The 115343-nt window shown below is 61.8% G+C and carries 103 protein-coding genes and 2 pseudogenes (1 of these 105 running past the window's edge); 51 read left to right on the forward strand and 54 right to left on the reverse strand.

Features of this window, described 5'->3' with window-relative positions; translation table 11 throughout:
• The coding region (gene rlmF / locus GV819_RS08070) for a 23S rRNA (adenine(1618)-N(6))-methyltransferase RlmF (protein WP_161755307.1) at positions 1 to 1010 on the forward strand (1010 nt) is incomplete at its 5' end.
• Between the two features lie 94 nt (positions 1011 to 1104).
• On the opposite strand, the gene GV819_RS08075 is transcribed toward rlmF, so the two are convergent.
• The gene (locus GV819_RS08075) at positions 1105 to 1386 is read right to left on the reverse strand and encodes an HU family DNA-binding protein (RefSeq protein ID WP_003440137.1); all 282 of its coding nucleotides are present in this window, start codon (positions 1384 to 1386) and stop codon (positions 1105 to 1107) included.
• 394 nt (positions 1387 to 1780) lie between these two features.
• Between GV819_RS08075 and yejK the strand changes: the two genes are divergently transcribed.
• Both yejK and GV819_RS08085 read left to right on the forward strand, forming a co-directional pair.
• Positions 1781 to 2785, forward strand: a complete 1005-nt coding sequence (gene yejK, locus GV819_RS08080) for a nucleoid-associated protein YejK (protein ID WP_161755309.1) — start codon at positions 1781 to 1783, stop codon at positions 2783 to 2785.
• The gene (locus tag GV819_RS08085; protein ID WP_161755311.1) at positions 2785 to 3138 is read left to right on the forward strand and encodes a glutaredoxin family protein; all 354 of its coding nucleotides are present in this window, start codon (positions 2785 to 2787) and stop codon (positions 3136 to 3138) included. Before yejK ends, GV819_RS08085 begins: the two co-directional genes overlap by 1 nt.
• Before the next feature lie 124 nt (positions 3139 to 3262).
• Here GV819_RS08085 and GV819_RS08090 read toward each other — a convergent pair whose 3' ends face one another.
• The 5 genes from GV819_RS08090 to GV819_RS08110 all read right to left on the reverse strand — a co-directional run bounded on the left by GV819_RS08090 (position 3263) and on the right by GV819_RS08110 (position 7164).
• Positions 3263 to 4198: a glutathione S-transferase family protein gene (locus GV819_RS08090; protein ID WP_161755313.1), complete on the reverse strand. Its 936-nt coding sequence runs from the start codon at positions 4196 to 4198 to the stop codon at positions 3263 to 3265.
• 87 nt (positions 4199 to 4285) lie between these two features.
• Positions 4286 to 4594 carry a GIY-YIG nuclease family protein gene (locus tag GV819_RS08095; protein ID WP_161755316.1) on the reverse strand — a complete coding sequence of 103 codons (309 nt, stop codon included), beginning with the start codon at positions 4592 to 4594 and terminating at the stop codon, positions 4286 to 4288.
• 55 nt (positions 4595 to 4649) lie between these two features.
• Positions 4650 to 5120: a nuclear transport factor 2 family protein gene (locus GV819_RS08100; RefSeq protein ID WP_161755318.1), complete on the reverse strand. Its 471-nt coding sequence runs from the start codon at positions 5118 to 5120 to the stop codon at positions 4650 to 4652.
• Between the two features lie 99 nt (positions 5121 to 5219).
• A complete protein-coding gene (locus GV819_RS08105) occupies positions 5220 to 6491 on the reverse strand; it encodes a CynX/NimT family MFS transporter (protein ID WP_161755320.1) in 1272 nt (423 codons plus the stop codon).
• 13 nt (positions 6492 to 6504) lie between these two features.
• Positions 6505 to 7164, reverse strand: a complete 660-nt coding sequence (locus GV819_RS08110) for a FadR/GntR family transcriptional regulator (RefSeq protein WP_161755322.1) — start codon at positions 7162 to 7164, stop codon at positions 6505 to 6507.
• Positions 7165 to 7328: 164 nt separating this feature from the next.
• Between GV819_RS08110 and GV819_RS08115 the strand changes: the two genes are divergently transcribed.
• Both GV819_RS08115 and GV819_RS08120 read left to right on the forward strand, forming a co-directional pair.
• Positions 7329 to 7640, forward strand: a complete 312-nt coding sequence (locus GV819_RS08115) for a type II toxin-antitoxin system MqsR family toxin (RefSeq protein ID WP_161755324.1) — start codon at positions 7329 to 7331, stop codon at positions 7638 to 7640.
• A complete protein-coding gene (locus GV819_RS08120; RefSeq protein ID WP_161755327.1) occupies positions 7637 to 8119 on the forward strand; it encodes a type II toxin-antitoxin system MqsA family antitoxin in 483 nt (160 codons plus the stop codon). Before GV819_RS08115 ends, GV819_RS08120 begins: the two co-directional genes overlap by 4 nt.
• A 65-nt stretch (positions 8120 to 8184) precedes the next feature.
• On the opposite strand, the gene GV819_RS08125 is transcribed toward GV819_RS08120, so the two are convergent.
• From GV819_RS08125 to GV819_RS08140, 4 genes are all read right to left on the reverse strand, one after another.
• Positions 8185 to 8949, reverse strand: a complete 765-nt coding sequence (locus GV819_RS08125) for an amino acid ABC transporter ATP-binding protein (RefSeq protein WP_161755329.1) — start codon at positions 8947 to 8949, stop codon at positions 8185 to 8187.
• 10 nt (positions 8950 to 8959) lie between these two features.
• Entirely contained in the window at positions 8960 to 10057 is a 1098-nt protein-coding gene (locus GV819_RS08130) for an amino acid ABC transporter permease (protein ID WP_161755331.1), read from the reverse strand.
• Between the two features lie 10 nt (positions 10058 to 10067).
• On the reverse strand, positions 10068 to 11249 hold the full coding sequence (locus tag GV819_RS08135; RefSeq protein WP_161755333.1) for an amino acid ABC transporter permease: 1182 nt from the start codon (positions 11247 to 11249) through the stop codon (positions 10068 to 10070).
• A gap of 65 nt (positions 11250 to 11314) precedes the next feature.
• The gene (locus tag GV819_RS08140) at positions 11315 to 12343 is read right to left on the reverse strand and encodes an amino acid ABC transporter substrate-binding protein (RefSeq protein ID WP_161755335.1); all 1029 of its coding nucleotides are present in this window, start codon (positions 12341 to 12343) and stop codon (positions 11315 to 11317) included.
• A gap of 473 nt (positions 12344 to 12816) precedes the next feature.
• Here GV819_RS08140 and GV819_RS08145 point away from each other — a divergent pair, with 473 nt between their 5' ends.
• Both GV819_RS08145 and rhlB read left to right on the forward strand, forming a co-directional pair.
• Positions 12817 to 13473, forward strand: a complete 657-nt coding sequence (locus GV819_RS08145) for an alpha/beta hydrolase (protein WP_161755337.1) — start codon at positions 12817 to 12819, stop codon at positions 13471 to 13473.
• Between the two features lie 97 nt (positions 13474 to 13570).
• The gene (rhlB, locus tag GV819_RS08150; RefSeq protein ID WP_161755339.1) at positions 13571 to 15061 is read left to right on the forward strand and encodes an ATP-dependent RNA helicase RhlB; all 1491 of its coding nucleotides are present in this window, start codon (positions 13571 to 13573) and stop codon (positions 15059 to 15061) included.
• Between the two features lie 144 nt (positions 15062 to 15205).
• Here the strand turns inward: rhlB and moaE are convergent, their stop codons facing one another.
• The 3 genes from moaE to moaC are packed head-to-tail and all read right to left on the reverse strand — an operon-like array spanning position 15206 to position 16372.
• A complete protein-coding gene (gene moaE, locus GV819_RS08155; protein WP_161755341.1) occupies positions 15206 to 15658 on the reverse strand; it encodes a molybdopterin synthase catalytic subunit MoaE in 453 nt (150 codons plus the stop codon).
• A 1-nt stretch (position 15659) separates the two neighbouring features.
• A complete protein-coding gene (locus tag GV819_RS08160; RefSeq protein ID WP_161755343.1) occupies positions 15660 to 15902 on the reverse strand; it encodes a MoaD/ThiS family protein in 243 nt (80 codons plus the stop codon).
• Positions 15899 to 16372: a cyclic pyranopterin monophosphate synthase MoaC gene (gene moaC / locus GV819_RS08165; protein WP_161755345.1), complete on the reverse strand. Its 474-nt coding sequence runs from the start codon at positions 16370 to 16372 to the stop codon at positions 15899 to 15901. The genes GV819_RS08160 and moaC overlap by 4 nt, the downstream gene beginning before the upstream one ends.
• Before the next feature lie 223 nt (positions 16373 to 16595).
• On the opposite strand from moaC, the gene GV819_RS08170 reads away from it, so the two are divergent.
• From GV819_RS08170 to ribD, 6 genes are all read left to right on the forward strand, one after another.
• A complete protein-coding gene (locus GV819_RS08170) occupies positions 16596 to 17042 on the forward strand; it encodes a DMT family transporter (protein WP_161755347.1) in 447 nt (148 codons plus the stop codon).
• A gap of 96 nt (positions 17043 to 17138) precedes the next feature.
• Entirely contained in the window at positions 17139 to 17879 is a 741-nt protein-coding gene (locus tag GV819_RS08175) for a class I SAM-dependent methyltransferase (protein ID WP_161755349.1), read from the forward strand.
• A gap of 57 nt (positions 17880 to 17936) precedes the next feature.
• On the forward strand, positions 17937 to 18944 hold the full coding sequence (locus tag GV819_RS08180) for a formylglycine-generating enzyme family protein (RefSeq protein WP_161755351.1): 1008 nt from the start codon (positions 17937 to 17939) through the stop codon (positions 18942 to 18944).
• 67 nt (positions 18945 to 19011) lie between these two features.
• Positions 19012 to 19611, forward strand: coding sequence for a GTP cyclohydrolase II (locus GV819_RS08185; RefSeq protein WP_161755353.1), 600 nt, complete (start codon positions 19012 to 19014; stop codon positions 19609 to 19611).
• Positions 19612 to 19694: 83 nt separating this feature from the next.
• Positions 19695 to 21398, forward strand: a complete 1704-nt coding sequence (locus tag GV819_RS08190; protein WP_161755355.1) for a WD40 repeat domain-containing protein — start codon at positions 19695 to 19697, stop codon at positions 21396 to 21398.
• Positions 21395 to 22501: a bifunctional diaminohydroxyphosphoribosylaminopyrimidine deaminase/5-amino-6-(5-phosphoribosylamino)uracil reductase RibD gene (gene ribD / locus GV819_RS08195; protein WP_161755357.1), complete on the forward strand. Its 1107-nt coding sequence runs from the start codon at positions 21395 to 21397 to the stop codon at positions 22499 to 22501. The genes GV819_RS08190 and ribD overlap by 4 nt, the downstream gene beginning before the upstream one ends.
• Here ribD and GV819_RS08200 read toward each other — a convergent pair.
• Positions 22480 to 23406 carry a LysR substrate-binding domain-containing protein gene (locus GV819_RS08200; protein ID WP_161755359.1) on the reverse strand — a complete coding sequence of 309 codons (927 nt, stop codon included), beginning with the start codon at positions 23404 to 23406 and terminating at the stop codon, positions 22480 to 22482. The two genes, ribD and GV819_RS08200, sit on opposite strands and share 22 nt — an antisense overlap.
• A 46-nt stretch (positions 23407 to 23452) precedes the next feature.
• Between GV819_RS08200 and GV819_RS08205 the strand changes: the two genes are divergently transcribed.
• Genes GV819_RS08205 through GV819_RS08215 form a run of 3 tightly spaced genes read left to right on the forward strand, consistent with a single transcriptional unit; the run spans position 23453 to position 28107 of the window.
• Entirely contained in the window at positions 23453 to 23866 is a 414-nt protein-coding gene (locus GV819_RS08205; RefSeq protein ID WP_161755361.1) for a VOC family protein, read from the forward strand.
• Between the two features lie 30 nt (positions 23867 to 23896).
• The gene (locus GV819_RS08210; protein ID WP_161755364.1) at positions 23897 to 25048 is read left to right on the forward strand and encodes an efflux RND transporter periplasmic adaptor subunit; all 1152 of its coding nucleotides are present in this window, start codon (positions 23897 to 23899) and stop codon (positions 25046 to 25048) included.
• Positions 25045 to 28107 (forward strand): MexW/MexI family multidrug efflux RND transporter permease subunit, encoded by a 3063-nt coding sequence (locus GV819_RS08215; RefSeq protein ID WP_161755366.1) that lies wholly within the window; start codon positions 25045 to 25047, stop codon positions 28105 to 28107. The genes GV819_RS08210 and GV819_RS08215 overlap by 4 nt, the downstream gene beginning before the upstream one ends.
• Positions 28108 to 28167: 60 nt before the next feature.
• Here the strand turns inward: GV819_RS08215 and GV819_RS08220 are convergent, their stop codons facing one another.
• Entirely contained in the window at positions 28168 to 29562 is a 1395-nt protein-coding gene (locus GV819_RS08220; RefSeq protein ID WP_161755368.1) for a PhoH family protein, read from the reverse strand.
• A 344-nt stretch (positions 29563 to 29906) separates the two neighbouring features.
• On the reverse strand, positions 29907 to 31031 hold the full coding sequence (locus GV819_RS08225) for a polysaccharide deacetylase family protein (protein ID WP_161755370.1): 1125 nt from the start codon (positions 31029 to 31031) through the stop codon (positions 29907 to 29909).
• Positions 31032 to 31244: 213 nt separating this feature from the next.
• Here GV819_RS08225 and yaaA point away from each other — a divergent pair, with 213 nt between their 5' ends.
• The 14 genes and pseudogenes from yaaA (at position 31245) to GV819_RS08295 (ending at position 50273) form a co-directional block, all read left to right on the forward strand.
• Positions 31245 to 32024 carry a peroxide stress protein YaaA gene (yaaA, locus tag GV819_RS08230; RefSeq protein ID WP_161755372.1) on the forward strand — a complete coding sequence of 260 codons (780 nt, stop codon included), beginning with the start codon at positions 31245 to 31247 and terminating at the stop codon, positions 32022 to 32024.
• Positions 32025 to 32837: 813 nt separating this feature from the next.
• Entirely contained in the window at positions 32838 to 34154 is a 1317-nt protein-coding gene (locus GV819_RS08235; RefSeq protein WP_161755374.1) for a nucleotide sugar dehydrogenase, read from the forward strand.
• A 142-nt stretch (positions 34155 to 34296) separates the two neighbouring features.
• Positions 34297 to 35778 (forward strand): mannuronan synthase, encoded by a 1482-nt coding sequence (alg8, locus tag GV819_RS08240; RefSeq protein ID WP_161755376.1) that lies wholly within the window; start codon positions 34297 to 34299, stop codon positions 35776 to 35778.
• Between the two features lie 32 nt (positions 35779 to 35810).
• Complete coding sequence (locus GV819_RS08245) at positions 35811 to 36980, forward strand: alginate biosynthesis protein Alg44 (RefSeq protein WP_161755378.1); 1170 nt, start codon at positions 35811 to 35813, stop codon at positions 36978 to 36980.
• 9 nt (positions 36981 to 36989) lie between these two features.
• The gene (algK, locus tag GV819_RS08250) at positions 36990 to 38495 is read left to right on the forward strand and encodes an alginate biosynthesis TPR repeat lipoprotein AlgK (RefSeq protein WP_161755380.1); all 1506 of its coding nucleotides are present in this window, start codon (positions 36990 to 36992) and stop codon (positions 38493 to 38495) included.
• A complete protein-coding gene (locus GV819_RS08255; RefSeq protein ID WP_434738424.1) occupies positions 38492 to 40024 on the forward strand; it encodes an alginate export family protein in 1533 nt (510 codons plus the stop codon). The genes algK and GV819_RS08255 overlap by 4 nt, the downstream gene beginning before the upstream one ends.
• Before the next feature lie 26 nt (positions 40025 to 40050).
• Positions 40051 to 41640 (forward strand): mannuronan 5-epimerase AlgG, encoded by a 1590-nt coding sequence (gene algG, locus GV819_RS08260; RefSeq protein WP_161755382.1) that lies wholly within the window; start codon positions 40051 to 40053, stop codon positions 41638 to 41640.
• 11 nt (positions 41641 to 41651) lie between these two features.
• The gene (locus GV819_RS08265; protein WP_161755384.1) at positions 41652 to 43103 is read left to right on the forward strand and encodes an alginate O-acetyltransferase; all 1452 of its coding nucleotides are present in this window, start codon (positions 41652 to 41654) and stop codon (positions 43101 to 43103) included.
• A gap of 8 nt (positions 43104 to 43111) precedes the next feature.
• Complete coding sequence (locus tag GV819_RS08270) at positions 43112 to 44227, forward strand: mannuronate-specific alginate lyase (RefSeq protein ID WP_161755386.1); 1116 nt, start codon at positions 43112 to 43114, stop codon at positions 44225 to 44227.
• A gap of 185 nt (positions 44228 to 44412) precedes the next feature.
• Positions 44413 to 45966: an MBOAT family O-acyltransferase gene (locus GV819_RS08275; protein WP_161755388.1), complete on the forward strand. Its 1554-nt coding sequence runs from the start codon at positions 44413 to 44415 to the stop codon at positions 45964 to 45966.
• A gap of 11 nt (positions 45967 to 45977) precedes the next feature.
• Positions 45978 to 47096, forward strand: a pseudogene (locus GV819_RS08280) (alginate O-acetyltransferase); the annotation flags it as partial.
• A 217-nt stretch (positions 47097 to 47313) separates the two neighbouring features.
• Positions 47314 to 47970: an alginate O-acetyltransferase AlgF gene (locus GV819_RS08285; RefSeq protein WP_161755390.1), complete on the forward strand. Its 657-nt coding sequence runs from the start codon at positions 47314 to 47316 to the stop codon at positions 47968 to 47970.
• 211 nt (positions 47971 to 48181) lie between these two features.
• On the forward strand, positions 48182 to 49633 hold the full coding sequence (locus GV819_RS08290; RefSeq protein ID WP_161755392.1) for a mannose-1-phosphate guanylyltransferase/mannose-6-phosphate isomerase: 1452 nt from the start codon (positions 48182 to 48184) through the stop codon (positions 49631 to 49633).
• A 364-nt stretch (positions 49634 to 49997) separates the two neighbouring features.
• Positions 49998 to 50273, forward strand: a complete 276-nt coding sequence (locus GV819_RS08295; RefSeq protein ID WP_161755394.1) for a short-chain dehydrogenase — start codon at positions 49998 to 50000, stop codon at positions 50271 to 50273.
• Between the two features lie 947 nt (positions 50274 to 51220).
• Here GV819_RS08295 and GV819_RS08300 read toward each other — a convergent pair.
• The 4 genes from GV819_RS08300 to GV819_RS08315 form a co-directional block, all read right to left on the reverse strand.
• Positions 51221 to 51823, reverse strand: coding sequence for a tetratricopeptide repeat protein (locus GV819_RS08300; RefSeq protein WP_161755395.1), 603 nt, complete (start codon positions 51821 to 51823; stop codon positions 51221 to 51223).
• 83 nt (positions 51824 to 51906) lie between these two features.
• Positions 51907 to 52905 (reverse strand): hypothetical protein, encoded by a 999-nt coding sequence (locus tag GV819_RS08305; protein ID WP_161755397.1) that lies wholly within the window; start codon positions 52903 to 52905, stop codon positions 51907 to 51909.
• 534 nt (positions 52906 to 53439) lie between these two features.
• Positions 53440 to 54705, reverse strand: coding sequence for a type II toxin-antitoxin system HipA family toxin (locus GV819_RS08310; protein ID WP_161755399.1), 1266 nt, complete (start codon positions 54703 to 54705; stop codon positions 53440 to 53442).
• Positions 54702 to 54998: a helix-turn-helix domain-containing protein gene (locus GV819_RS08315; RefSeq protein WP_072451362.1), complete on the reverse strand. Its 297-nt coding sequence runs from the start codon at positions 54996 to 54998 to the stop codon at positions 54702 to 54704. The genes GV819_RS08310 and GV819_RS08315 overlap by 4 nt, the downstream gene beginning before the upstream one ends.
• Before the next feature lie 215 nt (positions 54999 to 55213).
• On the opposite strand from GV819_RS08315, the gene GV819_RS08320 reads away from it, so the two are divergent.
• Together GV819_RS08320 and GV819_RS08325 are read left to right on the forward strand one after the other, a co-directional pair.
• Positions 55214 to 55678, forward strand: a complete 465-nt coding sequence (locus GV819_RS08320; RefSeq protein ID WP_161755401.1) for a multidrug transporter — start codon at positions 55214 to 55216, stop codon at positions 55676 to 55678.
• A 37-nt stretch (positions 55679 to 55715) separates the two neighbouring features.
• Positions 55716 to 56540 (forward strand): SDR family oxidoreductase, encoded by an 825-nt coding sequence (locus GV819_RS08325; protein WP_161755403.1) that lies wholly within the window; start codon positions 55716 to 55718, stop codon positions 56538 to 56540.
• Between the two features lie 46 nt (positions 56541 to 56586).
• Here GV819_RS08325 and GV819_RS08330 read toward each other — a convergent pair whose 3' ends face one another.
• Positions 56587 to 56982 carry a DUF3592 domain-containing protein gene (locus GV819_RS08330; protein WP_161755405.1) on the reverse strand — a complete coding sequence of 132 codons (396 nt, stop codon included), beginning with the start codon at positions 56980 to 56982 and terminating at the stop codon, positions 56587 to 56589.
• 273 nt (positions 56983 to 57255) lie between these two features.
• Between GV819_RS08330 and GV819_RS08335 the strand changes: the two genes are divergently transcribed.
• Together GV819_RS08335 and GV819_RS08340 are read left to right on the forward strand one after the other, a co-directional pair.
• A complete protein-coding gene (locus GV819_RS08335; RefSeq protein WP_256667419.1) occupies positions 57256 to 58254 on the forward strand; it encodes a hypothetical protein in 999 nt (332 codons plus the stop codon).
• Positions 58255 to 58525: 271 nt separating this feature from the next.
• Positions 58526 to 59551 (forward strand): sel1 repeat family protein, encoded by a 1026-nt coding sequence (locus GV819_RS08340; RefSeq protein WP_256667420.1) that lies wholly within the window; start codon positions 58526 to 58528, stop codon positions 59549 to 59551.
• 474 nt (positions 59552 to 60025) lie between these two features.
• On the opposite strand, the gene GV819_RS08345 is transcribed toward GV819_RS08340, so the two are convergent.
• The 4 genes from GV819_RS08345 to GV819_RS08360 are packed head-to-tail and all read right to left on the reverse strand — an operon-like array spanning position 60026 to position 64817.
• Entirely contained in the window at positions 60026 to 60886 is an 861-nt protein-coding gene (locus GV819_RS08345; RefSeq protein WP_161755411.1) for an efflux RND transporter periplasmic adaptor subunit, read from the reverse strand.
• Between the two features lie 10 nt (positions 60887 to 60896).
• Positions 60897 to 61097: a DUF1656 domain-containing protein gene (locus tag GV819_RS08350; protein WP_007930063.1), complete on the reverse strand. Its 201-nt coding sequence runs from the start codon at positions 61095 to 61097 to the stop codon at positions 60897 to 60899.
• Positions 61087 to 63294, reverse strand: coding sequence for an FUSC family protein (locus GV819_RS08355; protein WP_161755413.1), 2208 nt, complete (start codon positions 63292 to 63294; stop codon positions 61087 to 61089). The genes GV819_RS08350 and GV819_RS08355 overlap by 11 nt, the downstream gene beginning before the upstream one ends.
• Positions 63295 to 63305: 11 nt before the next feature.
• Positions 63306 to 64817, reverse strand: a complete 1512-nt coding sequence (locus GV819_RS08360) for an efflux transporter outer membrane subunit (RefSeq protein ID WP_161755415.1) — start codon at positions 64815 to 64817, stop codon at positions 63306 to 63308.
• A gap of 265 nt (positions 64818 to 65082) precedes the next feature.
• On the opposite strand from GV819_RS08360, the gene GV819_RS08365 reads away from it, so the two are divergent.
• The 3 genes from GV819_RS08365 to GV819_RS08375 all read left to right on the forward strand — a co-directional run bounded on the left by GV819_RS08365 (position 65083) and on the right by GV819_RS08375 (position 68228).
• The gene (locus tag GV819_RS08365) at positions 65083 to 66051 is read left to right on the forward strand and encodes a LysR family transcriptional regulator (RefSeq protein WP_161755417.1); all 969 of its coding nucleotides are present in this window, start codon (positions 65083 to 65085) and stop codon (positions 66049 to 66051) included.
• 582 nt (positions 66052 to 66633) lie between these two features.
• Positions 66634 to 67611, forward strand: a complete 978-nt coding sequence (locus GV819_RS08370; RefSeq protein WP_161755419.1) for a 2-hydroxyacid dehydrogenase — start codon at positions 66634 to 66636, stop codon at positions 67609 to 67611.
• Between the two features lie 248 nt (positions 67612 to 67859).
• Positions 67860 to 68228: a hypothetical protein gene (locus GV819_RS08375; RefSeq protein ID WP_161755421.1), complete on the forward strand. Its 369-nt coding sequence runs from the start codon at positions 67860 to 67862 to the stop codon at positions 68226 to 68228.
• Between the two features lie 55 nt (positions 68229 to 68283).
• Here GV819_RS08375 and GV819_RS08380 read toward each other — a convergent pair whose 3' ends face one another.
• Positions 68284 to 69186, reverse strand: a complete 903-nt coding sequence (locus tag GV819_RS08380; RefSeq protein WP_161755423.1) for a DMT family transporter — start codon at positions 69184 to 69186, stop codon at positions 68284 to 68286.
• 156 nt (positions 69187 to 69342) lie between these two features.
• Here GV819_RS08380 and GV819_RS08385 point away from each other — a divergent pair, with 156 nt between their 5' ends.
• The 3 genes from GV819_RS08385 (at position 69343) to GV819_RS08395 (ending at position 72910) form a co-directional block, all read left to right on the forward strand.
• On the forward strand, positions 69343 to 70218 hold the full coding sequence (locus tag GV819_RS08385) for a helix-turn-helix domain-containing protein (protein ID WP_161755425.1): 876 nt from the start codon (positions 69343 to 69345) through the stop codon (positions 70216 to 70218).
• A gap of 531 nt (positions 70219 to 70749) precedes the next feature.
• Positions 70750 to 72024, forward strand: a complete 1275-nt coding sequence (locus GV819_RS08390; RefSeq protein WP_161755427.1) for an OprD family porin — start codon at positions 70750 to 70752, stop codon at positions 72022 to 72024.
• Between the two features lie 52 nt (positions 72025 to 72076).
• The gene (locus tag GV819_RS08395) at positions 72077 to 72910 is read left to right on the forward strand and encodes an acid phosphatase (protein ID WP_161755429.1); all 834 of its coding nucleotides are present in this window, start codon (positions 72077 to 72079) and stop codon (positions 72908 to 72910) included.
• Here GV819_RS08395 and GV819_RS08400 read toward each other — a convergent pair.
• The 12 genes from GV819_RS08400 to GV819_RS08455 all read right to left on the reverse strand — a co-directional run bounded on the left by GV819_RS08400 (position 72907) and on the right by GV819_RS08455 (position 86513).
• Positions 72907 to 73959, reverse strand: a complete 1053-nt coding sequence (locus GV819_RS08400; RefSeq protein ID WP_161755431.1) for a hypothetical protein — start codon at positions 73957 to 73959, stop codon at positions 72907 to 72909. The two genes, GV819_RS08395 and GV819_RS08400, sit on opposite strands and share 4 nt — an antisense overlap.
• Positions 73959 to 76397, reverse strand: coding sequence for a TonB-dependent siderophore receptor (locus tag GV819_RS08405; RefSeq protein WP_161755433.1), 2439 nt, complete (start codon positions 76395 to 76397; stop codon positions 73959 to 73961). The genes GV819_RS08400 and GV819_RS08405 overlap by 1 nt, the downstream gene beginning before the upstream one ends.
• A 183-nt stretch (positions 76398 to 76580) precedes the next feature.
• Positions 76581 to 78284, reverse strand: a complete 1704-nt coding sequence (locus tag GV819_RS08410; RefSeq protein WP_161755435.1) for a bifunctional metallophosphatase/5'-nucleotidase — start codon at positions 78282 to 78284, stop codon at positions 76581 to 76583.
• A 134-nt stretch (positions 78285 to 78418) separates the two neighbouring features.
• Positions 78419 to 79063 carry a MotA/TolQ/ExbB proton channel family protein gene (locus tag GV819_RS08415; RefSeq protein ID WP_161755437.1) on the reverse strand — a complete coding sequence of 215 codons (645 nt, stop codon included), beginning with the start codon at positions 79061 to 79063 and terminating at the stop codon, positions 78419 to 78421.
• A 28-nt stretch (positions 79064 to 79091) separates the two neighbouring features.
• Positions 79092 to 81332, reverse strand: a complete 2241-nt coding sequence (locus GV819_RS08420; RefSeq protein ID WP_161755439.1) for a TonB-dependent receptor family protein — start codon at positions 81330 to 81332, stop codon at positions 79092 to 79094.
• Positions 81333 to 81375: 43 nt separating this feature from the next.
• The gene (locus tag GV819_RS08425) at positions 81376 to 82140 is read right to left on the reverse strand and encodes an energy transducer TonB family protein (protein WP_161755441.1); all 765 of its coding nucleotides are present in this window, start codon (positions 82138 to 82140) and stop codon (positions 81376 to 81378) included.
• Between the two features lie 4 nt (positions 82141 to 82144).
• A complete protein-coding gene (locus GV819_RS08430) occupies positions 82145 to 82552 on the reverse strand; it encodes an ExbD/TolR family protein (protein ID WP_161755443.1) in 408 nt (135 codons plus the stop codon).
• Positions 82553 to 82721: 169 nt separating this feature from the next.
• Positions 82722 to 83711 (reverse strand): FecR family protein, encoded by a 990-nt coding sequence (locus tag GV819_RS08435; RefSeq protein WP_161755445.1) that lies wholly within the window; start codon positions 83709 to 83711, stop codon positions 82722 to 82724.
• Positions 83708 to 84283: an RNA polymerase sigma factor gene (locus tag GV819_RS08440; RefSeq protein ID WP_161755447.1), complete on the reverse strand. Its 576-nt coding sequence runs from the start codon at positions 84281 to 84283 to the stop codon at positions 83708 to 83710. Before GV819_RS08440 ends, GV819_RS08435 begins: the two co-directional genes overlap by 4 nt.
• A 14-nt stretch (positions 84284 to 84297) precedes the next feature.
• Positions 84298 to 84624, reverse strand: coding sequence for a DUF3325 domain-containing protein (locus GV819_RS08445; RefSeq protein WP_161755449.1), 327 nt, complete (start codon positions 84622 to 84624; stop codon positions 84298 to 84300).
• Positions 84625 to 86211 (reverse strand): PepSY-associated TM helix domain-containing protein, encoded by a 1587-nt coding sequence (locus tag GV819_RS08450; RefSeq protein ID WP_161755452.1) that lies wholly within the window; start codon positions 86209 to 86211, stop codon positions 84625 to 84627.
• Complete coding sequence (locus tag GV819_RS08455) at positions 86208 to 86513, reverse strand: DUF3649 domain-containing protein (protein ID WP_161755454.1); 306 nt, start codon at positions 86511 to 86513, stop codon at positions 86208 to 86210. Before GV819_RS08455 ends, GV819_RS08450 begins: the two co-directional genes overlap by 4 nt.
• A gap of 189 nt (positions 86514 to 86702) precedes the next feature.
• On the opposite strand from GV819_RS08455, the gene GV819_RS08460 reads away from it, so the two are divergent.
• The 3 genes from GV819_RS08460 to fecA all read left to right on the forward strand — a co-directional run bounded on the left by GV819_RS08460 (position 86703) and on the right by fecA (position 90701).
• The gene (locus GV819_RS08460) at positions 86703 to 87221 is read left to right on the forward strand and encodes a sigma-70 family RNA polymerase sigma factor (protein ID WP_178125109.1); all 519 of its coding nucleotides are present in this window, start codon (positions 86703 to 86705) and stop codon (positions 87219 to 87221) included.
• A gap of 8 nt (positions 87222 to 87229) precedes the next feature.
• Positions 87230 to 88195, forward strand: a complete 966-nt coding sequence (locus GV819_RS08465) for a FecR domain-containing protein (protein ID WP_161755458.1) — start codon at positions 87230 to 87232, stop codon at positions 88193 to 88195.
• A gap of 151 nt (positions 88196 to 88346) precedes the next feature.
• Positions 88347 to 90701 (forward strand): TonB-dependent Fe(3+) dicitrate receptor FecA, encoded by a 2355-nt coding sequence (fecA, locus tag GV819_RS08470; RefSeq protein WP_161755460.1) that lies wholly within the window; start codon positions 88347 to 88349, stop codon positions 90699 to 90701.
• Between the two features lie 97 nt (positions 90702 to 90798).
• On the opposite strand, the gene GV819_RS08475 is transcribed toward fecA, so the two are convergent.
• Together GV819_RS08475 and GV819_RS08480 are read right to left on the reverse strand one after the other, a co-directional pair.
• Complete coding sequence (locus GV819_RS08475; RefSeq protein WP_161755462.1) at positions 90799 to 91206, reverse strand: HPF/RaiA family ribosome-associated protein; 408 nt, start codon at positions 91204 to 91206, stop codon at positions 90799 to 90801.
• Between the two features lie 213 nt (positions 91207 to 91419).
• Positions 91420 to 92367 carry a LysR substrate-binding domain-containing protein gene (locus GV819_RS08480; protein WP_161755464.1) on the reverse strand — a complete coding sequence of 316 codons (948 nt, stop codon included), beginning with the start codon at positions 92365 to 92367 and terminating at the stop codon, positions 91420 to 91422.
• 135 nt (positions 92368 to 92502) lie between these two features.
• On the opposite strand from GV819_RS08480, the gene GV819_RS08485 reads away from it, so the two are divergent.
• From GV819_RS08485 to GV819_RS08495, 3 genes are all read left to right on the forward strand, one after another.
• On the forward strand, positions 92503 to 93879 hold the full coding sequence (locus GV819_RS08485; RefSeq protein WP_161755466.1) for an L-serine ammonia-lyase: 1377 nt from the start codon (positions 92503 to 92505) through the stop codon (positions 93877 to 93879).
• A 63-nt stretch (positions 93880 to 93942) separates the two neighbouring features.
• Positions 93943 to 95244: a serine/threonine transporter gene (locus GV819_RS08490; protein WP_161755468.1), complete on the forward strand. Its 1302-nt coding sequence runs from the start codon at positions 93943 to 93945 to the stop codon at positions 95242 to 95244.
• Positions 95245 to 95462: 218 nt separating this feature from the next.
• Entirely contained in the window at positions 95463 to 95780 is a 318-nt protein-coding gene (locus tag GV819_RS08495) for a DUF3509 domain-containing protein (RefSeq protein WP_161755470.1), read from the forward strand.
• Here GV819_RS08495 and GV819_RS08500 read toward each other — a convergent pair.
• Entirely contained in the window at positions 95777 to 96277 is a 501-nt protein-coding gene (locus tag GV819_RS08500) for a phosphate-starvation-inducible protein PsiE (protein ID WP_161755472.1), read from the reverse strand. The two genes, GV819_RS08495 and GV819_RS08500, sit on opposite strands and share 4 nt — an antisense overlap.
• Positions 96278 to 96550: 273 nt before the next feature.
• Between GV819_RS08500 and GV819_RS08505 the strand changes: the two are divergent.
• Positions 96551 to 96805, forward strand: a pseudogene (locus GV819_RS08505) (YebG family protein); the annotation flags it as partial.
• A gap of 177 nt (positions 96806 to 96982) precedes the next feature.
• Here GV819_RS08505 and GV819_RS08510 read toward each other — a convergent pair.
• The 3 genes from GV819_RS08510 to GV819_RS08520 all read right to left on the reverse strand — a co-directional run bounded on the left by GV819_RS08510 (position 96983) and on the right by GV819_RS08520 (position 98759).
• The gene (locus GV819_RS08510; protein ID WP_161755476.1) at positions 96983 to 97408 is read right to left on the reverse strand and encodes a hypothetical protein; all 426 of its coding nucleotides are present in this window, start codon (positions 97406 to 97408) and stop codon (positions 96983 to 96985) included.
• The gene (locus tag GV819_RS08515) at positions 97405 to 97659 is read right to left on the reverse strand and encodes a hypothetical protein (protein WP_161755478.1); all 255 of its coding nucleotides are present in this window, start codon (positions 97657 to 97659) and stop codon (positions 97405 to 97407) included. The genes GV819_RS08510 and GV819_RS08515 overlap by 4 nt, the downstream gene beginning before the upstream one ends.
• Before the next feature lie 80 nt (positions 97660 to 97739).
• Positions 97740 to 98759 carry a Leu/Phe/Val dehydrogenase gene (locus GV819_RS08520; RefSeq protein ID WP_161755480.1) on the reverse strand — a complete coding sequence of 340 codons (1020 nt, stop codon included), beginning with the start codon at positions 98757 to 98759 and terminating at the stop codon, positions 97740 to 97742.
• A gap of 182 nt (positions 98760 to 98941) precedes the next feature.
• Between GV819_RS08520 and GV819_RS08525 the strand changes: the two genes are divergently transcribed.
• From GV819_RS08525 to GV819_RS08535, 3 genes are all read left to right on the forward strand, one after another.
• Entirely contained in the window at positions 98942 to 99745 is an 804-nt protein-coding gene (locus GV819_RS08525) for a SirB1 family protein (protein WP_161755482.1), read from the forward strand.
• Between the two features lie 79 nt (positions 99746 to 99824).
• The gene (locus GV819_RS08530) at positions 99825 to 100637 is read left to right on the forward strand and encodes a class I SAM-dependent methyltransferase (RefSeq protein WP_161755484.1); all 813 of its coding nucleotides are present in this window, start codon (positions 99825 to 99827) and stop codon (positions 100635 to 100637) included.
• 56 nt (positions 100638 to 100693) lie between these two features.
• A complete protein-coding gene (locus GV819_RS08535; RefSeq protein WP_161755487.1) occupies positions 100694 to 101161 on the forward strand; it encodes a GNAT family N-acetyltransferase in 468 nt (155 codons plus the stop codon).
• Positions 101162 to 101173: 12 nt separating this feature from the next.
• On the opposite strand, the gene GV819_RS08540 is transcribed toward GV819_RS08535, so the two are convergent.
• The 4 genes from GV819_RS08540 to hmgA all read right to left on the reverse strand — a co-directional run bounded on the left by GV819_RS08540 (position 101174) and on the right by hmgA (position 105995).
• Positions 101174 to 102544 (reverse strand): MFS transporter, encoded by a 1371-nt coding sequence (locus GV819_RS08540; RefSeq protein ID WP_161755489.1) that lies wholly within the window; start codon positions 102542 to 102544, stop codon positions 101174 to 101176.
• Positions 102545 to 102731: 187 nt separating this feature from the next.
• A complete protein-coding gene (gene maiA, locus GV819_RS08545) occupies positions 102732 to 103370 on the reverse strand; it encodes a maleylacetoacetate isomerase (RefSeq protein ID WP_161755491.1) in 639 nt (212 codons plus the stop codon).
• A gap of 12 nt (positions 103371 to 103382) precedes the next feature.
• The gene (fahA, locus tag GV819_RS08550; RefSeq protein WP_161755493.1) at positions 103383 to 104687 is read right to left on the reverse strand and encodes a fumarylacetoacetase; all 1305 of its coding nucleotides are present in this window, start codon (positions 104685 to 104687) and stop codon (positions 103383 to 103385) included.
• A 3-nt stretch (positions 104688 to 104690) separates the two neighbouring features.
• Positions 104691 to 105995, reverse strand: coding sequence for a homogentisate 1,2-dioxygenase (gene hmgA, locus GV819_RS08555; protein ID WP_161755495.1), 1305 nt, complete (start codon positions 105993 to 105995; stop codon positions 104691 to 104693).
• A 167-nt stretch (positions 105996 to 106162) separates the two neighbouring features.
• Between hmgA and GV819_RS08560 the strand changes: the two genes are divergently transcribed.
• Positions 106163 to 106969, forward strand: a complete 807-nt coding sequence (locus tag GV819_RS08560) for an IclR family transcriptional regulator (protein ID WP_161755871.1) — start codon at positions 106163 to 106165, stop codon at positions 106967 to 106969.
• Positions 106970 to 106979: 10 nt separating this feature from the next.
• On the opposite strand, the gene GV819_RS08565 is transcribed toward GV819_RS08560, so the two are convergent.
• The 6 genes from GV819_RS08565 to GV819_RS08590 form a co-directional block, all read right to left on the reverse strand.
• Complete coding sequence (locus GV819_RS08565; RefSeq protein WP_161755497.1) at positions 106980 to 109535, reverse strand: helix-turn-helix transcriptional regulator; 2556 nt, start codon at positions 109533 to 109535, stop codon at positions 106980 to 106982.
• A 167-nt stretch (positions 109536 to 109702) separates the two neighbouring features.
• Positions 109703 to 111070, reverse strand: a complete 1368-nt coding sequence (locus GV819_RS08570; protein ID WP_161755499.1) for a DUF1329 domain-containing protein — start codon at positions 111068 to 111070, stop codon at positions 109703 to 109705.
• A gap of 24 nt (positions 111071 to 111094) precedes the next feature.
• A complete protein-coding gene (locus GV819_RS08575) occupies positions 111095 to 112894 on the reverse strand; it encodes a DUF1302 domain-containing protein (RefSeq protein ID WP_161755502.1) in 1800 nt (599 codons plus the stop codon).
• Positions 112895 to 113393: 499 nt separating this feature from the next.
• Positions 113394 to 113753, reverse strand: a complete 360-nt coding sequence (locus tag GV819_RS08580; RefSeq protein ID WP_161755504.1) for a hypothetical protein — start codon at positions 113751 to 113753, stop codon at positions 113394 to 113396.
• Between the two features lie 184 nt (positions 113754 to 113937).
• Positions 113938 to 114849: an SDR family oxidoreductase gene (locus GV819_RS08585; RefSeq protein WP_161755506.1), complete on the reverse strand. Its 912-nt coding sequence runs from the start codon at positions 114847 to 114849 to the stop codon at positions 113938 to 113940.
• A gap of 214 nt (positions 114850 to 115063) precedes the next feature.
• A protein-coding gene (locus tag GV819_RS08590; protein WP_161755508.1) for an alpha/beta fold hydrolase crosses the window boundary here: on the reverse strand, positions 115064 to 115343 show its 3' portion. Its footprint extends 623 nt past the window's final position; 280 of the gene's 903 nt are visible here — the last part of the coding sequence; its start codon lies off the right edge, out of view — the gene reads right to left on this strand; the stop codon is at positions 115064 to 115066.

Raw genomic sequence — 115343 nt, forward strand, 5'->3', positions numbered from 1 at the left:
CCCCCAAGCCTCCGCGCAAAAAGCCCAAGCCAAACTCCCCAGCCAAAGCCGCCGCCCCCAAGGAAAAGGCCAGCCTGCACCCGCGCAATCGCCACCAGGGGCGCTACGACTTCCCGCAGTTGATCAAGAGCACCCCGGAGCTGGGCCAGTTCGTGATCCTCAACCCCTACGGCAAGGAAAGCATCGACTTCGCCGACCCGGCAGCGGTACGGGTGTTCAACCGGGCGCTGCTCAAGGCCTTCTACGGCATTGCCCACTGGGATATTCCGGCAGACTTCCTCTGCCCGCCGGTGCCAGGCCGCGCCGACTATGTGCATTTCCTCGCCGACCTACTGGCCAGCCACAACCAGGGGGAAATCCCTCGCGGCGCAGCGGTCCGGGTGCTGGACGTCGGGGTCGGTGCCAACTGCGTCTACCCGTTGATCGGCTACAGCGACTACCGCTGGCAGTTCCTCGGCTCGGACATCGACAGCACCGCCCTGTCCGCCGCCAAGGCCATTGTCCAGGCCAACGGCTTGAACAAGGCCATCAGCCTGCGCCAGCAAGGCAACCCCAGGCAGATCCTCAGTGGCCTGCTGGAAAGCACCGAGCGTTTCGACCTGACCATGTGCAACCCGCCCTTCCACGCGTCACTGGACGAAGCCACCCGCGGTAGCCAGCGCAAATGGCGAGCCCTGGGCAAAGCCGATCCCAAGCGCAAGCTGCCAGTGTTGAATTTCGGCGGTCAGGCCAGGGAACTGTGGTGCGAGGGGGGCGAGATCCGCTTCGTCAGTCAGTTGATCAGCGAAAGCGCCAGCGTCGGCCAGCAAGTGCTGTGGTTCAGCACCCTGGTGTCAAAGGCCTCGAACTTGCCGGCGATTGAAAGCGCGCTGAAAAAGGCCGGAGCCCTGGAACGCCAGGTGGTGGAAATGTCCCAGGGACAGAAACAGAGTCGCTTCGTCGCCTGGACCTTCAAGGACAAGGCACAGCAACAGGCCTGGAGTCAGGAACGCTGGGTAAGGAAGAACTGAGAGGCGGGGGGATTGAGCGTCGATTCACCTTGCGTGAATCGGTGTCACACAAACCGTGCCCGGAAAGCTCCTGAGCACGGTTTCACTGCAAGTATTACTTGTTAACAGCGTCGGTCAGGCCTTTAGCCACAACCAGCTTGATAACTTTCTTGGCAGCGATTTCGATGGCAGCGCCAGTCGATGGGTTACGGCCAGTACGGGCAGGACGCTCGGTCACTTTCAGCTTGCCGATACCTGGCAGAGTGATTTCGCCGCCATTTTCCAATTGATCAGCAACGATCTGAGCCAGTTGGTCCAGGGCGTTACGCGCGGTGGTTTTCGGCGCGTCGATAGCTTCAGCGATATCAGCGATCAGTTGGTCTTTAGTAATAGCCATTGTGGTGTTCCTTCCCTATCAAATTCATTTGGATTGCAGAGTGCAGTGTCAGCCATCGAGCCAGATCTTGTGAATCTGGCACCCCGGTTACAACCACGACGAATCGGGGTTATAGATACCGAAATCAGGGTTTGGTTCGACCCGACAAATGCTGAATGCACGCTTAACGCTGAGACATCGCGTAAGACGGGGCAAAACTAGCACACAGACGGGGAAATATCCGCCTCTACCTAGCCATTTGGTCAGCTTTATTGCTCTAAATCGGTAAAAAAATGCATAAGCCTTACCGACGAGCCGTTCATCGCCCGGCAAACCGCGCCAAAACCAGTGTGTGCGGTACACTGGGCACTTTTTCGGGGAGCCCGCCCTCCCCCTTCAATCAGCCGAGAAGCCCATGCCGATCCGCCATTGCATCGTCCACCTGATCGACAAAAAACCCGACGGCAGCCCAGCAGTTCTGCACGCCCGCGATTCCGAATTGGCAGAGTCCGCGGCCATCGAGAACATGCTCGCCGACCTCAATGAAAGCTATAACGCCAAACAGGGCAAAGCCTGGGGCCTGTTCCATCCAGAGTCCGGCGCATTCCCCTTCAGCGGCTGGTTGAAGGAGTACCTCGACGGCGGCCAGGACTTCACTGCCTTCAGCAAGGTGGCGGTGGAACACCTGCAGAAGCTGATGGAAGAATCCAACCTGTCGGTGGGCGGCCACGTGCTGTTTGCCCACTATCAGCAAGGCATGACCGACTACCTGGCCATCGCCCTGCTGCACCACAGCGAAGGCGTGGCAGTGACCGACCAATTGGACGTCACCCCGTCCCGGCACCTGGACCTGGGCCAGTTGCACCTGGCGGCGCGGATCAACATCTCCGAGTGGCAGAACAACAAGCAGTCCAAGCAGTACATCTCCTTTATCAAGGGCAAGAATGGCAAGAAGGTCTCGGAGTACTTCCGCGACTTCATCGGCTGCCAGGAAGGTGTCGACGGCCCGGGCGAGACCCGCACCCTGCTCAAGGCCTTCAGCGACTTCGTCGAAAGCGAGGACCTGCCGGAAGAGTCGGCCCGGGAAAAGACCAAGACCCTGGTGGACTACGCCAGCAGCCAGGCCAAGCTCGGCGAGCCCATGGGGCTGGAAGAGCTGTCCGAACTGATCGACGAAGAGCGCCCCAAGGCCTTCTACGATCACATCCGCAACAAGGACTACGGGCTGTCACCGGAGATTCCAGCGGATAAACGCACCCTCAATCAGTTCCGCCGCTTCACCGGTCGTGCCGAAGGCCTGTCCATCAGTTTCGAGGCGCATCTGCTGGGCTCGAAGATCGAGTACGACGAAGAAGCCGGGACCCTGATCATCAAGGGCTTGCCGACCCAACTGACTGATCAGCTCAAGCGCCGCAACTGATGCTCCAGGGCGTGCTGAAGAAGTTCCTGCTGATCCTGCTGGTGGTCGTGCTGTATCAGAACTGGGGCAAGATCGAACGGCTGTTCAATCCTTCGGCGGTGGTCTCAGAAGAGATCCGCAACCAGGCCCAGGTGGTGCTCTACGCCACCGACTGGTGTGGCTACTGCAAGGCCACTCGGCGCTTTCTTGATCAGAAGGGCATCCCTTTCAAGGAATTCGATATCGAGAAAGACGCCGAGGCGCGCAAGGCCTACACCGCCCTGGGCGGTGCGGGCATTCCGATCCTGGATGTCAACGGCACTCTGATCCGCACCTATGACCCCGACGGGATCATGGCGGCTTTGAAACGCTAAGCGCCGGTCGGAAGGGGCCCCACTTGCCGGCGAGGACGTCTTCGAATCGTGCGCCGTCCCTGAATATGCCTTCGCTAGCAAGCCAGCGCCGACAACACCTGTCGCTACCAAGCGCAGATTTGTGTCACTGAGGCTGAATGCGAAAACCCAGCCGTGGGAAGTGCACATGCGCCACGCCGGCGCGAGGGTCTTCACGGCGCAGGATCAGCTCTTCAGTGCCAGCGAACAACAACTCTCCCGCCACCGGATCGACACCATAGTCGGTCGCAGCAATCACCACTTGCTGGCCCGCCGTGAAACCGTTGGGGTCGACCAACTGCTCATCCGGCAGCGGCGCCGGGGTAGCGCTGCGCGATACCTCAAGGGCCTCTTCGGCGCTCATTTCAGTGAAGGAGCCATGTCCAAAGCCCAACACCCGCGCCAGCCAGGCGGACACCGCCGGATACTCGTCCACCAACGGTGCAGTCACCGGCGTACCCTTGAGGAACCACAGCGGGTGGGCCAGGGCGATATCGGCAATCGACGGCTCGCCAAACAGGAAGTCCCCCGGTTCGCGCTGCAACTGCTGCTCCAGGCGCGCCATGATGGTTGGCCATTGATGCTTGGCCACTTCCAGGGGCAAACGGCTGGCATTGCCACCACTGAACAGCCCGGCGCGATCGGCCAAGAACGCCTTGACCACGTCCGGTGGCAACTTACCGAAACGTACAGCGGCGGATTCCGGCTGGAAAACCAGGGTCACGGCGTGCTGGAACACCACTGAGTCGACCCAGGCGGCGAAGGTCGCGCTGATCATTTCCTGGCCCTCGGGGAACAGCGCCGGCGAGGCTTTCTCCTGCTCCAGACGCCGGGCGATCAAAGCCGTGTCGCAGTAGATATCAGCGCCGATCTGTAGCACCGGGGTCTTGCGATAACCACCGGTCAGGGCGGTCAGATCAGGCTTTGGCATCACCGGGGGAATTTTCACAGAGCGCCAGGACAGCCCCTTGAAGCCCAGCAGCAAACGGGCTTTTTCGGCGAAGGGAGAGGTCGGGTAATGGTGCAGGATCAACTCTGACATACTGGGGTCCGCCGGAAGAGAGGGAGGACTGAGCTTAGCCTGCAATCCCTTGGCGGCCTACAGATCCCACTGATGGAAACCTATCAGTCAGATTGATGCACCCGCCACCAGACATTCCTTGGCGCTCTTCTTGAGTTTCTTGATCAACCGCTCCTGGCGCAGGGCCTCGCTCTTGTCCCGGCAAAGCTCGGTATAGACCAGGGCCACCGCCGGGCTGGAAAGAAAGAACCGTGCGCCCTTGCCACTCTGGTGCTTGGCGAAGCGCTTGACCGGATCATCGCTGATGCCGCAATACAGGGCGCCATTGGCGGCGCGCACCAGATAGACGAACCAGGGTTTGCGGTCCACCAATGGCGAAGCTGCTTCAGCGATGGAAGAGGGAACAGGACGGGTCACAAAAGGGCATCGAGGCTTGTGGATAACAAGCCGCGATCTTAGCAGAGGATGGCTTTCAGCGACCGTTTTGAAAGGCCTTCAGGCCTTTGCGGGCCTGGGCACGGACAGCGTTTTTCAACAATGGCGTCCAGCCCAGCAACCAGCCCTTGGTGCCCAGGGCCTGACGCGCCCAACGCCACATATCGAAATGGTCGTGATGTTCACAGATCTTGCCATCTCGAAACACGAAGCGCGCCTGGATATCGTTGACCACCGTGTTGCCGGTCTGGCTGAACAGATAGGTGGCGACCCAGTGCGCGCCACCTGAGTTCTGGTCCGCACGCACCTGATCGAAGGTCAGGGAAAAGTCCTTGGCTCGAGAGGTGAGCATGCGCCACATATCACCGGCATCACGTCCGCGCAGCTCGCCAAAGGCCGGATCGCTGAACAGCACATCCTCGGTGTAGCAGGCACTCATGGCCTCGGCATCCAACCGCTGGAAGGCTTGATAGAACTCAGTGATCAGGGCGCGCTGGGCATCACTCATGGACGGACTCCGGAAAGGCATAGGGATGCCAGCACAATAATCCGCAACCCTGAAGAACACTATCGGCATTTGCCGCGCAAATACCGACAGTGAGGCCCATCAGATTCTCTCGCTTTGCACCTGTACATACAGCGAGCGACCCGCTCCCAACCCAGCAACTATCGCGCCGCAACCGAGCACCGCGAAGATCCAGCCCACGGCGTCCCAGCCGCCCGTCCAGTCATGTACCAGACCCACCGCAAAAGGCCCCATCGACGCCAGGGTGTAGCCGATGCCCTGGGCCATGCTCGACAGGTTGGCAGCCACGTGAGTGTCCCTCGAACGCAGGACGATCAGGGTCAGGGCCAGGCTGAAGGTACCGCCCTGCCCCAGGCCCAGCAGGATCGCCCAGCCCCACAGTCCCTCGATCGGTGCATACAGGCAACCGAACAGGCCGCCCAGGGTCATCAGCATGACAATCACGATGGCCAGGCGCTGATCCTTGCCGCGGGTCGCCAGCCAGGGTGCGGCCAGGGAGCTGGCCAGCTGCACGATCACCGAGCCCGACAGCACCAGACCGGCCTGCGTCGGGGTCAACCCGCGACCGATAAGGATCGACGGCAACCAGCCAAACACGATGTAGGCCAACGAGGACTGCAGGCCCATGTACAAAGTCACCTGCCAAGCCAGGCGATCGCGCAGCAGTCCGCGCACCCGGAAAGCCACATGGTGGGCGCCGTGTTTCTGCCCCACTTGCGGCAGCCAGAACAGTGCCGCCACCAACGCCGGCACCACCCAGAAGCCCAGGCCCACGGCCCAGCTGTCATCGAAACGATGGCTCAGGGGCACAGTGGCGCCGGCCGCCATAGCCGCTCCCAGACACAAGGCCATGGTGTAGACCCCGGTCATGGTGCCGGCGTGCTTAGCGAAATCGCGCTTGACGATACCCGGCAGCAGCACCCCGATCACGCCAATGCTGGCGCCCGCCAGGATGCTCCCGGCAAAGACCCCGAACTCACCGAAGGAACTGCGCACCACAATGCCCAGCGCCAGGGTCAGCAAGATCCCCAGGACCACGCGCTCAGCGCCGAAACGCCGGGCCAGCAGCGGCGCCAGTGGCGCAAACAACCCCAGGCACAACACCGGCAAGGTGGTCAGCAGCCCGGCCTTGGCCGCCGACAACCCCAGGTGCAGGGAGACGTCACTGAGTAGCGGCGCCATACTCGCCAACGCCGGGCGCAGGTTCAGTGCCACCAGGATCAACCCCAGCAGCAACAGCCAAGGGCGGTGTACTGGCGCTGGAGCCTGCTGGACTTCTTCGTCATCGGCCTCGGCGTCGATCAGCAATTCAGGGGGCGCGAGGGTATCAGGGGGTGCCTGGTGGTTGGACATGGCGGTCTCGGATTCAGGATTCGTTGATCAACTGGCGGGAGAGGTTCTTGGCCCGTTCGGGGTCGCCCTGCTCGATCGCATCCAGCAGTTGCTGATGCAGGTCGAAGACGTCCTGGCGGCGCGGAGTGACCATCAAGGTCTGGCGCAACTGAGCGACCACCACACTGGAGAAATAGCGGTACAGCTGACTGAGGGTCGGATTGTGCGCGGCATCCACCAGGCCCTGATGAAACACCAGGTCGCAGGCGATGTAGCTTTCCAGATCACCATGAAAATGCCCGCCGCTGGCCTGCAAGGCTTCGTTCAGGGCACGCAGGTCCTCGTCGGTGCGACGCAGGGCCGCAAGGCCCACCGCCTCCACTTCAAGGATCTGCCGGGTTTCCCGGGCCTGCTCCAGGGAGCATTGGGACAGGGCCTGGAGCATGTCCAAGGGATCGGCCACCGCCCGCAGGTAGCTGCCGTCGCCCTGGCGGATCTCGATCAGCCCGGAGAACGCCAGCACCCGCATGGCTTCGCGCACGGTATTGCGGCTGATGCCCAGCTCGCTGGCCAGCTCAGGCTCGGTGGGCAGACGTTGGCCGACGCTCCAGGCGCCGTTATTGATACGTGAACGCAGTTGTTCCAGGGCCTGGTCGACCAAGGATCGCTTGATCAGGGGGGAAATTTCGCTCATTAGACTCACTCAGTCATCCAATCATCGGATGAATTGCCCGACATGGTATTCAGGATTTTCCGAGAGTTCAACGTTTTAGGCTGGAGGAGGCACTTTCGCCATTTCAAACAGGCCTTGATAAAAACCCTATAAGGGTAGTTTCAATCAGGCATCAAAGGTGTCTCATGGAAAAGAAAACACCTCATCACGATCTCTCGCTGATCAAGGCGCAGGTCGTTCGGCAAGGGGCACAAGCCTTCACTCGAAGCGCGTTGCTCTGCGGCAAAGAACTCGGATTGTCCCTGGCCGCCATGCAACGAGTGATAGCCGGACTCCAGGGCAGCATGTTCTACAAATCGATGACCACCTATTGCGATCACCGGGTGTGGCAGGACGTGTATTACACCGGCACCGATAACCGGACGCTCTCCATCAAGATCCCCCATCGCCCCGGCATAGGGCCGCCAGTGATCTCCTTCAAGGAGGCAGACACATGAAACGACAACAGTGCTACAGCTGCGGCGCCCCGACCGGCATGCTGGCGTTCGAGCAGCGCAGCGAGCTCATCGACTACCGGCACCTGTTGCGTCACCTCCATGGCCTGGCCGGCTGGGAATGCCAGGAATGCGGTGAGATCGAATTCGACGCAGCGAGCGCAGAACGCTACGCCGCCGCGGGCGATCAATTGCTGGAGGATTACCGGCAGATCGTCGCCGCAGACATGAAACGCATCCGCCGCAAGCTGCACCTTTCCCAGAAGGAAGCGGTCAGGCTGCTGTCGGGCGGCGGGCACAATGCCTTTTCCCGCTACGAGCGTGGCGAAGTCGGCGCGCCCCAACCGCTGTACATGCTGATGCGCCTGCTCGATCGCCACCCGCAGTTGATGAAGGACGTACTGGATCTCAGCGAACCCCAACTGACGCCCTCGGCCTCCAGCGACCTACCCGAACCACAGCTCGGTACTGCCGGCAGTTGAACACCGGGCAAAAATAAACCCGGAGCCGGTCCGGGTTTATCTTCAGCGCGGGCCCTGCAGCAGGATCAATGCAGGATCTGGCTCAGGAACAACTTAGTGCGCTCGTTCTGCGGATTATCGAAGAAGTCGTTTGGCGCCGCCTGTTCAACAATCTCGCCCTTGTCCATGAAGATCACCCGATTGGCCACGGTCCGGGCAAAGCCCATTTCGTGAGTGACACAGAGCATGGTCATACCGTCTTCGGCCAGGCCGATCATGGTGTCCAACACTTCCTTGACCATCTCCGGGTCCAGGGCCGAAGTGGGCTCGTCGAACAGCATGATCTTGGGTTTCATGCACAGTGCCCGGGCAATCGCCACCCGTTGCTGCTGACCACCGGACAGCTGGCCCGGATACTTGTTGGCCTGCTCCGGAATACGCACCCGCTCCAGGTAGTGCATGGCGATTTCCTCGGCCTTGCGCTTGGGCATCTTGCGTACCCACATCGGCGCCAGGGTGCAGTTCTGCAAGATGGTCAGGTGCGGAAACAGGTTGAAGTGCTGGAACACCATGCCCACTTCCCGGCGGATGGCCTCGATCTGCTTGAGGTCGTTGGTCAGTTCCACACCGTCTACCACGATACGCCCCTGCTGGTGTTCTTCGAGTCGGTTGAGGCAACGGATGGTGGTGGATTTACCCGACCCCGAAGGCCCGCACAGGACGATGCGCTCGCCCTGACGCACATTGAGGTTGATGTCCTTCAACACGTGGAATTGGCCGTACCACTTGTTCACGCCCTGCATCTGAATAATGCCTTCAGGGCCCACAGGCTTTTTGCTCGCTTCACTCATGGAGATACTCCTAACGCTTGTGGCCTGTGTCCAACTTGCGCTCCAGATGCATGGAGTAGCGGGACATACCGAAACAGAAAATCCAGAACACCAGGGCCGCGAACACATAGCCTTCGGTGGCCATGCCCAGCCACTTGGGGTCGGCGGCGGCTTGCTTGACGCTGTTGAGCAGGTCGAACAGGCCGATGATGATCACCAGGCTGGTGTCCTTGAACAGGGCGATGAAGGTGTTGACGATGCCGGGGATCACCAGCTTCAGGGCCTGGGGCAAAATCACCAGGCCCATGGCGCGCCAGTAGCCCAGGCCCATGGCGGCAGCCGCTTCGTACTGGCCCTTGGGAATGGCTTGCAGACCGCCACGCACCACCTCGGCCACATAGGCCGACTGGAACAGGATCACCCCGATCAAGGCTCGCAGCAGCTTGTCGAAGTTCATGCCCTCGGGCAGGAACAGCGGCAGCATCACCGATGACATGAACAGCACGGTGATCAACGGCACGCCGCGCCAGAACTCGATGAAGGTCACACAGACCACGCGGATCGCCGGCAAGTTGGAACGTCGCCCCAATGCCAGCAGGATCCCCAGGGGCAGGGCCCCGGCAATGCCCACAGTGGCGATCACCAGGGTCAGCATCAACCCGCCCCACTGGCTAGTGGCGACATTGCTCAGCCCCAGATAACCGCCGTGCAGCAAGGTGTAGGCAACGATCGGGTACCACACCAGGAAGCACAGCCCGTAGATCGCCTTGCGGGGAAAGCGCGAGATGAACAACGGCGCCGCACCGATCACCGCCAGCCACACGGTCAGGTCCACCCGCCAGCGCAACTCCAGCGGAAAATAACCGTACATGAACTGGCCAAAGCGCTGCTGGATGAACACCCAGCAGGCGCCGTCCTTGGTGCAGTCGGCCCGGGTGGTGCCAACCCAGTTGGCATCGAGGATCGCCCAGTGCACGAGCGGCGGCACGACCAGGTAAATCAGATAGAAGGCAAACAGGGTCAACAGGGTGTTGAGCCAGTTGGAGAACATGTTGGCGCGCATCCACGCCAAGACCCCGATACTGCTGCTGGGCGGCGGCATATCGGGCTTGAAAGTATGAGTCGTCATGGGCGCTTCCTCACCGCTCGATCAGCGCAATGCGCTTGTTGTACCAGTTCATCAACAGGGAAATGCTGATGCTGATTGCCAGGTACACGCTCATGGTGATGGCAATGACCTCGATCGCCTGGCCGGTCTGGTTGAGCACCGTGCCGGCGAACAGCGAAACCATTTCCGGATAGCCAATACCGGCCGCCAGGGACGAGTTCTTCGCCAGGTTCAGGTATTGGCTGGTCAGCGGCGGAATGATCACCCGCAAGGCCTGGGGAATGATCACCTTGCGCAGGGTCGGACCGTTGCGCAGCCCCAGGGAACGGGCCGCCTCGGTCTGGCCGTAGCTCACCGACTTGATCCCGGAACGCACGATCTCGGCGATGAACGCCGCGGTGTAGACGGTCAGGGCCAGGGTCAGGGCCAGCAGTTCGGGGATCAGCACCCAGCCACCGACGAAGTTGAAACCTTGCAGCTTCGGCAACTCCCAGTGCACCGGCGAGCCGAAGGCCAGCGTGCACAGCGCCGGAATCACCAGCAGCAATGCCAGGCCGGTCCAGAACTTGTGGAACGGCACGCCGGTGGCTTCAAAGCGCTTGTTGGCCCAGCGGCACATCAGCACGATGGCGACGATGGCCAGCAGCACACTCGCGACGAAGGCCCAGAACCCCGGCGCCATCTGCGCCGCCGGCATGTTCAGGCCACGACTGCTGACGAAGAAGGTATCGCCGAAGTTGTGACTGTTACGCGGCCCCGGCATGGTCAGGAACACCGCGAAGTACCAGAACAGAATCTGCAACAGCGGCGGAATGTTGCGGAACACCTCCACATACACCGTCGCCAGCTTGCTGATGATCCAGTTCTGCGACAGCCGCGCCACGCCAATGATGAACCCCAGCAGGGTCGCCAGGACGACCCCGATAACAGTCACCAGCAGCGTGTTGAGCAGGCCGATGACGAACACCCGGGCATAACTGTCCGCCTCGGTGTAGGCGATCAGGTGCTGAGCGATGCCGAAACCGGCGCTGCGCTGAAGAAAGTCGAAACCCGAGGTAATACCTCGGTGCGCCAGGTTAGTTTGCGTGTTGTCGAATAGAAACCAGCCCAACGAGACCACCGCCACCAGGGTGATGATCTGGAATAACCAGGCGCGCACACGCGGATCGCTGAGGCTGAGCCTCTGCTTGGGTGCGCCGATTGAATTTTGCATGAAGTGCCCCAGGAATAATGGAACAGAACATCACCCGGCGGTTGGCCCGCCGGGCGATAGAACCATCAGCGCACAGGTGGTGCGTATTGGATGCCGCCGTTGTTCCACAGCGCGTTCAGGCCGCGGTCGATGGCCAGTGGCGTGCTCTTGCCGAGGTTTTTCTCGAACACTTCACCGTAATTACCTACTTGCTTGACGATCTGTACTACCCAGTCCTTCGGCAGTTTCAGGTCTTTGCCGTATTCACCGTCCGCGCCCAGCAGACGTGCAACATCAGGGTTCTTGGTGGATTTGGCTTCAGCTTCGACGTTCTTCGAAGTGACGCCCGCCTCTTCGGCGTTGAGCATGGCGAACAGGGTCCACTTGACGATGCTGAACCACTCTTCGTCGCCTTTACGCACCACCGGGCCCAAAGGCTCCTTGGAGATGGTTTCCGGCAGTACGACATAGTCGGTCGGGGTCGCCAGCTTGCTGCGCTGTGCATAAAGCTGGGACTTGTCGGAAGTCAGCACGTCGCAACGACCGGACTCCAACGACTTGGCGCTTTCATCAGAAGTATCAAAGGTAATCGGGGTGTATTTCAGGCCATTACCGCGAAAGTAGTCCGACACGTTCAGCTCGGTAGTGGTACCGGCTTGAATACAGATGGTCGCACCGTCCAGCTCTTTTGCGCTTTTCACACCCAGCTTCTTATTCACCAGGAAGCCAATGCCATCGTAATAAGTCACGCCGGCGAACATCAGGCCCATGCCCGCATCACGCGAACTGGTCCAGGTGGTGTTGCGCGACAGCACGTCGATCTCGCCGGATTGCAGCGCGGTGAAGCGCTCCTTGGCATTCAACTGGCTGAACTTGACCTTGGTCGCATCGCCGAATACCGCCGCTGCAACAGCACGACAGACATCGGCGTCAATACCGAGGATCTTGCCGGTCGCGTCCGGTACCGAGAAGCCCGGCAAACCATCACTGACGCCACACTGTATGAAACCTTTCTTCTGTATTGCATCCAGGGTCGCACCCGCCTGTGCGAAACCGCTCATACCCAGTACTGCAGCCGCCGTGACAACGGCCAGGGTGGATTTCAACATCTTCATTCAAACCTCCAGTCTTGCTCTTGTTGTGTCGGAGCTTGAGTCCTGCCGCACCCTCATGAGGCGCTGTTGACCCTTGTCGGCTTTTTATAGGGTCAAGCGGCGTAAGACATTAGCTATGAGTCTAGTAGGAGAAATCCACATAAAGGGGGACCTACCTCTCACCAATCGACCGAACGGGCTGTAGCCCTATGAGTTCGCAGAGCCCGTAGCGGCTATTGGCGAACGTCCATCAGAGGAGCCTGGCTAGCCCACCGCCCGCGGTGCCTGTTAGTGTTACCGCCGGCAGAGAGCGCTATCACCTCGACTCCTCTTTCTGAGCCATAGCAAAGCCCATACCACAGTCCCGGCTAAAGCGTTTCAGCCAGTGGTCAATAGCAAAACATTCAACGTTGCGACATCTTCGTCACAGATCAACTTGCCGCGCCCTTCAATCACGCACTCAATCGGCGCGCACGCACAACATTGGAGCAGCCATGACCGAGCCCTTGATTCTTCAGCCCAACAAGCCCGCAGACGCCTGTGTGATCTGGCTTCATGGCCTGGGAGCGGACCGTTACGACTTTCTGCCGGTGGCCGAGGCGCTGCAGGAAACACTCCTGAGTACGCGCTTCGTCCTGCCCCAGGCACCGACTCGCGCGGTGACCATCAATGGCGGATATGCCATGCCCAGTTGGTACGACATTCTGGCCATGAACCCGGCTCGGGCCATTAGCCGTGAACAGCTTGATGAATCATCTGAGGAGGTCATCAGACTGATCGAAGAACAACGCGCCAGCGGAATAGACGCATCGCGAATTTTCCTCGCGGGTTTTTCCCAGGGCGGCGCGGTGGTGTTGCACACCGCCTTCCTCAAATGGCAAGGCCCGCTGGGTGGCGTACTGGCCCTGTCCACCTATGCCCCGACCTTCAGCGATGAACTGCAGCTTTCGGCCAGCCAGCAGCGGATTCCAGTGCTGTCGCTGCATGGCCAGTACGATGAAGTGGTGCAGAACGCCATGGGCCGCACGGCTTATGAGTACCTCAAGCAGCATGGTGTCACCGTGACATGGCAGGAATACCCAATGGAACATGAGGTGTTACCCGAGGAAATCCGCGACATCGGCACCTGGTTGAGCGAGCGTTTGCGCTAGAAAATACGCGTTGCACGAGTCCGCAGAGCAACAGACTACGCCGCGCCCGTTTCTTGCATTACACTGGCCGGCGTACATTCCTTAACCAATTGATGAGATGACCGTGCTCAAAGCACTCAAGAAGATCTTCGGTAAAAGCGAGGCTGAGCCGCTCGCGCCCAGCACCAGCGCCCCTTCCCCCAGTTCCAGCAGCCGCAATGACGGCCGTCAGCCGGAACGGAGTGCGCCCGCTACCGCAGCTAAAAAAGAACCGGTGAACACACCGGCCGCCCCTTCAGCTCCCAAAGCACCGCGCCAAGAGAAGCCCAAGGCCGAGCAACCCAAGATCGAACAACCTCGTCGCCCACGCGCGCCGAAACCACCGGTAAGCACCTGGAAACTTGAAGACTTCGTGGTGGAGCCCCAGGAAGGCAAGACCCGTTTCCACGACTTCAAGCTCGCACCGGAACTGATGCACGCCATCCAGGACCTGGGCTTTCCTTACTGCACGCCGATCCAGGCCCAGGTCCTGGGCTTCACCCTGGCCGGCAAAGACGCCATTGGCCGCGCCCAGACCGGCACCGGCAAGACCGCCGCGTTCCTGGTCTCGATCATCACCCAACTGCTGCAGACCCCTCCGCCGAAAGAGCGCTACATGGGCGAACCACGGGCACTGATCATCGCCCCGACCCGGGAGCTGGTGGTGCAGATCGCCAAGGACGCCGAGGCGCTGACCAAATACACCGGCCTCAACGTGATGACCTTTGTCGGCGGGATGGATTTCGACAAGCAGCTCAAGCACCTCGAAGCCCGTCACTGCGACATCCTGGTAGCGACCCCGGGCCGTCTGCTGGACTTCAACCAACGCGGCGACGTGCACCTGGACATGGTTGAAGTGATGGTGCTGGACGAAGCCGACCGCATGCTCGACATGGGCTTCATTCCACAAGTGCGCCAGATCATTCGCCAGACCCCGCCCAAGAGCGAACGCCAGACCCTGCTGTTCTCCGCCACCTTCACCGAAGACGTGATGAACCTGGCCAAGCAGTGGACAACCGACCCGTCGATCGTCGAGATCGAAGCCGAGAACGTCGCCAACCAGAATGTCGAACAGCACATCTATGCGGTCGCCGGTGCCGACAAGTACAAGCTGCTGTACAACCTGGTCAACGACAACGGCTGGGAGCGGGTGATGGTTTTCGCCAACCGCAAGGATGAAGTGCGGCGTATCGAAGAGCGCCTGGTACGCGATGGCGTGAACGCTGCGCAGTTGTCCGGCGACGTGCCGCAGCACAAGCGGATCAAGACCCTGGAAGGCTTTCGCGAAGGCAAGATCCGCGTCCTGGTGGCCACCGACGTGGCCGGCCGCGGCATCCACATCGACGGCATCAGCCACGTGATCAACTTCACCCTGCCGGAAGTGCCGGATGACTACGTGCACCGTATTGGCCGTACCGGCCGGGCCGGTGCCGATGGCGTGTCCATCAGCTTTGCCGGTGAGGATGACTCCTACCAACTGCCGTCGATCGAAACCCTGCTGGGGCACAAGATCAGCTGCGAGACACCGCCTACCGAGCTGTTGCGCCCAGTGGAGCGCAAGCGTCCGTAAGCGCGGGACATCCGTAAAACCAAAAAACGCAGCCAGAGGGCTGCGTTTTTTTTGCCTGCTCGGCCAGCGCTGCCGGAGCGCTGGCCGCTGCTTGTTGCGCTCCCGAGCATGCCCTATCGCAGGCACATGACGGGCAACGCCCCCTCAAGGCTTCCAGCGATCGGCCGCGACATGGTCGCTGTCGCGCCCTTCGACCCAACGTGGGCCTTCGGCCGTCTGCTCCTTCTTCCAGAACGGCGCCCGGGTCTTCAGGAAGTCCATGACGAAGGCACAGGCATCGAAGGCCGCCTGGCGATGAGCACTGGCGGCCGCGACGAAGACAATCGGCTCGCCCGGCTCCAGCGCGCCCACCCGATGCAACAGCTCCAGCTTGAGCAACGGCCAGCGCTGCTCAGCCTCCACGGCAATCTTCCCCAAGGCCTTTTCGGTCATGCCCGGATAATGCTCCAGGAACATTCCGTGCACGTCCCGCCCATCGTTGAAGTCGCGCACGTAGCCGACAAAACTCACCACCGCGCCAACACCGGCATTGGCCGCATGCATGGCATTGACTTCAGCACCGGGATCGAAGGCCGCAGACTGCACACGAATCGCCATCTCAGCCTCCGGTAACGGTGGGAAAAAATGCTACTTCATCGCCTTCCACCAAGGGCTCGTCCAATTGGCACAGGTCCTCGTTGCGGGCGCACATCAGGTTCTGTTCGCGCAATACTTCGGCGCCCTCCCCCAACACCAATACCTGGCGCACATCCTCAACCGTGCGAAAGTCCCCTTCAAGCTGGATCTCATCGCGCCCCAGGGCTTCACGATAACGGGCAAAAAACTTCACCTTGATCTTCATGCCTGATCCACCTGGTAGTGGCCGCTCTTGCCGCCGAGCTTCTCCAGCACCCGCACGCCTTCGATAATCATGCCCCGGTCCACGGCCTTGCACATGTCATAGATGGTCAGCGCAGCAACGCTGGCGGCGGTCAGCGCTTCCATCTCCACCCCGGTCTGCCCGGACAGCTTGCAGCGCGCCACGATACGCACGCTGTCCTGGCCTTCGGCGCTGAGTTCGAGCTTGACGCTGGTCAGCATCAGCGGATGACACAAAGGAATCAGGTCACTGGTTTTCTTCGCCGCCTGGATCCCGGCGATGCGTGCCACGGCGAACACGTCGCCCTTGGGATGACCGCCACTGACGATCATCTGCAGGGTTTGCGGGAGCATGCGCACCCGCGCTTCGGCTACGGCCTCACGGAACGTCACAGCCTTGTCGGTGACGTCGACCATATTGGCGCGACCTTGGGAATCGAGATGAGTCAGCACGGCGTTACTCCTGATCAGGTGTTGCGATTGTAAACCTGCGGGTCAGTTTCTCGCATACCTGCCTGATTGCCAGCCTGTAGAAAAACCCTCACCACGTCTCGACAGAGCGTTTAGATCCAGGCTCCACGAAGACAATCAGTGCGACGAATACCCGTCATTAGAACAAAGAATTGGCGCCAACATACTTATAAAAGTACAAATCCAAAAAAAGGAATTCGAATCAATGACGTTTCTGGCATCAATTCTTCTTAGTCTTCTAGCTGGCTTCGCAGTTCCACTACAAGCCGGGACAAACTCAAAGCTTGGAAACTTACTTGGCCACCCACTCTGGGCCACAGGTATATCCCTGATCGTTAGCCTGGTAGCACTTATTGCCGTCCTCATTTTCATAAAAGTCCCTCGACCAAACTTTGCCGCCGCCTACGATGGCCCTTGGTGGATCTGGATGGGCGGGATCGCAGGTGTGTTCTATATCACCGTCGCATTACTCATGGCTCCACGCCTCGGGGCACTGAATTTCATCATGGCGGTGATTCTCGGCCAATTGATCATTTCGTTGTTTATCGACTATTTCGGTTTGGTAGGTTTGCCTCGCCAGACAATAAGCACACAAAAAATCATCGGCATACTCGTTGTTGTTAGTGGGTTCGTTATTACGACTCGCGGATAACACAAGGCAACTTTCCTGCAACTACATAAAAACAATCTGCCCAACCACTTTCATCCCGAAAAGTTAAAAATAACCAGCAGACTGGATAGGTGAACAATGACCAGCCAAACCGCAACTTATGATGCCATCGGAGAACGTTTCGAAGATTTCACCGACACCGCATCGCAACGCTCGGTGGAAACCGAAACATTCTTCCATATGGTCGGTGACATCAAAGGCAAATCTGTCCTGGACCTCGCCTGTGGCTTCGGCTACTTCGGCCGCGAGCTCTATCACCAAGGCGCCAGCAAAGTCGTCGGCGTGGACATCTCCTCATCCATGATCGAACTGGCCCGCAAGGAGTCGGCAAGCAACCGGGAAGCCATCGAATACCACGTGGCCAACGTCTGCGAGATGGGCGTCCTGGGGCGTTTCGACCGCGTCACCGCCGCCTGGCTGTTCAACTACGCACAATCGCCAGAGGAACTGGAAAACATGTTCAAGGTGGTGGCCCAGAACATGCTCCCCGGCGGCAAGCTCATTGCCTACACCGTGGATCCGGGCTTTTGCCTCAACCGTGGCAACTTCACCAAGTACGGGGTCCACGTGCTCAGCGAAGAACCTCACGAAGGCGGCTTTCGCCATCACGCCGAATTCGTCACCCAGCCCCCCAGCGCCTTCACCTTTCATCGCTGGAGCCGTGAAACCTACGAGCGCGCGATTCTCAAGGCCGGGTTCTCCAAGCTCCAATGGCAAAAGCCGATCATTTCTGTCGCCAACCGCGCCAAACACCCTCAAGGCTACTGGGACGACTTTGAAGGCAACTGCCTGCAAACCGGACTGATCTGCACCCTGTGACAACCAACTGCAGTCGCATTCTTCCTACCTCAGATCAGATGCAGGACAAGAAGTACTATGAAATCCAAGGGTTTTGCCCACTGGCCACGGTTTGACGGCCCCCTGACAACCGACATGACCGACAGGCAACTAATGGGGCTGGCGGAGCATTTCCAGCCTGGCATCGAGCTTTCGCTGCCACTGGCTGTCTGGAGACAACTCTCTGATAAATCGGCTGAGCAACTGGCCCAGGGGGTGGAAAACCCAGACTCGCCCTTGTCATGGCGCCTGGCTTCGGCACGCCTGCTGGCCCAGACCATGGACCCTCGCCTGGATGTACTCAACCCACCGATGATCAACATCGAAGGTGGCCAGGTAGAGATCGGACTGCAGGAGTCGCGCGTCGAGCAGGTCATGCGCAACATGCAAGGCCTGGGGCTTGATCGTGGCTGGATTGAAAAGGAAGTCCCCCGGCACAGCGTCGAACTCAAACCCTATGCCATCGGTAAATACCCGGTGACCAACCTGGAGTACCGAGCCTTTCTCGAAGACTCACGGCACCCCAACATCCCCAGCAACTGGCCGTTCGGGCAGTTTCCCAGGGAGCGCGCCAACCACCCGGTCTATGGCCTCAACGCCACGGATGCAGATGCCTATGTCCAGTGGTTGTCCACACGCACCGGGCGGTCGTTCCGCCTGCCGACCGAGGCCGAATGGGAGTTTGCCGCAGCCGGGCATGAAAACCTCGAATTCCCCTGGGGCGACAGCTTCCTGCCCCTGCACGCCAACACCGCAGAGTTGGGCCTGTTCACCACCACCGCCGTTGGCGCCCTGGCCCAGGGCGCATCACCCTTCGGGTGCATGGACATGGCTGGCAACGTTGAAGAATACGTGGCCGACGACTACGCCCCCTACCCCGGAGGCAAAGCGATAACCGACGATCTGGTCACCGTGGTCGGCGCTCATCGCATCGCCCGCGGCGGCAGTTTCACCCGGTTTCGCGACCTGGCGCGCAACTGCCGCCGGCATGGCAAATACCCACGGGAAATCTACGTGATGGGTTTCCGGCTCGCCGAGAGCCTCTAAGGTCACCCATCCACCCTTGCAACCCAAAAAACTACACGTTCAATACTCAAGAACGGAAAGGATATCCATGAACAGCTTCAATGTAAGAAACCAGGTTGACATACCGCTGAATGACTCCAGCGTACCCGGCACCTTCTACAGCTTCCGCGGCCTGGATGCCGAGCATGAACACCTGCTGATCAAGCTCGGCCCTGCCAGTGAAACCACTCCCCTGGTGCGCATTCATTCCGAATGCCTGACCGGGGATGTATTCAACTCCCAGCGTTGCGACTGTGGCCCGCAGCTCGGCGAGTCGATTGCACGCATGCAGGAAGAAGGCGGCTACCTGATCTATCTGCGTCAGGAAGGCCGAGGAATCGGCCTGTATGCCAAGCTGGATGCCTATCGCCTGCAAGACGGCGGCATGGACACCTTCGAAGCCAACAGCCACCTGAACTTCCCTGAGGACGGCCGGGACTTCTCCATGGCCGCGAAGATGCTCAAGGCCGTCGATATTCACCGCTGCCGCCTGATTACCAACAACCCGGACAAAGTCCAGGCCCTCAAGGACAACGGCATCACGGTGGACAGCATCATTCCCACCGGAGTCTTTCTTACCCGGCACAACACCCACTACCTGCAAGCCAAGAAAGACAAAAAGAATCACGAGATCAACCTAGTCAAATAGTAGCGCCAGCGCGCCCCCCGGATCTGCGGGACGGGGGACGGCTGCCCGTCGTACGTCAACTTCATTATTAAGGACAATAATTCATGAGACATTTCGGGCCCATCAGCGGTATTGCCACGTTCAAGGACATCTACGTCGCTACTGCCGGTTACGACAATCAGGTCATCCTCTGGGACGCCAGGACCAAAACCCCAATCCAGCGGGTACTCCACGACCACCTGGCCAATCAGTGTGCGTTCAACGCCACCGGCACCTTGCTGGTCAGTGCCAGCAGCGACTACACCGCACGAGTCTGGGAAGTGCCATCCCTGCGCCTGAAGGCCGTGCTCATTGGCCATGATGACGACATCGAAATGGCCGCCTTCTCACCAGACGGCCAAACCATCGCTACCAGCTCCCGGGATCACAGCATCCGCCTGTTCAACCTCGACGGCCAAACCCTGAAGATCCTCCAGGGCCACACCGCCGACGTGATCTCCGTGTGCTGGTCGGCCGACGGCCAAACCCTGGTGTCCAGCAGTGATGACGGCTCGATCCGGCGCTGGGACGCCAACACCGGGCAGCAACTGGAAACCATCGACTTGGGCGGTGTGGAAACCGACACCGTGGCCCTGTCACGCGAAGGCATCATTTTCGCCGGTGACGACGAAGGCAAGATTTCCATCATCAGCCACCAGGGTACGCACCTGCAGCCGGCCCACAGCGCCGGGATCAAGCGCATCATCTGGGATGACGCCCAGCGCCTGTTGATCAGCCTCAGCTATGACCGCTCCGTGATGCTCTGGCACCTCCAGCAGGACAACCGCCTGGTCAAGACCGCCGAAACCTCGTTGCCCAGCATCATCTGGCCACGCAGCTGTGCGCTCCTGGGCACTCACCGCATCGCGTTCGTCACCTTCGGTTCCAGCTACGCCACCTGGGACTTCAATACCCAGGCCTGGGACCTGAGCGGCATCGAGCCGGCCATCAGTCTCAATGCCGTCGCCGTGGTCGGCGAGGACATCTACAGCATCGGTGATGCCGGCATCCTGCATATCAATGGCCAACCCAGCGTCAAGGCCGGCAGCCTGTGTAACTTCCTGCTGCCGTTTGGCGACAGCGTCCTGACCGGCGGACAGATGGGCACCGTGTTCGATGCCCGCACCGGCGACATGGTGTACCAGCACCGCTCGCCACTGAACTGTGGCGCCACCTTCATCAAGGATGGCCAATTGCACGCGGCCATCGGCACCTACACCGGTGAAGCGCTGATCTTTTCCCTGGAGCACCAGCAGCCACGCTTCCTCACCGAAGTACGTATGCACGACAACGCCATCAAGGGCATCGCTGCCGACGAAACCTATCTCTTCAGCGTCTGCGCCACCGCCGCTGCGGCGTTCTTCCGGATTGCCGACTTCCAGCTGGAGACCTACCTGGACAAGGCACACGAGCGGATCTCCAACGGCTGCACAGAGATTCAAGGCGGCTTCGCCAGCATCGGCCGCGACTTGAAACTGCGCCTGTGGCGCGACGGCAGCAGCGAAGTTTTCGACACCCCCCACCGCCACTCGATCAAGTGCATCGCCATTTCCAAGGACCGCTCGCAGATCGCCACCGGCAGCTATGGCGGCACAATCGCAGTCTTCGACCTGGAAAAACGCGCCTGGGCGACCGTCGTGAAACCTACCGCCAGCGGTATTTCCTGCCTAACCCATAACGCCAGTGGCGATGGCTTCCTGGCCAGTGCCTACGACGGCCGGATCTATCCGATCAACCTTCAGGCAGCCGTACAGTCAGCGCGCGCATGACGTATTTCAGCGAAGTCGACTTTCAACACATGCAAACCGCGTTGTCGTTGGCCGAGCGAGGCAGCCATTCCACCTGGCCCAACCCTCGGGTGGGCTGCGTGATCGCCCACGGCCGGCAGATCGTCGGCGAAGGCTGGCATCGCCGGGCCGGCGGGCCGCATGCCGAGGTGTTTGCCCTGCGCCAGGCCGGTGCCCTGGCGCGGGGCGCCACCGCCTACGTGACGATGGAGCCTTGCAGCCATGTCGGACGTACCGGCGCCTGCCATCAGGCGCTGATCGACAGCGGCGTGAGCTGCGTGGTGGTCGCCCACCAGGACCCCTTCAAGCAGGTCGACGGTCAGGGCATTGCCCACCTGCGCAGCGCCGGTATCGAAGTCAGGGTGGGGCTGTTGGCAGCTGCGGCGCAGGAGTTGAACCGTGGCTTCCTGTCCTCGGTCCAGCGCCAGCGCCCCTGGGTACAGTTGAAGATGGGCATGAGCCTGGATGGCCGCAGTGCCCTGAACAATGGGCGCTCGAAGTGGATCACTGGCGCCCAGGCGCGGGCCGATGTGCAGTACTGGCGGGCCCGCAGCTCGGCAATTGTCACCGGCAGCGGCACCGTGCTCGCCGATGACCCGTTGCTCACGGTACGCCAGCTGTCCTCTCCGGAGGCCCTACCTCCGGTACGTGTGGTGCTCGACAGCCAGGGGCGCGTGCCCCTCGCAGCCCGGGTGTTCGACAACCAGGCGCCGAGTCTGCATGTGGTGCATCGCGACTGTCCGCTCGCCAATTCGGACAGCGATCAGGTCATGGGCCTGTCCGGCAATGAACAGGGTCTGGACCTGCAGGAACTGATGCACAAGCTCAGCCAGCGCGGCTTGCATGAGCTGATGGTCGAGGCCGGACCGACCCTGGCCGGCAACCTGTTAAAGGCGCAACTGGTGGATGAACTGCTGCTGTATGTCGCTCCGCGCCTGCTGGGCAACCTGGCTCGCCCACTGGTCAACCTGCCGCAGTTAGAGCACCTGGAACACACCCTGGATTTCACCCTGTATGAAGTCAGTCAGCTGGGACCGGACCTGCGCTTGCGCTTGCGACCGGCTCAACCACCGAGTTCGCCATGAGCAACCACTTGCTTGACCTGCTCACGCAACCAGGTATGAGCAGGCTCATCATTGAATCGCTGGTGCCAGATCTGCACAAAGGGGAAAGGTGGAATCGGCAACGGCGGGCTCAACTGCACCAGGTCTTGATTGACCAGGACATCGTCCAGGGTGCGGGTGGCCACGGTCAGGATCAGGTCGGTGTTGTGAATCATGCTGGGTGCGGTCCGCCAGTGGGGCACGCTGACGGCAATCCGCCGTTGCAGGCCCTCATCCCGCAACAGGCGGTCTACCTCGCCGTTGGCACCGCCATCCATCGACACCTGGATGTGCGGGCGGGCCAGATAGCTGGGCAGATCCAGCACACCATTCACAGGCAGGGTGCGACGGTCCAGCAGACAAGAGAAGGTTTCCTCGAACAGCACCTCGGTGGAGATGTCTCCAGAGAGGTTGGGAAACACCCCCAGGGCCAGGTCGATCTTGCCGTGGGCCACCTGTTCGAACATCCCATGCCGACTGTCCTGGGTCACCAGCAGCGTGGTGTTCGGCGCATCCCGGCGCAAACGCACCAACAGTCTGGGCAAGATGATCGCCGCACCATAGTCGGACATCGCCAAGGTGAAAATACGCTGCGAGCTGGCGGGGTCGAAGTCGATGGATTTGCCGAACAGGGTTTCGATCTGACCGAGGATCTCCCGCAGCGGCTCCTGGAGGTTCTGTGCCAGAGAACTGAGCACCAGTTCACTGCCACGGCGAATCAGGATCGGATCGTCCAGCAGCCCGCGCAACTTACTCAACGAATGACTGATTGCCGGCTGGCTCAAGTGCAGGCGCAGGGCCGTGCGGGTGACGTGTTTTTCCGTCAGCAGCGCATCGAGCACCACCAACAGATTCAAATCGATATTGCGCAGTAAGACCGTGACCATCCTGTCATTTCCAACTCAGGGAGCACCCTCCCAAAAGGAGCAACACATGCTTCAACTCAAACGGATTATTGAAACCGCCCTGTACGTCAACGATCTCGAAATTGCCAAGCAATTCTACTCAAAAACCTTTGAGCTTGAAGTCATGGTCGAGAGTGACGTGCTCGTGGCGCTCAACATCGCCGACCAGAATACCCTGTTGCTGTTCAAGCGGGGGGCGTCCCTGCACACCAAGTACCTCAGCGGGGGAGAAATTCCGCCCCACGACGCCAGCGGGCGAATTCACGTGTGCTTCGCCATCGACAAACAGGACATGCCCGCCTGGAAGGAACACCTGAATCGATCAGGCATTCCCCTGGAAGGTCGCACCGAGTGGCCCAAGGGCGGCTCAAGCATTTATTTCCGAGATCCGGACGAGAACCTGGTTGAACTGCTGACGCCAGGTTGCTGGCCGATCTACTGAAACTGAAATTGACGTCAAGGAGCGAATGTCATGTTGCCCGTCGGTGGAACAAAGCCCTCAACCCTACGTATACGGCTGATGCTGATCGCCGCGCTGCTGATTCTCGGCGGCCTTGCCTGGGGGCTGTGGCACGCCACCCGGCCCAGCGCCCAGGCCTACGCTCAAACGCCGGTCAAGGTCGCGGTGGCGAACGCCAGCCTGCAGCCGTTCACCCGGTACCTGGAAGCCATCGGCGAACTGGAGGCGGTCCAGCAAGTCAGCGTACCGGCGGAAATCGGCGGGCGCATCGTCGCGCTGCCGGTCCAGTCCGGGCAGCGGGTCGAGCGCGGACAGGTCCTGGTGCAGCTCAACGATGGGCCTCAGCGCGGCAATCTGCTGCGCCTGCAAGGCGAAATGGAAAACGCCAAGGTGCGGCTGGAGCGCTCGCGGCGCCTGGTATCGGTCAATGCCACCTCCAAGGAAGCCTTCGACGATGCCCAGACCGAACTTTCCACCGCCAAGGGAGCGTTGCAGGCACTCACCGCGCAAATCGAGCAGCGCACCATTCGCGCGCCCTTCTCCGGCACCCTGGGGATCCGCAAGGTCCACCTGGGTCAATATGTGAACCCCGGCGACATCTTGATCAACCTGGTGGGCGACAAGGGCCTGTACGTCAACTTCAGCGTTGCGGAGCAAGCCCTGCCCCAAGTCAGGCCGGGGGCGGTGCTGGAGGTGGTCCTTGACGCCCTGCCCGAGCAGAGGCTCAGTGCCGTGGTGAGTTCCCTCGACCCGTTCCTCGATCGCACTCGCACCCTCAGTGTCCAGGCCCGCCTGCAAGATGCACCGGCCGCGGCGTTGCCACGGATGTTCGCCCGCGTCCGCCTGGCCCAACCCATGCCCAGTGACACCTTGAGCGTGCCGGAAACCGCCGTGACCTATAACGCCTACGGCGAAGAACTGTTCGTGGTCCAGCCCGCCGAGGACGGCCAGGGCGCACCAACGGTGCGCCGGGTATCAGTCAAGACCGGTGAGCGGCGCGACGGCCGCGTGGTCATCGACAGCGGCCTGGCGCCGGGTCAACAGGTGGTGATCTCCGGGCAGATCAAGCTCAGTGACGGCTCGGCGATCGAGCCCCAGCAGCACAGCGTGCTCACCCCCCCGAACACCGCTGACGCCACCGTCGCCGTTGGAGAAACGCCGTGAGATTCACCGATCTGTTCGTTCGCCGCCCGGTGCTCGCGCTGGTGGTCAGCCTGTTGATCCTGCTGGCCGGCCTCAAGGCCTACAGCAACCTGCCGGTGCGGCAGTACCCGCTGCTGGAGAGCTCGGTGATCAGCGTTACCACCGACTACCCCGGCGCCCCGGCGGAGCTGATGCAAGGCTTTGTCACCCAGCCAATCAACCAGGCCCTGGCATCTGTGGAGGGTGTCGACTACGTCAGCTCGTCCTCGGTCCAGGGGCGCAGCCTCATTACCCTGCGCATGGCCCTCAACCAGGACTCATCCAAGACCCTCAGCGAGGTGATCGCCAAGGTCAACCAGGTCAAGTATCGCCTGCCCGAGCAGGCCTACGACCCGGTGATCGAGCGCTCCGCAGGAGACGCCACGGCCGTGGCCTATGTCGGTTTTGCCAGTCGCTCGCTGTCCGCCTCGGCGCTGAGCGACTACCTGAGCCGGGTGGTGCAACCGCTGTTTTCCAGTATCGAAGGCGTAGCCAAAGTCGAGACCTTCGGCGGCCAGCGCCTGGCCATGCGCCTGTGGCTGGACCCGCAACGGATGGCCGGCCACGGCATCAGCGCGGCCCAGGTGGAACAGGCGATTCGTGCCAACAACTTCCAGGCCGCTCCCGGCCAGATCAAAGGCCAGTACGTGATCTCCTCGATCCAGGTCAACACCGACCTCAGCAGCCTGGACGAGTTTCGCGACATGGTCATCAGCAACCGCGGTGACCACCTGTTGCGCCTGCGGGACATCGCCCGGGTCGAGCTGGGTTCGGCCTCCTATGAAACCAGCGCCCTGATGGACGGCAAGCCAGCGGTGCACCTGGGCCTGTACGCCACCCCCAAGGGCAATCCGCTGCTGATCGTCGCCGACATCAAGCGCCTGCTGCCGGAGATCCAGAAGACCCTGCCACCGGGCGTGGAAGTGGCCCTGGCCTTCGAGACCGCCCACTTCATCCAGGCGTCAATCATCGAGGTGATCGAAACCCTGATCGAAGCCGTGCTGATCGTGGTGGCCATCATCTACCTGTGCCTGGGTTCGGTGCGCAGCGTGTTGATTCCGGTGGTGAGCATCCCGCTGTCGATGGTCGGCGCCCTGGCACTGATGGAGCTGTTCGGCTTCAGCATCAACTTGCTGACCCTGCTGGCCATGGTGCTGGCCATCGGCCTGGTGGTGGATGACGCCATCGTGGTCATGGAGAACATCCACCGTCATCTCAAGGAAGGCCGTACGCCGCTCCAGGCAGCCTTTGTCGGTGCCCGGGAAATTGCCTCGCCGGTGATCGCCATGACCATCACCCTGGCCGCGGTGTACATGCCCATCGGCCTGATGAGCGGGCTGACCGGTGCGCTGTTCAAGGAGTTTGCCCTGACCCTGGCCGGCGCGGTGCTGATCTCCGGGGTGGTGGCTCTGACCCTGACCCCGGTGATGTGCGCCAAGCTGCTGCCGACGGGCCAGCAGGAAGGCCGCATGAGCCGTTGGGCCGAGCAGTTTTTCCACTGGCTGGCACGCCTCTACCAGCACGGCCTGGTGCGCTCGCTGCGCTGGCGCAGCGCGGTGCTGGCATTTGCCGCCCTGGTGCTGCTCAGCCTGCCGTGGCTCTACGGCCACGCCAGCAAGGAACTGGCGCCCAACGAAGACCAGGGCAACCTGCTGCTGGCGATCAAGTCGCCACAGCATGCCAACCTGGATTACGTCGAGCGGTATGCCTACCAGTTGGACGCGATACTTCAAGCCCTGCCAGAGACCGTCAGCACCTGGATCATCAATGGCAACGATGGCGTTGCCGCCAGTTTCGCCGGGGTCAACTTCAGCGAATGGTCGCAACGCCAGCGCAGTGCAGCCAGCATCCAGAGCGAGTTGCAACAAAATGTCGACGCGGTGGAGGGCAACTCGATCTTCGTCTTTCAACTGCCGCCCCTGCCGGCGTCCACCGGTGGCCTGCCGGTGCAACTGGTAATCCGCAGCACCGAGGACTACCGCTCGCTGTACCAGGCCATGGAAGAGATCAAGAGCAAGGCCCGCTCCAGCGGCCTGTTCGCGGTGGTGGACAGCGACCTGGCATTCAACAACCCGGTGACCGAAGTACGCATCGATCGCAGCAAAGCCAATAGCCTGGGGATTCGCATGCAGGACGTCGGCAATACTCTGGCCGTGCTGATTGGCGAGAACTACACCAACCGTTTCGCCCTGCAGGGACGCTCCTATGACGTGATCCCCCAAAGCACCGCCGCTCAACGCCTGACCCCGCAAGCCCTCAGCGGCTTCTACGTCGACACCGACAGCGGCGCCCAGGTGCCGTTGTCGACCGTGGTCAGCCTGCATGACAGCATCCAGCCCAACAAGCTCAAGCAGTTCAACCAGCAGAACGCAGCGATCTTCCAGGGCATCCCCGCGCCGGGGGTCAGCCTAGGCCAGGCCGTGGCCTTCCTGCAGCAGCAGAGCCAGGAGCTGCCCGCCAGTTTCAGCCACGACTGGCAAGCCGACTCACGCCAGTTCATCCACGAAGGCAACGCCCTGCTGCTGACGTTTCTGTTCGCCCTCATCGTCATCTACATGGTGTTGGCCGCGCAGTACGAAAGCCTGAGCGACCCATTGATCATCCTGATCACCGTCCCCCTGTCGATCTGCGGCGCGTTGATCCCGCTGGCGCTGGGACTGGCAACCATCAACATCTATACGCAGATCGGCCTGGTGACCTTGATCGGACTGATCAGCAAGCACGGCATCCTGATGGTGGAGTTCGCCAATGAGCTGCGGATCGCCCACGGCTATACCCCGGCCCAGGCGATTATCCGCGCCGCACGGATCCGCCTGCGACCGATCCTCATGACCACCGCCGCCATGGTGGTGGGGCTGGTACCACTGCTGTTCTCCTCCGGCGCCGGCGCCAGCAGCCGTTTCGGCCTGGGCCTGGTGATCGTCATCGGGATGCTGGTGGGCACCCTGTTCACCCTGTTCGTCCTGCCGTCGATCTACAGCCTGATGGCCCGCGCCCACAGCCGCTCTAGCGAGCTGGAGGAACTGCAGCAACTGGCCTAAGCCTGCGCCACATGCACAACAGGCGGCCCAAGGGCCGCCCGTTGTGTTTCAGGGGTGAGGTTACAGGTGGGTTTCGGCGTATTCCGCCAGGATCGAGCGCGGCACCCCTTGCAGGGTGATGTGCACACCGTTGGGGAAATCCTTGAAGCGTTCGGTGAGGTAGGTCAGGCCCGAGCTGGTGGCCGACAGGTAAGGGGTATCGATCTGTGCCAGGTTGCCCAGGCACACCACTTTGGAACCGGCGCCGGCACGGGTGATGATGGTTTTCATCTGGTGCGGGGTGAGGTTCTGGCATTCGTCGATCAGGATCAGGCTCTGCTGGAAGCTGCGACCGCGGATGTAGTTCAGGGATTTGAACTGCAACGGCACCTTGCTGAGGATGTAGTCGACGCTGCCATGGGTGTTCTCGTCATCCATGTGCAGGGCTTCAAGGTTGTCGGTAATCGCGCCGAGCCAGGGTTCCATTTTCTCCGCCTCGGTGCCCGGCAGGAAGCCGATCTCCTGGTCCAGCCCCTGCACGCTGCGGGTGGCGATGATCCGCCGGTAGCGCTTGCTGACCATGGTCTGCTCGATGGCGGCGGCCAGGGCCAGGATGGTCTTGCCGGAACCAGCGGCGCCGGACAGGTTGACCAGATGGATGTCCGGATCGAGCAGCGCGTACAGCGCCAGGCCCTGGTAGATATCACGCGGTTTCAGGCCCCAGGCTTCCTGGTGCAACAGGGGTTCCTGATGCAGGTCGAGAATCAGCAGCACATCGGCGCGGATTTCCTTGATCCAGCCGACAAAGCCCTGCTCGTCGATGATGAATTCGTTGATGTGTACCGCCGGCAGGTTGTCGATCAACTGCACCTGGTGCCAGGTACGACCGTGGTCCTGGCGGGTTTCCACCTTGCTCACGCGATCCCAGAACGAACCACTCATGTTGTGGAAGCCGTTGGGCAGCAGGGACACATCGTCCACCAGCTGGTCGGTGCTGTAGTCCTCGGCGGCGATCCCGCAGGCCCGCGCCTTGAGGCGCATGTTGATGTCTTTGGTCACCAGCACCACGGGCAAGTCCTTGTTGCGCGCGTGCAGGTCGATCAACTGGTTGATGATGATGTTGTCGTTGAGATTGTCCGGCAACAGGCTATTGGGCTCGTTGCGCTTGCTCATCAGGATCGACAGCAAGCCCTTGGGCCCACTCTTGCCGCGTTGGATCGGTACGCCCAGTTCGACATCCTCGGGAGAGGCTTCGCCGAGGGTCTTGTCGATCAGGCGAATGGCCTGCCGGCATTCTGCAGCAACGCTGTGATGCCCGCTCTTGAGCTTGTCCAGCTCTTCAAGGACGGTCATCGGGATGGCGACGTGGTGTTCTTCGAAGTTCAGCAGGGCGTTGGGATCGTGAATCAATACATTGGTATCGAGTACATAAAGGATTGGCTGATTGGAAGAAGAGCTACGTCCGTGGTCATCCATACTCGGTCACCTTATGTGGGAGCCAGTCGACGCAACACCATGGGGTATCGCGCCTCGAAGGGCCACCGAATTCACCCGCTGGGGTTCAGGTGAGCTGCACACAAGGAGTCTTGGGAGACGCCACCTGTGTTGCAGGTTTCGGCGGTCTGACTTCGTAATACTCCAAAAACCATGACAGGAAAAAGCACTTTGACGCTTTTTTGAAGTTTATTTTTCAGAGTGACGAAAAGCCCTTGGCGAGCTGTCCGGGCACCGCTAAAGTCATAAGTTCACCTGGCTCGAAATCTTCTGCAAGTTCAGCTCTTTTATCGGCTAAATCGCCTGTTTCCGGCAGGTTTACCGTTTCAGCGAAACGCCTCCTGACAATCCTCCCAGCCGATCCCGCTTTGCGCGGTCTGTGCCAGTAACCAGGGCAGCGTGCTCTTGACCCCATCCTGCTTGGCATTGAAGGCAATCACCCCGCGCCGCCACAGCAGCATCAGCGTCAGAACCCGCTGGCCACTGTCCTGGGCCTTGAGCTTACCGGCGCCGTCCTGGGCATCGATGTCCCACAACGCCACCTGCATGCCCTGGGCATTGAAGAATCCCTGGGCATCGGCACGGCGCTGGCCGTAAGGCGGGCGAAACAGCGGTACGTAGTTTTCCGGCAGCTTGCTTTTCACCAGCTCGGCGCTGCGCTGGATCGAATACTGCCAATCCTGCCAGTGGCTGTGGGAGCGATACTCCCAGCCCTGGACACCCACGCACTGCCGGGAATACAGCGACTGCAGGCTGGCCACCGACGCCTGGTTGAGGCGGTTCTGGATGTCGTTGCCCAACACAAAGAAGGTACCGCTGAGGTTGGCCTTGCGCAGGTAACCGGTCAGCCACGGGGTGTTGTCCGGTGCCAGGTTGGCGGCGCTGTCGAAAGTCAGCAGGAACAGCCGATCATTGAGTTCGTCGCCATTGCGCTCGTAGTCGCCAAAGCGCAGCACTTCGCTGCTGGTCTGCGGCAACAGCGCGGCCTTGCGCAGCAACTCGTCGAGATACTGCTCGTGGAAGGTCCGGCTCGGTTCGCCCCAATGGGCGTAATAGGAGTCCGCCGCCAGCTGGAACTTGCCGGCCTGCTTGCGCAATTGCGGCATGTTTTCCACCAGGAAGCAGAATGAGGCGTCCTGATCGCAGCTCTGCTGGGCGAAGTTGTAGTTGTCCAGCAAGCGTTGCCACAGATGCTCACGCAGACTGTTGATCGCCTCCATGTTGATCATGCGCAGCCCAAGGCGCTGCTTGAGCGAGCCCTCGTCCCAGGCCTCGCTGACCAGCAGGGCACGGGCAAAGGTCAGGATCTCGGCCCGCGAGGCCACATCGAACAGGACCGGGCTGTCGAGCTTTTCCGGCCAGGTGCTGCGATCCAGGGTCGCCACATCATTGGGCGCTGCCAGCACGCCGAAACTCAAAAGCCAGGCCGAGAACAAAAACGCGATACGCAAAAGGGATGCCTCCAGAACAAAACCCGCGCGGCACTATAGCCGATCTATGCAGGGGATCAGGCATGGTCATGACGGCCCCTTCGCTGGCAAGCCAGCTCCTACCGGGCCGTGTAGGAGCCGGCTGCCGGCGAAGGGGCCCCGACTATCGCCATCATAGGTGGAGTCCAGGCGCCCCAACCCCTAGAATCCCCCGACGCTTAAAGGAGACGACTCATGCTGATGGTGATTTCCCCCGCCAAGACCCTCGATTACCAGACGCCGCCGGTAACCCAGCGCTTCACCCAACCGCAATACCTCGATCACTCCCAGGAACTGATCCAGCAGTTGCGGGAACTGACCCCGGCGCAGATCAGTGAACTGATGCACGTATCCGACAAGATCGGCGGCCTCAACGCCGCACGCTTCGGCAGCTGGACCCCGGCCTTTACCCCGGAAAACGCCAAGCAGGCCTTGCTCGCGTTCAAGGGCGACGTCTACACCGGGCTCAACGCCGAAACCCTCAGCGAGGCGGATTTCGACTACACCCAGCAACACCTGCGCATGCTCTCCGGCCTCTATGGCCTGCTGCGCCCGCTGGACCTGATGCAGCCCTATCGCCTGGAAATGGGCACCAAGCTGGCCAACGCCCGGGGCAAGGACCTGTATGCCTTCTGGGGCACCCGCATCAGTGAATGGTTGAACCAAGCCCTGCACGAACAAGGCGACGACCTGCTGCTCAACCTGGCCTCCAACGAGTACTTCTCGGCGGTCAAGCGCCCAGCCCTCAACGCGCGGATCATCAACACCGAGTTCAAGGACCTGAAGAACGGCCAGTACAAGATCATCAGTTTCTACGCCAAGAAGGCGCGGGGCATGATGAGCCGTTTCGTCATCCAGGAACGCATCAACGACCCTGCCCAGCTCAAGCAGTTCGACGCCCAGGGCTACCGCTACAGCGCGGAACAGTCCAAAGCCGACAACCTGGTATTCCTGCGCGACCACGCAGCGGAATAAAGCGTTCCCCTGCCGCGCTCGTTTTCATCCGGCGAGCGCGCCAGAATGTGATCATTCGCACATTCCTCGCCTTTATTAAGCCAATTTTCTGGCGCCATTAAACTTTCATATTTCTTCATAACTTTTATTTCACTCGACAGCCGTATTTTTTTTTCAGTAGTGGCACCACTTTTTTATTCAGTAGTGGCACAAAAGTACCCCATCGCTTTATCTCCCCACAACTAAAGGGCGAAACCCTTAGTGCTATCAATTTGAGAGCAGTGCCATCTTTCTCAACAATTCAATAATTTTCAAAAAACAAGATGAATGGGTTGGAACTATGCCTGCAGCCACTGCTCATACCACCGGTAACGATTCTTAACGACGTTGTAAGAGATGACTTACACGCACTCAGGAAAAACCAATTACTTTACAGAATTGGTTTGACCAATGAGTCACCAACTTGAACTAAAGACTTATCAAAAGGAGATAAAGCGTCCCAACTATCCCCTAATGAGCCAAGAAACAGCTGGCCTTCAAGGACCACGGAAAGCAACTGGATAGCCCCAATTACATGGCATCCAGCCATCCACAGGAACGCGGATGGTTTTCCCAAGGGGCCTGCAGCAGGAGCCGCCGGCAACATTCAAGGGCAAGTCAAAACAACATGGATCGGTTGCGCACAACTTGAGTGCATTTATTTAATCACTCGGAACTTAGTCTGCCTGCACACGACACTACAGCGTACTTCGCTGTACTTCCGAGTGCGCAACAACAGCTGGCAAACATGAACTCCGGCCATCTAATGGCGTGAATAACACAGAGGTAAATGCGATGCGCATCAGCATATTTGGTTTGGGTTACGTCGGTGCAGTCTGTGCCGGTTGCCTGTCCGCACGGGGCCATGAAGTGGTTGGCGTGGATATATCCAAAGACAAGATCGACCTGATCAATGCCGGTAAATCGCCGATTGTCGAACCGGGTCTGGGTGAACTTCTGGCTCAAGGGATTCAGACCGCTCGTCTGCGCGGCACCACCAACTTCGCCGAAGCCATTCGCGATACCGACGTGTCGATGATCTGCGTCGGCACCCCGAGCAAGAAGAACGGCGACCTGGAACTGGACTACATCGAATCGGTGTGCCGCGAGATCGGTTTCGTCCTGCGCGACAAGGCCACCCGCCACACCATCGTGGTGCGCAGCACGGTGCTGCCGGGCACGGTGAAGAACGTGGTGATCCCGATTCTCGAAGACTGCTCGGGCAAGAAGGCCGGGGTGGATTTCGGCGTCGCGGTGAACCCCGAGTTCCTCCGTGAAAGCACCGCGATCAAGGACTACGACTTCCCGCCGATGACCGTGATCGGCCAGTTCGACCAGGCTTCCGGCGACGTGCTGCAAGCGCTGTACGAAGAGCTCGATGCGCCGATCATCCGCAAGGACATCGAAGTCGCCGAGATGATCAAGTACACCTGCAACGTCTGGCACGCGACCAAGGTCACCTTCGCCAACGAGATCGGCAACATCGCCAAGGCGGTGGGTGTCGACGGCCGTGAAGTGATGGACGTGGTCTGCCAGGACAAGACCCTCAACCTGTCCCAGTACTACATGCGCCCGGGCTTCGCCTTCGGCGGCTCCTGCCTGCCCAAGGACGTGCGCGCCCTGACCTACCGCGCCGGCGCCCTGGACGTGCAAGCGCCACTGCTCAACTCGCTGATGCGCAGCAACGAGTCCCAGGTGCAGAACGCCTTCGACATCGTCTCCAGCCACGACAAGCGCAAGGTCGCCCTGCTGGGCCTGAGCTTCAAGGCCGGCACCGACGACCTGCGCGAGAGCCCGCTGGTGGAACTGGCGGAAATGCTCATCGGCAAGGGCTTCGACCTGAGCATCTACGACAGCAACGTCGAGTACGCCCGGGTCCACGGCGCCAACAAGGACTACATCGAGTCGAAGATCCCCCACGTCTCGTCCCTGCTCAACTCGGACTTCGACGCGGTGATCAATCACTCCGACCTGATCATCCTCGGCAACCGCGACGAGAAGTTCCGCGCCCTGGCCCAGAACGTACCCCACGGCAAGCAGGTCATCGACCTGGTGGGTTTCATGTCCAAGGCCACCTGCAGCAAGGGCCGTACCGAAGGGATCTGCTGGTAAGGCTGCGCCGGCCAGCTGGCTCCTACCCCATCCCCGTAGGAGCTGGCTTGCCAGCGAACAGTCTCACCCCAATCTCCACGCCTGCCTTAACCCCCCTCGGGCCACCCCACAGGCTCGCCCGAGACCTTGATGGACGCAGATTATGCACAGGCTAAAGCACGGCCTGCTTCAGGCCGCCGGTTGGCTGTTCTACTTGAGTTTGCTGATGGGCATGGCCTTGTTGCTGCCCGCCTCGACCTTCGACTCACAGTCCAAGGACTTCATTTTCCTGATTGGCGCCGTGGGCATCTGGCGCTACTCGATGGGTGCCACGCACTTTGTCCGCGGCATGCTGTTTCTCTACGTGGTCTACCCGCACCTGCGGCGCAAGGTGCGCAAGCTCGGCAGTGCGGCGGACCCGTCCCATGTGTACCTGATGGTCACCAGCTTCCGGATCGACGCGCTGACCACCGCCCAGGTCTACGGCTCGGTGATCCGTGAAGCCATCGACTGCGGCTTCCCCACCACCGTGGTCTGCTCGATCGTCGAGATGTCCGACGAGCTGCTGGTGAAAAGCCTGTGGGCGCGGATGAACCCGCCGGAGCGGGTCAAGCTGGACTTCGTGCGCATCCCCGGCACCGGCAAGCGCGACGGCCTGGCCTTCGGTTTCCGCGCCATCTCCCGCCACCTGCCGGACAGCCGTGCCGTGGTGGCGGTGATCGACGGCGACACCGTGCTCGGCGAAGGCGTGGTGCGCAAGACCGTGCCCTGGTTCCAGCTGTTCGGCAATGTCGGCGGCCTGACCACCAATGAATTCTGCGAAGTGCGCGGCGGCTACATCATGAGCGAATGGCACAAGCTGCGCTTCGCCCAGCGCCACATCAACATGTGCTCCATGGCCCTGTCCAAGCGCGTGCTGACCATGACCGGGCGCATGTCGGTGTTCCGCGCCACCGTGGTCACCGACCCGGACTTCATCGCCGACGTCGAAAGCGACTCCCTGCAGCACTGGCGCCTGGGCCGCTTCAAGTTCCTCACCGGCGACGACAAGTCCAGCTGGTTCAGCCTGATGCGCCTGGGCTACGACACCTTCTACGTGCCCGACGCGGCGATCAACACCGTGGAGCACCCGCCGGAGAAGAGCTTCATCAAGGCCAGCCGCAAGCTGATGTTCCGCTGGTACGGCAACAACCTGCGGCAGAACGCCCGGGCCCTGGGCCTGGGCATCAAACGCCTGGGGCTGTTCACCAGCGTGGTGCTGTTCGACCAGCGCGTGTCGATGTGGACCTCGCTGCTGGGCCTGACCGTGGCCCTCATCGCCAGCTTCAAGTACGGCACCGCGTTCATCCTCGCCTACCTGCTGTGGATCGGCATTACCCGGCTGATCCTGACCCTGCTGCTGTCCTGCTCGGGGCACCGCATCGGCCCGGCCTACCCCTTGATTCTCTATTACAACCAGATCGTCGGCGCGCTGGTGAAGATCTACGTGTTCTTCCGCCTCGACCAGCAATCCTGGACCCGCCAGGACACCAAGCTGACCCGCGACCTGGCCAGCTTTCAACGTTGGTTCAACACCTGGTCGTCTCGGACCATGACCTTCTCGGCCGGCAGCGTGTTCGTCGCCGTGCTGTTGCTGATGGTCTGAACCGCCTTGCCTGAAATTAGGAAATCGACTCTATGAACACCCCCATGAACGTCAACGTAGTGCATGAATCCGAAGCCCAACGCCAGCACGCCCGGGTCAAGATCCCGGCCAAGCTGCGCTTCTTCGGGAACGAGGCCAAACCTCTTGAAGTGCGGGTCCACGACCTCTCCGCCGGCGGCCTGAGCTTCAACGCCGGGCAGCAGATGCTGAGCATCGGCGCGGTGCACAAGGGCCGCCTGCAATTCGTCATCGACAACCTTGGACTGGCCATGGACGTCGAGCTGCAAATCCGTTCCTTCGATCGCCAGAACGGTCGCGTTGGTTGCCAGTTCCAGAACCTCGAACCCCAGGACATCTCCACCCTGCGCCACCTGATCACCTCGCACCTGGCCGGCGACATCGTCAGCATGGGCGACGTGCTCGCCACCCTGCAGCGCGACAACTTCACCAAGGCGCGCAAGACCAAGGACAGCGGCAGCGGCATGACCGCGATGGGCCGTCTGCGGGCCGTGACCTTCAGCGCCGGGATCTTCATCGTCGGCCTCGCCGCCTTCGGCTTCGTGCTCAAGTCGGTGTACGGCATGTACTTCGTCAGCCACGCCGAGGCCGGCCTGGTCAGCGTACCGGGGATGAACGTGACCATGCCCCGCGATGGCACCGTACAGAGCCTGGTGCAGACTGATGGCAACGTCGCCAAAGGTGCGCCACTGGCCACCTTCAGCACCAGCATGCTGGACGTGCTCAAGGGCCACCTGGATGAAAACCAGCTGCAACCGGCCAAGGTCGAAGAACTGTTCGGCAAGCAGATGACCGGCACCCTGACCGCCCCCTGCGACTGCACCGTGGCCCAGCAACGGGTGGCCGACGGACAGTACGCCAGCAAGGGCGACGTGATCTTCCAACTGGTGCCGCGCAACAGCCTGGCCAACGTCGAGGCGCGGTTCTCCTACCGCCAGTTCGGCGACGTGCGCCCGGGCACCAAGGTCAACTTCCAGATCGCCGGCGAGGATCAAGTGCGCAGCGGCACCATCGTCAGCAGCACCAGCCTGAACGGCAACGACCTGTCCTCCGACATCCGCGTGCAGATCAAGCCCGACGCGCCCCTGAGCAGCGCCTTCGCCGGCCGCCCGGTGGAAGTCAGCAGCGACCGCGGCCCTTCGATGAACTGGCTGATCGACAAAGCCATGGCCGCCGGTCTCTGAGCGGAGGACATGCCTGTGACTAGCCTTTTGATTGGCGAGTGCTGCGCACTCGATCGCGAGCAAGCTCGCTCCTACCCGAACACCGCCGCCCCCCGTAGGAGCGAGCTTGCTCGCGAAAGCACTCAAGGCCGCCGCCATCTGGCCCTGTGCTCCCTGGCGCTGGCCGTGAGCCTGGCCAGTTGCGCCGGCCTGCCGGACCAGCGCCTGGCCAACCAAGCCCTGAAGCGCGGCGACACCGCCCTGGCCCAGCAGAACTACCGCCAGCTGGCGGACCTGGGCTACAGCGAGGCGCAAGTGGGCCTGGCCGACATCCAGGTGGAAAGCCGCAACCCGGCGCAGATCAAGCAGGCCGAGGCCACCTACCGCGCCGCGGCCGACACCTCACCCCGTGCCCAGGCGCGCCTGGGTCGGCTGCTGGTGGCCAAGCCCGGCTCCACCGAAGCCGAGCAGCACGAAGCTGAGGGCCTGCTGAAAAAAGCCTTTGCCAATGGCGAAGGCAACACCCTGATCCCCCTGGCGATGCTGTACCTGCAATACCCCCACAGCTTCCCCAACGTCGACGCCCAGCGGCAGATCAGCCAATGGCGCGCCGCCGGCTACCCGGAAGCCGGTCTGGCCCAAGTCCTGCTTTACCGCACCCAGGGCACCTACGACCAGCACCTGGACCAGGTGGAAAGCATCTGCAAGGCCGCCCTCAACAGCACCGACATCTGCTACGTCGAACTGGCCACCGTCTACCAGAAACGCGGCCAACCGGAGCAGCAGGCCGAGTTGATCAAGCAGCTGCAGGCCGGCTACAGCCGCGGCGCCGTCAGCGCCCAGCGGGTCGACAGCGTGGCCCGGGTGCTGGGGGATGCCAGCCTCGGCAAGCCCGACGAAAAGACCGCCCAGGCCCTGCTGGAACAGGTCGCCCCCGGCTACCCGGCGTCCTGGGTCAGCCTGGCGCAACTGCTCTACGACTTCCCCGAGCTGGGTGACGTCGACAAGATGATTGAGTACCTGGACAACGGCCGTGCCGCCGACCAGCCACGTGCCGAGCTGCTGCTGGGCAAGCTGTACTACGAAGGCAAGTGGGTCCCGGCCGACGCCAAGGTCGCCGAAGAACACTTCCAGAAAGCCGCGGGCAAGGAAGTGGCCGCCGATTACTACCTGGGGCAGATCTACCGCCGTGGCTACCTGGGCCAGGTCTATCCGCAAAAAGCCCTGGACCACCTGCTGACCGCCGCCCGCAACGGCCAGAACAGCGCCGACTTCGCCATTGCCCAGCTGTTTTCCCAGGGCCGCGGCACCGCGCCCAACCCGGTCAACGCCTACGTCTTCAGCCAGCTGGCCAAGACCCAGGACACGCCCCAGGCCAACGAACTGGCCCAGCAGCTGGATCAACAACTGCCCCCCGGCCAGCGCGCCGAAGCCCAGCGCCTGCTGCAACAGGAGCAGGCGGTACGTGGCGCCCTGACCCAGAACACGCTGCAACTGCACGCCCTGCAGGAAGAAGACGGCGAGGAATCCCTATGAAGCTCACCCCATTCAACACCGCCCCTGTAGCCGCTGCCGCAGGCAAGCGCTTCAGCCTGTCGAAACTGGGCATGGCCCTGGGTGTTGCCATGATCTGGTCCAACCCGACCCTGGCCGCCCTCACCGACACCAAGAACTTCGGCCTGGAAGTGAAGATCACCGGCCAGTCCGAGGACGATCGCGACCTCGGCACCCAGGGCGGTGGCGACGTCAACGGCATCGGCCTCGACCTGCGGCCCTGGGTCTACGGCGAAAGCGGCAACTGGAGCGCCTACGCCATGGGCCAGGCGGTGACCTCCACCGACGTGATCGAAACCGACACCCTGCAACAGTCCAGCGATGACGCCAGCCAGCAATCCAGCAACGACGACCGCAAGACCAAGAAGAACTACCTGGCCATGCGCGAATTCTGGGTCGGCTACAGCGGCTTCACCGCCTACCCCGGCGAACAGTTGAAGTTCGGTCGCCAGCGCCTGCGCAACGATGACGGGCAATGGCGCGACACCAATATCGAAGCCCTCAACTGGACCTTCGACACCACCCTGCTGCGGGCCAACCTGGGGGCCGCCGAGCGCTTCAGCGAATACCGCACCGACCTCAAGAAACTGGCGCCCAAGGACAAGGATCGCCTGCACCTGTACGCCGACGCCGCCTACCAGTGGACGCCCGGCCAGTGGGTGGGTATCCGCGCCCACCACAGCCACGACGACGGCAAGCTCGACTATGCCGAGCCCGGGGTGGCCAGCGACCCGCTGGACAAGAAACAGAACGGCGACCTGACCTGGCTCGGCCTGGAAGCCAACAGCGACGCCTATAGCTTGAAAAACGGAAATACCGTCAACTACTGGGCCAGCCTTACCGGCATGCGCGGCGACCGCGATACGGTCAACCCGCTGAATGCCGACGGCAGCCGCCCGACCCAAGCCAAGCGCGGGGACAACCTCAACGGCTGGGCCACCGACCTGGGCGTGCGCCTGCGCCTGGACCCGAACTGGCAAGTGGGCGCGGCCTATGCCCGGGCCAGCGCCGAGTACGAACAGAACGGCCTGCAAAGCAACCGTTCCAACTACACCGGCACCCGCTCCCGGGTGCACCGCTTCGGCGAAGCCTTCCGGGGCGAAATGAACAACACCCAGACCGCCACCCTGTTCGGCTCCTGGCAACTGCGCGAGGACTACGACGCCAGCCTGGTCTACCACAAGTTCTGGCGCGTGGACGGCAACAAGCCGGTGGGCAGCAACGGCATCAACGCTGTGGACAACAACTACGACGACACCACCGGCGCCCTGCTCAGCAGCACCTCGCTGCCACTCATGGACGGCAAGAAAGACCTCGGCCAGGAGATGGACCTGGTGGTCACCAAGTACTTCAAGCAAGGCCTGTTGCCGGCGGCCCTGAGCCAGTCGATCGATGAACCTTCGGCCCTGGTGCGTTTTCGTGGTGGCGTGTTCAAGCCCGGCGACGCCTACGGCAAAGAGGTCGACTCCTACATGCACCGCGCCTTTATCGACGTGATCTGGCGCTTCTGATGCAAGCCGCCAAAGGAGTGCCCGACATGAATGGCTACCCCCACAACAGCCAGCGCTACAAAGGCTCCCTGAGCCTGCTGGCCGGCGCCCTGCTGCTGGCCGGCAGCAGCGCCTTCGCCAGCGTTGAAGCGGCCAAGGCGCCAATCGTCGCCAAGGAGCTGCAACAGGCCAAGACCTACACCGTCAGCAGTGCCCCCACCGAGCCCCTGGCCCTGGCCAAGCCGACTCTGCCCGACCTCTCCGGCTACACCGCCGAAGCGGCCGCGGCGAAGATCGTGCGCAGCAAGCCGGGCAAGATCAGCGTGCGCCGGATGATGCAGGAAGACGCCCTGAAGGACTTTATCGGCGGCGACAACAAGATGGCCGAATGGGTGGTGCGCCAGCACGGCATTCCCCAGGCGATCTTCATCGACGACGGCTACGTCAACCTCAAGCAACTGGTGGGCAAGCTGCCCAAGCAGTACATCAGCGAAACCGCGCCCGGGGTCTACCTGGCGCGCGTGCCCATCGTCGTCGGCCGCCACGGCATCCTGGAAATCGACCAGCAGACCCAGGAGCTGCGCCTGTCCCAGGAGGGCGGCTCGTTCCTGGTCAACGACGGCCAGCTGTTCGTGCGTGACAGCAAAGTCACCGGCTGGCGCGAAAAGGACAACGGCCCGGCGACCTTCCGCTCGCCCAAGGAATTCCGCCCGTTCCTGCTGGCCTGGGGCGGCACCGAGACCTACATCGTCAACAGTACGATGGCCAGCTTCGGCTACGCCAACTCCAAGTCCTACGGGGTGAGCATTTCCCAGTACACGCCGAACATGGCCAAGGTCCTCAAGCGCCCCGAGCCCACCGGCTGGATCATCGGCTCGACCTTCTCGGACATGTGGTACGGCTTCTACTGCTACGAGACCCGGGACTTCGTGCTCAAGGGCAACACCTACAAGGACAACATCGTCTACGGCATCGACCCCCACGACCGTTCCCACGGCCTGATCATTGCCGACAACAGCGTCCACGGCACCAAGAAGAAGCACGGCATCATCATTTCCCGGGAAGTGAACGACAGCTTCATCTTCAACAATCGCAGCTACGACAACCACCTTTCCGGGCTGGTGATCGACCGTAACAGCGTCAACAACCTGATCGCCTACAACGAGATCTACCGCAACCACACCGACGGCATCACCCTCTACGAGAGTGCCGACAACCTGATCTACGGCAACAAGGTGATCAGCAACCGCCGCCACGGCATCCGCATTCGCAACAGCGTGAACATCCGCCTGTACGAAAACATCGCCATGGCCAACGGCCTGACCGGGGTCTACGGCCACATCAAGGACCTGTCCGACACCGACCGCGACATCAAGCTCGACCCGTTCGACGCCCAGGTCTCGCTGATCGTGGTCGGCGGCGAGCTGGCGGCCAACGGCAGCGGGCCGATGTCCATCGACTCGCCCCTGAGCGTGGAGCTGTACCGGGTCTCCATGCTGGCGCCGACCAAAAGCAGCGGCATCAGCTTCTCCGGAGTCCTCGGCGAGCGCCAGGATGAAATTCTCGACCTGCTGGTGCGCCAGCAGAAAGCCGTGTTGATCGACCCCGTCGAACGCCAGACCGAAATGCGCGATTGAGGATGACTGTCATGCACCCACACTGGATCAAACTCCTGGGCCTGTCGGCCCTGACCGCGGGGATTCTCGCCGCCAGCGCCGGCGCTCGTGCCGACGAAACCAGCGCCGCGCCAAATTTCAAGGCCGAGCCGTGCTGCAACCTGTGCCCGGCCGCCCACGACGCGAAGAATTACGTCACCCGCTACCAGCAGAACTTCACCACCCTGGTGCAAGCCCAGGGCGACTGGCTGTTCCGTACCCAGGAAGATTTGCGCACCGAGTTCAACACCACGCCGGAAGGCTACCGCCGCCTCAAGCAGCTGCACCAAGCCTTCAAGAGCAAGGGCGTGGAGCTGGTGCTGGTCTACCAGCCGACCCGCGGCCTGGTGAACCGCAACAAGCTCAACCCGGCGGAAAAAGCCCGCTTCGACTACGACAAGGCCCTGAGCAACTACAAGGCCATGCTCGGCCGCTTCGCCCAGATGGGCTACGTGGTGCCGGACCTCTCGCCGCTGACCAACGAACAGCTGCCCGAAACCCTGCCGGCCCACGACTTCTACTTCCGCGGCGACCAGCACTGGACGCCTTACGGCGCCCAGCGCACGGCGCAGATCGTCGCCGACAAGGTCAAGCAACTGCCGGCCTTCGCCGACGTGCCACGGCGTGAATTCGAGACCCGCAAATCCGGGCGCATGGGCAAGACCGGCACCCTGCACAACATGGCCGGCCAGCTGTGCGGCACCAGCTACGCCATCCAGTACATGGACCAGTTCACCACCGAGCCCAAGGGCGAAGCCGGCGACGGCGACCTGTTCGGTGATTCCGGCAACCCGCAGATCACCCTGGTGGGCACCAGCCACAGTGGCAAGAACTACAACTTCGCCGGCTTCCTCGAAGAAGCCATCGGTGCCGACATTCTCAACGTCGCCTTCCCCGGCGGCGGCCTGGAAGGCTCGATGCTGCAGTACCTGGGCAGCGATGAATTCCAGAAGACCCCGCCGAAGATCCTGATCTGGGAATTCTCGCCGCTGTACCGCCTGGACCAGGAAACCATCTACCGGCAGATGATGGCCCTGCTGGACAACGGCTGCGAAGGCAAGGACGCGCAGATGACCGGCAGCACCACCCTCAAGCCCGGCAAGAATGAACTGCTGGTCAACAGCAAGAACCTGGACCTGCGCAACAGCGGCCATCAGGTCGACATCCGCTTCGCCGACCCTTCGGTGAAAACCCTGCAAGCCACCCTCTGGTACATGAACGGGCGCCACGAGGACATCAAGATCGAAAAGCCGGAAACGTCCGACACCGATGGGCGCTTCGCCTTCGAACTGCGCACCGACGAAGACTGGGCCGCACAGAACCTGCTGGCGGTCGAAGTCCAGGGCCCGGAAGCGGGCACGGCGGGGCAGAAGATCGAAGCGAAAATTTGCAAACGCAACGTATTCCCGAGCGCCGAGCAACGCACCGCGCAGATCGGGCAATGAGGTTTCCCATGCAAAGCACAGACTTGAAACGCTTGTTGATCCCCAGCCTGCTGGGGCTGGCCATCGTCACCGGCAGCGCCCAGGCCGCCGCGCCGCTGCGTCCGCCCCAGGGCTATTTCGCCCCGGTGGACAAGTTCAAGAGCGGCGACCACAGCGAGGGCTGCGACGCCATGCCGGCGCCCTACACCGGCGCCCTGCAGTTTCGCAGCAAGTACGAAGGCTCGGACAAGGCCCGGGCCACCCTCAATGTGCAGTCCGAACAGGCCTTTCGCGACACCACCGCGGACATCACCAAGATCGAGCGCGGCACCAGCAAGCGGGTCATGCAGTTCATGCGCGACGGCCGCCCGGAACAGCTGGACTGCACCCTCGCCTGGCTCAGCGCCTGGGCCCAGGCCGACGCGCTGATGTCCAGGGACTTCAACCATACCGGCAAGTCCATGCGCAAATGGGCCCTGGGCAGCATGGCCTCGGCCTACCTGCGGCTGAAGTTCTCCGACTCCCACCCCCTGGCCACCCACCAGGAACAGGCGCAGAAGATCGAAGCCTGGTTCAGCAAGATGGCCGACCAGGTGGTCAGCGACTGGGACAACCTGCCCCTGGACCAGACCAACAACCACTCCTACTGGGCCGCCTGGTCGGTAATGGCTACCGCCGTGGCCACCAACCGCCGCAACCTGTTCGACTGGGCAGTGAAGGAATACAAGGTCGGCGCCAACCAGATCGACGCCGACGGTTTCTTGCCCAACGAACTCAAGCGCCAGCAACGGGCCCTGGCCTACCACAACTACGCCCTGCCGCCGCTGGCGATGATCGCCAGCTTCGCCCAGGTCAACGGCGTGGACCTGCGCCAGGAAAACCACGGCGCCCTCAAGCGCCTGGGCGAGCGGGTGCTGGCCGGGGTCAAGGACCCGGACACCTTCCAGCAGAAGAACGGCAAGCAACAGGACATGACCGACCTCAAGGTCGACTCCAAATTCGCCTGGCTGGAACCCTACTGCAGCCTCTACACCTGCGCCCCGGATGTGCTTGCGCGCAAGCACAAGATGCAGCCGTTCAAGACCTTCCGCCTGGGGGGCGACCTGACCAAGGTCTACGACCCGGCCCACGAAAAAGGTTCCTGAGCACCACCCGCAAACGACCCACCGTAGGAGCTGGCTTGCCAGCGAAGAGGCCCTCAATGACGCCTTCGCCGGCAAGCCGGCTCCTACACAGGGCGCGCTACACGCAGTACCGCTTCCCCGTTTTTCACGGGGGGGTTTGGGGGGGCTCCGGCCTCTGACTATTGGTTAAACATGGAGAGATCGGGATGGTTTTTTCATCCAATGTGTTCCTGTTCCTGTTCCTGCCGATCTTTCTCGGCTTGTACTACTTGAGCGGGCAACGCTATCGCAATCTGCTGCTGCTGATCGCCAGCTACCTGTTCTATGCCTGGTGGCGCGTGGACTTCCTGGCGCTGTTCGCCGGGGTCACCCTGTGGAACTACTGGATCGGCCTGAAAGTCGGCGCCGCCGGGGTCAGGACCAAACCCGCCCAGCGCTGGCTGCTGCTGGGGGTGGCGGTGGACCTGTGCATCCTCGGCTACTTCAAGTACGCCAACTTCGGCGTCGACAGCCTCAACGCCATCATGACTTCCATGGGGCTTGAGCCGTTCATCCTGACCCACGTGCTGTTGCCGATCGGCATCTCGTTCTACATCTTCGAGTCCATCAGCTACATCATCGACGTCTACCGCGGCGACACCCCGGCCACCCGCAACATGATCGACTTCGCGGCGTTCGTGGCGATCTTCCCGCACCTGATCGCCGGCCCCGTGCTGCGCTTTCGCGACCTGGCGGACCAGTTCAACAATCGCACCCACACCCTGGACAAGTTCTCCGAAGGCTGCACCCGCTTCATGCAGGGCTTCATCAAAAAAGTGTTCATCGCCGACACCCTGGCGGTGGTCGCCGACCATTGCTTCGCCCTGCACAACCCCACCACCGGGGACGCCTGGCTCGGCGCCCTGGCCTACACCGCGCAGCTGTACTTCGACTTCTCCGGCTACAGCGACATGGCCATCGGCCTGGGCTTGATGATGGGTTTTCGCTTCATGGAAAACTTCAAGCAGCCCTACATCAGCCAGTCCATCACCGAGTTCTGGCGGCGCTGGCACATCAGCCTCTCCACCTGGCTGCGGGACTACCTGTACATCACCCTGGGGGGCAACCGCAAAGGTACCCTGATCACCTACCGCAACCTGTTTCTGACCATGCTCCTGGGCGGCCTGTGGCACGGCGCCAACTTCACCTACATCGTCTGGGGCGCCTGGCACGGCATGTGGCTGGCCATCGAAAAGGCCCTGGGCATCAACACCACGCCGCGCAGCCTGAACCCGGTGCGCTGGGCCCTGACCTTCCTGCTGGTGGTGATGGGCTGGGTGATCTTCCGCGCCGAGAACCTGCACGTGGCCGGACGCATGTACGGCGCCATGTTCAGCTTCGGCGACTGGTCGCTGTCGGAACTCAACCGCGCCAGCCTCACCGGCCTGCAAGTGGCGACCCTGGTCCTGGCCTACGCCACCCTGGCGTTCTTCGGCCTGCGTGACCTGTACCGCAACCCGGCGCCGGTCAAGGCCAAGCCTGAAGCCGACAGCCCGGCCAGCGCCCAGCCCGGCCTGATCAAGGCGGTACCCGGGGACAACCCCGGCAGCATTCACCAACCGGGCTACATCGTCGGCCGCGAGGCCCAGGTGCAGCCGGCCTACTGGACTGCCGACTGGTCGCGCTACGCCATGCGCGCCCTGGTGCTGCTGCTGTTCATTGCCTCGATTCTCAAACTTTCGGCGCAAAGCTTCTCGCCGTTCCTTTACTTCCAGTTCTGAGGGATCTGCCCATGACCCGCTCATTACGTGTGTTCTACATCACGCTGTTCCTGGTGACCCTGCTGGTCCTCGGGCTGTGGTCGGCGCGCAGCTTCTTCGGCTTTAGCACCAACAATGACGCCACCGTGCTCAACGGGCGCTGGGCCAAGGCAGTGGAAACCCACTACGACGACCAGTTCCCGATCAAGCGCCTGGGCACCAACCTCTGGGCCGCCCTGGACTTCAAGCTGTTCAACGAAGGCCGCCCGGGGGTGGTGCTGGGCCGCGACCAGTGGCTGTACAGCGATGAAGAATTCAACCCGGTGGTCAACGAGGAACTCAACCTGCAGGGCAACTACGCCCTGGTGGAAGGCGTGCGCCAGACCTTGAAAGAGCACGGGGTGAAACTGGTGATGGCCATCGTTCCGGCCAAGGTGCGCCTGTACCCGGAGCACATGGATGAGGTGCGCCCGGCGCGCATTCACGCCAACCTCTACCAGGACTTCCACGCCCGGGTCGCCGCCGACAAGATCCTCGCCCCCGACCTGCTGGGGCCCCTGCAACAGGCCAAGCAGCAGGGCCAGCAAGTGTTCCTGCGCACCGACACCCACTGGACCCCGGCGGGCGCCGAAGTCGTCGCCCGGCAACTGGCCCAGACCATCGCCGCCAAGACCCCGCTCAGCGGCCAGCCGCAACGCTTCGTCACCGAAACCCAGGAGACCGTGGAGCACCAGGGCGACCTGCGGCGCTTCCTGCCCCTGGACCCGCTGTTCGAGAACCTGATGCCCGCCGAAGAGCCCCTGCAAAAGCGCGTGACCCGGGCCAGCGACGAACAGCCGGCCGCCGCCGACGCACTGTTCGCCGACCACGAAGTGCCGGTGACCCTGGTCGGCACCAGCTACAGCGCCAACCCCAGCTGGAACTTCGTCGGCGCCCTGAAACAGGCCCTGCACAGCGACGTGCTGAGCTACGCCGAAGACGGCCACGGGCCGATCCTGCCGATGCTCAGCTACCTGAAAAGCGACGATTTCAAGAACAACCCGCCCCAGGTGCTGATCTGGGAATTCCCTGAACGCTATCTGCCGGTGAACAACGAAATCGGCGACGCCGACCCGCAGTGGGTCGCAGAGCTCAAGCAAGCCGGTGCTCAAGCCGGGCCGGGTAGAAGCGTCGCGAGCGAAGGCAAGACAAGGCAAAAACAGGCGAGGACGCGGAGTTTACGAGCTGTAAATGAGCAGTCCGAGCCTGTTTTTAACGCTGGATTGCCGAGCGCAGCAGCTTCTACCCAGCCCGGCCAGCAAAACGTAGCCGCACTCAACAAATCCGAGACGCCCGATCGGGCGCAAAACTGAAAAAGAGGTAACACTCATGACTTTCATCACTACTCCTCGCCGTCTCGCCCAAGCAATCACCCTGGCTGCCGGCATGAGCGTCCTGTCCCTGTCCGCCTTCGCCGGTGGCGACGCAGCGCTGTACGGCCCCACCGCGCCCAAGGGCTCGACCTTCGTGCGCCTGTACAACGCCAGCAACAGCGAAGTCAGCGCTACCGTGGGCAGCACCAGCGTCAACGACGTCGCGCCCCTGGCCAGCAGCGACTTCAGCTTCATGCCTGGCGGCGACTACACCGCCAAGGTGGGCAGCCAGAGCGTGCCGGTGAAACTGGCGGCCGACCACTATTACACCCTGGTCAACAACGCCAGCGGCCAGCCACAGCTGATCGAAGAGCCGCCGTTCAAGAACAAGCAGAAGTCCCTGGTACGGGTGCAGAACCTCAGCGACCAGGCCCTGACCCTGAAGACCGCCGACGGTAAGACCGACGTGGTCAAGTCCGTGGCGGCCAAGGGCCGCGGCGAGCGCGAAATCAACCCGGTGAAGGTCAGCTTCGCCCTGTATGACGGCGAGAAAAAGGTCAGCGACCTCAAGCCCGTGGCCCTGGAGCGCGGCGAAGCGGCGGTGCTCTACGTCACCGGCAACGGCAGCAGCCTGTCGCCGGTCTGGGTCAAGCGCCCCGTGTCGACCCGCTAACGAATTTCCGGATGCACGCCGCACCCGCCTCTCGTAGGAGCTGGCTTGCCAGCGAAGGCGTCCTCAAGCCCGACACAAGGCTCAAGGCCCCTTCGCCGGCAAGCCGGCTCCTACAGGAGGCAGGCAACGCATCCGGGCACGCAACAAAAACAAGAGTGAAACGACAGAACGCAGTAGCTCTAACCCATACGATGTTTGAAGGAGTAACAACATGATTCCGGTGATCTTGTCAGGTGGTAGCGGCTCACGTCTTTGGCCGCTTTCGCGCAAGCAATTCCCCAAGCAGTTCCTCGCCCTGACCGGCGAACACACTTTGTTCCAGCAGACCCTGGAGCGCCTGGTGTTCGAAGGCATGGACACCCCCATCGTGGTCTGCAACAAGGACCACCGCTTTATCGTCAACGAGCAGTTGGCCAACCGTAACCTCGAATCCCAGCGCATCCTCATGGAACCCTTCGGCCGCAACACCGCGCCCGCCGTGGCCCTGACCGCGATGATGCTGGTCAACGAAGGCCGCGACGAGCTGATGCTGGTGCTGCCCGCCGACCACGTCCTCGACGACCAGAAAGCCCTGCAACGGGCCCTGGCCCTGGCCACCGTGGCCGCTGAGCGTGGCGAAATGGTGCTGTTCGGCGTACCGGCGACCAAACCGGAAACCGGCTACGGCTACATCAAGTCCAGCCACGACGCCCTGCTCCCGGAGGGAGTCAGCCGGGTCTCGCACTTCGTTGAAAAGCCCGACGAAAAACGCGCCACCGAGTTCGTCCAGGCCGGCGGCTACTTCTGGAACAGCGGCATGTTCCTGTTCCGCGCCAGCCGCTTCCTCGAAGAGCTGAAGAAACACGATCCGGACATCTACGACACCTGCCTGCTGACCCTGGAACGCAGCCAGCAGGACCCGGACACCGTGACCATCGACGAAGCCACCTTCGCCTGCTGCCCGGACAACTCCATCGACTACGCGGTGATGGAAAAGACCCAACGCGCCTGCGTAGTCCCGCTGACCGCTGGCTGGAGCGACGTGGGCTGCTGGTCGTCGCTGTGGGACGTGCATGAAAAAGACGCCAACGGCAACGTCAGCAAAGGCGACGTGGTGATCCAGGACAGCAAGAACTGCATGATCCACGGCAACGGCAAGCTGGTGTCGGTGATCGGCCTGGAAAACATCGTCGTGGTGGAAACCAAGGACGCCATGATGATTGCCCACAAGGACAAGGTCCAAGGGGTGAAACAGATGGTCAACACCCTCAACGAACAGGGCCGCAGCGAGACCCAGAACCACTGCGAGGTCTACCGCCCGTGGGGTTCCTACGACTCGGTGGACATGGGCGGGCGCTTCCAGGTCAAGCACATCTCGGTCAAGCCGGGGGCCTGCCTATCTTTGCAGATGCACCACCACCGCGCCGAACACTGGATCGTGGTCAGTGGCACCGCCGAAGTCACCTGTGACGAGAACGTGTTCCTGCTCTGCGAGAACCAGTCGACCTACATCCCCATCGCCTCGGTGCACCGCCTGCGCAACCCCGGGAAGATCCCGCTGGAGATCATCGAAGTGCAATCGGGTAGCTATTTGGGTGAAGACGATATCGAGCGGTTTGAGGATATCTACGGGCGTTCTACTCCGGTGGAGCGTGGCGTTTCGGTGAAGACCATAGCTCAGTAACAGCGGCAAGTTTCAAGCAAGAGCAGCCGTAAGCTTCAAGCGGCAAGCTGCAAGTAAAAGCAGGGAGTCGTGCTAGCAAGACCTTTGTGCTCCCCCGTTCCAGGTGCCTGCGTCCCCTATCCGCAGGCGGTTGGACAGGGGGATTTTTTTCAGAAGCAGGGGCAAGTGGCAAGCTTCAAGCAGCAAGCCAGATCAACAGCCATCTGTGGATACAAAAGGTCGTTCAAGGCTACACATATCGGGTTGACCGCCCTCTTCTCGCTCCCTATCCTCGCGCCTGTCACGACTCATTCGTGATCGAGGTTGACGGCTCGGTTGTTTTCTCAGGAACGCAGTTTCCAACACTGTTTCTTTGGAGCCCACCATGGCCGACCGTATCGCGTTAACCAGCAACGAATCCTCCACCCCCACCCTGTTTATCGACACCCGAGCGCCCTTGGACGAACTCCATGCCAGCGCCGCCTACCGCATCCTCGCGGTGACTCAACTGATGGAAAGCATCGTGCACATGGACAGCCGCCACGCCGATGCCACCGACCTGACACAGATCGCTCACGCCAGCGCCATTCTGTTGCGCGATGGTTGTGATCTGCTGGATGTGTTGGGTCGGCGGATTCGTGGTAGTCAGTCCCTGAACTAAAACGCCCCGTGATCGTTCCCTCCTTCAAACGCGGGGGAACGATCTGCAAGCCTATCCCCTCTCCTTCATCTCCAACCCCACCTCATCGATCACTGTCGCGCCCCTCTGCACCACAAAATGCACAGCCCTGCGAAGGGAGGCAGCCGTACGCGGATTGGTCGGCCGGAGATACAGGCACCCGGCAGGGACGAAGCCCTTCCACGCACAGCTGCCATTGCACGAATACACAGGTGCACAACGAGCTTGCAATAGCGAAATGGGGCGCTGCTGCAGCTATCAAAACGGGTTACCAAGCGAAGGGGTGGCAGCTGCGTGCAGGTTGGTAAACCGGAGATACAGGAGCCCGGCAGGGACGAACCCTCCCACGCACAGCCGCCATTGCACGAGTGAAATACGGCGCTGCTGCGCCTGGATCAGAACGGGTTACCAAGAGCCCGGTGGTTGAATGGACAGCGACGCTCAAAGGCTAGTCCGGGTTCGACACGGAGCAACGACAAAGGCGTCGCAGTTTATGTCCAAGTCACGGGAGTTGGGAATGTAAGGCAGGCCTGGGGTGATCTGTCAGATCAGTGCCCAGCACCGCATCCGTTCCAGGTGATCAAGTGCCTGTTTGGCTGTGTGAAAGTGCGCTGGGGTGGGCGGATAAAATACTGTTCACCCTGTCGAACCTGTGGATGGTTTGAAAACAACTGATGGGTAGCCCGGGCGCGCCCCTCAATACCCTGGGCATCGGGCGTGTTGCTGAAAATAGCCATGTGCGTGAGCTGGGGTTCTTGCCGTCGCTGCAAGTCTTCCGCGCTTGTTGCTCGCAATAGAATGACGGAACCGACAACGTAAGAAACCTGTTGATTTTGCAGCATGCATTACAAAAAAGGGGGCAGATTTATCTCGATGCCCCCTACTTTTCCAGGTAGGGGGCACTTCAACTATTGACTATAAAATACGGTCTATTGACTCGGTATTTTTTGCGATTCGATCTTTTTATACTTCTCTGCAATCTGCTCTATTTTTTTCTCATCTTGTGTTGAAGACACCTCAACATAGTAATCCCAATGCTTTAACAGCTCTATACTTTGCGCATCGCCCAAATGAGCAGCATTTTGATTATATATTTTTGCCTTCTTGAAATCTTGCGGAACTTCATTACCCATAGCGTAGATAACGCTCAAGTTATTGTAGGCTATAATCGACCCAACCTCGCCAGCTCTTTCATACAAGGCGATTGCTTTATTTATATCTTTTTTTGTTCCTAAACCACGCTGATAGAGAACGCCTAAATTTGTAAGCGCGTCTGGGTGGCGCGGATACAAACCAATCGCTTTTTCATAATAGAGCAGACTGGTTTTATAGTCTTTTTCCGACTCATCCAGCCTGTCGTCGCTATAAATCCTGCCAAGAATATAGTTGAAGTGCGCGTTACCCATGCTGGAGAGCTTGAGCACATTGGAAAACTCTTCGCTGTCCTTAGGATAATTGTTTATTTGCAGACCCGGCGGATAGTCCAATTTCTTAACAATTGCCGGGGGCAAGGTCAAAGCTGTATTTTTCATATGATTATCCGAGGCTGCCGGCAAGGATAGAAGTAGCAACGATAAAGAGACAATGCTAGCGCAGCTGACGGGCGTTCGGCTCATCATGAATAAACCTCTTCAACAGCGAATCTTGACCCGACCACACCAATCGAAAAGTCCTGCGAAATGAAATTTAAAAGATCATTATTTTCCTCAGGATCAAAAACCTTGAACAAAACATCTGTTATGTCCGTGACCCGACCATCATTCCAGGTTACCGACGAGTTTAATTCGTGGATGTTTCCGTGCTTATCCAAAATTGAATCCCTGGTAAAGGACAGATCTATATTTTTCAAGCCAATGTCGATCAATGAGTAAAGCTCATTTGCCTCCGAAACCCCGTTGCTATTGATGTCTTGCCAAATCTTCAGATCCCCCCACGCGCTATCATTCTTGTCGATAAACCCATCAAGATTGCTGTCCAGAGCAGCGAGTGCAATGACACCATCTGCAGCCGTTCCACCGGTTGGCAAAGGCGTACGGTCTCCGAAAAGCTCTGTCCCATCATTTATGATGCCGTCATTATTTCTATCCATGACAAGAAACCCACTGTTTGTACCTGCCCACCCGGTATTAATAGGATGTGACTCTCCATCAAAGTCGAATTTGACACCATGCTCAATTGGCAAGGTAGTTATACCGCTCCCATCCAAATCAATAAGGAGTGGGGTTTTAAGTTTTTCCGGAACTTTGCTTATTTCCTTGGCCACACCGTCCGGAGTTGTGGCCAGATCAATTTCTATACCCGCTTTTGAAAGCAGTTTCTCTACAAAATGGATGCAGTTGTTGAACAAGAGATTGTAGTCCCCTGGGTCTATTGCACCGCTTGCATAGCCTCTAACCTGCGTCGCAAGAATATTCATCATATTCTCAAACTTCGGACTACCAGGAAGTTCAAATCGATGGGAGCTTGTTTCCTTGTAAATCTCGCGATCATTGAGCGAAATATTGTCACGTGAAGTGTCGTATTTCTCACCCGGACTAAAACCTATAGAGCCTCGATAGCCAGGCGTATCAATCTCTAAAAAAACATGCCCGGTCTTGGTCGTGTTATTACCCATGCTTGATCCCGCCTTCGCTGCATGTATGGTAAATGACGATCGATTTGAAAAAATCACTCCGGGTGAAGGACTTGAAGTTGTAGATAGCGTCTCTTCGTTTCTCACACTAATAAAGTGGTCTGGCATCGTGCAACCCTCTGATCAAATTTCCGTATATGGCTCTAGCGCGCTATTACTTTCACTAACGCATTCCAAGCGATCGTGGTTTTTCGCCTTGATCAAATACAGGACAAACGAGGAGGGTAAAAACTTATAGGGTATGCCCCTATAAAATATTGCAAAACATTTCGCGAGCATTAGTTTTGAATATCCCGCGACCAGGAATTAGCCAATCAAGTTCGCAGATTTGCTGAAATACACCTGACTAGCTGATCCGCCCCCATGCGTGAGCTCAAACCTAATGATGGCTCGAAAACAGCTGATGGAGATGGGCGAGTTGCGCGGAACACAGAGGCCCGGGCGAGTAAACCCTCAAGACACTGGGCACAGGGGCGTTCCTAGCCAGGGGAGGGCTTTTTTCACCAGGTTTCATTCTTAAAGATGTTGGCGAACATCCTCTAGCGTCTCGAATATCTCCTTTCCATCGGCGGCCGGAATATCCACTTCGCCAAACACCGCTTCCCAGTTGTCCAACGCCTCCAGCGTCTGATCGATGTAGTCATCCGGCTTGAGAAACCTGTAGTCCGCGCACAAGCGCCTGATCGCCTTCCTGGACGGACGCCCCTGACCGTCGAACGCGGTGGTGTGCTCGCCCATGCCGGTGGAGAAGGTCAGGTCATACGCGGGCGCGAGAACCCACTGCCCGTCCTGGCCACCCTGCCCCTCTTCGTAGAGAAAAGCGAAGTTCTTCGCGTGATCGTCGTAGTTGTGGGCCAGGCCGTTGAACACCATGAGCCGGGCCATTTTCTCCACTTCCTTGGCGCTCCTGGTGAGCGCGAAGGTCAGCCTCAGCAAGTCCTTGTAGTCCAGGCATGGGGTTCTGAAATCCGCATGCAGAATTCCGGCAGCGGTCATCATGTGGATTTTCTCGTTGTGCCTGCGATCAAAGCGCCGGGTAGCAAAGAAGCGCTCGTTGCATCCCTGCTCCGAGGGCACGGTAATCAGTTCGCAGTGAGCCATTTCGACCCCGGCGGCGCTGGCCATGCGGGCGTAGGCATATTCAATCGCGCCCATGGACCAGGGCTCCTGAAGGGCCCGGAATTTCACGATCCAGTGCGCGTAGCCCTCCGGCAAGGGTTCAAACGCCGAAACCACATGGGACAGATCCGCCGAGAACGCAACGGCGGCCTTGGGCCGTGCGCCCCCTGGCGAGCCACCAGCAATCCGCAGAGCCTTCAGGACCTCAACCGTCTCCCCCATCTGGACCCGGACCGACGCCTCATACAAGACTGAAAGGCTGATGGGCTCCCGAGCCACTTTTTCCGACATGGGGTAGTACTCAAGGGCACCCATGCCCCGGTTACCGATATAGGCCAGTCGGTCGAGTTGAGTCAGGCCATGGGTGACCCGCGAGCCATATTCCGCTGTAAAGAACCGCCCCATCAGCAGCAAGCCCCAACCGTCGGGAAGAGAATCGGCGAAGGCACCATGTATGCCCAGAAACAAGTGGCTATCGGGTTGCTGTGGCCGCTCATCGAAGGCCAGTTGGGGGGACAGATTGAAGCCCTGGGTCAGCCACTCCTTGGCATAGGTGAAGTAAGTACCTTGGCGGTTCCAACTAAGCACCCCCACCTGCCGCCCATGCATGAAGACGCCCAATTCCTCGATCGGCTTGTACTTCTTGATGCCTGGCTCTGTCATCGGGTGCCCCTCTGGCGTTTTGAGTTTTGCAGCTCAAACAGCGTGTTTGGCGAAGGTGGCTTGAACAACTTGAGCAGCGGATCGAGTTCATCCAGAGCCGCCGCAATCAGCACCATCGACTCGAGGGAAATGGCTCCCTGCAGCTCGAAACGCTTGATGGTCGAGGCCGGCACCCCGGATTTCTCGGCCAGGGTTTTGCGCGACAGGTTTTTTGACAACCTGAGGGCCTGTGCGTTTTTTCCGATCTCGGCCGTGATCTCGGACGGTGTGTACATAAAACGGGTAAGCGACATAAGGCTGCGTCTGCCTCCGACCTGCTGATTAATCAGCAAAATAATGGACAATATAAGATCCATTATAGGTAAATAAAGCCAATAATAGACCTTATATTATCCACAAAAAATCCACTTCCACCGTCTTGAGTAAAAATTTGTCCGAGCCATCCTCCATCGCCAACCCCACCTACGCTTAGGTAGGATGTCCCCTCCTTTTCCCCGAGGCTCGCGTCATGTTCATCGGCGTTTTGCTGGTCATCACCTGGCTGATCCTGCTTCTGCGCTACCCCGCCAAAGCCTTTCCCGTGTCCCTGGCCGCCGCCTTCGGCCTGGCCCTGGTGGCCTGCTGGGTGGTCTGGCTGGACAACCGCGAAGCCCAGCAACTGGCGCGCCTGGAACTGCGCCTGACCTACGTCCCGGAACATTGCCCCGCCGACCGGCCGTTGCAGGTCAAGCTCAATAACGGCAACAAAGTGCCCCTGATCGAGCTGCGCTGGCGGGTCGCTGCCTATGCTCCGGGGGACACGGTCAACCTCGCCGATAACCAGTACAGCGCCCCGCGCTACCGTGGCCCCGGCGAGTTGCAGGCCGGCGCCAACTGGCAGGACTGTCTGCCGCTGCCACCGCTGCGCCCGGGCTATCGCCCGCAAACCCTGGAGTTTCGTGCCGAACGTTTACAAGGTAGCTTCTCCCACTGATTCGCCCCTCCCCTCACCCCAGCACAAGGACCGCGCCATGCCCGTAGCGTTGATCACCGGTTGTTCCAGCGGCATCGGCCGCGCCCTGGCAGACACCTTCAAGGGCGCCGGCTTCACCGTGCTCGCCACCGCCCGCAAGGCCGAGGACGTCGCCACTCTGCAAGCCGCCGGCTTCACCGCGGTGCAGTTGGACGTGAATGACGGCCCGGCCCTGGGCGCCCTGAGCGAAGAGATCAACCAACAGTACGGCGGCCTCGATGTGCTGATCAACAACGCCGGCTACGGCGCCATGGGCCCACTGCTGGACGGTGGCGTGGAAGCCATGCAGCGCCAGTTCGAAACCAATGTGTTCTCGGTGGTCGGGGTGACCCGGGCGATGTTCCCGGTGCTGCGCCGCAGCCGTGGCCTGGTGGTGAACATCGGCAGTGTGTCCGGGGTGCTGGTCACGCCCTTTGCCGGTGCCTATTGCGCGTCGAAAGCTGCGGTGCACGCCTTGAGCGATGCCCTGCGCATGGAGCTGTCGCCGTTCGGCATCCGGGTCATGGAAGTGCAGCCCGGGGCCATTGCTTCAAGTTTTGCCAAGAACGCCGGGCATGAAGCCGAACAGTTGCTCAACGAACAATCGCCCTGGTGGCCGCTGCGCGAGGGCATCCGCTCCCGGGCCAAGGCCTCTCAGGACAAGCCGACACCGGCCAGCGAATTTGCTGCCGGCTTGCTCAAGGCCGTGCAACAGGACAAGCCGCCACGCCTGGTGCGCCTGGGCAATGGCAGCCGTGCCTTGCCGCTGCTGGCCCATCTGCTGCCCAAGGGTTGGCTGGAGAAGGGCCTGATGAAGCGCTTCGGCCTGGGGGCGAAGCTGTAAGCGCCTTCGCCGGCAAGCCGGCTCCTACAGCGCTATTCAATAGCGATCAAAGCTCCAGAATCGACACCCAGCAAGCCAGGGCCATTCCCAGCAGCGCCGCGGCGAGGATCAGATCGTCCCAGGTGTCGGCAATCACTTCCTCGGGAGCGGCGGGGTTATAGAAAATCCCCACCTCAGCGCCCGGCTTTATCCCGGAAAATGTACCGTTGAACTCATGCTTGACCAGCACTCCCCCGGCAGTCGCAAACTCGACCGTGACGCTCGAACGGTAGCTGGTACCCCCTCTCGAACCGGCCACTTGCTGGCTCGAAGCGCTGACCACCTTAGCAACGGCGTGCAACCCGCTCACCCGCAGATGGAAAAAATCATAGGCAACGCTGGCCGCACCCGCAGCGCTGCCCAGCACTATGATCAACAGCAAAAACTTGGCGACGTACTTCACCCCAGCGTTCCTTGCGCGCTCGAACAGCCGGCGAATATATAGCGGCGAAGAAACCATCAGCAACTGCCGACACCGCCGGCCAAGGCCTTGCTCATCCTGTAGCTGGCGCTGCGCTTTTCATTGTGCACTCAACGGATGCCGGTAAAATGCCCCACCCTTGAGGCTTGCCAAAGCCCTCAACAAGCCGCATGGAGTCGCTGGCGAACTGCTGAAATCCCCCCGCGCCCTCCTTCCATGCTCACCGCTACTCAATCGTCGTTCAGGGAATCCCCATTGAAGTTGCGCAACGTACTGCCATGGATCATGGCCACAGCACTGCTCGGCTGCGGCGCGCCGTCGCCAGACGAGGAGCTCAACGCCACCTTGCCCAAGGTCAGCCTCAACGAGCTACTGCCACCGGCGGTGGCCAACGAGCACTGCAACCCGGACCTGGACAGCGACCTGCTGTATGGCATCGGTTACCAGCTGTACAACGACAATCAATCGGCAGAAGCCCGCAACTGCCTGATCATGGCCGCGCCCACTCACGACCGGGCCCTGTGCTACCTGGCGAGCATCGCCGAGCAGGACAGCAGCAAGGACAGCGCCGAACGCGACCGTGAAGCCTTTGGCTACATGGCTTACTCGGCACGCAAAAGCGACGCCTGCGCCGAGTTCGGCATGTTCCAGAACTTCACCTTCGGCATGCGCGGGCAGACCCCGGATACGGCCCTGGGCCTGCGCTGGCTGGAGCGTTCCGCACGCCACGGCGATACCGATGCCCAGCAAACCCTGGTGCGCCTGCACAATAACAAGGGCAATCTGCCGCTGGCCTACAGCTGGGCCAGGGTCCTGGACGATACGGCGAAGACCGAGGCCTTGAAGCAGAAGATGAACCCGCAACAGATCAGCGAAGGCGAACAAGGCTACGAACAACTGAGCAAGAGCGTGACCAGCCAGGACAGCGTGCGCAAGGAGGCTCGGGAGGAAAACATCGCGGTGTACACGGCGAACATCCATATGGAGTACCCCGAGACGTTCAAGGGCATGTCCGTAGCCGATCGACATGCCTTCATGGAACAGGCTGTAGCCACGGTGAGCGCCCGGCCCGAGTTCAGCACCCGTGGCCAGCTGTACGCCTATGTGATGCTTGCCCGCAAGGCCCAGTTGCAGAAGGCCGGTGTCGACGTACTGCAGAACCCGCAGATTTTGCAGGTGCTCAGCGACCCAGAGTTGGAAGTGGCCGATATGCTGAAAAAGGCCGAGGTGATTCTCGGCCAGGCTGCCCCGTAACCCCGCCTTCACCGTAGGAGCCGGCTTGCCGGCGAAGAGGCCCGCGAGCCGAGTGCAAGCCTTGCGGCCGCCTTCGCTGGCAAGCCAGCTCCTACAGCGGTGGTGCGGTTCCGATTGTGCCCCCTCGCATTCCCAGTAGAATGCGCGCGCAGCATGGAATCGCTGGCGTCGACACTGAAGCACGGAACTGCTCACGCTCCCCTCCTCTGCCGTCCCGTCCCAGCCTGATTTCATGCGCGTCTTTTTTCATTCGCCGATCAGGGAATACCCATTGAAATTGTTCAACGCGCTGCCACTGGCATTGGCTGTCTTGCTGGCGGCCTGCGCCTCCACGGCTCCGGAAAACACCGAACCGAAAGTCCCCGAACTGAATGACACCCTGCCCAAGCTGACCCTGGAAAGTGTCTTGCCCAAGGTGACGCCCAACGAATACTGCAACCCATCCATGGATGCCGATCTGCTGTACGGCACCGGTTACAAGCTGGACGAGGCAGAGGACTACAAGAACGCCAAGAGCTGCTTCGCCATGGCCGCGCCGCACTACACCCGGGCCTTCTGCTACCTGTCCACCACCACCGATCAGGAAACGGACAAGCCCAAGGCCGAGCGCGACCGCGAGTCCTTCAACTACATCGCCTACTCGGCCTCGCAGAACGACTGGTGCGCCGAGTACGGCATGTACGCCACCTACTGGTTCGGCGACAAGGACATCCCCAAGGACCAGGACCTGGCCCTGCGCTGGCTGGAGCGCTCGGCGCTGCACGGCAACCCGGAGCCGCAGCAGAACCTGGCCGACGCCGCCGAAGAATCCGGCGACCTAGTGAAGGCCTATGCCTGGCTGAAGATCATCGACAATACCGAAGACACCAGCCAACTGGATGCCTTGAAAGGCAAGATGAGCCCGGAGCAACTGGCCGAAGGCGAACAACGCTTTGCCGACCTCAAGAAGCGCGTGACCAGCAAGCAAGTGATGTACGACGAGGCGCGGGATGAGGAAGTGGCGATTTTCTCCGCCGAAATCCATTTCGATATCCCCGACCTGTTCCAGGGCATGACCACGGCCGAGCGCCAGGCCTTTGTCAAAACAGCGATTGCCGATGCCCGGGACAGCGGCCAGTTCAAGCTGCATTACGCGGTGACCCAGTACATCATCGTTTCGCGCCTGGCCCAGCAGCGTTACCCCGGCGTCGACATCCTGCAGAACCCGAAGCTGGTGGCCGCCATCAACCACATTAACGACGGCTTGGAAGCCACGGCGAAAAAGTCCCTGGCGATCATGCAGAAAAGCTACAAATAACCGCGCGCCCCACCGTCGTAGGAGCCGGCTTGCCGGCGAAGGGGCCCTTGAGTCTTGCATCGCCTGGGCCGGCGCCTTCGCTAGCAAGCCAGCTCCTACAGCAGTCAGATAGACCGTGCAGCTCCCCGTAGGAGCCGGCTTGCCGGCGAAGAGGCCCTTGAGTCTTGCATCGCCTAGCCCGGCGCCTTCGCTGGCAAGCCAGCTCCTACAGCAGTCAGACAGACCCTGCAGCTCCTACAGCAGTCAGATAGACCGTGCAGCTACCCGTAGGAGCCGGCTTGCCGGCGAAGAGGCCCTTGAGTCTTGCATCGCCTGGGCCGGCGCCTTCGCTGGCAAGCCAGCTCCTACAGCAGTCAGATAGACCCTGCAGCTCCCTGTAGGAGCCGGCTTGCCGGCGAAGAGGCCCTTGAGTCTTGCATCGCCTGGGCCGACGCCTTCGCTGGCAAGCCAGCTCCTACACATGCCAGATCGCGCCTATTGAGGCTCCTGGTTGACCACGACGGTGCAGGTAATGCCGGCCGCCAGCAGTACGCCGTCCGGCACTTCGTCGATGTGGATGCGCACCGGCACACGCTGGGCCAGGCGCACCCAGTTGAAGGTCGGGTTGACGTCGGCGATCAGTTCGCGGCTCTCCGGGTTGTCGCGGTCGTAGATGCCGCGGGAAATGCTTTCCACGTGGCCCTTGAGCACTTCGCCGCTCATCAGTTGCATGTCGGCCTTATCCCCGACGCGCACGTGGGGCAGCTTGGTTTCTTCGAAGAAGCCGTAGACCCAGAACGAGTTCATGTCGACCACCGCCATCTTCGGTTCGCCAATGCGCGCGTAGTCGCCACGGTGCACGTTGAGGTTGGTGACGTAGCCGTCCACCGCCGCCCGCACCTGGGTGCGTTTGAGGTTGAGTTCCGCCGCTTCCAGCTGGGCCTGGGCGTGCTGGTAGTCGGCCAGGGCCGAGTCGGCGATGTTGCCGGCGTCGTCGCGGTTTTCCTTGGAGATCACCAGGTTGTCCATGTCGGCCCGACGCCGGGCGTTGACCTTGCGCATTTCCCAGGTGGCCTTCTTCGACGCCACCAGGGATTGCGCCTGCTTGACCGCGATCTGGTAGTGCTCGGGGTCGATCTGCATCAGCAGATCGCCCTTGCGCACCAGTTGGTTGTCCTTGACCGGCACGTCCACCACTTCGCCGGTGACGTCGGCGGCGACGTTGATGATGTCCGCGCGCACCCGGCCGTCACGGGTCCAGGGGGTGTACATGTAGTGCTCCCACAGGGTGCGGCCGATCCACAGGGCCAGGGCCAGCACGAGCAGGGTGGCGAGCAGGCTGAAAAACTTTTTCATCGCGGGGGTCTCAACGGTAGACAGTGAGCGCCATGGCGCCGAACAGACAGCAGAACAGGCTCAGGCGCAACAGCGCCGGGTGCCAGAAGAAGCGATACAGGTCATAGCCGGAAATGAACCGGTCCAGGGCCCAGGCCAGGGCCGCGGCGATGAAGAACATCAGGGTCATGGTGGGCATGTAAACGCCGTGGAAGGCGATTTCACGAGGCATGTTCAAGTCCTTGGGGTGCAGGCAGCGCCGGCTTGGCCACGGCATAGGCCGCCAGCGGCGATTGCGGGTCGAGCAGTGAGGTACGGATGAAGTGCAGGTAGCTCTTGACCCGGCGCAGGGCCGAGGTGTCGAAGTGCGGGGCGAAAGGTTCGTCGGTGGCCTGGACCCGGCTGATCGCGTGGTCCACGGCGATCAGCCCACGCTCCAGGTTGCTCTGGCTGGGCTGCAGGAACAGCCGCACCAGGGAGCGGCCCATGACCCGGATCGCCTGGCGCCAGGGCTGGGATTCGGCATAGGCCGGGTGCACCGGGAGAATCGCCTGTTCCTTGCGCAGCTCGATGATCGCGTGGCCGACTTCCAGCACCACGAACATCCAGCGCAGCAGCTCGCTCTGCACCTTGGGCTGGCCCACCGCCAGGCCATAGGCCTGGTGCAGCAGGTCGCGGGTGCGGCTCTCGAAGCTTGAGGCCAGGCCCTTGAGCTTGCCGCTGATGGCGTACACCACCTGGCCGCGCAGGTCCTGCTCCAGGCGCCGCCACAGCCAGCGGCTGTTGGGCGGCAGGATGATCGCCCCGGCCGCGGCGCAGACCAGCATGCCCATGACCATGGCGATGTAGTCGTTGATAAAGGTGTAGGGGTTGTAGACGGTCAGGTTGTCCGGCACCGAACCGGTGCTGAAGAAGATCAGCAGCCCCAGGCCGACCCCGGCGTACTTGGGCCGCGAGGCCAGGAACGAACCCAGCACGATCACCGGCGCCAGCATCAGGCACAGCAGGGGAAAGCCGTCGATCCAGGGGAACACGAAGAACATTTCGACGAAGCCCACCAGGGCGCCGATAAAAGTCCCGCAGGCCATCTGGAAGGCCATGCGCTTGGGGTTCGGCGTGGCCGCCGAAAGGCCGATGGTGGCGGCGGCGATCAGGGTCATGGTGGCGCCACTGGGCCAGGCGGTGGCCACCCAGTAGCTGCCCAGCACCACCAGCACGAAGGCCGCGCGGATCCCCGAGGCGGCGCAGGCCAGCCAGTTGGTCTGCGGGGTGTAGGGCTCGTCCCAGCGCTCGCGTTCGTGGCTGTGGTCGGCCAGGGAGGCGTGGGTCTGGGCGTAGCTGTGCATCTCGTCGACGAAGCGGTAGAGCAGCTCATAGGCAGTGTGGAAATCCAGCTGCTCGGCGTCGCTCGGGGCAGTTTCCTGGAAGGCCGCCCGCAGGCTGCGCACCCGCGCCGGCAGCTCGGCCTTGTAGGCCGCCAGGGCCGTGGCCAGGCGCGCGGCGTCGGGGCTGGTGAGGGCGCGGCCGGAGAAGCCGTCGAGCAGTTCCGCCAGGTCCTGCAGGCCGGGCTTGATCGCCGCCACCACGTGATCGGTGCCGCTGCTGCGCAGGCGTTCAAGCAGCTGGTGCAGGGCGTTGAAACGCGTGGTGATGCCCATGAACTCGCTGTTCAGGCGGCTCAGGCGGCCGTTGCGCCGGCGCATGTGCGGGTCTTCGAACACCGTAACGCTGCGCAGCCCTTCCAGGCCCACGGCTTCGGCAATGAAGCGCACGTTGCTGCTTTCGAAAATGTCGCGCTGGCTGCGCCCGCGCAGGCCGTCGGTGACGAACAGAGCGAACACGCCGAAACGCTGGTACAGGGCGTTGCGCATGGCGGCACTGGCGGTTTGCGGCAGGATAGCGGCGCTGACCAGGGTCGAGCAGAGAATCCCCAGGGAGATCTCCAGCACCCGCCACACCGCCGCCATGAAGGCGCCTTCCGGGTGGGCCAGGGCCGGCAGGCCGACCATGGCCGCGGTGTAGCCGGCCAGGACGAAACCGTAGGCGCGAAAGTTGCGGTAGCGCGCGGCACCGGCCGAACAGATGCCGACCCAGATCGCCAGGGAACCGAGGAACAGCTCGGTGTTCTGGGCGAACAGGGCGATCAGCGCCACCATCACCGCCGAGCCGGTCAGGGTGCCGAGAAAGCGGTAGAAGCTCTTGGCGAACACCTGGCCGCTCTGCGGCTGCATGACGATGAACACGGTGATCATCGCCGTACGCGGTTGCGGCAACTCCAGGCGCATGGCCAGCCACAAGGTGAGGAACGCGGCGGCCAGGACCTTGAAGATATAGACCCAGGTCACGCCGTCGCTGCGCGCCCAGTCAAAGAAACCCCGGCGCCATTCAAGGGAGTACAGCCAGCGCAAAGGGGCGGGCAAGGAAGTCATGGGAGCCTGCTTCAGTGGTCGAACACGGCCAGGGCCGCGGGGGTCTTGGGTGCCTCAAGGCGGTCTTGCGTGGGGACGTCGCGGCCGGCTTCAAGCCCGCCGCCCAGGGCCGTCACCAGGTCCGCCTGGACCGTCAGGCGTGCGGCCTGCACCTGCTGCTGGATCTGCTGCTGGTGAAACAGCAGGCTCTGGGCGTTGAGCACATTCAGGTAGTCGGTCAGGCCGCGCTGGAAGGCCACGGTGGCGATGTCGTAGGTCTTCTGCGCCGCAGCCACCGACTCGGCGGCGAAGGCTTGCTGCTTGTCCATGGACTCGCGGCGGATCAGTTGGTCGGAAATGCTTTTCAGCGCGTCCACCAGGGTCTGGTTGTACCGGGCCACAGCCAGGTCGTAGCCGGCCGCAGCTTCACCCAGCTGCGAGCGCAGGCGCCCGCCATCGAAGATCGGCAGGCTGATGGCCGGGCCGACGTTGTAGTTGAGCTTCTTGCCGGTGAGGAACTCCAGGGCCCCGCCACCGGTGGCCATGAAGCCGATGCTGCCCACCAGGTCGACGTTGGGGTAGAAGCCGGCGTGGGCCACATCGATGCCGCGAGCCTGGGCCGCCACTTGCCAGCGGCTGGCGACCACGTCCGGGCGCTGCCCCAGCAGTTCGGCGGGCAGGGCCGAGGGCAGTTTCAGCGCCGCGCCCAGGGACAGGCTCGGGCGCTGCAACTGCGCCCCCTCCCCCGGGCCCTTGCCGGCCAGGGCCGCCAGCTGGTTGCGGGTCAGGGCGATTTCTTCGTCCAGGGCATCCAGCTGGCGATGGGTTTCCGGCAGCGGCGCCTCGGCCTGGCTGACTTCGAAATGGGTGCCGAGGCCGCCGTCCAGGCGCCGTTGCGCCAGTTCGAGAATCTGTTGCTGTTGCTTCAAGGTGGCCTGGACCACGTCGCGCTGGGCGAAGTGCAGGGACAGCTGGATATAGCTGCGCACCACGTTGTTCACCAGTTCCAGCTGCGCTTGGCGGGCTTCGGCCACGCTCATGTGGGCCAGGTCCACGGCGCGCTCGGTGCTGTTGCTTTCGCGGCCCCAGAGGTCCAGGGCATAGCTGAAGCCCAGGGCGGCGTTGTTGTCCCAGGTGGTGGTGTTGGCCAGGGCACCGGGACCGTAGAACTGATCGGTGGGCCAGTTGTGGCGCTTGAGGGTGGCGTCACCCTTGACCTGCAACGACTCGGCCGACTCGGCGATACCGGCCAGGGCCTTGGCCTGGCGCACCCGCGCGGCGGCCATGGCCAGGCTCGGACTGCCGTGCACGGCGAGGCTGATCCAACGGTTCAGTTGGGGGTCGCCGTAAGCCTGCCACCATTGCGCGCTGGGCCAGTGGGCGTCCTGCGCGGCGGTCTTGATCGCCTCGTCGGTGGCCAGGGTGTTGGCGGGCAGGGTCTTGCCTTGTGGGGCAATGCCTCCGGTTCCGATGCAGCCGCTGATGGTTAACGATAAAGCCCAAACACTGAGGGTCTTGAGCCCTCTGCTGATGCGACGCGGCACTGCTGCGAATTCCTGAGATCGGGGGGGAGTATTTCTCTCGTAGGAGCTGGCTTGCCGGCGCAGCGATACGCCTGCTACACCGCGTTGCGCGGATCGCCGGCAAGCCGGCTCCTACGGATCGGCGCAATTCTAGGGGGCGGCCGTTGCGGCGATAAGCTGGGATTCCTGTGAATCTTTGTTACCGTAAACGCGATAATCCCTTGGTCGTCTATCCAAGCCCCCGTAACTTCGTGTCACAATTTGCAATCTCCCTAGAGAGCACCCCATGGACACCTTGCAAAACATGCGCGCCTTCTGTTGTGTTGCCGAAGCCGGTAGTTTCACCGCCGCCGCGGTGCAACTGGACACCACCACAGCCAACGTTTCGCGCGCCGTCTCCAATCTTGAGGCGCACCTGCAAACCCGCCTGCTCAACCGCACCACTCGACGCATCGCCCTGACCGAAGCTGGCAAACGCTACCTGCTGCGTTGCGAGCAGATCCTGGCTTATGTCGAAGAGGCCGAAGCCGAAGCCAGTGACGCCCATGCCCGTCCCGCCGGCCAGTTGAAAGTGCACACCATGACCGGCATCGGCCAGCACTTCGTGATCGATGCGATTGCCCGCTACCGCAAGTCGCACCCGGACGTGACCTTTGACCTGACCATGGCCAACCGTGTGCCGGACCTGCTGGACGAGGGCTACGACGTGTCCATCGTCCTGGCCAGCGAACTGCCGGACTCGGGCTTCGTGTCCCAACGCCTGGGGATCACCTACAGCATCGTCTGCGCCTCCCCGGCCTACGTGAAAGCCAACGGCGCCGCGCAAAAGCCCAGCGACCTGCTGAACCATGCCTGCCTGCGCCTGGTCAGCCCGGTGATTCCACTGGAGAAGTGGACCTTCGACGGCCCGGAAGGCCAGGAGATGGTCACCATCAACAGCTCGCCGTTCCTGGTGAACTCTGCCGATGCGATGAAGACCGCGATCATCAGTGGCATGGGAGTTGGCGTGCTGCCGGTGTACGCCGCGATCGAAGGCCTGCGCAACGGCACCCTGGTACGGCTGATGCCCAAGTACCGCTCCCAGGAGCTGAACCTGTACGCCATCTACCCGTCGCGCCAGTACCTGGACGCCAAGATCAAGACCTGGGTCGAGTACCTGCGCGGCTCGCTGCCGGAGATCCTCGCCGCGCACCAGGCGGAACTGGCGGCCTACGAGCTGAGCGGCAGCCTGACCGGCGCCCGCCTGGCCAATTGACCCGAGGGGCGACCTCGCCAACCGCCCCCTGTAGGAGCCGGCTTGCCGGCGAAGAGGCCCGCACGCCTTGCACCAGCCTCGAAACCGCCTTCGCTGGCAAGCCAGCTCCTACGAGGCGACGCGTTGCGCACTCCGTCCTCCTGCCTCCTCTTGTAGGAGCCGGCTTGCCGGCGAAGAGGCCCGCACGCCTTGCACCAGCCTCGAAGCCGCCTTCGCTGGCAAGCCAGCTCCTACGAGGCGACGCGCTGCGCACTCCGTCCTCCTGCCCCCCTCCCGTAGGAGCCGGCTTGCCGGCGAAGAGGCCCGCACGCCTTGCACCAGTCTCGAAGCCGCCTTCGCTGGCAAGCCAGCTCCTACGAGGCGACGCGTTGCGCCCTCCGTCCTCCTGCCTCCCTCCCGTAGGAGCCGGCTTGCCGGCGAAGAGGCCCGCATGCCTTGCACCAGACTCGAAACCGCCTTCGCTGGCAAGCCAGCTCCTACGAGGCGACGCGCTTGCGCACTCCGTCCTCCTGCACCCTTTGGCGGCGGCGGCAAAAATGTTAGCTTGCTTGGCATTCTCCCCGCCTGACGAGCCTTCACGCGATGAAAAAGACTGTACTTGCCTTCAGCCGCATCACCCCCGAGATGACCGAACGCCTGCAGCAGGACTTCGAGGTCATAGTGCCCAACCCCAAGCACGGGGATATCGCCGCGCAGTTCAATGAAGCCCTGCCCCGGGCCCACGGCCTGATCGGCGTCGGCCGCAAGCTGGGCCGGGCGCAGTTGGAAAACGCCGCACGGCTGGAAGTGGTGTCGAGCATTTCGGTGGGCTACGACAACTATGACCTGGCGTACTTCAACGAACGCGGGCTGATGCTCACCAACACCCCGGACGTGCTCACCGAAAGCACCGCCGACCTGGCCTTTACCCTGATCATGAGCAGCGCTCGACGGGTCGCCGAACTGGACGCCTGGACCAAGGCCGGGCAATGGCAGGCCAGCGTCGGCCCGGCGCTGTTCGGCTGCGATGTGCACGGCAAGACCCTGGGGATCGTCGGCATGGGCAACATCGGCGCCGCCGTGGCCCGGCGTGGGCGCCTGGGTTTCGGCATGCCGATCCTCTATAGCGGCAACAGTCGCAAGACGGTCCTGGAACAGGAACTGGGGGCGCAATTTCGCAGCCTCGAGCAGTTGCTGGCCGAGGCAGATTTCGTCTGCCTGGTGGTGCCGTTGAGCGAAAAGACCCAGCACCTGATCAGCCATCGCGAACTGGCGCTGATGAAGCCTAGCGCGATTCTGGTGAACATTTCTCGCGGCCCGGTGGTGGATGAAGCGGCGCTGATCGAAGCGCTGCAGAAAGGCCAGATCCGTGGCGCCGGGCTGGATGTCTACGAGAAGGAACCCCTGGCGGAGTCACCGCTGTTCCAATTGAAGAACGCCGTGACCCTGCCCCATGTCGGCTCGGCCACCACCGAAACCCGTGACGCCATGGCCGAGCGCGCCATGAGCAACCTGCGCAGCGCCCTGCTGGGCCAGCGCCCCCAGGACCTGGTCAACCCGCAAACATGGAAACCCCTGTAGGAGCCGACAACCTGGCCCTCCGGACAAACCCCATCGCGGGCAAGCCTCACTCCTACGACCGCACATGCCTCTGTAGAAGCGAAACCTGCTCGCGATGAACGAAAACCCGGATCACCAGTCAGATCGCCTAGCCCGCCTGGCCAACGCGCCGGTCCCTACAATGTCCGCCAACGGCCAGTGAATATCCGCCAGTAGCTCTCCGGCGAGGCAATGCGTACAGACTGGCCAATCCATAAATGAGGTCCTGCATGAAGTTGAAATACGTGCTCCTGGTCCCGGCTTTCTTCCTCGCGGCCTGTGATCAACAAGCGCCAACGGAATCGCTCAGTACCCCAGTCAAGTCCCCGCTGATGGTGGCTTTGGAGTCCATGGGCAGCCACTTCCAGCAAGAACCGAGCAATGTGATCGTGAATCAGAAAGTCGCCGGCGAGTCCCCGACAGAAGCGCTGGTCGAGATCGAGGAATCAGGGTTGATGGATGATTCGGTGTTCGCGGAAAAAACCATTTTCAGCCTGTCGATCGAGAACGATCGCTGGTCCGTGATCGACAAGACGACCCAGGTGAAATGCTACCCGGGCCGGGGCCATCAGGAATATTCGTCCGATCCTTGCCAGTAGCTCTCCCATCGCCACAATCGCCAGCAAGCCAGTTCCTGGAGGCCGCTTTGGGGGATCAGGCCAGCTTTCCGGAGCTGGCTACTGCCAGGGGCTTGGGCTTGCGAAACACCAGTACGTTACCCAGCATCACCAACACCAAGCCGGCCAGCGCTGGGGTGGTCCACTGGTAACCTTCGACAAACGCCGAAACGTTCAGCGCCACCACTGGGAACAGCACGGTGCAATACGCTGCGCGCTCCGGCCCCATGCGCCCGACCAGGGTCAGGTAGGCAGTGAAGCCGATCACCGAACCCGGAATCACCAGGTACAGCAGCGAACCGATGTAGCGCGTGTTCCATTCCGTCTCGAAGGGAATGCCCTGGAACAGGCAGTAGATCGACAGCATCGCCGCGCCATAGGCCATGCCCCAGGCATTGGTGCTCAGTGGCTTGAGCCCGGCCTTCTGCTGCAGGCTGGAAAGCATGTTGCCTGCCGAGAAACACAAGGTGCCGAGCAAGGCCAGGCCCAGGCCAAGCAGGGTTTGCGGGCTGGCGCTGTGGCTCACCAGTTCCGGCCAGAACAACAGGCCCAGCCCAAGCAGGCCCAAGCCACCGCCCAGCAACACGTTGCGGGCGATTTTCTGGCCAAAGAACACCCGGGCGTTCAAGGCGTTCCACAGGGTCGCGGTGGAAAACACCACAGCCACCAGGCCACTGGGAATCCACTGGCTGGCGTGCAGGAAACACATGAAGTTGATGCAGAACAGGCACACCCCCTGGGCCAGGCAGATCAGGTGTCCACGGCGGTTCATCACCTGCAGCTTGCGGGTCACTAGCAACAGGACGAACAGCACCAGGGCCGCCAGGGCGAAGCGATAAACAATCGACACCGCAATCGCCACCACCCCCAGTTGCAGTTTCAGGGCGATCCAGGTGGTGCCCCAGATCAGCACGGTGAGCAGGTAAAGCGATAGGTTCATGGCGCGACTCCTCGATAAGGAGCACAGTTTCCAACCATCGACGGCCAGTGCGCTTGCATAAACTTGCGCTTTTTATCGGCCCCGGGCAGGCAGCGCAGGCGCTACGGAGTAGGATGCGAAACACCGGCCACCGGACCTTTTGTTGACGCCAAGACCATGCCTGCACTGGATACCCTGCAAGTCTTTCAAGCCCTCAACCGCTCGCCCAATGCTCGCCTGGAGCACAGCGCCGAGCTCGGTGACGGCTTGTCTGCAGCCTTGTGGAGCAACCATCACGACGCCCAGGAGTATGAGGGGCCGAGCCATCACACCCTGTCCTGCTACCTGGCCGGCGGCACCGGCACCTTTCGCCGCGACCAGCCGGGGAGCAAGGGCGGTCCGGGCAAGCTGTGCATCCTGCCTGCCGAACACCAGTCGGCCTGGGTGATCAACGGCGATATCCGCCTGGCCCACGTGTATTTCAGCCCCGAGCAATTCGCACTGGGCTGCGTCACCCTGCTGGACCGCGACCCCCGGGAAATGCACCTGCGCGAATGCACCTTTCTCGATGACCCACAGCAGACCCGGCATTTTCAGCAACTGATCCAACTGAACTGGGACGAGCCCGGCGAACGCCTGCTCACCAGCAGCCTGGCCCACGAGATGCTCAGCCATGCCCTGCTCAGCCAGGTGGGGCTGCGCCAGGGCCTGCGCTTGAAGGGGGGATTGGCCGCCCATCAGCGGCGACAACTGGTGGACTACATAGACAGTCAATTGGAAACGCCCCTGAGCCTCGGCCAACTGGCTGCCCTGTGCAGCCTTTCGGAGTACCACTTCGCCCGCATGTTCCGCGCCAGCTTTGGCCTGTCGCCCCATCAGTATGTGTTGGCCCGGCGCCTGAACCGGGCCCGGCATCTGCTGCGCAGCACTCACCAGCCCCTGGGCGAGATCGCCCTGGCCTGCGGCTTTGCCAGTGCCAGCCATTTCACCAACCGTTTCCGCCAGGCCGAAGGGGGAACACCTGGAGAGTATCGCCAGGCATTCCTGCGCTGACTTCCACCTTCCACCCCCCCTCATATTCACGTTTCCGCCCTCAGTGGAGGCGTGCACGCCTATACGCCTGAATAAGCAGGAGGTGAATAGTCCTTACTTAAACAAGAAACATCTTACACAACAACAAAACTTTCCTTACTTAGTTACGCAATAAAAACCCACCTTCAAAACACCTTCATATGACACGATCCAAACCCTAATAAACCTTTATCAAATTTATTCAATTAACCACCTATTCACCAGACTGATGATTCTTGTTTAACCACAGACTCACTTTAGTCTCAGCCTCCGAACCCAGCCATTGCGCAAACATCGAGAAGACACATATAGCAAATAAAACCCGGCCAACCGAAAACACATCTTGGGTAATACTCACGCACACACCACACCAAAAAACCCACTCTTGTTATTCCAAGAGCCAATAACCCATACATATCGAGAACAGGTTAACACTCCCTATAAGCGCTCATTAATAGAGCGGTAATTCGCCTTGATCCGAGAACAACAAAAATAACGACAGAGGACGATCAAATGCCTTCTAGATGCTTGTCACGACAGTGGCTAAACCGCTATCTCCTGCTTTGCGCCTGTACCCTGGCCATCCCGGCAAAGGCCGACTTGATCGACGACAGCAGCGCCCGCCTGGAGCTGCGCAACTACTACTTCAATCGCGACTTTCGCGAGGGCAATGCCCCGAAACGTGAAGAATGGGCGCAAGGTTTTCGACTACACCTCGATTCAGGCTTTACCGAAGGCAGCATCGGGGTCGGTGCCGATGCCCTAGGCATGCTTGGCATCCAGTTGGACTCAGGTGCGGGACGAACCGGTACCGGGCTGCTGCCGGTGGGGCGCGATGGTCGTCCAGCAGACGAGTACTCGAAGCTGGCCCTGGCCGGGAAAATCAAGGCTGGCAAAACCCTGTTCAAACTCGGAGAGCTGGTCCCGCCGGTGCTACCGACGCTAAGACCCAACGACGGCCGCCTGTTTCCCCAAATCTATGAAGGTGGGCTGCTGACCTCGAATGAAATCGAAGGCCTGGAGTTTACCGCCGGGCGTTTCAGTCGAGTCATGCAGCGCAACGCCACGCACTACACGCCACTGACATTGAGTACCGTGAACCGGCGCTTCAAGGGCCATGGCGCCACGGCAGAACACCTCGACCTGGCAGGCGTCGACTATCAGTTCCAGAAGCAGTGGCTCGCTCGCTACCATGTCGCCCAGTTGGAGGATATCTACCGCCAGCAGGTATTCACCCTGGTCAACAAGACCGCCTTGGGTCCAGGTACCTTTAATACCGATCTGCGCTTGAGCCTGACCAACGACTACGGCAACGCCAAGGGCGGCAAGATCGATAATCGGGCCTTACAGGGCTTGCTGGGTTATGCCAACAACGGCCACAGCCTTGGCCTGGCTTACCAGCGGATGCTCGGGGACACCGGTTATGCCTCTGTCCTGGGCTCCGATGCCAACCTGATCAACTTGTCCATACTCGGCGACTTCGCCAATGCCAAGGAACGTTCCTGGGCACTTCGTTATGGCTATGACTTCTCGGCACTGGGTATTCCCGGCCTCGGCCTGCACAGCCGTTATATGTCCGCAAGCCATGCCGAGATTATTGGCACTCGCAAGATCGGAACCGCATGGGAACTGAATAATGAACTGCGTTATGTCGTGCAACAGGGTCCATTGAAAGACTTAAGTATTCGCCTGCGCAGTGCGATCTACCGCTCCAACTATGCACAAAACTTCCTTCGCGACACCGACGATGTACGCCTGATGTTCAATTATTCGTGGGCCATCAAGTAAGCGAACAACCAAACCCCGTGTAAACAATAAAACTCCTGGAGGAGCTATACACATGAAACGCCTATTACCAAAGAGTTTGACCAGCCTGTTACTGCTAACGCTGGTCGATACCAGTATTGCCCAGCAAAGTGCCCCACAGGAAATCATCCCGGAGGCCAGCCCGGGTTACCTGATCGGCTATTTGAGCCACGACGAGTTGCCCAATAGTTTGTTGCTGCTACCGCCACCGCCGGCTCCAGATACACCGGCTTTTTCTCTGGACCTGTACCAGTCTGAAAAGAACCAGGCCTTGCGTGGCAGCAAGCGCTGGGAGTTGGCAATCAGCGACGCCGAACTGAAATTCCCCGCCGCCGCCGAGGCCTTTGCCTGTGCCCTGGATGCTCCGATCAGTGAACAACAGACACCCGCGCTGTACCGGGTCTTGCGCCGTAGCTTGACCGATGCCGGACTGTCGACCTCGAGCGCCAAAGACCAATACAACCGGACACGGCCCTTTGTGTTCCACCAGCAGTCCAGTTGCACCCCGGATCACGAGGCCGCGCTGGCCAAGAATGGTTCCTACCCGTCCGGGCACAGCTCGATTGGCTGGGCATGGGCGTTGTTGCTGAGCGAACTGGCCCCGGAACGCGGCGATGCCCTTTTGGCCCGTGGCCGGGCCTATACGGAAAGCCGCATGGTGTGCAACGTGCACTGGTACAGCGATATCCGCGAGGGGCGTGAGATAGGTGCTGCAACCGTGACGCGCTTGCACAGCAACCCCACCTTCCAGGCTGATTTCGCCGCCGCCAGGCAAGAGTTGGCGGCGGTTCGCGCCAAGGGCCTGACAGCCAACCGGGACTGCGAAGCTGAAAGCCAAGCCCTGGCGCAAACATCCGGTGCTGATTAGGGCGCCAGGGTGATGACCTTGAAAGTATTGGCGTGAAACAGCGGATCCGGCTTCGGTTCACCCGGCGCCGGAGCCGGCTGGGTGAAGTCCATCGCTGCCAGGTAAGCCCGCTGACTACGGGGATCAAACGCCATGTTGTAGGCCATGGGCTGGGTACTGACCGTACCCAGCGCCTGGTAATGGTCGGCATCGAGCTGGGCAATCAGGCTGAGGTTGGCGTCCACCCCGCTGGCGATCAGCAAGCGCCGGGCCTGCGGATCGTAGGCCAGGGCGTTGACGTCCCGGGTGATCGGCAAGCTGGCCTTCAAGGCACCGTTGTCACGGTCAAGCACCAGCAGCATTGGCCGCTCGCCACGACAGGCGACGAACAGGCGTGCGCGCTGTTCATCCTGGGCCAGGGCACTGGGCCGTGGGCAATCGGGATACTGCCAGCGATCCAGTACCTTGAAGCTGCTGGAAGACAGGCGCGCCAGCGTCCCCTCATCGCGCATCGGCAAGAAGAAGCTGCCATCGCCCTTGAGCAACAACGGGTCGATTTTCTTCACCGCCAGTTCATGGGCGGCGGTGATCCGCTGTGCCTTGGGGTCGAATACGAACAGGGTCGAGCGATCGGCCCGACGCCCGCTGACGATGATCACCTGCCCGGTCCTGGGCTCGTACACAGCACTGTTGAGGTTGCTCCGGGTCACTGCGATACGCGTGAGCGGCTTGAGTGTGGATAACTCCACCACCGTCAGGCTGCCGTCAGTGTTGAGGACCAACACCCGGTCCAGTTCCGGCACGAACACCACACCATTGGCGCCGGCGGAATCCTCCAGAGTACGCACGGGCCGCTGCTTATCCACATCGAACACGCTCAGGCCATTGTCCCGTCGGGCAAGAAACAGGTAGGGCCGGGTCGGGTCCAGGGCGATAAAGCCCCAGCTGTCACCGGAGCCCGGCAACTGCGCCGTGTGCTCGCGGTGATACAGACGCTCATCGGCGGGAGCCGCCGCCAGGGCCGCCCCGCACAACGACAGAGTCAGGCACAGCAGACTCAAGGCTTTCATCAGAACTCCAGGGTGCTGGACAACGACACCTGACGAGCATCGCCCATGGACACGAAGAACTTGCTCACCGACGAGGTGTAGTAGGTCTTGTCGAACAGGTTCTTCACGTTGAGTTGGAACTTGACCTTCTGCCCTTCGACCTTGGTGTCGTAGGTGGCGAAGGCATCGGCCACGGTGTAGCCCGGCAGGTCGAAACTGTTGGGCGCATCACCGGCGCGCTCGCCGACATAACGGGCACCGGCACCGACCCGCAGGCGGTCGCCACCGAGCAGGCTGCCAAAATCGTAGACCGCCGACAGCGAGCCGGTGTTCTTGGCCACGTTCTGCAGTTGCTTGTCCTGGTACTGGGTGTCCTTGGTCACCTTGGCGTCGGTGTAGGCGTAGCTGCCGATCAGGCTCCACTGATCCGTCAACTGCCCGGTCAGGTCCAGTTCCAGGCCCTGGGAATGCACTTCACCGGCAACGCTGGTGACGGTCTCGCTGGCGGTGGCGGTGGTCACCAGAACATTGCGCTTGGTGATATCGAACAGTGCCGCGCTGGCCGTGATGCGCCCGGGGATATCCAGCTTGGCCCCCAGCTCCCAGGACTTGGCCTCTTCCGGCGCGATGGAGCCATCCAGCACTGCGGTGCCTCCAGCCAGCATGGCGATGCTGGAGTTGGGCTTGAACGATTCGGTGTAGCTGCCATAGAACGACAACTGGTCGGTGTAGCGGTACACCAGGCCGGCGCGAGGCACGAACTTCTGCCCGTTGCTGTCGGTGTTGACGTGGAACGGCCGGCCTTTACCTGCGTACTGGTCGTACTCCTGGAAGCGTCCACCGGCCACCAGGATCCACTGGTCGGTGAGGTGAATGGCATCCTGGAAGAACAGCGAATCGCTGCGCAGCAGATCGGTCTGGCCGCTGTCCGGAGCGCTGACCGTAGTCCCGGCCACTTCACGGCCATACACCGGGTTCAGGTAGTTGAAAGTGCTCCGGCTTTTCTGCCGGATCAGGTCGGCGCGGTAGATCTTGCGGTACTCGTCATCCAGGCCGAACACCAGGTCGTGCTGCATGCCGCCCAGTTGCACCTTGCCTTCCAGGCTGGCGGTGGCGTAACGATCAGTGGTCAGCGCGCCCTGGGTGCCGTCCATGGTCCGAGTCAGGGTGCCGTTGCTGTTCACCGCGGTCAGGCGCACCTGGCTGGCGTCGTAGGTCTCGCGGTTCCAGCTGTAGCCGAAGTGCGCCTTCCAGTCGTCGTTGAGCTCATGGTCGACCTCGAAGCGATACAGGTCAGAGCGCCCTTCCATGTTGTTGAACGGCTCGTCCAGGCGCCGGCTGGCCGGGATATTCAGCGGGTGCTTGGTCTTGGGATCAATGGCCGTACCGCGGTCGAACGGGGTCAGGAACTCGCGGTGCTCATAGGCCAGCAGCACCTTGGTGCGCTCGCCGTACCAGGCCAGGGACGGCGCCACCAACGATTCGCGGTGGGTGCCGAAATTGCGCCAGTAGTCCTCGTCTTCATGATCGACGATCAGCCGGTAAGCCAGCCCGGAATCACCGATCGGCCCGGTGGTGTCGAGGCTGCCACCGCTGCCGTTCTTGCCTGAGCCGTAGCTCGAGCCGCGCACGGTCAAGGCCGTGGCCTGCTGCAGTTCAGGCTTTTTGCTGACGATGTTGACCACCCCGCCCGGGTCCTGGATGCCATACAGCAGGGACGAAGGCCCCTTGAGCACTTCCACCCGATCCGCCGTGGCATTCAGCGCCCGGCCCTGCACCACCGGCATGCTGTCACGCATGATCGAGCCGTTGCGGTTATCGCCGAACCCTCGCAGCAGCACCGCATCCTGGGTGCCGCCCAGGGTGTTGGTCTGGGTGATGCCGCTGACATTCTTCAGGGCATCATCCAGGTTGCGCGGAGTCTGGTCCCGCAGCACCTGGGCCGGGACCACGTTGATGATCTGCGGAATTTCCTGGTTCAGTGCCTGGGAGCGTGCCACCGAGGTGGTAGCCGGCGGCTGATAGCTGGTGCTTTCATCGAGGCCCAAGGTACTGATGTGGGTGGTGTCCAGGCTCAGCCCGCCGTTCTTCGGCACAGGCTCAAGAACCAGGGTGTGATCGTCACTGCGCCGGTAGGTGAAACCGGAGTTGCCCAGCAGCCGCTGCAGGGCTTGCTCGGCGCTGAGCGCGCCGCTGACGGCCGGAGCCTGGAGGCGGTAAGGCGCTTCATCGGTGTAGACCACACTGATCCCGGTGACCCGGGTGAAATCGCTGAGGGCCTGGGGCAGCGGCTTGGCCGCGATGGCGAAGTTGAACAGCGCCTGGTGTTGCTCACTGCCGGCCTGGGCCGCCAATGCCACGCTCAGGGGCAGCAGCGCCAACCCCGAGACCACCAGCGCCGAAGCGCCGAACCAGCGTTTGACTGAACCATTTGCCGCCGAATTTGCCCTGGACTTCATGCTTGAGACTCGTGTGTAGAAACGCCGTGGATGCGAATGAATCGCACTTTCAAGCAGTACACGTGTCTCGAGTGGAAAAACCTCACCTGTTTTTTGAAAATATTTTCAACGCCGCAAAACCAGGCGCCCGTTAGCCGCAGCAGCGGCTAAAGGGCGCGGTTCGGATTAACGTTCCCGTGAGCGTCAGTTGCTCCGCTGGATACGCCCGGCGCTGCTGCTTGAGCCCACTGGCGTGCCCTGCTGGTCCATGTCCCGGAGGTACTGGAGCATGGCGTCCAGATCGGAAACCCCCAGGTCGCTGCGGTTAGTCCCGCTCTTGAACAGGCTGAAACGATCACCGCCATCCGCCAGGAAGCCGTTCATCACCAGGCGATAAGTGCCCTTGGCCTGCAGCGGCTTACCGTTCAGGCGAATGCTCCCCGGCACCACGCGGCTGTCCAACGGCCGCTTGGCATCCCAGCGATAGCTGAAGCCCTGGGACACTTGCAAGATGCTGGCATCGTCGGCGCCCTTCCATTGCTGGTTGAGCACCTGTTCGATCTGCCGACCGCTGAGGTCGAAGGCGATCAGGTTGTTGTTGAACGGCTGCAGGGTCGCCAACTGTCCGTAGTTGACCTGCGTCTGCCCCGGCTCCAGGGCCAGGTCGCTGCGAATGCCGCCGTTGTTCATGAAGGCGATCTGCGCCCCATTGGCCCGCCCGCCCGCCAGGTGCGCATCGGCGATCAGGTCGCCCAGGGGCATTTCCCCAGCGTCGTCGGCACGTCGGGCAATTGGCGAAGCGGCAATCGCGCCCACCGGCTTGAGCAGCACTTGGTTGCTGCGGGCTTCGACCTCCTGCTGCAGTTCGGCCAGGGCCTTGTCCTGTGGATAACGCGCCGGATCGGCCACCAGGTTGACCGCCTGGATGCTGGCTACCCGATGTTGGCCCGGGGTCACTTGCAGGGTCAGGTGGGTCAGCAAATGGCCGTAGGAATTGCCCTGGGTCACCAGCAGCGGCCCGACCTTGCACAGGTAGCCCTGGTGCGAGTGGGCGCTGATCAGCACGTCCACTGCCGGATCGAGGCGCCTGGCGACATCGACAATGTCACCACCGAGTTGCGAGCAGTCAGGCTTGTCGAAAGGCTCCGGGGTGCCACCGCCCTGGTGAACCACCGCGACAATCGCGTTGACCCCCTGGGCGTTGAGTTCGGGGATCAACTTATTGATGGATTCGGCTTCATCCGTGACCTGCAGGCCACGCATGCCCTTGGCACTGACCACTGAGGCCACATCCCGCAGGACTGCGCCGACAAACGCCACCTTGACCCCACGCACCTCTTCGATGCGATAGGCCGGCAACAGCAGTTTGCCGGTGTCACTGTCGATCAGGTTGGCCGCCAGGTAAGGGAAACCGCTGCCCGGGTAGTTGGGGCGCAACTGGCAGGCTTTGTCCGGCCGCGATGACTGGCAGCCACCGTTGAGCTGGCGCAGGAACTCGGCCTTGCCGTTATCCAGCTCGTGGTTGCCGATGGCGCTGAGTTTCATGCCCATCTGGCGCAGGGCGTCCAGGGTCGGCTCGTCGGCCCACATGGCCGACAGCGGCGGGCTACCGCCCACCAGGTCGCCGGCACCGACGAACAGCAATTGCGGGTCCTGCTGGCGCAGTTGGCCGAGCATGCCGCCGAGGGTAGCAATACCGCCCGCCTGGAGCTTGCGCACGCCGCCAGGGGCTTGCGGGTCCCTGATGCTGAAGGGGTTGGCTTGCAGGTAGCCGTGCAAATCGTTGATGGCGACGATGTTCACCGCCACCGGTTGCGGTTCGTGTGACAGGGAACTGCAACCGGCCAGGGTGACCAGGGCCAGGGTCAGTGCACCTAGCAGCCGAGGCATGGAAGGAAGACGCGACATGAAAAGAGTCCTTGGCAAGTCGGCAAAAAAATACCGCTGGCGAAGAGCGCGATCAGACGACGAAGGACGCTGAAAAACAGTGTCGGCTTCGCCGTCGATCACTCCCTGCGCCAGCGGCTACAGAGGGTAGATCATCAAGCCGGTTGCAGGCTGGCGTGGACCGCTGGCGCAGCCGCTGGAGCCTTTAGCGCCGTGCCCATACCGGCACGCAGCAGGAGGATCTTCAGGTGATCGGTGATGCGCTCGACCCGATCCTGGAAGTGGTTATGGAAGATCATGCTGCCCAGGGCGATGGCGATCCCCAAAGCAGTGGCGTACAGCGCAGTGCCGATGCCCTTGGACACTTCGCCAGGATCGCTGACGCCGGTCTCGGCCAGGGCCTTGAAGGTGTCGATGATCCCCAGGATGGTCCCCAGCAGGCCCAGCAGCGGTGCGGCGGTAACCACGGTTTCCAGCAGCCACAGGCCATGCATCAGCTTGCTGCGGGTGGCGATGTAGATCGACTCGCTGAGGTCTTCCAGGTCCTTGTGGCTGGCCAGCCCCTGCTTGTGCGCGAACAGTTCGCCAAGCATCTCCAGGGGCAGGCTGTTGCGCTCGCGCAGCGCAGCGGGCAGGTCGTCGACGCTGTGCATTTTCGGGTTGAGCACGGCCTCCAGTTTCTTCGCCTGGCGCAGGCTGAAACTGAAGTAGATGCCCCGTTCCACCGCGATAAAAGCGGCAATCGCGGCGGCGCCGTACATGGTGTAGAAGGTGATGTCGTGCAGCAGATTCATGTCCATCGTCATTTCCTCTTGTGCCTGAATCGAATCAGAACCCGGCTTCCAGGGAGACCATCGCGGTGCGTTCTTCACCGACGTTGTAGAAGGCCGTGCTCGGCGCCAGGCCATTGGTGCGCTGGGTGTTGAACGACACGGTGCGGGTCGAGGCCAGGTATTCCTTGTCGAACACGTTGAGCATGGAGAAGCGCAAGGTCGCGGACTTCAGCACTTTCTTGTCCACCGGCAAGTGGATACCGGCATTGAGGTCGAACACAGTGCGCCCGGAGATCTTCTCGTCGTTGGTCAGGTCGCCGTAGAAGGCGCCGACGTACTTGCCGACGACGTTGCCGTAGTAGCGCGAGTCGTCGTAGCCCAGGCTCAGGTTGAGCATGTTCTGCGGCACGTTGGCCAACTGTTTGCCGGAGGTCGGCAACAGCACGTTCTTGTTGGTCAGGTCGTCCATCTGCTCGGACTTGGTGTAGGTGTACGAGGCGTAGTAGTTGAAGTTGTGTGGCAACTTGCCGCTCCACTCCAGCTCCAGGCCGCGGTTCTTCACTTCGCCGACGTTGGCCACTACATAGTCGCCATTGAGGTCGGTGGTAGAGATCTGCCGATCCTTGAAGCTGATGTAGAACAAGGTTGCGCTCAGGGCCATGTTCTCTTCGCTGTAGCGCCAGCCCAGCTCCTGGTTCCAGCTCAGCTCGGGTTTCAGGCTGATGGCGTCACCCTTGTTGTAGAGCACGTAGTTGGGCGGCGTGCGCATGTTGCGGGTGACGTTGTAGAACGCCTGATTGTTCGGGTCGATCTGGTACTTGGCGTTGAAGCTGGGCAGGAACTGGTGGTACTTGGCGTCGCGTTTTTCCGGTTTGTCGGTGAGGCTGCCGAGGTTGTCGCCGTCACGTTCCACGTACTGGTAGGCCAGGGCCCCGGTCAGGGTCAGGTCCGGGGTCGCTTGCCAAGTGTCCTGCACCCAGAGCTTCTGCGCCGGGGTCACGGTGTATTGGTGACGGCCCTGGACCGTGGCGCCATTGCGGTCCACCAGTTGGTCGGAACCGTTGTAGTCGCCCCAGACATCCTCCGGCGCACCGTTGCCCTTGATCCCGATGAAGGGCTGGGTCTGGCGCTGGCGGGCGCGCTCGTACCAGTAGCCGAAGTCCAGGCTGTGTGCTTCGTTGAGGTCCCACTTGAGCTTGGTGGTCATCCCGGGGCGCCAGGTCTCGGTCCATGACGGGCGATAGTAAGTGCCAGTGGGCAAGCCGCTGAGGTTGTAGTTGCCGGCCTTGCTTGAGGTGCTGGACAAGGTGGTGGCGGTCTGGCCGCTGAAGCTGCCGCCGTTGGACCAGACGTAGTACGGGTTGAAGGTCAGGCTCAGGTCGTCGCGCAGCTGGAAGCGCTGGGTCACCGAAGCGGTCACGCTCTCGAACGGGTTACGGTTGAGCTTGTAGGACTGGGACACGTTGCCGTTCTTGAACACGGTGTTTTCCGAGTAGTCCAGGCGCCGGCCCTGGGTCTGGAACTGCGACTTGCTGACACTGTTGTAGTTGTAGTTCTCCTGCAGGTTGTACTTGACGATGGCGCTGGTTGAGTTGCCGTTGCCGTCTTCGAACAGCGTGCTCCACTCGATCTTGTCGGCCCGCAGGGTGCCCTTGCCCCGCCACTTGTCGCCCTCGGTGTGGGACGCCGAGACCCAGGTCTTGAAGCCGCCCAGGTCACCGGTGTTGAGACGGGCGAAGCTCTTGCGCACGTTGTTCGAGCCGATGGACTGCTTGGCGAACACGCCGAAGTCCTTGCTCGGGCGTATGGTCACCAGGCCGATGTTGCCGCCGCTGGAGCCAATGTGCGGGCCGTCGGCTTCCGACGAGCCCTGGGTGACGAAGACTTCACTTAAGTTCTCCGGGTCGCCCATCAGGTTCGTGTAAATCGCGTAGTCCCCCGAGTCGTTGATCGGGAAGCCGTCGGAGGACAGCCCGACCTGGTCGGAGTTCATCCCGCGCATGGTGAAGTTGGTGCCGCTCAGGCCCGTGGCGTCGGTACTGGAAACGTTGATCCCCGGGGTGTACTTGAGCTTGTCCACGGCGTTGGCGGTGGGGGCCATCTGGTCCATGGCTTCCTTGGTCACGGTGGAGCGCCCCTTGGCGCTTTCTTCCTTGATCATGTGGCCGTTGCCCAGGGTCTGTTTACCGGCAACGTTCACCGAACCGACGTCAACTGTATCGTCGGCCAAAACCAATGGCGCAAAACTGCCCAGGCCCGATGCCAGAAGCAGGGCATAAAGTTTATTGATCTTCACGGGTCAATCCCTTGCTTACAACTTTCGTTAATAGGTGATGGGTTTATTCCACGTTGTAACTAAAGGTCGCGGTAAACCGTTGCTTGTTCTTGCCGGAGAATGCATCCGAGGGAAACGGTGAGACTTTCTCCACGCGGCGCAAACTGGTTTGCGCAGCGCGATTGAGCAACATGTTCGGCGCCTTGTTTTCGATGCCACTGTCGAGCACGTTGCCGGCCCGATCGACTTCCAGCCAGATCACCACATCGCCCTGGGGACGTTGCAACGAGGCCTCGCGGCCGCTGGGGTATTGCTTGTGCTTTTCCAGTTCCTTGCGCAAAGCGGCGGTGTACAGACTTTCCTTGATCGCACCATTGGGCGCTGCCGGAGCAGGCACTGGTGCAGGTGTCGGTGCGGCAACCGCCGGTCGCGGCGCTGCCGCCACCGCGGGCTGCGGAGCCGGGGCACTCTTGGCGACTTCCACCGGTGCCGGTCGGGGCGGTTGGGGCTTGGCCACCAACGGCTTGGGCACGGGCGGTTTCGGCTTGAGCACGGGCTTGGGTTTCGGCGGCTCGATCACCAGCGGCTCTTCATCCGGCACCACCAGCGGTGGCTCGGGTTCGATCGGCAGCGGCTCGGGCTCAGGAGGCACTGGCTCGACTGCGGCCACCAGTTCAGCGGCATCAATCAGCGCAATCTCTACCGTGCTCTCGTCGTAGACCGGCTTGATCTGCAGGCTTTGCAACTGGCTGGCGTAAATGACCAGTGCCAGCAAAGCGGCCGGCAACAAGCACGCCACCAACTTGCGGGTTTTATATAAACCAAACATGGCGTCAGGACTTACGTGTAGCGATAGAGACGGAAGAGAAGCCATTGCCCTTGAGCAAATCCATCACCGATACCAGGCGCTTAACTTCAACACCCTGGTCGCTATTAATAATGATCACCAACTTTTCGCTGCTGTCGTTAAGCACTTTAAGTTGTGCCAACAGCGTACCTTCATCCAGGTCCTGGCCATCGAGTTGCAGGCGCTCTTGCAGACCCAGGGTAATCACCGCCTTGCTCTGCGGTTTCAGTTGTTGCGCGGTACTGGCGACCGGCAATTGCGTCTTGATCCCCACCGCCGGAATCACGTTGAGGCTGATGAGTACGAAAAACACCAAGAGGAACATCATCACATCGATCATCGGGATGATTTCGATATGGGCCTTTTTCTTTTTAGCTACATCCCAGCTGCGCATCACTTGTCCCCCTGCTTCAGCCATCCCTCCCTTGTGAGAGCTGAATCACAACCCTCGCCGATCCTGACCATGTGTTCAGGAATGCGCAGATCATCCGCGCTACGTGTAACGGTTTAGTGACAGAACGGGGTGATATCGATGAATGTTCGGGAGCTCTGGGATGGGGGTCTCAGCGCAGGACGATGAGCCTTCCGAGTACCTTGTGCTGCTCAAAGCCCAGCGCCGCCTGCAGGGAGTCGAGAACTGCCTGCGGGTCATGGCTGGAAAAGCTGCCACTGACCCGTCGGTCAGCCAACTGATTGTTGAGCATCAGGATACGTCCCGGAAAATAGCGTCGCAGGTCTTCGACCACCTCGGCCAAGGGCGCGTGATAGTAGTTCAGCCAGCCTTGACGCCAGGCCAGTTGCGCCTCGCTGTCGACGCCATGCAACGGTTCTGCCTCGCCCTGGCCGTACGCCACTTGCTGGCTGGCGCCGAGCACCTGCTGCGGCGCACCTTTTGCCGCGGTGACGGCAACCCGCCCGGACAGCACCGTGACCTGCGCACCCCCGGGTTGCAGGCGCACTTCGAACTGGGTGCCCAGGACCCGGGCCTCGCCCTGCCCGGCCTCGACCACGAAGGGTTGCCCGGTATGGCTCACGCTGAAGAAACCGGCCCCGCGCCGCAGTTGCACATGCCGTTCGCCATGGCTGAAATCCACAGCAATCGCACTGTCGGCATCCAGGGTCACAGCACTCTGGTCGGCGAGAACCACGGTACGTACCTGGCCCGGGGCCGAGACGTAATCGGCTCCCAGGTCATCGACCCAGCGCCCGAGTTGCCAACCGGCCCCCAAGGCCACCGCCAGCACCACACTGGCGGCCATGGCCAGGCCTGCCGACCAGCGCCGCCGAGCGCGCCCCTTGGCCGCATCCATGGCACGCAACAATCCTTGCAGGGCAAAAGCTTCCTCGGTCGCCAGAGTGCGCGCCGGTTGTTCGCTCAACTCCCACAGCACCTGGGCCTGGGCATAAGCCTCGATATGTGCCGGATCGGCCTGCAGCCAATGGCTGAAGGTAGCCTGGTCGCCGCTGCTGGGTTGATCGTGGAGCAGGCTCAGCCAGGCCAGGGCGGCCTGTTCCTGGGCGGGCGTCGGGATGACGCAGGAGCGGTGGTTCACGGTGCATTCCTTGGCGTGCGCGTGGTCGCGGGTTCCCGCAGGCTGGCCTTGCAGGCTTCGAGGGCGCGCATCATATGTTTTTCCACGGCACTTTGGGACAGCCCCATGGCCTTGGCAATTTCGGCGTACTTTCGCCCATGGATGCGGTTGAGCAGGAAGATCTGCCGGGTACGCTCCGGCAGGCTGCGCAAGGCGGCCTCCACATGTCGCAGGTCATTGCCGGCTTCCAGCGCGGCCTGGGGCTCGATGCTGCGGTTGTCCTGCTGCTCCGGCAACCAGCCTTCACTGACCCGCACCCGCGCGCCTTCACTGCGCAGATGATCGATGGCAATGTTGCCGGCACAGCGCAGCAGGTAGGTGCTGAGTTCCTCGACCTGCACCAGCGGCCGACGCCAGAACCGCAGGAACAGGTCCTGCACCAGGTCGGCGGCCGTCGCCCGGCAGCCGACCCGACGGCTGACCAGGGCCTCCATCTGCGAACGCTGGGACAGGAACACCTGGAGAAAATGCGCACGGCTGCCCCGTGGATCGGGGTGATCCAACTCAGTGGGTTCCGGTGGCAGGGTGCTCATCACCGGCCGCTCCCTCAGAAATGCGCCAAGGCGGCGACCGGACTGGCCAGCAAGCTGGCCCCCGCCATCGACAGCACCAGGCGGGGGCGATAAGGCAGCAGCAGTACCAGCAGCAAGGCGCTGCACATCAACACCGCACACCACTGCACCAGCCCCAGGCTCCAGCCGGTATCCAGCACCGCTGCCGCCAACGACAGGCCCAGCAGCAGCCAGCCTCCCAGGCGCAAGCCATGCCGGCGCCGAGCCGTGGGCTTGTAGCCGAACAGCTCGCCGTGGTGCCGGTCCAGGGACAGGCACAGGGCGGTGAATCCGGCATAACAGAGCAGCAACGCCAGGAGCATTCAGTTCACCTCGGTTTCAGGGGCCAGTGGACGTGTACGGGTGGCACGCGGCGCGGCACGGGCGGCAACATGCCCGGCGCGCTGCATCTTGCGCGCGGCCCAGGCCAGGAACAGGCCGCCAGCCAGGCACGCCAGGTCGAAGCCTGCCAACATCCAGTCACCCCGGACCATGAAGCCATCCATCCGGCTAGGGCTGGTCAGGGCATCGAGCAATGGAATGCTGGTGAACAACAGGGCAGCCAGGCTCAGTTGCTCGACCCAGGCGCGACGGCCGCGCCGCAGCGCCGCGTGCAGCAGGCTCACGCCCCAGAGAATGAAGAAGCAGTTGACCTCCCAATCGGCACGCTCGGCGAACGCCACCGGCAACAGCCGATTGGCCCAGAAGAACCCCGCCACCGCGATTACCAGCCCGGACATGCTGGCGATGTTCAGCACTTCCACCAGCCGCAACTCGAAGGGCATCACCGCACTCTTGGCGTGTTTCAACTGGCGCTTGCCGAGCCAGATCACCAGCCCGGTGCCGATCATCGCGGTGCTCGCCAGGCCACAGATAAAGTACAGCCAACGCAACACCGGGCCGGCGAAATTGCCCACGTGCAAGCCGTAGAAACTGCCGCTGATGGCCTGCGGCAGGGACTGCTCGGGGCTGGCTTGCAGCGGCTGGCCGGTCACGCCGCTGAACGAGCGCATGCTGCCGAAGTCCCGGGCGACCTGATCGGCGCGGTGGCGATAGACCAGAACTGAGGCATTGATATCTCCCGGATGATTGACCACCAGCCGTCCCACACGACCGCCCGGCCAATGCGCCAGGGCCTGCTTGAGCAGCGGGTCGAGGGCCACCAGCGGTGCCGGCTGCCCGGCTGCCGGCGCGCTGTTGATGGCGGGACGCAGGTCCTTGAAGAAGGCATCGGTGTCGCCCTTGTAGGACGCCAGGATGCTCGCCGGCATGACCATGGACATGAAGATCACCAGGCTGCTGTAGGTGATCATCAAGTGAAACGGCAGCACCAGCACGCCCACCGCGTTATGCCCATCAAGCCAGCTGCGCTGGCCCTTGCGCGGACGGAAGGTGAAGAAGTCCTTGAAGATTTTCTTGTGGGTAATAATGCCGCTGATCAGCGCCACGAACATCACCATGGCCGCCGTGGTCGACAACCACCGGCCCCATGGATAGGGCATCTGCAACTGGAAGTGGAAGCGGTAGAAGAACTCGCCGCCACGGGTGTCCCGTACATGCAGTTCGCCGCCGGTAGTCGGGTCCAGGAGTTTCTCGGTAAAGGTGCCGCGTTCACCGGGCTTGCTCGGCGCCTGCCAGCCCACCGACAGGCTTGGCTGGCGGCCATCGGGCAGATTGATGAACCAACGTTGCGCCCCCTGGGCGTGCTGCTCCAGGTAGCGCTGGGCGACTTCCAGGCTGGCATCGGCGTTCAAGGTTCGGGACGGCGCCTCCGGCTGCATCCAGTGGGTGATCTCATCCTTGAAGTAGGACAAGGTCCCGGTGAGAAAAATCGCGAACAACAGCCAACCGAACAGCAGCCCGCTCCAGGTGTGCAACCAGGCCATGGACTGACGAAACCCTTCTTTCATGGGAACGCCATCCAATACGCACCGCCGGCGATCAGCCCCAGCCCGAGGCTCGGCACCAACAAGCCGAGCCAGGCCTGCCAGGCCGTGCGACAGGCAAAGCACCAGAGCACCGCCACCAGGTAGAACAGGAACGAGCTGAGCATCCCGCTGACCACCGCATCGGCCTGGGGCAAGGGCAGCAACAAGGTCAGGCAGACACTGGACAGCGCCGCCAACAGATAACCACCCACAACCGCAGCGCAGACCCGCGAGGCAACCGCCAGACGATAGGAAGCGGGAGTTCCGCCGACCTTGCTTTTCATGTTTGGACCTTACAGCGAGGAGAAGCCCGGGACGTTGCATAAGCGGCCGGACGCAATAGGCGGACAATACTAATGATAAATATTCTCATACGCAAAAAGCACCGACGAGCTCCGTCTGTTTCCATCGGTCCGGGCTGATTGCCGAATGCCATATCAGAACATTACAATGCGAACAATTCTTGTTCTCTTATGCGTGCGATTGCCGCAGGAGCGTTCGGCTTGTCCCACTCCGCTACCGTCGAAGGCCTCTATCAGGCCCATCACAGCTGGCTGAACAGCTGGTTGCGGCGCCGGCTCGGCTGCCCCCACAGCGCCGCCGACCTGGCCCAGGACACCTTTATCCGCGTGCTCAGCGCCCGGGAAACACCGACCCTGGTCGAACCTCGGGCGTTTCTCACCACCATCGCCAAACGAGTGCTGTGCAACCACTACCGGCGTCAGGACCTGGAACGCGCCTATCAGGAAACCCTGGCGCAGATGCCGGAGCAGGTAGCCCCCTCCGAGGAGGAGCGAGCCATCATCCTGCAGACCCTGATGGAGCTGGATGTACTGCTCGATGGCTTGCCGCGCCCGGTCAAGCGCGCCTTTCTGCTGTGTCAGTTGGACGGCCTGACCTACGGCGAAATCGCCCAGGAGCTGAACATTTCCATCGCCACGGTCAAACGCCACCTGAATAAAGCCGCCATGCGCTGCTACTTCGCCCTGTGAGCCCCGCGATGAATCCACAATTCAATGGCCAGCCCGACTTCAGCAATCAGGTGGCCGAGCAGGCGGTGCACTGGCTGATCGAAATGCAGGGCGGCCCCTTGAACCCGCGCCAGCAACAGGCCTGGCAGCAATGGCACGATGCCCACAGCGAACATCAACGGGCCTGGGAGCATATCCAGCGGGTCAATCTGCGTTTGCGCGGTTTGTCCTCGCCCCTGGCCCATGCCGCCTTGAACGCACCTCAGTCCGGCAGCCGGCGCCAGGCGCTGAAGCTGCTGCTGATTCTCGGCGCCGGTTCGGCTGCGGCCTGGGGCCTGCGTGAACACAACCCACTGCCGCCGCTGCTAGCGGACTACCGCAGCGCCGTGGGCCAGCGACGCACGTTGCAACTGAGTGATGGCAGCCAACTGCAACTCAACACCCGCAGTGCCGTGGATGTGCATTTTGACCGCGAGCAACGGCTGATCCGCCTGCTGGAGGGCGAGATCATGCTCAGCAGCAGCAAGGACCCGCGGCCACTGCTGGTGCAGACCGCCCAGGGGCTGGTGCGCTCCGCAGGTGCCAGGTTGAACCTGCGGCAATTCCAGGATCGCACCCAGGTGGCGGTGTTCAGCGGTACTGCCAGCGTGCTGCCGGAGAATTACCCGGCGACACCGCCCGCGGTGCCCGCCGGGCAGCAACTGTATTTCAGCAGCAACAGCTGGCAAGCCCCCCGGGCGCTGGATGCGGGCAGCGGCGCCTGGAGCGAAGGCATGCTGGTGGCGGCGCACATGCGCCTGGCGGATTTTCTCGACGAGCTGGGGCGTTACCGCCGTGGCCAGTTGAACTGCGATGCGCGGGTGGCGGACCTGCTGATTTCCGGCAGCTATCCCTTGGAGGACAGCGAACGGATTCTCGATCTGTTGGAAATCAGCCTGCCTGTCAAAGTCCGGCGGTTTACCCGGTACTGGGTCACTGTCGAGGCGCGGGTGTAATTCTGACCCGCTGCTGCCCCTGAACCACGGCCACCACATGGGGCGTGCTCCAGGCCAGGAAAAAACTTTCATGACCGATGAGCCGTTTTGCCCGGCTCGGGTGACAGAGAAGGAAAGCCACCTTGATTCCCCCTTCTCAGGATCGCCGCTCATGACCCCGCAACCCACCCGCCTCACTCCCCTGGCCCGCAGCCTGCGCCACTTGCTGCTGGGAGCCAGCCTGAGCCTTGCCAACCTGCCATTGCTGCAGGCCGCCGAGGCCAAGAGCTATCACATCGCCCCGACATCACTGGAAAGCGCGCTGAACCAGTTCGGGCGTGAAGCCGGGGTGCTGATTTCCTTCGGTTCGCAGGTCGCCAGCGGTGTACAAAGCCACGGCCTGGAAGGTCACTACAGCCCTGAAGAAGGTTTGCAGACCCTGTTGCAAGGCACCGGCCTGCAAGCCCGGGCCGAGGGCAACAATGCCTTCAGCCTGCAACCGGCAAGCACCGAGAGCAGCCCGGCAGCGCTGCAACTGGGAGCGTCCACCGTGGTCGGCGACTGGCTCGGCGATGCCCAGCAAAGCAACGTCTTCGAGCACCCTGGTGCCCGGGATGTGATCCGCCGTGAAGAGTTCGAGCGCCAGGGCGCGACCCAGGCGCGGGATGTGCTCAACCGCATACCCGGGGTCAATGCACCGGAAAACAATGGCACCGGCAGCCACGACATGGCGCTGAACTTCGGCATCCGCGGGCTCAACCCGCGCCTGGCATCACGCTCCACAGTGCTGATGGATGGCATCCCGGTGCCGTTCGCCCCCTACGGCCAGCCGCAACTGTCGTTCGCCCCCATCAGCATGGGCAACATGGACGCGGTGGATGTGGTGCGTGGCGGCGGTGCTGTGCGCTACGGCCCGCAGAACGTCGGCGGCATCGTCAACTTCGTGACCCGGGCGATTCCCGACGCGCCGACGGTCAAGGGTGGTTTTCAGACCGAGACCAGCCCGTCCTCCAGCCGTGACGGTTTCAAGAGAACCGGCAACCTGCTGGCCGGCGGTACCGCCGACAATGGCCTGGGCGGTGCCCTGCTGTATTCCGGCACCCGCGGCGGCGACTGGCGCGAACACAGCGACACGCAGATCGACGACCTGATCCTCAAGGGCAAGTACCAACTCGATGAGGCCAACAGCTTCAACGCCATGGCCCAGTACTATGAAGGCCAGGCGGACATGCCCGGCGGCCTGAACGTGGCGAACTACAAGGCCGACCCGTATCAGTCGACCCGCCCCTACGACAAGTTCTGGGGTCGCCGGACGATGTTCAACGTCGGCTACCGCTATCAGGAAGATCGCCGGGAATTCACCGTCAACAGCTTCTTCACCAAGACCCTGCGCAGCGGCTACCTGGACCAGGGCAGCTTCCTTTCCCTGTCGCCTCGGGAATATTGGGTGCGCGGCCTGGAAACCCGCTTCGCCCAGGGCTTCGACCTGGGCGACAGCAGCCACGAAGTGGGCGTCGGTTATCGCTACATCAACGAAGCCGGCCATGAACTGCGCTATCGCACGCCACTCACGGCCAATCAGCAACTGCCGACCACCCGTAGTCGCAACGACCGTGATACCCGTGGCGGCACCGAAGCCCACGCGTTCTTTGTCGACGATCGGATCGACATCGGCAAGTGGACCCTGACCCCGGGCATCCGCTACGAGATGATCGAGTCGCAGCAGAGCAACAACCTCAGCCACGTCAAATACAAAGGCGACTACAACACCGCGCTGCCGGCACTGAACGTGATGTATCACCTCAACGACAGCTGGAACCTCTACGCCAACACCGAAGGCTCTTTCGGCAGCGTGCAGTACAGCCAGATGCCCAACCGCGTGGCCAGCGGCGAAGTCAAACCGGAAAAGGCTCGCACCTGGGAAGTGGGCACCCGTTATGACCATGGCGCTCTGCGGGCGGAGATCGGGGCGTTCCTGATCAACTTCGATAACCAGTACGACAGCAACCAGACCAACGACACGGTGATCGCCCGGGGCGAAACCCGTCACCAGGGCATCGAGAGCAGCATCAACTATGCCCTCGACGGCCTGGACCCGGCCCTGGCGGGTTTCGATGTCTACGCCACCTACGCCTACGTCGACGCCAGCATTCGCGAAGACGGGGCGAACAAGGGCAACCGCGTGCCCTTTTCTTCCAAGCACAAAGGCACCCTGGGCGTGAGCTACACCGAAGGCCCGTGGAAGCTCAACTTCGACAGCAGCTACCAGAGCAGCCAGTTCGCCGACAATGCCAACACCGCCACCGAAAGCGCCGACGGCAGCACCGGGCGCATCCCCGGCTACATGCTGTTCAGCAGCCGCGCCGGTTACGACTTCGGCCCGCAGCTGTCGGACCTGAATGTCGCGGTGGGGGTGAAGAACATCTTCAACCACCAGTACTTCACCCGTTCCTTCGACGACAACAACAAGGGCAAGTACGTGGGTGAACCCCGCACCCTCTACGTACAGACCTCTGTGGCATTCTGACCAGCGACCATGACCTGCGCCGGCTGGCCGGCGTTGGCTGCGCAAACGAAAACGGGCCTGCAATGCAGGCCCGTCGGTGGGGGGTAAAACTCAGCCGTCAACTATTGAGCGCGGCCTGTTGGTTTTCCAGGAATTCTTCTTCGAGCAAGGCATCAGCCTCGCTGCCATCGGTGCTGGGCACGGCCGCCGCACGTTTGCCGCGCAGTTTGCCGAACATGTGTTCCAAAGCACTTTCCAGCTTGACGGTGGCGCCGTCGATGGCCTGTTCCAGTGTGTCGGCCTTGTGGGTCACGGAAATGGGTTGGTGACCTTTCGGACGGGCTTCCAGCTGGCAGCGCATATCGTCCGGACCTGACTTTCCGCCGTTCTCGTCCCGCAGGTGGACCACTACCCGGGTGAGGTCTTCTTCGTAGCGTTCGAGCGTGCTTTCAACGGTGCTGCGCACCCACTCCTCCAACCGAAGGCTGCTTTGAATATGGTTATCGCTATGGACTTGGATTTGCATAGTTCTTCCCTTATTTCAGCTTGCTCGTAAGAGGGTCAAGGCAATGCACTTGAACCTGCATTTCGTGACCTCTTGATTACACAATTAGGCACCGCGACGAACATTTCAAGCCCTGAAAAAAGATAAATATTCATACGCAAATAAACCCGGACAAACTGCAATAGCGCTGTTAATGTCGGGAGTTAGCCCGGCTCAGGCTGCAGTCGCAACCGCTCACAATCGCCCCTCTCCCAGAGGGTGCAGGCCGCGAAAAATCGCCGCCTCCTCCACCAGCCAGTCATGCACCGCGCGCACGCCCGGGTGATTCAGGGCGCCTGGTGCATAGAGCAATACATAGCGCTTGTGATTGGGCACCGCGAGGCCAAAGGGCACGATCAAGGTGCCACGCTCCAACTCGTCGTTGAGCAGGGTCCGCCGGGCAATTGCCACCCCCATGCCAGCGATCGCCGCCTCGATGGTCAGGTGGTTGCGGTTGAAGGTGTGGCCGCGGCGCACATCCGCGCCTTCAAAGCCAATGGCATTCAGGTAGAACTCCCACTCGGCGTACTCGTAGCTGCCGCGCCAGGCGGTGATGTCATGCAGCAACGGAAAATGCAGCAGGTCGACCGGGCCGTGCAGCGGCGGCCGACCCCGCAGCAGGCTCGGTGCGCACACTGGGAAAATCTGCTCATCCAGCAGCGCAGTGGATTGCAGGCCGGGATAGCTGCCGTCGTTCAGGTCGATGGCCAGGTCGAAGTCGCCTTCGTGCAGGGCCACGCTGCTGTCCTCCGCCACCAGGCGCAGTTGGATTTCCGGGTAACGCTGCTGCAGGCGCGGCAGGCGTGGGGTCAGCCACTTGCCGAGGAACGAAGGAATCGAACGCAGGCGCAGCGTACCGCCGATCATTCCGGCGTCCAGGCGGCGCAATTCGGCATCGATACTGCCATAGGCCTCGCTCACGGTCAGGGCCAGGCGCTGGCCCTCGGCACTCAGTTCGACGCCTCGGGCCCGGCGGTGAAACAGGCGGAAACCCAGGCGTTCTTCCAACTGGCGGATCTGCTGGCTGACCGCCCCGGGGGTGATGTGCAGTTCCTCGGCGCAGCGGGTAAAGGACAGGTGCCGCGCGGCACAGGAAAACACATGCAGCCAGACATAGGTCTGGGCATGAAACTGACGGCTCATCGTTTAGTCCTGCTAAAGGATCTCTTAGGAAGTTTCGTTGGTCAGTGCTGACCCAGGCGGGCAGTATCGCCGACATTGCGCTTGGCCTACAAAAAATGGCAGCGATCTACCTTCCATTGCTTGTAAGGCTTTAGCATGGCTATCAGTGTTTTCGATCTCTTCAAAGTCGGTATCGGCCCCTCCAGTTCCCACACCGTGGGCCCGATGCGGGCGGCCGCGACGTTCGTCCAGGCGCTCTTCGAGCAAGGCCTGGAGCAACAGGTGCGGCGTGTGCAGATCCGTCTCTACGGCTCCCTGTCCGCCACCGGTATCGGTCACGCCACCGACCGCGCCAGCGTCATGGGCTTGATGGGTGAATGGCCGGACAGCATCGACCCTACCAGCATCGATCCGCGGATCCAGCAGTTGCGCGACAGTGGCGAGTTGCTGCTGGGTGGCCGTACTGCCATTGCCTTCGACTGGTACCAGGACTTGCTGTTACTGGACGAAAGCCTGCCCTACCACCCCAATGCCATGTCGCTGACGGCCTTTGACGAAAACACCCAGCTGTTCGAACAGACCTACTACTCGGTGGGCGGCGGTTTCATTATCGAGGCCGCCCAGGTCGAGGCCGGGACCGAGGCCGGCGCCAGTGTCGAATTGCCCTATGACTTCAACAGCGCCGCGCAACTGCTGGCGTTGTGCAAGCAGCACAAGCTGCGGGTCGGCGAACTGATGATGGCCAACGAACGAGCCTGGCGCAGTGACGCTGAGATCCGTAGCGGCCTGCTGCATATCTGGTCGGTGATGCGCGAATGCGTCGAGCAAGGCCTGCACCACGAAGGCACCCTGCCCGGAGGCCTGGGCGTGCCTCGGCGCGCAGCCAAACTGCACCGCAGCCTGCTGGAAATCGGCAAGCCCAACGTCATCACCTCGACGCTCTCTGCCATGGAGTGGGTCAACCTGTTCGCCCTGGCGGTGAACGAGGAAAACGCCGCCGGCGGACGCATGGTCACCGCCCCCACCAACGGCGCGGCGGGAATCATCCCGGCGGTGCTGCACTACTACATGAAATTCAATCCCCAGGCCTCTGACGACGATGTCGTGGCGTTCTTTCTCGGGGCCGCCGCGGTGGGCATCCTGTGCAAGAAAAACGCCTCCATCTCTGGCGCCGAAGTCGGTTGCCAGGGCGAAGTGGGCTCGGCTTGCGCCATGGCCGCCGCCGGCCTGGCGGAAGTTCTCGGGGCCACCCCCGAGCAACTGGAGAACGCCGCTGAAATCGGCCTGGAGCACAACCTCGGCCTGACCTGCGACCCCGTTGGCGGGCTGGTGCAGGTGCCCTGCATCGAGCGCAATGCGATTGCCGCGGTGAAGGCGATCAACGCCACCCAGATGGCCCTGCGCGGCAACGGCCAGCACTTCATTTCCCTGGACCGGGTGATCCGCACCATGCGCGACACCGGCGCCGACATGCACGACAAATACAAAGAGACTTCACGGGGCGGCCTGGCAGTGAGCTGGGTGGAATGCTGAGGAGCCTTCCCTGACCGTCCGAACCACGTGAGCCCGAGCAAGAATAATAACGAGGCGATACCGATGACCGATGTACCTACACCTGCTGTCGAAAACCCTGCTGTAGCGACACACCGCGACACCGCAACGGCCGAAAAAGGTTGGAGCAAGCACGACACCACCTGGATGCTCGGCCTGTATGGCACCGCCATCGGCGCCGGCACCCTGTTCCTGCCGATCAACGCCGGGGTCGGTGGTTTCTGGCCATTGATCGTGCTGGCGCTGCTGGCCTTCCCCATGACCTTCTTCGCGCACCGCGGCCTGACCCGCTTCGTGCTCTCGGGACGTTCCGGGAACATCACCGAGGTGGTGGAAGAACATTTCGGGGTCGGCGCCGGCAAGCTGATCACCCTGCTCTACTTCTTCGCCATCTTCCCGATCCTGCTGGTGTACAGCGTGGCCCTGACCAACACCCTGGGCAGCTTCATGGAGCACCAGTTGCACGTGACCCCGCCCCCTCGGGCGCTGCTGTCGCTGCTGCTGATCCTCGGCCTGATGGCCATCGTGCGCTGCGGCCAGGGCTTCATCGTCAAGGCCATGAGCCTGTTGGTCTATCCCTTCGTGGCCGCGTTGCTGTTGCTGGCCCTGAGCCTGATCCCCAACTGGAACGGCGCGTTCTTCGCCTCGGCCAGCGAGGGCATGTCCCTGTCGCTGTTCTTCAAGACCCTGTGGCTGGCGATTCCGGTGATGGTGTTTTCCTTCAACCACTCGCCGATCATCTCGGCCTTCGCGGTGGATCAGAAGCGTGAGTACGGCGCCCAGGCCGAGCGCAAGAGCAGCGGCATCCTGGCCATGGCCCACGGCATGATGGTGTTGACAGTGATGTTCTTCTGCTTCAGTTGCGTGCTGGCCTTGTCGCCGGCGGACCTGATGGCAGCCAAGGCACAGAACATCTCGATCCTGTCGTACCTGGCCAATCACTTCCAGACCCCGGTCATCGCCTATGCCGCACCGCTGATCGCCCTGGTGGCCATCACCAAGTCGTTCCTCGGCCACTACATCGGCGCCAGCGAAGGCTTCCAGGGGCTGATCGTGAAAAGCCTGCGCGGCCGCGGTCGCTCCCTGTCGGCCGGCCGCCTGGAGAAGATCACCGCTCTGTTCATGGTCCTCGCCTGTTGGGCAGTGGCCACGTTCAACCCGAGCATCCTGGGCATGATCGAAACCCTGGGCGGGCCGGTGATTGCCTGCCTGCTGTTCCTGATGCCGATGTACGCGATCCAGCGGGTGCCTTCACTGCGCCAGTATTCGGGCCAGCTGTCGAACCTGTTCGTGGTGCTGATCGGCCTGATCGCACTGTCAGCGATCATTTACTCGTTCCTGCCCTGAAACGGACCGGGATAAAAAAAGCGGACCTGATGGTCCGCTTTTTTGTGCCCGCAATCATTGCTCGGCGAGTTTCCCGGCATGTCCTTTGCTTTATCGCACTTGAGGAATATGGACGTTGGCAACCCTCGGCGAACGACCGGCCAGTGGTCTGGAATCGCGAACTAATTCCACGCCTTGCCAGTCAATGACTGCACGATCCAATCAAGTGGTGACGCACCATGGACAGCCCTTTTCAACTGATTACCGACACCTTCACCCCGGACTATCAGGTCAACCTGAGCATCCAGGGCCTGGACGGCAGCATCATGCTGACCCTGTCCCAAGCCGGCCGGGTAGTGGCCAAGCGCATGATCAGTGCGGCCCAGCGCAATGACCCGCAGCGGATCAAGCGCCTGGTGCAAAGCATTCAATTCGGCATCGCCATCGAGCAGGGACACAGCGCCGTGGCCATCCTCGAAGCCATGACCAACGGCGACAGCTTCAAGCTGCCGCCTCCCGCAGGCCAGGCACCCGCGCCCCTCGCCCTGAGGTGTTAAAGCTCGCCCTTTTCCACTTCCGGATGCTCGCCGGAGCCCGCACCGATCTTGCGCTGCGGGTGCTGGATCTTCACCGAAGGGAATTGCGACGAGGCGTAGCGCACCACCAGGATCGCGAAGGCCAGCAGCAGGATCCCGCCACACAGGTAGATGATCCCGATATCCGGCGGGTTGTGGTGGGAGACGTTGGAGATCAGCAACCGGGTCAGCGCAGTGATCGCCACGTAGATCAGAAAGCGCACCGGCATGTGGTTGGTCTTGAAGTAGATGCCGACCATCGCCCCCAATTCCAGGTAGATGAACAGCAGCAGGATGTCGTCGATCTTGATGTGGCCCGCCTCGATCATCTGTAAAAATTCCATCACCGCAGCCCAAGCGGTTACCGCGCCAATGGCGAACAGTGCCAGGTAATGGAATGTCTCGACGAACAGGTTACCCAGGGACTCGGCCAATTGATGGACGTTCTGTCGCAGGTTCTCGGCCCAATTGATTTTCACGGTGGTTCTTCCTTAGGTCGTTTCGACCGGATGATGCGGATCGGACGTGACGGTTGTTCTGCATGCAGAAAAAAGGCCAGGAGCCCGTTGGTGAGAGGCTGGCTGGATGCGATGAGGCACGTTGGCATGATGTGACCTCGGCCACATAGAAAAAATTTCCGTCTACATTAAAAAGCCACTATCCAAGGGAAAGGGTTTCGCCTATTCTCTCGACCTGTATATAGATACAGTATTTATACAGACCCATTATCGTGAAGGCATGTGAGGTGGTGAATGGCCGTCGAAGTGGTATACCGCAGCAGCCGAGATCTGGAGCGCTTGTTCATGGATAAAGCCGAAGCTGATCGTCATGACAAAATGCTCGAACTGGCTGAGTTGCTCGCCGAAGTGTTGCAAAAAGCCGTGCCGTCGCTGAGCGAGCAGCAGGTGGAAGAAGCCGGGATCTACATGGCGAAAAACCGCGATGTGTTCGCCAAGGCATTCAAAAGCCAGCCGGATGCGTTGTCCGAGTTGCTCAGTGCCCCCGCTCCCGCAGTGGAGGCTGTTGAAGCGCAGCAACCCGCCGAAGTCGAGGCGCCGGCCAAACCGGCAAAAGCGGCCAAGGCTGCGAAATAGGCTTCACGCAAATTGAATAAGCCCTGTGCCCACGGCACAGGGCTTTTTTCATGCCGGCGAATGCAAGGGTGCCACTGCTGCAGTGGCTGGCTAAATTGCCGTTATCCCTGGCGGATCAGGCAATTCGATAGCGTTGCGACGCAGCAGGGAAGTGATCTTGCGCACAAAGGTCAGGGGCAAATCTGTTGAGTCGCCATACAGCTCAACAATTCCCACCTCAACCGCGCTATCAACGATGCAGGCGAATGCCTCGACCTCTTCAGGCGCGATCAAAGCGGCAAGCTCCTGGGGCCAATCATCTCCGCGACCATTCAATGCCAGCAGCGCCCCGGCTCTCTCCCACGCCAGTAAACTGCCCTTTTCCGGGTAGCCCTCCAGGTGCTTTAGCAAGTCATCAACAGACGGGTGGCCAATGCCTTTTCGTTCGCAGTAAGCCGCCAGGCATGCCGCTGCGTACAACTGCAGTTGCCTGAGGGAACACCCGGCCAATGGCTGGTCAGTATCTGGCACGGTCATTGCGCGAGGTCCCACACCCTGGCGCCTTCGGAGCAATAGCCTGAGGCGATATCCATGGCTTCCAGAACTCGGTCTTCGAGCACTTGCGATGCGCCAAGCCTGAGCGATGCCAGGTAGTTGTATACGGCCTCTGCGGCAAAGCCCTTGTCCCGGTACGACACAAGAACATCGCGAACCGACTCAATGTCCGCCCCCGCCCGCAACAGGCAGGACAACGGCTCATCCAACCCACTCTCCAGCGCTTCAAGCATCGTTCAATACAGTCCTTGTCAGTGGGTGCTCTGGAGCCGGATGTTACAGAGAGCGGCGCGAAGGGTTAAGGCATGAATGCCTAGCGGTACAGCACCCGCTCCGCCAGTTCGTCGGCCACTCGCGCCGGGGAGCGTTTTTCTGCCTGGGCATGGGCGAAGATTTCCGTCAGGCGCAGGCTGATCTTCGACAGGTGGGCAGTGATGACCGAGAGTTCTTCATTGCGATGCTTGAGGGACACGTAGATCAAGCCCCCCGAGTTGATCACGTAATCCGGGGCGTAGAGAATCCCGCGCCGCTCCAGTTGATCGGCAACCTGCAGGTTGGTCAGTTGATTGTTCGCCGAACCGGCCACCGCTGCACAGCGCAGTTGCGCCACGCTGAGGCTGTTGAGCACCGCCCCCAGGCCGCAGGGCGCGAGAATGTCGCAAGGGGTGCTGAGCAGTGAGTCATTGGCAATCGGGTGCGCACCCAGTTGCTCCATGGCCAGTTGCACCTTGCCGGAATCGATATCGCTGACCAGCAATTCTGCCCCGGCGGCATGCAGTTGTTCGGCCAGGGCATAACCGACGTTGCCCAAGCCCTGGATGGCCACCCGCAAGCCTTCCAGATTGTCGCTGCCCAGGCGTGCCATGGCGGTGCTGCGAATGCCGGCGAAAACCCCCATGGCCGCATGAGGAGCCGGGTCCCCGGCAGCGGTGGTACTGGTGACGTAGCGGGTCTGCTGGGCGATGCAATCCATGTCGGCCACCGAGGTGCCGCTGTCGATCGCAGTGATGTAACGCCCATCCAATTGCTCGATGCAACGACCAAAGGCCTCGAACAGCGCAGCGCGGCTTTCCACATGGGCGGGACGGATGATTACCGCGGTACCGCCGCCTTGAGACAGGCCGGCCAGGGCAGCCTTGTAGCTCATGCCCTGGGCCAGGCGCGCGGCATCCTCCACGGCACTGGTATCGTCGGGATAGGCGAGATAACGGCAACCACCCAGGGCAGGCCCCAGGCGGTTGTTGTGGATGGCAATGACTGCCTTCAACCCGGTGCTCGGGTCGACGCTGAGGTGCAGCGATTCAAGGCGAGTACTGTGCATGAGAGCGAACATCGACGGGCTCCCGAATCACTTCTTGTAGTCGCCAGTATAGGCTTGCGCCTGAAATTTGCTGCGCCGAGCAGGAATAAGCAGGAGGGATTGGCAGGCTTTGGGAAATAACCTGCCACCACATATTTCAACACTGGACGAACCTACTCGACGAGGCTAAAACGAGGCATCCGTCGGAGATTGAGATGAACCCGCGCCAAGCTTTTTTCGCCTGCCTGCACCGCTCACCACCTGCCCTGCTGGAAGCGGCCCTGTGGATTGCTGCCGAGCATGAGTCGGCGGTGGTGCCCGAGCGGTTGCTGGAGGGGTTCAAGCAGGTCCAGCAGCAGATCAGCGCCGGCCTGCCGCTGTTGCCCGCCAGCGAGCAGGGCCAACCCCTGCTGCGTCTGCTGAACGACCAGGGCTTCCAGCAAGACGAGCACCTGCCGCTGCGCCCGCAGGCAGCCCTGATGGACAAGGTCCTGGAACGTCGGCGCGGCCAGCCCCTGGCCTTGGCGCTGATTGCCCTGGAGCTGGCGCAAAGGCTGCAGATTCCCCTGGTGGGGGTGAATTTTCCCGGGCACTTCCTGCTGCGGGTGCCCGGTGCCGACCACCTGCTGGACCCTTGCGGCGGACGCCGGCTGTACCCCAACGACTGCCGGGAACTGCTGCAACGCCAGTACGGTGCCCATATCAAGCTCAACGCCGAACACCTGGCCAGTGCCGAGCCCCTGCAGATGTTCCAGCGCCTGTCGCGCAACCTGCGCCAATTGCACCTGTCCTACGACGACAACCTCGGCGCCCTGATCAATGCCGAACGGGTCCTGGAACTGGGCAATGGCAATGCCGCCGACTACCTGGCTCGGGCCAGCCTCTACCAGCGCCTGGAATGCCCGAATGCCGAACGCTTCGACCTGGAGCACGCACTGCTGCTCAGCGACGATCCTATCCAACGTCTACGACTGACCGAGCGCCTGGGGCATCTGCCACCCAACAGCATCGTTCACTGAACCGTGACCTCGATTCTGGTCTCGGCGCCCTCCCATGCCACAATGCCCCGCACCCCTTTGACTTCAAGGATGAAAACGCATGAACAGCGCCGAACGATTTCTCCAGGACTTCCACCAGCGGCGCCCAGGCACCACGCCTCCAGCCTTCGCCGGGCTGAGCCTGCCGGGACGCGGTAGCTCCTACGACATGCTGGTGGCGACACTCACCACCGATCAGTCTCACGCACAGATACTGGACCTGGGCTGTGGCGATGGTTTCCTCCTGGATCTGCTGGCCAGGAAATACCCCGAGGCGAAATTGACCGGCGTCGACATGAGCACCACCGAGCTGGCAGCGGCACGCGCCCGCCTCGCGGACCGCGGGCTGCTACTCCATGAGCGAGCCCAATCCCTGTCCCTGGCCACGGGCAGTGTGGGTGCCGTGGTATCGCACCTGGCACTGATGCTCATGAGCGACATCGATCAGGTGTTGGGGGAGGTGCATCGGGTCCTGGCCACGGGCGGACAACTCTCGGCGATCGTCGGTCGATCCTTTCTGCTGGGCGAGTTGGGGCAGCAATACCTGCAGGTCTTTCGCGCCGCCGCCAGACGCGACCAGCTCCCTCCTCTGCCTCTGGTCGATCCACGCACTCAATCACAGAGTGGGTGGCGAGACCTGCTGAGCACGAATTTCACCGCACTGCAGTTCGAGGAGCTGGACCTGGCGTGGACGCCAACCTTCGAGGAACTCTGGGATTCGCTGGGGGAAACCTACGACCTGGATCGCCTGACACCCGCCAATCGGGCGCTGATGAAAAATGAACTGCACAGTGCCACGCAGCCCTTGCTGCAGGCCGATGGCACCCTGCTCACCGGCTGGGGACTGTTGCTGATCCAGGCCAAGGCCGCATGACAGACCCTTCCGGGCTCTGGCAGGATGGGCGGCTTACTCCAGGGAACGGGCACAACATGCTGATCAGAAAAGCTCATGGCGACGATGCACAACGGGTCTTCGACATTCGCAACCAGGCCATCAACCACCAGTGCTGCGGCCACTATCCAGCCGCAGACCTGCAGCTCTGGACCGCCGGCAGCCTTGGTGAATACTTCATCGAGATACTGGAGAAGACCGGGCACGTAGCAATCATCGACGATCAGGTGACCGCCAGCGGCATGCTCGACCTGGAGTCCGGCCAGGTCGACGCGGTGTTTGTCGACCCGGCGTACATGGGCCGCGGGATCGGCCGGCAAATGATGCATCACCTCGAAGCACTGGCCCTGGAGGCCGGCCTGTCGCACCTGATCCTGGACTCGACGCTGAACGCCGCCGACTTTTATCGCAGTTGCGGCTTCGTTGGCGAGCGGGTTGCCCAGTACCAGTCGCCCCGGGGCCTGACCCTGGCCTGCGTGCCGATGCTCAAGCACCTGGCACGCTGAGCCAGCCCCCCTTCAGGACTTGAGCGGCGCCTGCAGTTCCGGGGCCGCTCCCGCGTCCCCCGAAGGCGCCTCGGCCGGCGCACGCACCTGGATGATCAACAAGGCCGCCAGCAACGCCGGAATCGCGCAGAAAAAGAAAATCTGCTGCACCGGAATATGCATCGCCAACAGCATGCCGCCGAACAATGGCCCGAGGATCGAACCGAAACGCCCTACCCCCAGCGCCCAGCCGGTGCCGGTGGCGCGCACATGGGCCGGGTAGAAGTTGCTGGCGAAGGCGTTGAGGGTCAGTTGCCCGCCGATGATGCAAAAACCTGCGGCGAACACGAACAGCACCAGGTAGCGCGGGTTGTCGTGGTTCAGACCCAGCAGCACGGTGCACAGCGCCGCCGCCGTCAGCACAGCGGCCAACAGGCGTACCTTGCGTTTCAGGCGATCGGCGAACCAGGCCATGCAGATGGCGCCGAGGGTCCCGGCGAACAGGAACATCGAAGTCACCAGGTTGGCCTGCTTCAAGGCCAGGCCGCTTTCCAGCAGCAGTGTCGGCAACCAGCTGATCATGAAATACAGCAGGATCAGGCTGACGAAAAAGGTCGACCAGATCAGCAGCGTCGGCCGTGCATAGCCCTGGCGGAACAACTCCACGACCGTGAGGTTGCTGGCTGGCGGCTGTTGCTCAGGGCTGCTGGAGAGCGGCGGTGGCTGCCAGTCCGGGAGCATCTGGGCACTGACCTTGCGCAGGCGGGCATACGGCGGCGCGTCCCGCAGCAGGCGCGGCAGGGACTCGGGCAAGCGCCAGACCAGGAACGGAAACAGCAGCAACGGCGTCACCCCACCCGCCAGGAACACCGCTTCCCAACCAAAGCGGTCGATGAAACCGGCGGCGACAAAACCACCCGCGGCGCCGCCAAAGGAGAAACCGCAAGCGGCCAGGGTGACCATCAGGGTGCGCAGGCGTGGCGGCGAATACTCGGACATCAGGGCCATGGCGCTGGGCATCGCCCCGCCCATGCCAATGCCGCAGATAAAGCGCGCGGCCATCAGGCTGTCGAGGGAATTGGCGAACACCATCAGCACCGTCAGGCTGGCATAGATCAACACGCAACAGAGCAGGATTCGCCGCACTCCGAAACGGTCCGCCAGAGGCGTCACCGCCAGCGAGCCCAGGGTCAGCCCCAGCAGGTTGGCGCTGAACACCGGGCCGAAGGCGGACTTTTCCAGGCCCCAGTCCTGGGCCAGGGCCGGCACCACGTACCCCAGGACCTGGGCGTCGTAGCCGTCGGTGACCAGCAGCAAGGCGAGAAGCAACAAGAGCAACCACTGGTAGCGGGACACCGGGCGGGCGTCGAGCGCAGCGCGAAAGCTGGCAATCTGATTTTGCATCGCAAGGTACCTGTTGGTTTTTTTATGGTTATGGGTGCTGCTGGTGCAGGTGGTTCAGATCCTTGGGTAGCGCCCAGAAGAGGTTACAGCTCCTGGGGGCTTGGCCTGCGAACGCCGTCCGAGCTAGTGGCTGCGGGTGCAGGGGCCAATGCCACGCGCCGCTGGGAGACAGAGGCGCGTGGACGGATCAGGCCGGAGTATCGGGCTGATTGGCCGGATGCGCGGCCTGGAACGCCGGATGCGCGGCAGCCAGGGCCGCGACCCGGAGGATCCGCGGGTAGGCTTCCAGGGAAACCTTGAAACGCTCGGCGGCATACAGTTGGGGAATCAGGAACACGTCGGCCAGGCCCGGCTGGTCGCCGAAACAGAAGCCCTGATCGCCGATCAGTTGCTCCAGGGCGGCCAAGCCCTGGCTGATCCAGTGATCAATCCACACCAGCAGTTGGGCCTCTTCATGCCCCCACTCGCGCAGCAGGTTCTGGGTGCTGGAGTTGTGCAGCGGGTGAATGTCGCAACCGATGATCGCCGCCACCGCCCGCTCATGAGCGCGGCTGACCAGGTCCTTGGACAGCAGCGGTACCTGTGGATAACGCTCTTCCAGGTATTCGATGATCGCCAGTGACTGGATCAGCAGGTTGCCGTCGTCGGTACGCAGCGCCGGCACCCGGCCCTGGGGGTTGATGCCCAGGTATTCCGGCTGGCGGTTGGCCCCGCCCTTGGGCTCCAGCAGGTTGACCGGGATGGCCTGGAAATCCAGGCCCTTGAGGGCCAGGGCAATGCGCACCCGGTAGGACGCGGTGGAACGGTAATAGGTATAGAGCTGCATGAGGCTCTCCCCTTAGCGGGCCGGTTGGACGGTGCCACGGCATTCGCCGAAGCCAATGGAGGCGAAACCTTCACGACTGCAGCGCCCGCGCAGGATGATTTCGTCGCCATCCTCGAGGAACTTGCGCACCTCGCCGGAGGCCAGTTCGATGGCTTTCTTGCCGCCTTCGGTGATCTCCAGCAGGCTGCCGAACTGACCACTTTGCGGACCGGACAAGGTGCCCGAACCGAACAGGTCACCGGCCTGCAACTGGCAACCATTGACGCTGTGGTGAGCCACCATCTGCGCCACGGTCCAGTACATGTGCTGGGTGTTGCTCAGGGTCAGGCGGTGCGCCGGCAGGCCCTGTTCACGCATGGCCTGGGTGGTCAGCAGCACTTCCAGCTCGATGTCGAAGCCGCCAGCGGCCTGGTCGCGCTGATCCAGCAGGTAAGGCAGGGGCTGCGGGTCGCCTTCCGGGCGCTGGGGCTGGGCCCGGCGGAAAGGTTCCAGAGCCTCGGCGGTCACTACCCACGGCGAGATGCTGGTGATGAAGCTTTTCGACAGGAACGGCCCCAATGGCTGGTATTCCCAGGCCTGGATATCCCGCGCAGACCAGTCATTGAGCAGGCAGAAGCCGGCGATGTGCTCGGCGGCGTCGCCAATGGCAATCGACTCGCCCATCTCGTTGCCCTGGCCGATCCAGATGCCCAGTTCCAGCTCATAGTCCAGGCGCGCGCAGGGGCCGAAGGTCGGCTCGCTCTGCCCTGCCGGCAAGGTCTGGCCCTTGGGCCGGCGCACGTCGGCACCGGAAGCGCGAATGGTCGAGGCGCGACCGTGATAACCGATGGGCACGTACTTGTAGTTGGGCAGCAGGGGATTGTCGGGACGGAACAGCTTGCCGACGTTCTGCGCATGTTCGATGCCGACATAGAAGTCGGTGTAGTCGCTGATTTTCGCCGGCAGGTGCATTTGGCAGTCCGCCGCCAGGGGCAGCAGCTTCGCCCCTTGGGCTTCGATCTTGCCGCGCAGGCTGCTGCCTTCACTCAGCAGCTCCAGCAGGCGCTCGCGCAAGGCGACACGGGCCGGGCGACCAAGCTGGAAAAAACCGTTCAACTGGCCGCCGCGCGCGGCTTCTACCGCGGTCTTGGCCAGGCCTTCGAACAACCCGGCAGCCAGCGCCGCTTCCAGGTCGAAAACCTGTGCGCCAATCGCGACGCCGCTGCGGGGCGCCGATCCCTGGGTGCTGAAGACGCCCAGAGGCAAGTTCTGCAACGGGAAGTCGGGGTGACCGTTGGCGGACTCGACCCAGCTACGGGTGATGGTTGGCAGGGTCATGGGTTATCTCCGATTCGGGTTGAAGGTGGCGGGCAGCGAGGCCCAGCAAGCATCGTAGTCGTTCTGCAGTTCCGGGCATTGCAAGGCGAACTGGCTGGGACGCAGCACCTGGCTGGTCTCGAACATGAACGCCATGGTGTTGTCGATCTTCGCCGGTTGCAACTCGACGCTGATTGCTTTGGTGCAGGTCTCGCCATCCGGCCCATGGGCACTCATGCAGCTGTGCAGGGACGCGCCACCGGGCAGGAAGCCTTCGGCCTTGGCATCGTAGGCGCCCTGGATCAGGCCCATGAACTCGTTCATCAGGTTGCGGTGGAACCACGGTGGACGGAAGGTGTTCTCGGCCACCATCCAGCGCGGCGGGAAGATCACGAAGTCGAGGTTGGCCAGGCCCGGCACGCTGGTGGGCGAGGTCAGCACGGTAAAGATCGACGGGTCCGGGTGATCGAAGCTGACGGTGCCGATGGTATTGAAACGGCGCAGGTCATATTTGTACGGCACGTTGTTGCCGTGCCAGGCCACCACGTTCAGCGGCGAATGATCGAGCTCGCAGCTCCAGAGCTCACCAAGGAACTTCTGCACCAGGGTGGTGGGCTGCTTGAGGTCTTCGTAATGGGCCACCGGGGTCAGGAAGTCCCGGGGGTTGGCCAGGCCGTTGCTGCCAATAGGACCCAGGTCCGGCAGGCGCAGTGGCGCACCGTGGTTCTCGGCGATGTAGCCCCGGGCTTGCGCGTCCAGCAACTCGACACGGAACTTCAGGCCCCGAGGCAGCACGGCGATTTCCAGCGGCTCAAGGTCCAGCACACCCAGTTCGGTGGCGATGCGCAGGCGTCCCAGTTCAGGCACCAGGAGCATTTCGCCGTCGGCATTGAAGAACACCCGCTCCATGGAACGGTTGGCGCGGTAGTGATAGACGCTGATACCAGCGGGCTTCTGCGCTGCAGAGTTGGCCACCATGGCGACCAGGCCATCGATGAAATCGGTGGGTTCCGCCGGGATCTGCAACGGGTTCCATCGCAGGCGGTTGGGCGTCACGTCCCCCAACGGGCCACCCGCCAACTGACGTTCGAGTTTGACGAACGCCGGATGGTTGGCGGAAGGCTGGATACGGTACATCCAGGTACGCCGGGACTCACTGCGGGTCATGGTGAAGGCGGTGCCGGAAAACAGCTCGGTGTACAGGCCGTAGGGAGCCTTCTGAGGGGAGTTCTGGCCGACCGGCAGTGCGCCTGGCAGGGCCTCGCTGGCGAACTCATTGCCAAAGCCGGACTGGTAGCTGAGGGCCGACGCCGAAGAATCGAGGTTCATGGAGCCTCCTGGAAGTTGGAGTAGGCAGGGGCCTGCCACTCCTTCGCAAGAGTTCCGGGCACGCCTGGGTTATTTTTATCGTAATCCAATTACGCATAACGTAATTTGATTGCCTGGGAGCGTCAAGCTATAAAGACCGCCACTTGTCACGGGACCCCGACACCTCCATGGAAAAGCCGCGCAGCAGCAGCAGCAGCGACAGCACCGGTAAACAGAAAGTCCGCTCAGCCGAAGTCGGCACCGACATCCTCAAGGCCCTGGCCGAACTGTCACCGGCCACTTCCCTTTCGCGCCTGGCTGAACATGTGCAAATGCCCGCGAGCAAGGTGCATCGTTATCTACAGGCATTGATTGCCAGTGGCTTTGCCGAACAGAACTCCGCCACCAATCACTACGGCCTTGGCCGTGAAGCCCTGCGGGTGGGCCTGGCCGCCTTGAACAGCATGGATGTATTGAAGGTGGCGGCCCTGCCCCTGGCAGAACTGCGCGATGAGTTGAACGAAACCTGTTTCCTCGCGGTGTGGGGCAACCAGGGGGCCACCGTGGTGCACATTGAGCCGGCAGTGCGCGCGGTGACCGTGGTCACCCAGTTGGGCTCGGTGTTGCCGCTGCTCAGTTCCTCCACCGGTCTGGTGTTCAACGCCTACCTGCCACCGCGGGAAACCCTCGACCTGCGCCAGCAGGAGCTGTTGACCGGCAGCCCCCACGCCCTGGCCGACCCACAGGCCCACGATGCCCTCGCCGAGCAGATTCGCCAGCACGGCCTGCACCATGTCCACGGCTTGCTGATGCCCGGGGTCGATGCATTGTCGGCGCCGGTGTTCGATGCCACCGGCAAAATCGCCGCAGTCCTCACCGTGGTCGGGCCGACCTCGTTGTTCCATGCCGATGAGCATGGCCCGGCCGCCAGTCGCCTGCTGGCAGCCAGCTCCGCGGTGAGCTGGCGCATGGGTTATCAGCCGCAGCCTGCCTAAGCACTGCGGATCAGCTCATCAACCCCAGGGCCTGGGCCTTGGCCACCGCCTGGGTGCGCCGCTCCACTCCCAACTTGCTGTGAATCCGGCGGCCGTGGGTCTTCACCGTGTGCAGGGAAATGAACAACTGCGCGGCAATCTGCTGGTTCGAACAGCCCTGGGCAATCAGTTGCAATACTTGCAGCTCCCGCTGACTGAGCAAGCTGTTGCGGCTCACCTCGGGCTCAACCAGCGCAACGCTTTCACGGCGCTCCAGCCCTTGCACCAGCGCCGGTTGCCGCAGCCGCAACTCGTGCAGGGCCTGGGGCAGATTGCAGCGCAGCACCAATGCCTGCCCGGCCTGCAACGCTCCGGCCGCCAACGTTGCATCGCCTTGCACATAAGCCACTTCGGCCAAGGCCAACTGCACCTCGGCCTCCAGCCCCAGCATGCCGTGGCGCCGAACCCTGGCCAACACCCCCTGCAAGGTTGCAATCGGCACTTGAGCGCGGCCCAGCTGAACCTCGGCCAGTACCAGCAAGTACTCAATACCCGGGATCAATTCGAGGGTGGCCGGTGGTGCCTGCAGCGCCTGGGGCCCGCGAAAATGCCGGAGCACTCGGCTCAAGGCCTCATGGGCCAGCTCCGGCCGGCGCTGCTGCAGCCAGAATTGGCTGCTGACCTGCAGTAGCACCCCACGGTAGACCGTGTCCGGAACCTGCCGCTGCTGCATCAGCCGCTCGGCGTCTCGCAGACGAATAAAAGCCTGGGCGTAATCCCCTTGGTTGGCGGCCAATTGGGCCTGGCCGAGAAAACCATACAAGGCGCGTTTGTCATGGCTCGCCTGGCAATCCTCAAGCCCGCTGCGAAAGTAGCTGGCGGCTTCCTGCTCATCTCCCTGGCGCAACGCCAGACGGCCAAGGCGCAAGGCAATGCGTCCGAGCAAAGGCGTGGCCCGCAGCGCCTGTCGCGACAAACGCTCGCTGACCTGTTCCAGCAGGCTCTGGGCCCGATGGGGGGCGCCGCGCTGCTCCAGCAACTGCGCATGATCGAGTTCCAGCAAGCCTTCGAGCAGCAGTGCATCCTGAGACCGGGCCAGGCACAGCGCTTCACGATTGAAGGCCTGGGCCACGTCCAGTTCACCGCACAGCAGCGCTTGCTGGGTCAGGCCGGACAGGCACAGCAAACGGATGGTCCAGGCGCTGTCATCCAGCTCGCTCAGCGCCTCGAGAAAGTGCTGGCGCGCGGCGTCCATCCGCCCGCCCAGATGCAGCAACCAGCCCTGTTGCGCCTGCCAGCGGGCCAGCAGTTGGCGCTGCCCGGTGGCCATCGGTTGCGGTGCGAACCGGGCCATCTGCTGCATGCATTGCCCGGCCTGCTCGAAGCGCCCGGCAAACAACAGCGCCGCCACCAGCAGCCCCACCAACTGCGGGCTGCCCAGCAGCAGTTCGGCGCCCTGTCGCTCATGCAGCTGCAGTAGCAACAGCGCATTGTGCTGCTGGAACAGGAACTCGAAACTGAAATGTTCCAGCAGGCTGACGGCCACCTCATATTCCTCGGCCAGCAGTGCTTGTTCGAAAGCTGATTGCCAGTCCTCCTGGACGGTGAACCACTGGCACGCCCGACGATGCCAGGAACGCCCGGAGGGCCAGGCCTCATCTCGCATCAGGCGGGTCAGGGGCGGGAACACTTGCAACCAGTCGGCGTCGCCTTCCCACGGCTCGATAAAACAGGCCATGTCCTGCAGGGTACGCAGGTACTGGGCCCCCTCCCCGGCGCCAAACAGGTGCTCACACAGTTCGGCGTTGAACCGCGGCATATGCGCCAGCACCTGCCAGACTTCCGCCAGCTCCGCCGGCAATACGCTGAACAGCTCATGTTCCAGGTATTCCAGCAAGGTGTTGGCGCGCCCCGGCTTGCAGGGTTGGCTCGCTAATTCGCTGCCATCGAGCAAGGCAATGCGCACGCCGGCACACCAGCCACCACTGCGCTGCAGGATACGACTGGCGGTTTGCGCGCAGAGCGGTTGTGGCAGCTGTTGCAGCAGTTGCTCGATATCGCTCTGGCTGAACGCCAGGGCCGGACCATCCAATGCATAGAGCAGGTCATCGAGCAGCAATCGTGGCCAGTTGCATTGGGGACGACGGCGACTGCCCAACCACCAGGTCAACAGCGGATTATCGATGCTCAGCAGGCGATCCAGCTGCAAGTCCAAGTCTGCCGCTGCCACTCGGCAATAGTCGTCGATAAACAACCAGGCCGGGGTCTGCAGGTGCGCCAGATGCTCCAGCACCGAGGCTTCATCGTCGCTTGCCAGCCCCAAGGCCGTGGCCAGGGCCCGGCACAAGCCTTCAGGACTCTGGCGGGCACCGGCCATGGGCAACCAGATGACCCGACAAGGGCTGGGGGCCTGCTGCAGGCATTCGGCAAGCAGCGCCGTCTTGCCGCTGCCAGCAGGCGCGCAGAGCAACTTGACCCGTGCCCCCGAGGCCAGCAACGGCGTGCTCAGACGGCTGCGGGAAAAATGATGAGAGGACAAGCGGGGCATGAACCCGGGACGCTCTGGACAACGAGTCATGGCGGTCATTGCAGCGTGCCTTTTTATAATTTTAGCCTGCGTGCACCCACCCTAGCCCCGACCTCGCAACCAGTTGAAGAAGTATTCAGCAGGCTGATCAATGCTCATAAAAAAGGCGACCGATCGGTCGCCTTTCAAACTGCAGCGTCATCCTTCGCCAGGGGCCTGCCAGCAGGCTAGCGCACCCCGCTGGCGCGCAACGCGGCCGGGGTATAGTCGGCGGCCTTGGCGGCAAAACCGAACTCCAGGCTGCGCTTCTCCTCGTTCTTCATGCCCAGGGCCAGGTAGCGGCCGGCGTTGAGGTCGTACAGGGCTTCCAGGGTGTAGGCCGGCACCTGGTGGTCGTAGTAGTACTGCGCATGGCCTTCGGCTACCCGCCACAGCTGGCCGCGGCCGTCGTAGTGATCCACCAGGGCCACCTGCCAACTGTCCTCGTCGATGTACATGTGCCGGGTGGCATAGATATGCCGCTGGTTGGGCTTGACCGTACCCACCAACTCCCAGACCCGGTGCAGCTCATAGCGGGTCAGGTCCTGGTTGATGTGGCCAGCCTTGATGATGTCGTCGTACTTGAGGCTCGGGGAGTCCAGCTTGTAGCTGTTGTAGGGGATGTACATCTCCTTCTTGCCCACCAGTTTCCAGTCGTAGCGATCAGGAGCGCCGGAAAACATGTCGAAGTTGTCCGATGTGCGCAGCCCGTCGGCAGCGGTTCCCGGGCCGTCGTAGGCGACCTGCGGAGCGCGGCGCACGCGGCGCTGCCCAGCGTTGTAGATCCATGCCGAACGCGGTTCCTTGACCTGGTCCAGGGTCTCGTGGACCAGCAGCACGTTGCCCGCCAGCCGTGCCGGCGCGGTCACCGACTGTTTGAAGAAGTTCAGCACGTTGGCCGCTTTGGCAGGGTCCAGATCGGGGATCATCGGCGGCGCGGCGATCTCTTCTTCAAAACGGATCGAGGTGTAGCTGCCATTGGTCTGGGGCGTGACCTGGGTGACGATGCGTTTCTGATTGCCGCCGTGATAGCGGGTCAGATGGTTCCACAGCACTTCGATGCCGCTCTTGGGAATCGGAAAGGCGTAATAGCGGTTGCCGGTGAAATTGGCCAAGCCGTTGCCGTCGTTGGTGGTGGTCACATTCAGCGCGCTGCGCTTGGCCGACTCGTAGATCTCCGGCGGCAGGCCGACGCTGCGATGGGTCGGATAGACCGGAATCCGATAGCTGTCCGGGTAGCGCTTGAACATCGCCACCTGCCCCTCAGACAGCTTGTCCTTGTACTTGTCCAGCGTGGCCGCAGTGATGATGAACAACGGCTTTTCATTGGCGAACGGGTCGGCGAGAAAACCCTTGCTGTCCACCGCACCAGCATTCTTCGGGATACCCCCGGTCCAGGCCGGAATCGAGCCGTCGGCGTTGCCGGCCTTTTCCGCCCCCAGGGGCGTCAGGCTGGTGCCCAGCTTGGCCGCGTCTTCCGGGCTCACCGCCGCCATCAGGTTGGCCGCCCACAACCCCAACGCCAGGGCACTGCATTGCAGAATCATCTTGCGCATTTAAGTAGTCCTTCTTATGCCGATTCAGAAGTTCACGCCGAAGCTCAACGCGAGGAAGTCACGGTCCGTGAGGGTGTTGTAGCGCCCACCAAAGAAGTCGGTGTAACTGAGGCTGGCGGTGTAGGTGTTGCGATAGTCGGCATCGACGCCGACGCTGAGGGCCTTGGCGCCCTGGTTGAACAGGCCGTTGGGGCCATAGCCGTTGACGTCATGGGACCAGGACAGGTTGGGCTTGAAGTTGATCCCGGCGATCACGTTGCTGTAGTCGAGGATGGCCCGGGCGCGATAGCCCCAGGAGGTGGCGGTGACAAAGCCGCCCGTGTCGCCGCCATAACCGTACTGGCCATAGACCGAGTCGCGCCCATAGCGCAGCTGGCTTTTGTCTTCCAGGCCGCCGACGTGGACAATCGCCGCCTCGCCCACCAGGGTCAGGCGATCGGCACCCAGCACCTGGTCGAAGAACTGGGTCATGGAGCTCTGGATCTGGGTGATTTCCTTGCGCCGGTAGCCGGTGTTGTCGGCGCCCATGGCGCTCTTGATCGGCGAAGCGGCGCCGCCGGCAATGGGGTTGAGCAAGGCCAGAGTCAGGTCGTTGGTGTTGACCTGCACCGGTGCATTGGGCCGGTAGCTGATCTCGCCAGTCCAGGCAGTGCCCGTGGGCAGGGTGGTGGAGAAACTGGCGCCGTACAGGCGGATGTCTTCCGGGTATTCAAGGTAGTACTGGCCACGGCCGAGCATCACGCTTTGTACCAGGCTGGCGCCCGCACCGGGAATGCTGGGAGCGGCCGCAGCACCTGCGGCACCAATCGCCCCCTGGGTCGCCAGACTCACGTTGGCCGTGGTGGTGCTGACTACAGGGCTGCGGGAGTGGTAGTTCATGAAGTACAAGCCGTACTCAGTGTCGTCGCCAAGCCAGCGCAAGGCCGCACCCCATTGTCCGGAATCACGGGCGTCGCGGTCACCGCCCCGGGGCAGGATCACCCCTTCACGGGTGACCTGGAAACCCTGGCCGAAGGCTGCGGCCACCGGTTGCAAGGGCGCGATCGCCGGGCTGCCGACGGTGTAGCCGGTGGTGCAGCCATCAGCCACCACATCGTTGCCGAAGAAGGTCCCGCAGTTGTCCACAACGGTCTGGTCCCACTCCAGCTGATAGAAGCCCTCGACGGTCAACTGGTTGGTCAGGCCTTGGGAGGCGAACAGCATGTTGACGGGCACCAGGCCTTCCTTGATCTCGGCCCCGGGCCGGCGAAAGGCTGAGACGTCCACCGGGTTGATGCTGTTGATCGAGTTGCCGATAAAGGTGCTCTCGCCCCAGCTGACCACCTGCTTGCCGGCACGCACGGTGCCTGGCAGGTTGGCAATGGAATAGTTGTGATAGACGAAGGCGTCGAGGATCTGCGCCCCCGAGGACTTGGCGCCTTCCTTGCGATTGTGGTTGCTGACGGGCTTGAACGGACGACTGTCATCCATCAATTCGAAGTCGTACCAGTACTTGCCACGCACAAAGACCCCGGTGTCGCCGTACTTGAGTTCCAGGTCGTGCAGGCCCTTGAAGATCTTCGAGAAGGTCTCGCCCTTCTTGAAATTCAAGCGGCCATCATCGCCGGTGGACGACTGCGCGGTGCCGCCATTGACCGTACCGACGAAGGCCCGGTCGGCGTCACGCATGCCCCAACTGGCACCGACCGATAACGACGAGTCGAACTGCCCTTCGATTTCCCCGATGTTGAACGACACCGCCTGCGCCTGGGCGCTGCAGCCCAGCGCCACCGCGACAGCCAGCGCCTGCGGTTTGAAGATGGCGCGCATTGTTATTCTTGTCATGCGTCTTCCCCGGTGAGTGACAGGAAGCCTCACCCTACTGCCGGGGCACCTCGGCCGATAAGCGCACCAAGGAGGTATTCGAGTTGTCGCCCAAAAGGATTAGTGCCCTTGCCATGAGGACGATTCAGAGGGGTATCCAGGGGCTGGATAAAGGCCCATCAGGAACATCGATGCGCTACCTGTGTCGTCCGCTGACCTTCAACGATGACTGTTACTGAGACTGCAACAGTCCTTGTCCCGAATCGCTATTTTTCCGCAGCGAACCAAGGCTTATTCTTCACTCGCAGTCACGGCAAACAGCCAGACGCCCTCCCGTTGAAAGTATCGAGTCGGGTATTTTCCAGGAACTGATTTCCAGCAGGCTTGAAGTTGTTTTGTTCAAGTCGCTACCCCGGGTTCACTGACGTTGATTTTGTAGCTCCTTGATCTAACGTCTTACTTTGGCCGCTGCTCTTGCAGCGGCCTTTTTTATGCCTGGGATATAACAAGGAAGTTCCACTCAGCCAGCGTCTTCATCACTTTCGTCATAGTGAAACTTGTGCAACAGACGATGCGCCACGGGCGACAGGATCAAACCCAGGGTGGCGGCAAAAACCATGTTGGTGTAAAGCCCGTAAGTGGCGAAAAATAGCTTGCCGCCGGGGGTCTCCGGCATATTGATAGGGCCGATTCCGCCCAGGATCATCGCCGCGTCATATAACGCGTCGTGAAAGGAAATATCTTGTTCGAAGTACAGCAAGCCGCTGATACCCAGCAGAATCGAAAAGATAATCAGCGCCACAACCACCAGACCGTGCATGCACAGTCGTCGGATAAACAGCAGTCGCGACAATACCGGCTGGTCTTTTGACTCGTACATATAGAGCGCTCCCTTCTCGTTCGATAACCGTCGAGCATAGTGACGAACGTCGCAGGAGTAAAACCGCCGGACTTGAGGGTCCGGCGCGTCATTGAATCCAGGCTTGCCAGCCCGAGGTGAAAGCCATTGACCTACCACCAGGATCAAGCCGACAACAAGATCCGGGGCTCAATAGGCGAGTCGCTCAGAGCGCGTACTTTTGCAGATTTTGCATCATCTCCTTCAAGGCTTCGATGTTGTCCTTGGGATGCGCAGCCCCCTCAAAATCACAGATCTGTTGCCAGTGGGCTGCCACGTCCTCCGGGGAAAAGCCCTGGCGCGGATCGAAACCGGCCCCCAGGCTGCGCTCCCAGCGCACCTTGCCGACCCAACCACCGCCCACTTCGAACAAACCGGAGGTTTCCTGGCACTGCTCGCTGCCCAGGTACACCACCAGGGGGCTCACCAACTCCGGCTTGAGCTGCTCGAACACCTGCGGCGGAATCAGGCCCTCGGTCATCCGCGTGCCGCCGGTGGGGGCGATGGCGTTGACCAGGATGTTGTTCTTGCGCCCCTCGATCGCCAGGGTCCGGGTCAGGCCGTACAGGCCCAACTTGGCCATGCCGTAGTTGGCTTGCCCGAAGTTGCCGTAGATACCCGAGGTGGAGGCGGTGAAGATCACCCGCCCATAAGCCTGGTCCCGCAGGTGCGGCCAAGCGGCGCGAGTGACCTTGTAGGCACCTTCGACATGCACCCGGTACACCAGGTCCCAATCGCTGTGGTCCATCTTGTGGAAGGTCTTGTCCCGCAGGATTCCAGCGTTGTTGACCAGCACGTCGACCCGACCAAAGACATCCAGGGCGTTCTGCACGATCTTTTCGCCATCGGTGACCGAATCATGGTTGGCCTCGGCGATACCACCGGCCTCGCGGATTTGTGCCACCACACGATCCGCCGCTGAAGCGCTGGCACCTTCACCCTGGGTCGAGCCGCCCAGGTCATTGACCAGCACCTTGGCGCCATGCCGGGCGAACAGCAGCGCATGGGCCCGCCCCAGGCCACCGCCGGCTCCGGTAACGATCACCACTCTATCTTCCAAGCGCACAGACTCACTCATACCGAACTCCAGCAGGGCCAATGGACAATGGGTCGAGTGTCAGGCAGCCGGCCGGCGGTCACAATAAAAACGCCTGGACCTGAATGGTGCGCAATAAGACAGCGGGATAATCGGCGCGTCCGCTCAAGACCGCCGCTCAACCGAGGACATGGCACGGCCCCCTGTGGCGATGGTGCATGCACTCACAGGGCCACGGCGGGGCCCTGGGGTTCGCTCAGGAACCCACCGCCTGACGGGACGGCAACAGCAGGTTGTCGCGAAACCCCAGGTAATGCTTGAGTACCAGCAACGGCGCCTCGATCTGCGGGTAATGGCCAATTCCCGGGAGCAGCACCGTGTCCGGCTGGGCAATCAACTGTCGATAACGCTCCACCATGTGCGCCCCGGAGATCGGGTCCTGGGCACCATCGATCACCCGCAGCGGCACCTCGCCGCGCAGCATGGCACTGACCCAGCGTTCGCGCTGGACCCGGCGTTCGGGGATATAGGCAATC

The organism is Pseudomonas sp. Fl5BN2 (assembly GCF_009908205.1).
Classification (GTDB): Bacteria; Pseudomonadota; Gammaproteobacteria; order Pseudomonadales; family Pseudomonadaceae; genus Aquipseudomonas.

Coding starts and splice junctions, on each gene's coding strand:
- GV819_RS08400 (WP_161755431.1), bottom strand. CDS start 73,959: ATGAAAGCCTTGAGTCTGCTGTGCCTGACTCTGTCGTTGTGCGGGGCG.
- GV819_RS08395 (WP_161755429.1), top strand. CDS start 72,077: ATGAAACGCCTATTACCAAAGAGTTTGACCAGCCTGTTACTGCTAACG.
- GV819_RS08275 (WP_161755388.1), top strand. CDS start 44,413: ATGGTTTTTTCATCCAATGTGTTCCTGTTCCTGTTCCTGCCGATCTTT.
- GV819_RS08405 (WP_161755433.1), bottom strand. CDS start 76,397: ATGAAGTCCAGGGCAAATTCGGCGGCAAATGGTTCAGTCAAACGCTGG.
- GV819_RS08220 (WP_161755368.1), bottom strand. CDS start 29,562: ATGGATGACCACGGACGTAGCTCTTCTTCCAATCAGCCAATCCTTTAT.
- GV819_RS08320 (WP_161755401.1), top strand. CDS start 55,214: ATGTTCATCGGCGTTTTGCTGGTCATCACCTGGCTGATCCTGCTTCTG.
- GV819_RS08510 (WP_161755476.1), bottom strand. CDS start 97,408: ATGACCGTGCCAGATACTGACCAGCCATTGGCCGGGTGTTCCCTCAGG.
- algG (WP_161755382.1), top strand. CDS start 40,051: ATGAATGGCTACCCCCACAACAGCCAGCGCTACAAAGGCTCCCTGAGC.
- GV819_RS08485 (WP_161755466.1), top strand. CDS start 92,503: ATGGCTATCAGTGTTTTCGATCTCTTCAAAGTCGGTATCGGCCCCTCC.
- GV819_RS08480 (WP_161755464.1), bottom strand. CDS start 92,367: ATGAGCCGTCAGTTTCATGCCCAGACCTATGTCTGGCTGCATGTGTTT.
- GV819_RS08120 (WP_161755327.1), top strand. CDS start 7,637: ATGAAACGACAACAGTGCTACAGCTGCGGCGCCCCGACCGGCATGCTG.
- GV819_RS08310 (WP_161755399.1), bottom strand. CDS start 54,705: ATGACAGAGCCAGGCATCAAGAAGTACAAGCCGATCGAGGAATTGGGC.
- GV819_RS08135 (WP_161755333.1), bottom strand. CDS start 11,249: ATGCAAAATTCAATCGGCGCACCCAAGCAGAGGCTCAGCCTCAGCGAT.
- rhlB (WP_161755339.1), top strand. CDS start 13,571: ATGACCGTGCTCAAAGCACTCAAGAAGATCTTCGGTAAAAGCGAGGCT.
- GV819_RS08560 (WP_161755871.1), top strand. CDS start 106,163: ATGGAAAAGCCGCGCAGCAGCAGCAGCAGCGACAGCACCGGTAAACAG.
- GV819_RS08440 (WP_161755447.1), bottom strand. CDS start 84,283: ATGAGCACCCTGCCACCGGAACCCACTGAGTTGGATCACCCCGATCCA.
- GV819_RS08255 (WP_434738424.1), top strand. CDS start 38,492: ATGAAGCTCACCCCATTCAACACCGCCCCTGTAGCCGCTGCCGCAGGC.
- alg8 (WP_161755376.1), top strand. CDS start 34,297: ATGCACAGGCTAAAGCACGGCCTGCTTCAGGCCGCCGGTTGGCTGTTC.
- GV819_RS08090 (WP_161755313.1), bottom strand. CDS start 4,198: ATGTCAGAGTTGATCCTGCACCATTACCCGACCTCTCCCTTCGCCGAA.
- GV819_RS08370 (WP_161755419.1), top strand. CDS start 66,634: ATGAAAAAGACTGTACTTGCCTTCAGCCGCATCACCCCCGAGATGACC.
- GV819_RS08235 (WP_161755374.1), top strand. CDS start 32,838: ATGCGCATCAGCATATTTGGTTTGGGTTACGTCGGTGCAGTCTGTGCC.
- GV819_RS08145 (WP_161755337.1), top strand. CDS start 12,817: ATGACCGAGCCCTTGATTCTTCAGCCCAACAAGCCCGCAGACGCCTGT.
- fahA (WP_161755493.1), bottom strand. CDS start 104,687: ATGACCCTGCCAACCATCACCCGTAGCTGGGTCGAGTCCGCCAACGGT.
- GV819_RS08300 (WP_161755395.1), bottom strand. CDS start 51,823: ATGAAAAATACAGCTTTGACCTTGCCCCCGGCAATTGTTAAGAAATTG.
- GV819_RS08315 (WP_072451362.1), bottom strand. CDS start 54,998: ATGTCGCTTACCCGTTTTATGTACACACCGTCCGAGATCACGGCCGAG.
- GV819_RS08535 (WP_161755487.1), top strand. CDS start 100,694: ATGCTGATCAGAAAAGCTCATGGCGACGATGCACAACGGGTCTTCGAC.
- GV819_RS08180 (WP_161755351.1), top strand. CDS start 17,937: ATGAAATCCAAGGGTTTTGCCCACTGGCCACGGTTTGACGGCCCCCTG.
- GV819_RS08295 (WP_161755394.1), top strand. CDS start 49,998: ATGGCCGACCGTATCGCGTTAACCAGCAACGAATCCTCCACCCCCACC.
- GV819_RS08110 (WP_161755322.1), bottom strand. CDS start 7,164: ATGAGCGAAATTTCCCCCCTGATCAAGCGATCCTTGGTCGACCAGGCC.
- moaE (WP_161755341.1), bottom strand. CDS start 15,658: ATGGCGATTCGTGTGCAGTCTGCGGCCTTCGATCCCGGTGCTGAAGTC.
- maiA (WP_161755491.1), bottom strand. CDS start 103,370: ATGCAGCTCTATACCTATTACCGTTCCACCGCGTCCTACCGGGTGCGC.
- yaaA (WP_161755372.1), top strand. CDS start 31,245: ATGCTGATGGTGATTTCCCCCGCCAAGACCCTCGATTACCAGACGCCG.
- GV819_RS08115 (WP_161755324.1), top strand. CDS start 7,329: ATGGAAAAGAAAACACCTCATCACGATCTCTCGCTGATCAAGGCGCAG.
- GV819_RS08170 (WP_161755347.1), top strand. CDS start 16,596: ATGACGTTTCTGGCATCAATTCTTCTTAGTCTTCTAGCTGGCTTCGCA.
- GV819_RS08075 (WP_003440137.1), bottom strand. CDS start 1,386: ATGGCTATTACTAAAGACCAACTGATCGCTGATATCGCTGAAGCTATC.
- GV819_RS08390 (WP_161755427.1), top strand. CDS start 70,750: ATGCCTTCTAGATGCTTGTCACGACAGTGGCTAAACCGCTATCTCCTG.
- GV819_RS08380 (WP_161755423.1), bottom strand. CDS start 69,186: ATGAACCTATCGCTTTACCTGCTCACCGTGCTGATCTGGGGCACCACC.
- GV819_RS08290 (WP_161755392.1), top strand. CDS start 48,182: ATGATTCCGGTGATCTTGTCAGGTGGTAGCGGCTCACGTCTTTGGCCG.
- GV819_RS08515 (WP_161755478.1), bottom strand. CDS start 97,659: ATGCTTGAAGCGCTGGAGAGTGGGTTGGATGAGCCGTTGTCCTGCCTG.
- GV819_RS08375 (WP_161755421.1), top strand. CDS start 67,860: ATGAAGTTGAAATACGTGCTCCTGGTCCCGGCTTTCTTCCTCGCGGCC.
- GV819_RS08385 (WP_161755425.1), top strand. CDS start 69,343: ATGCCTGCACTGGATACCCTGCAAGTCTTTCAAGCCCTCAACCGCTCG.
- GV819_RS08200 (WP_161755359.1), bottom strand. CDS start 23,406: ATGGTCACGGTCTTACTGCGCAATATCGATTTGAATCTGTTGGTGGTG.
- GV819_RS08285 (WP_161755390.1), top strand. CDS start 47,314: ATGACTTTCATCACTACTCCTCGCCGTCTCGCCCAAGCAATCACCCTG.
- algK (WP_161755380.1), top strand. CDS start 36,990: ATGCCTGTGACTAGCCTTTTGATTGGCGAGTGCTGCGCACTCGATCGC.
- GV819_RS08185 (WP_161755353.1), top strand. CDS start 19,012: ATGAACAGCTTCAATGTAAGAAACCAGGTTGACATACCGCTGAATGAC.
- ribD (WP_161755357.1), top strand. CDS start 21,395: ATGACGTATTTCAGCGAAGTCGACTTTCAACACATGCAAACCGCGTTG.
- GV819_RS08365 (WP_161755417.1), top strand. CDS start 65,083: ATGGACACCTTGCAAAACATGCGCGCCTTCTGTTGTGTTGCCGAAGCC.
- GV819_RS08540 (WP_161755489.1), bottom strand. CDS start 102,544: ATGCAAAATCAGATTGCCAGCTTTCGCGCTGCGCTCGACGCCCGCCCG.
- hmgA (WP_161755495.1), bottom strand. CDS start 105,995: ATGAACCTCGATTCTTCGGCGTCGGCCCTCAGCTACCAGTCCGGCTTT.
- GV819_RS08350 (WP_007930063.1), bottom strand. CDS start 61,097: ATGCCTCGTGAAATCGCCTTCCACGGCGTTTACATGCCCACCATGACC.
- GV819_RS08355 (WP_161755413.1), bottom strand. CDS start 63,294: ATGACTTCCTTGCCCGCCCCTTTGCGCTGGCTGTACTCCCTTGAATGG.
- GV819_RS08575 (WP_161755502.1), bottom strand. CDS start 112,894: ATGACAAGAATAACAATGCGCGCCATCTTCAAACCGCAGGCGCTGGCT.
- GV819_RS08465 (WP_161755458.1), top strand. CDS start 87,230: ATGAATCCACAATTCAATGGCCAGCCCGACTTCAGCAATCAGGTGGCC.
- GV819_RS08415 (WP_161755437.1), bottom strand. CDS start 79,063: ATGGACATGAATCTGCTGCACGACATCACCTTCTACACCATGTACGGC.
- GV819_RS08455 (WP_161755454.1), bottom strand. CDS start 86,513: ATGAAAAGCAAGGTCGGCGGAACTCCCGCTTCCTATCGTCTGGCGGTT.
- GV819_RS08325 (WP_161755403.1), top strand. CDS start 55,716: ATGCCCGTAGCGTTGATCACCGGTTGTTCCAGCGGCATCGGCCGCGCC.
- GV819_RS08530 (WP_161755484.1), top strand. CDS start 99,825: ATGAACAGCGCCGAACGATTTCTCCAGGACTTCCACCAGCGGCGCCCA.
- GV819_RS08205 (WP_161755361.1), top strand. CDS start 23,453: ATGCTTCAACTCAAACGGATTATTGAAACCGCCCTGTACGTCAACGAT.
- GV819_RS08450 (WP_161755452.1), bottom strand. CDS start 86,211: ATGAAAGAAGGGTTTCGTCAGTCCATGGCCTGGTTGCACACCTGGAGC.
- GV819_RS08580 (WP_161755504.1), bottom strand. CDS start 113,753: ATGTACGAGTCAAAAGACCAGCCGGTATTGTCGCGACTGCTGTTTATC.
- yejK (WP_161755309.1), top strand. CDS start 1,781: ATGCCGATCCGCCATTGCATCGTCCACCTGATCGACAAAAAACCCGAC.
- GV819_RS08305 (WP_161755397.1), bottom strand. CDS start 52,905: ATGGGTAATAACACGACCAAGACCGGGCATGTTTTTTTAGAGATTGAT.
- GV819_RS08190 (WP_161755355.1), top strand. CDS start 19,695: ATGAGACATTTCGGGCCCATCAGCGGTATTGCCACGTTCAAGGACATC.
- GV819_RS08565 (WP_161755497.1), bottom strand. CDS start 109,535: ATGACCGCCATGACTCGTTGTCCAGAGCGTCCCGGGTTCATGCCCCGC.
- GV819_RS08160 (WP_161755343.1), bottom strand. CDS start 15,902: ATGAAGATCAAGGTGAAGTTTTTTGCCCGTTATCGTGAAGCCCTGGGG.
- fecA (WP_161755460.1), top strand. CDS start 88,347: ATGACCCCGCAACCCACCCGCCTCACTCCCCTGGCCCGCAGCCTGCGC.
- GV819_RS08585 (WP_161755506.1), bottom strand. CDS start 114,849: ATGAGTGAGTCTGTGCGCTTGGAAGATAGAGTGGTGATCGTTACCGGA.
- GV819_RS08140 (WP_161755335.1), bottom strand. CDS start 12,343: ATGAAGATGTTGAAATCCACCCTGGCCGTTGTCACGGCGGCTGCAGTA.
- GV819_RS08100 (WP_161755318.1), bottom strand. CDS start 5,120: ATGAGTGATGCCCAGCGCGCCCTGATCACTGAGTTCTATCAAGCCTTC.
- GV819_RS08445 (WP_161755449.1), bottom strand. CDS start 84,624: ATGCTCCTGGCGTTGCTGCTCTGTTATGCCGGATTCACCGCCCTGTGC.
- GV819_RS08245 (WP_161755378.1), top strand. CDS start 35,811: ATGAACACCCCCATGAACGTCAACGTAGTGCATGAATCCGAAGCCCAA.
- GV819_RS08475 (WP_161755462.1), bottom strand. CDS start 91,206: ATGCAAATCCAAGTCCATAGCGATAACCATATTCAAAGCAGCCTTCGG.
- GV819_RS08270 (WP_161755386.1), top strand. CDS start 43,112: ATGCAAAGCACAGACTTGAAACGCTTGTTGATCCCCAGCCTGCTGGGG.
- GV819_RS08430 (WP_161755443.1), bottom strand. CDS start 82,552: ATGCGCAGCTGGGATGTAGCTAAAAAGAAAAAGGCCCATATCGAAATC.
- GV819_RS08410 (WP_161755435.1), bottom strand. CDS start 78,284: ATGTCGCGTCTTCCTTCCATGCCTCGGCTGCTAGGTGCACTGACCCTG.
- GV819_RS08125 (WP_161755329.1), bottom strand. CDS start 8,949: ATGAGTGAAGCGAGCAAAAAGCCTGTGGGCCCTGAAGGCATTATTCAG.
- GV819_RS08130 (WP_161755331.1), bottom strand. CDS start 10,057: ATGACGACTCATACTTTCAAGCCCGATATGCCGCCGCCCAGCAGCAGT.
- GV819_RS08460 (WP_178125109.1), top strand. CDS start 86,703: ATGCGTGCGATTGCCGCAGGAGCGTTCGGCTTGTCCCACTCCGCTACC.
- GV819_RS08525 (WP_161755482.1), top strand. CDS start 98,942: ATGAACCCGCGCCAAGCTTTTTTCGCCTGCCTGCACCGCTCACCACCT.
- GV819_RS08105 (WP_161755320.1), bottom strand. CDS start 6,491: ATGTCCAACCACCAGGCACCCCCTGATACCCTCGCGCCCCCTGAATTG.
- GV819_RS08175 (WP_161755349.1), top strand. CDS start 17,139: ATGACCAGCCAAACCGCAACTTATGATGCCATCGGAGAACGTTTCGAA.
- GV819_RS08490 (WP_161755468.1), top strand. CDS start 93,943: ATGACCGATGTACCTACACCTGCTGTCGAAAACCCTGCTGTAGCGACA.
- GV819_RS08210 (WP_161755364.1), top strand. CDS start 23,897: ATGTTGCCCGTCGGTGGAACAAAGCCCTCAACCCTACGTATACGGCTG.
- GV819_RS08345 (WP_161755411.1), bottom strand. CDS start 60,886: ATGAAAAAGTTTTTCAGCCTGCTCGCCACCCTGCTCGTGCTGGCCCTG.
- GV819_RS08265 (WP_161755384.1), top strand. CDS start 41,652: ATGCACCCACACTGGATCAAACTCCTGGGCCTGTCGGCCCTGACCGCG.
- GV819_RS08570 (WP_161755499.1), bottom strand. CDS start 111,070: ATGCGCAAGATGATTCTGCAATGCAGTGCCCTGGCGTTGGGGTTGTGG.
- GV819_RS08085 (WP_161755311.1), top strand. CDS start 2,785: ATGCTCCAGGGCGTGCTGAAGAAGTTCCTGCTGATCCTGCTGGTGGTC.
- GV819_RS08520 (WP_161755480.1), bottom strand. CDS start 98,759: ATGTTCGCTCTCATGCACAGTACTCGCCTTGAATCGCTGCACCTCAGC.
- GV819_RS08425 (WP_161755441.1), bottom strand. CDS start 82,140: ATGTTTGGTTTATATAAAACCCGCAAGTTGGTGGCGTGCTTGTTGCCG.
- GV819_RS08495 (WP_161755470.1), top strand. CDS start 95,463: ATGGACAGCCCTTTTCAACTGATTACCGACACCTTCACCCCGGACTAT.